Annotated in this window: 101 protein-coding genes, 3 tRNA genes, 1 pseudogene and 1 riboswitch (2 of these 106 running past the window's edge); of the genes and pseudogenes, 57 read left to right on the top strand and 48 right to left on the bottom strand. The window is 61.0% G+C overall.

Going from position 1 to position 114,968, the window contains the following annotated elements; translation table 11 throughout:
• The 5 genes from M1E04_RS18555 to M1E04_RS18535 all read left to right on the top strand — a co-directional run.
• On the top strand, positions 1-2,045 hold the 3' portion of the coding sequence (locus M1E04_RS18555) for a molybdopterin-dependent oxidoreductase (RefSeq protein ID WP_456291846.1). It extends 1,762 nt beyond the left edge of the window; 2,045 of the gene's 3,807 nt are visible here — the last part of the coding sequence; its start codon lies beyond the left edge, outside the window; it ends in the stop codon at positions 2,043-2,045.
• Between the two features lie 192 nt (positions 2,046-2,237).
• Positions 2,238-3,026, top strand: a complete 789-nt coding sequence (locus tag M1E04_RS18550; protein ID WP_065986831.1) for an FKBP-type peptidyl-prolyl cis-trans isomerase — start codon at positions 2,238-2,240, stop codon at positions 3,024-3,026.
• Positions 3,027-3,454: 428 nt separating this feature from the next.
• Entirely contained in the window at positions 3,455-3,904 is a 450-nt protein-coding gene (locus M1E04_RS18545) for a YkvA family protein (protein ID WP_065986833.1), read from the top strand.
• A 143-nt stretch (positions 3,905-4,047) separates the two neighbouring features.
• The gene (locus tag M1E04_RS18540; protein ID WP_296313167.1) at positions 4,048-4,404 is read left to right on the top strand and encodes a helix-turn-helix domain-containing protein; all 357 of its coding nucleotides are present in this window, start codon (positions 4,048-4,050) and stop codon (positions 4,402-4,404) included.
• Complete coding sequence (locus M1E04_RS18535) at positions 4,401-4,775, top strand: hypothetical protein (protein WP_065986840.1); 375 nt, start codon at positions 4,401-4,403, stop codon at positions 4,773-4,775. Before M1E04_RS18540 ends, M1E04_RS18535 begins: the two co-directional genes overlap by 4 nt.
• A 122-nt stretch (positions 4,776-4,897) precedes the next feature.
• Here the strand turns inward: M1E04_RS18535 and M1E04_RS18530 are convergent, their stop codons facing one another.
• Positions 4,898-6,688, bottom strand: coding sequence for a bifunctional diguanylate cyclase/phosphodiesterase (locus tag M1E04_RS18530; protein WP_456291845.1), 1,791 nt, complete (start codon positions 6,686-6,688; stop codon positions 4,898-4,900).
• A 120-nt stretch (positions 6,689-6,808) separates the two neighbouring features.
• Positions 6,809-8,890 carry a carboxy terminal-processing peptidase gene (locus M1E04_RS18525; RefSeq protein WP_208600730.1) on the bottom strand — a complete coding sequence of 694 codons (2,082 nt, stop codon included), beginning with the start codon at positions 8,888-8,890 and terminating at the stop codon, positions 6,809-6,811.
• A 144-nt stretch (positions 8,891-9,034) separates the two neighbouring features.
• Here M1E04_RS18525 and M1E04_RS18520 point away from each other — a divergent pair, with 144 nt between their 5' ends.
• The gene (locus M1E04_RS18520) at positions 9,035-9,997 is read left to right on the top strand and encodes an NAD(P)H-quinone oxidoreductase (RefSeq protein WP_369319728.1); all 963 of its coding nucleotides are present in this window, start codon (positions 9,035-9,037) and stop codon (positions 9,995-9,997) included.
• A 66-nt stretch (positions 9,998-10,063) separates the two neighbouring features.
• Here the strand turns inward: M1E04_RS18520 and M1E04_RS18515 are convergent, their stop codons facing one another.
• The 7 genes from M1E04_RS18515 to M1E04_RS18485 form a co-directional block, all read right to left on the bottom strand.
• A complete protein-coding gene (locus M1E04_RS18515) occupies positions 10,064-11,152 on the bottom strand; it encodes an Ig-like domain-containing protein (protein WP_456291844.1) in 1,089 nt (362 codons plus the stop codon).
• 249 nt (positions 11,153-11,401) lie between these two features.
• A complete protein-coding gene (locus M1E04_RS18510) occupies positions 11,402-12,055 on the bottom strand; it encodes an HAD family hydrolase (RefSeq protein ID WP_456291843.1) in 654 nt (217 codons plus the stop codon).
• A gap of 188 nt (positions 12,056-12,243) precedes the next feature.
• Complete coding sequence (locus M1E04_RS18505) at positions 12,244-13,233, bottom strand: ABC transporter ATP-binding protein (RefSeq protein WP_456291842.1); 990 nt, start codon at positions 13,231-13,233, stop codon at positions 12,244-12,246.
• Between the two features lies 1 nt (position 13,234).
• Positions 13,235-14,032, bottom strand: coding sequence for an ABC transporter permease (locus tag M1E04_RS18500; RefSeq protein WP_065986852.1), 798 nt, complete (start codon positions 14,030-14,032; stop codon positions 13,235-13,237).
• Positions 14,019-14,861: an ABC transporter permease gene (locus tag M1E04_RS18495; protein WP_065986853.1), complete on the bottom strand. Its 843-nt coding sequence runs from the start codon at positions 14,859-14,861 to the stop codon at positions 14,019-14,021. Before M1E04_RS18495 ends, M1E04_RS18500 begins: the two co-directional genes overlap by 14 nt.
• Positions 14,858-15,664 (bottom strand): alkaline phosphatase family protein, encoded by an 807-nt coding sequence (locus M1E04_RS18490; protein ID WP_410934534.1) that lies wholly within the window; start codon positions 15,662-15,664, stop codon positions 14,858-14,860. The genes M1E04_RS18495 and M1E04_RS18490 overlap by 4 nt, the downstream gene beginning before the upstream one ends.
• A 147-nt stretch (positions 15,665-15,811) precedes the next feature.
• Positions 15,812-16,879, bottom strand: a complete 1,068-nt coding sequence (locus tag M1E04_RS18485; RefSeq protein ID WP_456291841.1) for an ABC transporter substrate-binding protein — start codon at positions 16,877-16,879, stop codon at positions 15,812-15,814.
• 360 nt (positions 16,880-17,239) lie between these two features.
• On the opposite strand from M1E04_RS18485, the gene M1E04_RS18480 reads away from it, so the two are divergent.
• Together M1E04_RS18480 and M1E04_RS18475 are read left to right on the top strand one after the other, a co-directional pair.
• Complete coding sequence (locus M1E04_RS18480; RefSeq protein ID WP_065986856.1) at positions 17,240-17,959, top strand: UTRA domain-containing protein; 720 nt, start codon at positions 17,240-17,242, stop codon at positions 17,957-17,959.
• Positions 17,960-18,244: 285 nt separating this feature from the next.
• Positions 18,245-18,925, top strand: coding sequence for a hypothetical protein (locus M1E04_RS18475; protein ID WP_456291840.1), 681 nt, complete (start codon positions 18,245-18,247; stop codon positions 18,923-18,925).
• A gap of 122 nt (positions 18,926-19,047) precedes the next feature.
• Here the strand turns inward: M1E04_RS18475 and M1E04_RS18470 are convergent, their stop codons facing one another.
• The 6 genes from M1E04_RS18470 to minC form a co-directional block, all read right to left on the bottom strand.
• The gene (locus M1E04_RS18470) at positions 19,048-21,237 is read right to left on the bottom strand and encodes a mechanosensitive ion channel domain-containing protein (protein WP_456291839.1); all 2,190 of its coding nucleotides are present in this window, start codon (positions 21,235-21,237) and stop codon (positions 19,048-19,050) included.
• Positions 21,238-21,439: 202 nt separating this feature from the next.
• Positions 21,440-22,729 carry a M18 family aminopeptidase gene (locus M1E04_RS18465; RefSeq protein ID WP_108122029.1) on the bottom strand — a complete coding sequence of 430 codons (1,290 nt, stop codon included), beginning with the start codon at positions 22,727-22,729 and terminating at the stop codon, positions 21,440-21,442.
• 848 nt (positions 22,730-23,577) lie between these two features.
• Entirely contained in the window at positions 23,578-24,213 is a 636-nt protein-coding gene (locus M1E04_RS18460) for an RluA family pseudouridine synthase (protein WP_456291838.1), read from the bottom strand.
• A gap of 151 nt (positions 24,214-24,364) precedes the next feature.
• Positions 24,365-24,619: a cell division topological specificity factor MinE gene (gene minE, locus M1E04_RS18455; RefSeq protein ID WP_037013831.1), complete on the bottom strand. Its 255-nt coding sequence runs from the start codon at positions 24,617-24,619 to the stop codon at positions 24,365-24,367.
• A complete protein-coding gene (gene minD / locus M1E04_RS18450; RefSeq protein WP_037013830.1) occupies positions 24,619-25,431 on the bottom strand; it encodes a septum site-determining protein MinD in 813 nt (270 codons plus the stop codon). The genes minE and minD overlap by 1 nt, the downstream gene beginning before the upstream one ends.
• A 200-nt stretch (positions 25,432-25,631) precedes the next feature.
• Positions 25,632-26,378: a septum site-determining protein MinC gene (minC, locus tag M1E04_RS18445; protein WP_074890214.1), complete on the bottom strand. Its 747-nt coding sequence runs from the start codon at positions 26,376-26,378 to the stop codon at positions 25,632-25,634.
• Between the two features lie 142 nt (positions 26,379-26,520).
• Between minC and M1E04_RS18440 the strand changes: the two genes are divergently transcribed.
• The gene (locus M1E04_RS18440; RefSeq protein WP_065986866.1) at positions 26,521-27,453 is read left to right on the top strand and encodes a lipid A biosynthesis lauroyl acyltransferase; all 933 of its coding nucleotides are present in this window, start codon (positions 26,521-26,523) and stop codon (positions 27,451-27,453) included.
• Positions 27,454-27,472: 19 nt separating this feature from the next.
• Positions 27,473-28,705 (top strand): patatin-like phospholipase family protein, encoded by a 1,233-nt coding sequence (locus M1E04_RS18435; protein WP_456291837.1) that lies wholly within the window; start codon positions 27,473-27,475, stop codon positions 28,703-28,705.
• Between the two features lie 30 nt (positions 28,706-28,735).
• Here M1E04_RS18435 and M1E04_RS18430 read toward each other — a convergent pair whose 3' ends face one another.
• From M1E04_RS18430 to M1E04_RS18420, 3 genes are all read right to left on the bottom strand, one after another.
• Positions 28,736-29,590, bottom strand: a complete 855-nt coding sequence (locus M1E04_RS18430) for a pirin family protein (RefSeq protein WP_456291836.1) — start codon at positions 29,588-29,590, stop codon at positions 28,736-28,738.
• Positions 29,591-29,969: 379 nt separating this feature from the next.
• Positions 29,970-30,773 (bottom strand): MlaA family lipoprotein, encoded by an 804-nt coding sequence (locus M1E04_RS18425; protein ID WP_065986871.1) that lies wholly within the window; start codon positions 30,771-30,773, stop codon positions 29,970-29,972.
• Positions 30,766-32,064, bottom strand: coding sequence for a serine/threonine protein kinase (locus M1E04_RS18420; protein ID WP_456291835.1), 1,299 nt, complete (start codon positions 32,062-32,064; stop codon positions 30,766-30,768). Before M1E04_RS18420 ends, M1E04_RS18425 begins: the two co-directional genes overlap by 8 nt.
• A 221-nt stretch (positions 32,065-32,285) precedes the next feature.
• Here M1E04_RS18420 and M1E04_RS18415 point away from each other — a divergent pair, with 221 nt between their 5' ends.
• Positions 32,286-32,651: a hypothetical protein gene (locus M1E04_RS18415; RefSeq protein ID WP_065986985.1), complete on the top strand. Its 366-nt coding sequence runs from the start codon at positions 32,286-32,288 to the stop codon at positions 32,649-32,651.
• A gap of 592 nt (positions 32,652-33,243) precedes the next feature.
• Here the strand turns inward: M1E04_RS18415 and M1E04_RS18410 are convergent.
• Positions 33,244-34,845, bottom strand: coding sequence for a glycoside hydrolase family 17 protein (locus tag M1E04_RS18410; protein WP_456291834.1), 1,602 nt, complete (start codon positions 34,843-34,845; stop codon positions 33,244-33,246).
• Between the two features lie 361 nt (positions 34,846-35,206).
• On the opposite strand from M1E04_RS18410, the gene M1E04_RS18405 reads away from it, so the two are divergent.
• From M1E04_RS18405 to M1E04_RS18390, 4 genes are all read left to right on the top strand, one after another.
• Positions 35,207-36,064, top strand: coding sequence for a glycine betaine ABC transporter substrate-binding protein (locus M1E04_RS18405; RefSeq protein ID WP_065986879.1), 858 nt, complete (start codon positions 35,207-35,209; stop codon positions 36,062-36,064).
• Between the two features lie 233 nt (positions 36,065-36,297).
• Positions 36,298-36,609: a DUF485 domain-containing protein gene (locus M1E04_RS18400; protein ID WP_065986881.1), complete on the top strand. Its 312-nt coding sequence runs from the start codon at positions 36,298-36,300 to the stop codon at positions 36,607-36,609.
• A complete protein-coding gene (locus tag M1E04_RS18395) occupies positions 36,606-38,264 on the top strand; it encodes a cation acetate symporter (RefSeq protein ID WP_456291833.1) in 1,659 nt (552 codons plus the stop codon). Before M1E04_RS18400 ends, M1E04_RS18395 begins: the two co-directional genes overlap by 4 nt.
• A gap of 610 nt (positions 38,265-38,874) precedes the next feature.
• Positions 38,875-39,162: a hypothetical protein gene (locus tag M1E04_RS18390; protein WP_065986884.1), complete on the top strand. Its 288-nt coding sequence runs from the start codon at positions 38,875-38,877 to the stop codon at positions 39,160-39,162.
• Between the two features lie 398 nt (positions 39,163-39,560).
• Here M1E04_RS18390 and M1E04_RS18385 read toward each other — a convergent pair whose 3' ends face one another.
• Positions 39,561-39,719, bottom strand: a complete 159-nt coding sequence (locus M1E04_RS18385) for a DUF3309 family protein (RefSeq protein WP_092410703.1) — start codon at positions 39,717-39,719, stop codon at positions 39,561-39,563.
• 447 nt (positions 39,720-40,166) lie between these two features.
• On the opposite strand from M1E04_RS18385, the gene M1E04_RS18380 reads away from it, so the two are divergent.
• The 3 genes from M1E04_RS18380 to csrA (M1E04_RS18370) all read left to right on the top strand — a co-directional run bounded on the left by M1E04_RS18380 (position 40,167) and on the right by csrA (M1E04_RS18370) (position 41,783).
• Positions 40,167-40,979, top strand: a complete 813-nt coding sequence (locus M1E04_RS18380) for an SDR family oxidoreductase (RefSeq protein WP_369318808.1) — start codon at positions 40,167-40,169, stop codon at positions 40,977-40,979.
• A gap of 72 nt (positions 40,980-41,051) precedes the next feature.
• A complete protein-coding gene (locus M1E04_RS18375; RefSeq protein WP_065986886.1) occupies positions 41,052-41,384 on the top strand; it encodes a YnfA family protein in 333 nt (110 codons plus the stop codon).
• A 201-nt stretch (positions 41,385-41,585) separates the two neighbouring features.
• On the top strand, positions 41,586-41,783 hold the full coding sequence (gene csrA / locus M1E04_RS18370) for a carbon storage regulator CsrA (RefSeq protein WP_065986888.1): 198 nt from the start codon (positions 41,586-41,588) through the stop codon (positions 41,781-41,783).
• 1 nt (position 41,784) lies between these two features.
• Here csrA (M1E04_RS18370) and M1E04_RS18365 read toward each other — a convergent pair whose 3' ends face one another.
• The 9 genes from M1E04_RS18365 to mnmC form a co-directional block, all read right to left on the bottom strand.
• Positions 41,785-42,015 (bottom strand): YheU family protein, encoded by a 231-nt coding sequence (locus tag M1E04_RS18365; protein ID WP_192135470.1) that lies wholly within the window; start codon positions 42,013-42,015, stop codon positions 41,785-41,787.
• 64 nt (positions 42,016-42,079) lie between these two features.
• On the bottom strand, positions 42,080-43,264 hold the full coding sequence (locus M1E04_RS18360; protein WP_065986892.1) for an osmoprotectant NAGGN system M42 family peptidase: 1,185 nt from the start codon (positions 43,262-43,264) through the stop codon (positions 42,080-42,082).
• Positions 43,265-43,356: 92 nt separating this feature from the next.
• Entirely contained in the window at positions 43,357-45,105 is a 1,749-nt protein-coding gene (ngg, locus tag M1E04_RS18355) for an N-acetylglutaminylglutamine synthetase (protein WP_456291832.1), read from the bottom strand.
• A gap of 3 nt (positions 45,106-45,108) precedes the next feature.
• Entirely contained in the window at positions 45,109-46,881 is a 1,773-nt protein-coding gene (locus tag M1E04_RS18350) for an N-acetylglutaminylglutamine amidotransferase (protein WP_456291831.1), read from the bottom strand.
• 434 nt (positions 46,882-47,315) lie between these two features.
• Positions 47,316-47,543, bottom strand: coding sequence for a hypothetical protein (locus M1E04_RS18345; protein WP_065986897.1), 228 nt, complete (start codon positions 47,541-47,543; stop codon positions 47,316-47,318).
• 135 nt (positions 47,544-47,678) lie between these two features.
• Positions 47,679-48,797 (bottom strand): lipocalin-like domain-containing protein, encoded by a 1,119-nt coding sequence (locus tag M1E04_RS18340; RefSeq protein ID WP_192135466.1) that lies wholly within the window; start codon positions 48,795-48,797, stop codon positions 47,679-47,681.
• Positions 48,787-51,267: an FtsX-like permease family protein gene (locus M1E04_RS18335; protein ID WP_192135464.1), complete on the bottom strand. Its 2,481-nt coding sequence runs from the start codon at positions 51,265-51,267 to the stop codon at positions 48,787-48,789. The genes M1E04_RS18340 and M1E04_RS18335 overlap by 11 nt, the downstream gene beginning before the upstream one ends.
• Position 51,268: 1 nt before the next feature.
• Entirely contained in the window at positions 51,269-51,937 is a 669-nt protein-coding gene (locus M1E04_RS18330; protein ID WP_065986903.1) for an ABC transporter ATP-binding protein, read from the bottom strand.
• A 148-nt stretch (positions 51,938-52,085) separates the two neighbouring features.
• Entirely contained in the window at positions 52,086-54,101 is a 2,016-nt protein-coding gene (mnmC, locus tag M1E04_RS18325) for a bifunctional tRNA (5-methylaminomethyl-2-thiouridine)(34)-methyltransferase MnmD/FAD-dependent 5-carboxymethylaminomethyl-2-thiouridine(34) oxidoreductase MnmC (protein ID WP_456291830.1), read from the bottom strand.
• A gap of 136 nt (positions 54,102-54,237) precedes the next feature.
• Here mnmC and M1E04_RS18320 point away from each other — a divergent pair, with 136 nt between their 5' ends.
• Positions 54,238-58,536, top strand: coding sequence for a dermonecrotic toxin domain-containing protein (locus tag M1E04_RS18320; protein WP_456291829.1), 4,299 nt, complete (start codon positions 54,238-54,240; stop codon positions 58,534-58,536).
• A 156-nt stretch (positions 58,537-58,692) separates the two neighbouring features.
• A complete protein-coding gene (gene pap, locus M1E04_RS18315; protein WP_065986909.1) occupies positions 58,693-60,195 on the top strand; it encodes a polyphosphate:AMP phosphotransferase in 1,503 nt (500 codons plus the stop codon).
• A 75-nt stretch (positions 60,196-60,270) separates the two neighbouring features.
• On the opposite strand, the gene M1E04_RS18310 is transcribed toward pap, so the two are convergent.
• On the bottom strand, positions 60,271-60,858 hold the full coding sequence (locus tag M1E04_RS18310) for a UPF0149 family protein (RefSeq protein ID WP_192135458.1): 588 nt from the start codon (positions 60,856-60,858) through the stop codon (positions 60,271-60,273).
• Positions 60,859-61,068: 210 nt separating this feature from the next.
• On the opposite strand from M1E04_RS18310, the gene recQ reads away from it, so the two are divergent.
• The 5 genes from recQ to M1E04_RS18285 all read left to right on the top strand — a co-directional run bounded on the left by recQ (position 61,069) and on the right by M1E04_RS18285 (position 67,534).
• On the top strand, positions 61,069-63,195 hold the full coding sequence (recQ, locus tag M1E04_RS18305) for a DNA helicase RecQ (RefSeq protein ID WP_456291828.1): 2,127 nt from the start codon (positions 61,069-61,071) through the stop codon (positions 63,193-63,195).
• Between the two features lie 182 nt (positions 63,196-63,377).
• A complete protein-coding gene (locus tag M1E04_RS18300) occupies positions 63,378-63,812 on the top strand; it encodes a MarR family transcriptional regulator (protein ID WP_065986915.1) in 435 nt (144 codons plus the stop codon).
• A 143-nt stretch (positions 63,813-63,955) separates the two neighbouring features.
• A complete protein-coding gene (locus M1E04_RS18295; RefSeq protein WP_456291827.1) occupies positions 63,956-66,295 on the top strand; it encodes a FimV/HubP family polar landmark protein in 2,340 nt (779 codons plus the stop codon).
• 3 nt (positions 66,296-66,298) lie between these two features.
• Positions 66,299-66,595, top strand: a complete 297-nt coding sequence (locus M1E04_RS18290; RefSeq protein ID WP_065986919.1) for a SelT/SelW/SelH family protein — start codon at positions 66,299-66,301, stop codon at positions 66,593-66,595.
• A gap of 120 nt (positions 66,596-66,715) precedes the next feature.
• Positions 66,716-67,534: a UDP-2,3-diacylglucosamine diphosphatase gene (locus tag M1E04_RS18285; RefSeq protein WP_456291826.1), complete on the top strand. Its 819-nt coding sequence runs from the start codon at positions 66,716-66,718 to the stop codon at positions 67,532-67,534.
• A gap of 64 nt (positions 67,535-67,598) precedes the next feature.
• On the opposite strand, the gene M1E04_RS18280 is transcribed toward M1E04_RS18285, so the two are convergent.
• Positions 67,599-67,910, bottom strand: coding sequence for an Mpo1-like protein (locus tag M1E04_RS18280; protein ID WP_192135453.1), 312 nt, complete (start codon positions 67,908-67,910; stop codon positions 67,599-67,601).
• Positions 67,911-68,016: 106 nt separating this feature from the next.
• Positions 68,017-69,471: a TrkH family potassium uptake protein gene (locus tag M1E04_RS18275; protein WP_065986924.1), complete on the bottom strand. Its 1,455-nt coding sequence runs from the start codon at positions 69,469-69,471 to the stop codon at positions 68,017-68,019.
• Between the two features lie 174 nt (positions 69,472-69,645).
• On the opposite strand from M1E04_RS18275, the gene M1E04_RS18270 reads away from it, so the two are divergent.
• Positions 69,646-70,206 carry an NAD(P)H nitroreductase gene (locus tag M1E04_RS18270; protein ID WP_065986926.1) on the top strand — a complete coding sequence of 187 codons (561 nt, stop codon included), beginning with the start codon at positions 69,646-69,648 and terminating at the stop codon, positions 70,204-70,206.
• Between the two features lie 175 nt (positions 70,207-70,381).
• Here M1E04_RS18270 and M1E04_RS18265 read toward each other — a convergent pair whose 3' ends face one another.
• The 6 genes and pseudogenes from M1E04_RS18265 to M1E04_RS18240 form a co-directional block, all read right to left on the bottom strand.
• Positions 70,382-71,719: a sensor histidine kinase gene (locus tag M1E04_RS18265; RefSeq protein WP_192135451.1), complete on the bottom strand. Its 1,338-nt coding sequence runs from the start codon at positions 71,717-71,719 to the stop codon at positions 70,382-70,384.
• A 93-nt stretch (positions 71,720-71,812) separates the two neighbouring features.
• Positions 71,813-72,256, bottom strand: a complete 444-nt coding sequence (locus tag M1E04_RS18260; protein ID WP_369318804.1) for a Spy/CpxP family protein refolding chaperone — start codon at positions 72,254-72,256, stop codon at positions 71,813-71,815.
• 255 nt (positions 72,257-72,511) lie between these two features.
• Entirely contained in the window at positions 72,512-73,189 is a 678-nt protein-coding gene (locus M1E04_RS18255; protein WP_065986934.1) for a response regulator transcription factor, read from the bottom strand.
• 3 nt (positions 73,190-73,192) lie between these two features.
• A pseudogene (locus tag M1E04_RS18250) lies at positions 73,193-73,291 on the bottom strand (translation initiation factor 2); the annotation flags it as partial.
• Positions 73,292-73,460: 169 nt separating this feature from the next.
• Positions 73,461-73,760 carry a YciI family protein gene (locus M1E04_RS18245; protein ID WP_192135447.1) on the bottom strand — a complete coding sequence of 100 codons (300 nt, stop codon included), beginning with the start codon at positions 73,758-73,760 and terminating at the stop codon, positions 73,461-73,463.
• A 1-nt stretch (position 73,761) separates the two neighbouring features.
• Positions 73,762-74,370, bottom strand: coding sequence for a septation protein A (locus M1E04_RS18240; protein ID WP_192135445.1), 609 nt, complete (start codon positions 74,368-74,370; stop codon positions 73,762-73,764).
• A gap of 65 nt (positions 74,371-74,435) precedes the next feature.
• On the opposite strand from M1E04_RS18240, the gene M1E04_RS18235 reads away from it, so the two are divergent.
• The 6 genes from M1E04_RS18235 to rluB all read left to right on the top strand — a co-directional run bounded on the left by M1E04_RS18235 (position 74,436) and on the right by rluB (position 79,294).
• Positions 74,436-75,296 (top strand): PHP domain-containing protein, encoded by an 861-nt coding sequence (locus M1E04_RS18235; RefSeq protein ID WP_192135444.1) that lies wholly within the window; start codon positions 74,436-74,438, stop codon positions 75,294-75,296.
• A 13-nt stretch (positions 75,297-75,309) separates the two neighbouring features.
• Entirely contained in the window at positions 75,310-75,942 is a 633-nt protein-coding gene (locus M1E04_RS18230; protein ID WP_108121457.1) for an L-threonylcarbamoyladenylate synthase, read from the top strand.
• A gap of 140 nt (positions 75,943-76,082) precedes the next feature.
• The gene (locus M1E04_RS18225; RefSeq protein WP_163022142.1) at positions 76,083-76,781 is read left to right on the top strand and encodes a segregation and condensation protein A; all 699 of its coding nucleotides are present in this window, start codon (positions 76,083-76,085) and stop codon (positions 76,779-76,781) included.
• Positions 76,782-76,798: 17 nt separating this feature from the next.
• Positions 76,799-77,590, top strand: a complete 792-nt coding sequence (scpB, locus tag M1E04_RS18220; RefSeq protein ID WP_065986944.1) for an SMC-Scp complex subunit ScpB — start codon at positions 76,799-76,801, stop codon at positions 77,588-77,590.
• A gap of 54 nt (positions 77,591-77,644) precedes the next feature.
• On the top strand, positions 77,645-77,839 hold the full coding sequence (locus M1E04_RS18215) for a DUF1289 domain-containing protein (protein WP_065986946.1): 195 nt from the start codon (positions 77,645-77,647) through the stop codon (positions 77,837-77,839).
• A 207-nt stretch (positions 77,840-78,046) separates the two neighbouring features.
• Positions 78,047-79,294 carry a 23S rRNA pseudouridine(2605) synthase RluB gene (gene rluB / locus M1E04_RS18210; protein WP_065986948.1) on the top strand — a complete coding sequence of 416 codons (1,248 nt, stop codon included), beginning with the start codon at positions 78,047-78,049 and terminating at the stop codon, positions 79,292-79,294.
• 84 nt (positions 79,295-79,378) lie between these two features.
• Here the strand turns inward: rluB and M1E04_RS18205 are convergent, their stop codons facing one another.
• Entirely contained in the window at positions 79,379-80,347 is a 969-nt protein-coding gene (locus tag M1E04_RS18205; RefSeq protein ID WP_456291825.1) for a leucyl aminopeptidase, read from the bottom strand.
• A gap of 70 nt (positions 80,348-80,417) precedes the next feature.
• Positions 80,418-80,555: a hypothetical protein gene (locus tag M1E04_RS18200; RefSeq protein WP_163022139.1), complete on the bottom strand. Its 138-nt coding sequence runs from the start codon at positions 80,553-80,555 to the stop codon at positions 80,418-80,420.
• Positions 80,556-81,073: 518 nt separating this feature from the next.
• Between M1E04_RS18200 and M1E04_RS18195 the strand changes: the two genes are divergently transcribed.
• Both M1E04_RS18195 and arfB read left to right on the top strand, forming a co-directional pair.
• Entirely contained in the window at positions 81,074-82,498 is a 1,425-nt protein-coding gene (locus tag M1E04_RS18195) for an amino acid permease (RefSeq protein ID WP_065986952.1), read from the top strand.
• Between the two features lie 52 nt (positions 82,499-82,550).
• A complete protein-coding gene (gene arfB, locus M1E04_RS18190) occupies positions 82,551-82,964 on the top strand; it encodes an alternative ribosome rescue aminoacyl-tRNA hydrolase ArfB (RefSeq protein WP_410934562.1) in 414 nt (137 codons plus the stop codon).
• Between the two features lie 15 nt (positions 82,965-82,979).
• Here the strand turns inward: arfB and M1E04_RS18185 are convergent, their stop codons facing one another.
• The 5 genes from M1E04_RS18185 to phhA form a co-directional block, all read right to left on the bottom strand.
• Complete coding sequence (locus tag M1E04_RS18185) at positions 82,980-84,194, bottom strand: MFS transporter (protein WP_456291824.1); 1,215 nt, start codon at positions 84,192-84,194, stop codon at positions 82,980-82,982.
• 263 nt (positions 84,195-84,457) lie between these two features.
• Entirely contained in the window at positions 84,458-84,595 is a 138-nt protein-coding gene (locus M1E04_RS18180) for a hypothetical protein (RefSeq protein ID WP_166650518.1), read from the bottom strand.
• Positions 84,596-84,775: 180 nt separating this feature from the next.
• Positions 84,776-85,972: an amino acid aminotransferase gene (locus M1E04_RS18175; protein WP_456291823.1), complete on the bottom strand. Its 1,197-nt coding sequence runs from the start codon at positions 85,970-85,972 to the stop codon at positions 84,776-84,778.
• 1 nt (position 85,973) lies between these two features.
• Entirely contained in the window at positions 85,974-86,330 is a 357-nt protein-coding gene (locus M1E04_RS18170) for a 4a-hydroxytetrahydrobiopterin dehydratase (RefSeq protein WP_192135438.1), read from the bottom strand.
• A gap of 50 nt (positions 86,331-86,380) precedes the next feature.
• Positions 86,381-87,169, bottom strand: a complete 789-nt coding sequence (gene phhA, locus M1E04_RS18165; RefSeq protein WP_410928089.1) for a phenylalanine 4-monooxygenase — start codon at positions 87,167-87,169, stop codon at positions 86,381-86,383.
• Between the two features lie 272 nt (positions 87,170-87,441).
• Between phhA and M1E04_RS18160 the strand changes: the two genes are divergently transcribed.
• Positions 87,442-88,995 carry a sigma-54-dependent transcriptional regulator gene (locus tag M1E04_RS18160; RefSeq protein WP_065986966.1) on the top strand — a complete coding sequence of 518 codons (1,554 nt, stop codon included), beginning with the start codon at positions 87,442-87,444 and terminating at the stop codon, positions 88,993-88,995.
• Positions 88,996-89,159: 164 nt separating this feature from the next.
• On the opposite strand, the gene M1E04_RS18155 is transcribed toward M1E04_RS18160, so the two are convergent.
• A complete protein-coding gene (locus tag M1E04_RS18155) occupies positions 89,160-89,426 on the bottom strand; it encodes a DUF2790 domain-containing protein (RefSeq protein WP_065986968.1) in 267 nt (88 codons plus the stop codon).
• Between the two features lie 446 nt (positions 89,427-89,872).
• Between M1E04_RS18155 and acs the strand changes: the two genes are divergently transcribed.
• The 14 genes from acs to astE all read left to right on the top strand — a co-directional run bounded on the left by acs (position 89,873) and on the right by astE (position 106,625).
• The gene (gene acs / locus M1E04_RS18150) at positions 89,873-91,828 is read left to right on the top strand and encodes an acetate--CoA ligase (RefSeq protein WP_065986974.1); all 1,956 of its coding nucleotides are present in this window, start codon (positions 89,873-89,875) and stop codon (positions 91,826-91,828) included.
• A gap of 1,411 nt (positions 91,829-93,239) precedes the next feature.
• Positions 93,240-94,016 (top strand): ABC transporter substrate-binding protein, encoded by a 777-nt coding sequence (locus M1E04_RS18145; protein WP_065986206.1) that lies wholly within the window; start codon positions 93,240-93,242, stop codon positions 94,014-94,016.
• Positions 94,017-94,107: 91 nt separating this feature from the next.
• The gene (locus M1E04_RS18140) at positions 94,108-94,797 is read left to right on the top strand and encodes an ABC transporter permease (protein ID WP_065986205.1); all 690 of its coding nucleotides are present in this window, start codon (positions 94,108-94,110) and stop codon (positions 94,795-94,797) included.
• Positions 94,794-95,492, top strand: a complete 699-nt coding sequence (locus tag M1E04_RS18135; RefSeq protein ID WP_065986204.1) for an ABC transporter permease — start codon at positions 94,794-94,796, stop codon at positions 95,490-95,492. The genes M1E04_RS18140 and M1E04_RS18135 overlap by 4 nt, the downstream gene beginning before the upstream one ends.
• Before the next feature lies 1 nt (position 95,493).
• Positions 95,494-96,606 (top strand): succinylglutamate desuccinylase/aspartoacylase family protein, encoded by a 1,113-nt coding sequence (locus tag M1E04_RS18130; protein WP_456291822.1) that lies wholly within the window; start codon positions 95,494-95,496, stop codon positions 96,604-96,606.
• A gap of 21 nt (positions 96,607-96,627) precedes the next feature.
• Complete coding sequence (locus M1E04_RS18125; protein ID WP_065986202.1) at positions 96,628-97,392, top strand: ABC transporter ATP-binding protein; 765 nt, start codon at positions 96,628-96,630, stop codon at positions 97,390-97,392.
• A gap of 149 nt (positions 97,393-97,541) precedes the next feature.
• Positions 97,542-98,525, top strand: coding sequence for a transcriptional regulator ArgR (gene argR, locus M1E04_RS18120; RefSeq protein WP_192135432.1), 984 nt, complete (start codon positions 97,542-97,544; stop codon positions 98,523-98,525).
• A 224-nt stretch (positions 98,526-98,749) separates the two neighbouring features.
• The gene (locus M1E04_RS18115) at positions 98,750-99,970 is read left to right on the top strand and encodes an aspartate aminotransferase family protein (protein WP_065986200.1); all 1,221 of its coding nucleotides are present in this window, start codon (positions 98,750-98,752) and stop codon (positions 99,968-99,970) included.
• A gap of 193 nt (positions 99,971-100,163) precedes the next feature.
• Positions 100,164-101,195: an arginine/ornithine succinyltransferase subunit alpha gene (aruF, locus tag M1E04_RS18110; protein WP_065986199.1), complete on the top strand. Its 1,032-nt coding sequence runs from the start codon at positions 100,164-100,166 to the stop codon at positions 101,193-101,195.
• Positions 101,196-101,318: 123 nt separating this feature from the next.
• Entirely contained in the window at positions 101,319-102,344 is a 1,026-nt protein-coding gene (astA, locus tag M1E04_RS18105) for an arginine N-succinyltransferase (protein ID WP_456291821.1), read from the top strand.
• Entirely contained in the window at positions 102,341-103,810 is a 1,470-nt protein-coding gene (gene astD, locus M1E04_RS18100; protein ID WP_456291820.1) for a succinylglutamate-semialdehyde dehydrogenase, read from the top strand. Before astA ends, astD begins: the two co-directional genes overlap by 4 nt.
• A 70-nt stretch (positions 103,811-103,880) precedes the next feature.
• Positions 103,881-105,227, top strand: coding sequence for an N-succinylarginine dihydrolase (gene astB, locus M1E04_RS18095; protein WP_456291819.1), 1,347 nt, complete (start codon positions 103,881-103,883; stop codon positions 105,225-105,227).
• Positions 105,228-105,303: 76 nt separating this feature from the next.
• Complete coding sequence (locus M1E04_RS18090) at positions 105,304-105,597, top strand: topoisomerase II (protein WP_065986195.1); 294 nt, start codon at positions 105,304-105,306, stop codon at positions 105,595-105,597.
• Between the two features lie 20 nt (positions 105,598-105,617).
• Positions 105,618-106,625 (top strand): succinylglutamate desuccinylase, encoded by a 1,008-nt coding sequence (gene astE, locus M1E04_RS18085; protein WP_369318791.1) that lies wholly within the window; start codon positions 105,618-105,620, stop codon positions 106,623-106,625.
• Between the two features lie 185 nt (positions 106,626-106,810).
• On the opposite strand, the gene M1E04_RS18080 is transcribed toward astE, so the two are convergent.
• Complete coding sequence (locus M1E04_RS18080) at positions 106,811-107,305, bottom strand: 6,7-dimethyl-8-ribityllumazine synthase (protein ID WP_065986193.1); 495 nt, start codon at positions 107,303-107,305, stop codon at positions 106,811-106,813.
• Between the two features lie 126 nt (positions 107,306-107,431).
• Positions 107,432-107,591: riboswitch (FMN riboswitch) on the bottom strand.
• A 183-nt stretch (positions 107,592-107,774) separates the two neighbouring features.
• On the opposite strand from M1E04_RS18080, the gene ltaE reads away from it, so the two are divergent.
• From ltaE to M1E04_RS18045, 7 genes are all read left to right on the top strand, one after another.
• The gene (gene ltaE / locus M1E04_RS18075; RefSeq protein ID WP_456291818.1) at positions 107,775-108,779 is read left to right on the top strand and encodes a low-specificity L-threonine aldolase; all 1,005 of its coding nucleotides are present in this window, start codon (positions 107,775-107,777) and stop codon (positions 108,777-108,779) included.
• Between the two features lie 142 nt (positions 108,780-108,921).
• The gene (gene alaS, locus M1E04_RS18070) at positions 108,922-111,543 is read left to right on the top strand and encodes an alanine--tRNA ligase (protein ID WP_456291817.1); all 2,622 of its coding nucleotides are present in this window, start codon (positions 108,922-108,924) and stop codon (positions 111,541-111,543) included.
• Between the two features lie 90 nt (positions 111,544-111,633).
• On the top strand, positions 111,634-112,866 hold the full coding sequence (locus M1E04_RS18065; protein WP_065986190.1) for an aspartate kinase: 1,233 nt from the start codon (positions 111,634-111,636) through the stop codon (positions 112,864-112,866).
• Between the two features lie 181 nt (positions 112,867-113,047).
• On the top strand, positions 113,048-113,236 hold the full coding sequence (csrA, locus tag M1E04_RS18060) for a carbon storage regulator CsrA (protein WP_037013733.1): 189 nt from the start codon (positions 113,048-113,050) through the stop codon (positions 113,234-113,236).
• A gap of 62 nt (positions 113,237-113,298) precedes the next feature.
• Positions 113,299-113,389 (top strand) — tRNA-Ser (locus tag M1E04_RS18055).
• A gap of 107 nt (positions 113,390-113,496) precedes the next feature.
• Positions 113,497-113,573 (top strand) — tRNA-Arg (locus M1E04_RS18050).
• 139 nt (positions 113,574-113,712) lie between these two features.
• Positions 113,713-113,789 (top strand) — tRNA-Arg (locus M1E04_RS18045).
• Positions 113,790-113,830: 41 nt separating this feature from the next.
• Here M1E04_RS18045 and M1E04_RS18040 read toward each other — a convergent pair.
• Positions 113,831-114,316 (bottom strand): cell envelope protein SmpA, encoded by a 486-nt coding sequence (locus M1E04_RS18040; protein ID WP_456291816.1) that lies wholly within the window; start codon positions 114,314-114,316, stop codon positions 113,831-113,833.
• 320 nt (positions 114,317-114,636) lie between these two features.
• Between M1E04_RS18040 and mgtE the strand changes: the two genes are divergently transcribed.
• Positions 114,637-114,968: the start of a magnesium transporter gene (mgtE, locus tag M1E04_RS18035; RefSeq protein ID WP_065986188.1), read on the top strand. 1,111 nt of this gene lie beyond the right edge of the window; 332 of the gene's 1,443 nt are visible here — the first part of the coding sequence; it begins with the start codon at positions 114,637-114,639; its stop codon lies beyond the right edge, outside the window.

Genomic DNA, 114,968 nt, shown 5'->3' with positions numbered 1-114,968 from the left:
CCGCTGAACTGCCCAACGATGCATTTCCGATGGTGCTCAACACCGGCCGCCTGCAACACCAGTGGCACACCCTGACCAAGACCGGGAAAGTCCCGACACTGAACGCGCTAAATGCCCATCCGTTCGTCGAGCTGCACCCCGACGATGCCCTTGCGCTGGGCATCCGCGAAGGCGATGGCGTGGAAATCCGTTCCGTACGAGGCCTGGCGGTGTTGCCTGCGGTGATCAGCGACCGCGTGCTGCCGGGCAACTGCTTCGCGCCCTTTCACTGGAATGACGTGTATGGCGAAAAGCTGGCGATTAACGCCGTGACCAACGACGCCGTCGACCCGATCTCCCGCCAGCCCGAATTCAAGTGTTGTGCGGTCGCCTTGCGCAAGGTCGAGCTGATCGGGCATCGCTTCCTTGATTTGCCCCAAGCTGAGACCGAGACGCAGACAGCACCTGACCAGGCGCCGCTTTTGACGCTGCTCTGGGCATCACAAACCGGCAATGCCGAAGCGTTGGCCCGGCAGTTCGGCGACCGGTTGAAGACTGCCGGCGTGCCCGTTCACGTGGCGGCGATGGACAATTTCCCCGGCGAGTGTCTTGACCAACTGCAGAACGTCGCACTGATCAGCAGCACCTTCGGCGACGGCGAATCACCCGATAACGGGCAACGGTTCTGGCAGTCACTGGCTGCCCGGCAAGAACGTCTGGAATCTTTGCGCTATGCCGTGCTGGCGCTGGGCGATTCGAGTTACGACCGTTTTTGCCAGCACGGCAAGAACCTCGACCAGCGCCTGCAGCACCTGGGCGCTTCGTCACTGCTCCCCAGAATCGATTGCGACGGCGAATACCAGGCCCACGCAGACAGCTGGTTCACCGGGTTGCAGCAGGCGCTGTCGCTGAATCTTCCTACCCCTTCAATCACTGACAACGCCCCGGTTGTTGGGCGACAGCCTTCACGGACACAGCCCCATCACGCCAGGGTGTCGCTCAACCGGCGACTGAATGCGGAGGGCGCCGCCAAGGACACGCGGCAACTGGCATTGACCCTTGAAGGTTCAGGAATGACCTATGAAGCCGGCGACGCGTTGGGGGTGTGGCCGCGCAATTGCCCTGAACTGGTGAACGAGTGGCTCGAGCTTACGGGTCTGAACGCCGAGCAACCGGTGCGTGGCGTGAAGGCTGGCGACGTGCCGCTGTGTCAGGCGCTGGCCGAGCAGTTCGAGATTGCGCGACCTGGCGCAGACACTTTGGCGTTCATCGCCGAGCGTAACGGCAGCAACGATCTGAAAACCCTGCTGACCGAACCCTTCAAAAGCGAGCTTAAGGACTGGCTGTGGGGCCGGCAGTTGGCCGACGTATTGCGCGAGTTTCCCATCGCCTGCTCTGCGCAGGAATGGCTTGATCATCTCAAGCCCCTTCAGCCGCGGCTTTATTCCATCGCGTCGAGCGCCAAAGCGCATCCCGATGAAGTTCACCTGACGGTTTCCGCGGTGCGCTATGGATCGCGCAAAGGCGTGTCGTCGACCTTTCTGGCGGATCGTGCGGGCGAGTGCGAGGTGCCGATTTTCCTGCAGCCTACGCGGCATTTTCGCCCGCCGGTCGATGGCAATGTGCCGATGATCATGATCGGTCCGGGCACCGGTGTGGCGCCGTTCAGAGCGTTTTTACAAGAGCGGCGCGCCCGGGGCGATCGGGGCCGGAACTGGCTGTTCTTCGGCGAGCAGCATCAGGCCACCGACTTTTATTACCGCGACGAGCTTCAAGGCATGCAGCAGGACGGCCTGCTCACTCGGCTGAGCCTGGCGTTTTCCCGGGATCAGGCAGAGAAAATCTACGTTCAACAGCGCATACAGGAACAGGGCGCCGAACTTTGGCGCTGGCTGGAGGAGGGCGCGCACCTGTACATCTGCGGCGATGCTTCGCGGATGGCGCGGGATGTCGATCAGGCGCTGCGTCGTGTGATCAGCGAACAGGGCGGCGTCAGCCTGGAAAAGGCGGCCGAACAGCTTCGCTGTCTGACCGAGCATAAGCGCTATGTGCGCGACGTGTATTAGCGCCGTTCTCTCCCCCCGTGGCTGTCCCCTGAACCCCAACTGAACGAATTTCTCGATCAAACAAGAAAACCTTTGGATACCTGAACTTATCTGCCTTTTCTCCCTCTCATGCCGGTAGCCATTGATCGCGGCAGCCTGATAAGCTCGCGGCTTTACTCGTTTGCCCTATTGGCGCATGAACAAGGAAACAGAATGAAACAGCATCGGTTGGCAGCGGCGATTGCCCTGGTCGGTCTGGTACTCGCGGGCTGCGACAAGCAAGCCAGCACCGTTGAGCTGAAAACCCCGGCCCAGAAAGCCTCTTACGGCATCGGCCTGAACATGGGCAAAAGCCTGGCTCAGGAAGGCATGGACGATCTGGATTCCAAAGCGGTAGCGCTGGGTATCGAAGACGCCGTTGGCAAGAAAGAGCAGAAGCTCAAAGACGAAGAGTTGGTTGCAGCATTTGGCGACCTGCAAAAGCGCGCTGAAGAGCGCATGGCCAAGATGAGCGAAGAGTCGGCAGCCGCCGGCAAGAAGTTCCTCGAAGAGAACGGCAAGCGTAAGGAAGTCACCACGACTGCTTCCGGCCTGCAATACGAAATCATCAAGAAAGCCGACGGTCCAGTACCGAAGCCGACTGATGTCGTGACCGTTCACTACGAAGGCAAGCTGACTGACGGCAAAGTGTTCGACAGCTCTGTTGAACGTGGCAGCCCGATTGATCTGCCGGTCAGCGGCGTGATCCCGGGCTGGGTCGAAGGTCTGCAGCTGATGCACGTCGGCGAGAAAGTCAAACTCTACATCCCTAGCGAATTGGCCTACGGCGCACAGAGCCCTAGCCCAATGATCCCGGCGAACTCGGTTCTGGTCTTCGACCTCGAACTGCTGGGCATCAAGGACCCTGCTGCTGCAGGCGCCAATGATGCTGCCGCCGGCGCTGATGAAGAAGAAGAGGCTGCCCCGGCCGCCGAACCGGCCAAGCCAGCCGCCAAGAAGTAATCGTTCGTAAGTCCGGTTACCGCTTGAAAGAAATGCCCCGTCTCGACGGGGCATTTTCATTTCCGGGCCTATTTCATCGAACCGGCATGGACGGGCAGAGTCCCATGTCGGTCAGTCAACGGGCTTTAAGCCGGGATTTGTCGGAGGCTGCGGGGCGCTCATCGCGGTGCTCATTGGATTGTGGCTAGCGCCACCGCCCCAGTGAGTCAACGATTTTCGCGGGTTTTTATGTGTGTAAAAAACGCGCGATCTAAGGCCGGGCCCTATAGAACGGGCGTTCCGACCCCGAAAAGCGGGTCTGTTCACAAGGTTATCCACAATTTGTGTGGATAACCTTTGGGGGCGGAACCCGCACACGCGTCAGCAGGCGACTGCGGCTTACGCAGTCAGCCGGAATGTCGATTTTTATCGGTAATCGTGGAGTGGATATGAAAGCACCCTGGAATCTCATTCGTTATCTGCCCATGGCCAAGCGCTTGATGGCCGCAGGTCGCCTGCCCGCGTTGCTGTTCGCCGTTGCAGGTAAAACCGCCAGTGAGGGCGGTCGGCTGGGCAAGATCAAAGACGATTTGAAACTGCTTCAAGCGCTGTGCCTGGCCTACTGGCGCGGGGAATATCGCGCTATCAGCGGTAAGGCGATTCTCTCTATCGTGGCCGGTCTGATGTATTTCCTCAGCCCACTGGATGCGATTCCTGACTGGATCCCCGGCTTGGGTATGCTGGACGACATCGCCGTGCTGGCTTGGGTCATGAAGCACCTCGAAGCCGAGCTCAGCGCATTCCGTGCCTGGCGCGAATTGCAGAACCCGGAGAAGCTCGCGGTGGTCGAGCGTTTGCCGGCAACGCCTGTCCTGCTGGAGCACGAGAAAAAGATTTGAACGCGGGTTGGTGCAGCTCATCCATTCCGTCGCCAGTGCTGCAGTGATCCCCACACCCAAGTCGTAGCCAACCGCTGTTAAGATGCCGCCCATACTTAGAAAAAGACTGCGTAAAAGCGTGTTTAGTCCTACAGGGGAGCGTTATGGATCTTCAGATTATTTCGCGCGATGGAGAGCCGGAATATGCGGTGCTGCCATGGGCGCAGTATCAGGCCCTGTTGCGCGCCGCAGGTGTTGCGCCTGGCCCGGAGCCAGAGGCGGCTACCCACATCCAGGCCGAGTCTGAACAGTCCTCATCCGCCGCAGACCTGCCTTCTTTATCTCAGTTGGGTGCATTGCGCGAGGCCAAGGGCCTGGCAGTGGCGCAACTGGCGCGCACGGTCGGCATCAGTCCTTCTTACCTGGACCTGATTGAGAGCGGCGCCCGTGAGCCGGACGCGGCCATTCGCCGGAGTCTGGCGTGGGAGCTGGGCGTCGCGGGCTGGCGGGGTGAGGCATGAGCGTGCGCATCAGTCGCCAGCACTGGGACGGGCTGCTCGCCGAACTGGACCTGGCCCGTCGTCAGCGTCATCTGGTGACCTATCGCGCGTTGCTTGAGCGGTTGCAGTTACCCACCCCCGCCATGCAAACCCTGACTGCCGCCCTTGAACACCTCGCCGCCCTCGACGCCCGCGCCGAGCAGCCATTGCGCAGTTCGTTGGTGATCAGTCAGGGCGCCAGCCGTCTGCCTCGCACCGGGTTCTTTGAATGCGTCGAACGCCTCGGCCGTTTCTCCGGACCCTCTGACGGCATCGCTGCAGCGTCCTGGCACGCCTCGGAAGTGGCCCGCGTGTTTGAATTCGAGTATGCGCAGCCGGTAAAGCCGGAGTAGAGCATCTTCTGATCCGAGGTATGCCGAACTGTCGCCTTCGCGAGCAAGCTCGCTCCCACCTGGCTAGTGTTGTACTCGGGATTTCGAGATTGACCCCAACCCCATTTCTAAAAAACGGCGGCTCACCCCAAAACCGCCTGATTCAGGGTCGCCATTGCCTCCGCCTCCAGCGTATTGATCACATGCACACTTGCACCGGTCACCTCCTTGGCGTGGTGCTTGGCCTGAGACGCCAGTTCGGCAAGCTGGCTGGCGTCGAGGGTTGTGCACACCTCCGGGTGCAGGTGCACGACGCCGATGGACAGCGACAGCAGCGGGAATTCCTGGCGTTGGCCCTGGCGGTTGAGCGCGACGAAGCAGCCAGCCTCCAGATGCTCGGCGCGGTAGAAGCGTCGGCACTGGTTCTGGAAATCTTCCAATAACATGTTCAGGCGTTTGCGCCAGTCGTCCGAGCCCAGCACCATCAGGAAATCGTCGCCGCCGATGTGGCCGACAAAGTCGCGGCTCGGGTCAATCCGGTCGTTCAGGCAATGCGCCAGACACAGCAGAACCTCGTCGCCGCGCCCGTAGCCGTAGATGTCGTTGAAGGGCTTGAAGCTGTCGATGTCCACGTAGCAGATCATCGACTCGCGACCCTGCTGCAACAGTCGGGTCAGGCATTGCTGGATCGGGACGTTGCCCGGCAGCAGGGTCAGCGGGTTGGCGTAGCGCGCCTGCTGGATCTTCACTTCGGTAATCAGCTTCAGTACATCGATCACCCGGCCCAGCCCGAGGTAGAGGCCGTTCTGCATGATGATGAAATCTTCTTCGATGCGTTGCCGCGCGCGACTGGTGATCAGCCGGCTGACCTGCTGAAGCGACTGGCTCAGCTCGACGGCCAGAAAGTCGTCGCTCATCAGACGACTAATGGGCTTGCGCGCATACAGTTCGGTGGCGAAGGGCTGCAGCAGCACGTCCGACAGCGAGTGGCGATGGACGATGCCGATCGGCTGATGCTGCTCATCCAGCACCGCCAGGGAGTTGAGATTGGCCTGCTTGCGAAACGCCTCCAGCACCGTTGCGGTGGGCGTGGTCTGCACCACCGCCGGCAGCTCGTTGAGGAGGGCGCTGAGGTCGCTGGTTTCCTCCGTCACGGTCGCAGCGGCCGGGTCGATTTTCGGCAGCAGCGCGCGAGCGTCACGGGGCGGAAACTCCTGCGGACGGCACAGCAAATAGCCCTGAACCAGCTCGACCCCCATGTCGATCAAAACGGCCAGCTCTTCTTGCAACTCGATGCCCTCAGCGATCACCAGCGCCCGCGACGCCTTGGCCATCTGCAGCATGGAGCCCACGAACTCGCGCTTGACCGCGTCCTGATGGATGCCGTCGATGAAGTGCCGGTCGATCTTCACGTAATCCGGGCGCAGCTCGGACCACAGCCGCAGGCTCGAATACCCTGCGCCCAAGTCATCCAGGGCGATGGAGAAGCCCATATCGCGGTAGTGATACAGCGCGTTGTAGAGCAGGCCAAAGTCATCGGTCGGGGTCTGCTCGGTCAGTTCGATGACCACGCGGCTCGGTGGTATGCCGTAGCGCTGCAACAGCTGCAAGGTGCGCCCCGGCGGGTGCGAGGCTTCCAGCAGGGACTCCGGCGAGATGTTGAGAAACAGCTTGCCGTCCAGCTTCTGTTGGCTGAAACGACGGCAAGCCGACTCGCGGCAGGCCAGTTCCAGTTCGCTCAGGCGCCCGGCCTGGCGGGCCACGGCGAACAGGCTGATGGGGGAATGCAGCGCGCTGTTGGAAGGACCGCGAGTCAGGGCTTCGTAGCCGAGAATGCGCCGATCCGATAGCGACACAATCGGTTGGAACAGGCTGTGCAAGTCGCCTTGAGTCAGAATCGAACTCAAAGCGCCCAGCTGCTCAGTCACGGTCATGGCAATCTCGGGGCAAGAAAAAGGGGCTGGACGCCTGTGGCGTCGAGCCCCGCTATTTCACGACAGCTTCATGACTGTTTGATGACGAATTGCCATCATTTTGTCACGTTTCATGGCGCTTTACTTTTTCGCCACCGAACCGCTCAAGCCCAGATAATCGAGCAAGATGCGCCCGGTTTCAGCCAGGTAGGCGTCATCCTCGGGTTTGGTCTTGTCGTCGTCCGAAGGCAGCGCGTCTTCGTCTTCCTTCTTCAGCTCTTTGAGCGGCTCTTCGCCTTTGGCCTTGCGACGCACGTTCTCCATCGCCAGCTGCTTGCTCTCGATGTCGGCGTGTTGCTTGCGGCGCTCGGCTTCGTTGAGGCTGACGGTCTTTTCGCTCATCAGCTTCTTCGCCAGCGCCAGTTTCTCTTCGATGAAGACAAACTCGGCGTCCTTGGCCGAACGCACGTCATGACGCGATTGCAGCTGGGCGAGGAACGGTTTGAACGGATCCACCGCAGGCTTGATCGCCGGCTTGATGGTGTCGTAAGTCATCGCTTCAGGCAGTGCGCTTTCGCCGATTTCCTTGGTGTCGATGATCGACGGGTAGGCGATGTCCGGCAGTACGCCCTGGTGCTGGGTGCTCTGACCGGAAACACGGTAGAACTTGGCCAGCGTCAGTTTCAGCTCGCCATGGTTCAGCGGCTGAATGGTCTGCACGGTGCCTTTACCGAAGGTCTGGCCGCCAATGATCAGCGCGCGGTGATAATCCTGCATGGCGCCGGCGAAAATCTCCGAAGCCGAGGCCGAGAGGCGGTTGACCAACAACGCCATCGGGCCTTTGTAGAACGCACCGCTGTTTTCGTCTTCCAGCACATCGACCTTGCCGTCGGCGTTACGCACCAGAACGGTCGGGCCTTTGTCGATGAACAGACTGGTCAGCTCGGTGGCTTCCTGCAACGAACCGCCACCGTTGTTACGCAGGTCGATGACCACGCCGTCGACTTTCTCGGACTGCAATTCGGTCAGCAGTTTCTTGACGTCGCGGGTGGTGCTCTTGTACTCGGGATCGCCGGCGCGGTAGGCCTTGAAGTCCAGGTAGAAAGCGGGGATCTCGATGACGCCCAGCTTGTAATCCTTGCCGTCCTGGTTCAGGTGCAGGATCGACTTCTTCGCCGCTTGCTCTTCGAGCTTCACCGCTTCGCGGGTGATCGAGACGATTTTAGTGGTCTGGTCGCTCGGCGCATTGCTGGCCGGGACGATTTCCAGGCGTACGACCGAACCCTTCGGACCGCGGATCAGTTTGACCACTTCATCCAGGCGCCAGCCGATCACGTCGACCATCTCTTTGTCGCCCTGGGCAACGCCGATGATCTTGTCGGCGGTCGCCACTTGCTTGGTCTTGGCGGCAGGGCCGGCCGGCACCAGGCGCACGATCTTGACGTTGTCGTTGTCGCTCTGCAGGACAGCGCCGATCCCTTCCAGGGACAGGCTCATGTTGATGTCGAAGTTTTCCGCACTGTCAGGTGACAGGTAGTTGGTGTGCGGATCGTAGGACATCGCGAAGGTATTCAGGTAAGCCTGGAACACGTCCTCGCTGCGGGTCTGGCCCAGGCGCGCGAGTTGGTTCTTGTAGCGCTTGGTCAGGGTTTCCTGAATCTTCGCGGGGTCTTTGCCGGCGATCTTCAAGCGCAGAACCTCGTCCTTGACGCGCTTGCGCCAGAGGTCGTCGAGCTCGGCTTCGTTCTTGGCCCATGGCGCGTCCTTGCGATCAACCAGCAAGGTTTCCTGAGTATTCAGGTCGATCTTGTCGACGCCCTTGCTCAGCTGCGCAAGCGCGAAATCCAGACGCGACTTGATGCGGTCCAGATAACGCTTATAGATAGTAAAGCCTGGGGCCAGGTCGCCGCTCTTGAGGAAGTCGTCGAACTGGAAACGCCACTTGTCGAACTCGGCGATGTCACTGGCGAGGAAGTAGCTGCGCGCAGGATCGAGGAGTTTCAGGTAGCTCTGATAGATGATTTCCGAACGCTTGTCGTCCAGCGGCGGCTTGCTGTAATGGTGGCGCTTGAGCAGCTCCACGACATTCAGACTGGCGATGACTTCATCGCGATCAGGTTGAAGATTATCCCAGCTGTTGGCAGCAAACGAACTGGCCGACATTGGCAGGACAGTCAGGCCAATGAGTAATGCAAGGGTGGTGCTGGGTAAAAAATGCTTCATGCTGATTCGACGCGGGGACAATTGATAACGCATATTAGGCCGTCTTTGGAGGTCGCCGGTTCGGTCAGAACACGGTCGCATAATGCAAAAAGCCCAGTGGCCGTGAGGCACATGGGCTCAGTCAAGACTCACTATGGAGGCACCGTGAAAGCATTGCAAGGCGTGGAAGGTCGTGTGGAATGGGTTGATGAGCCATCGCCGACGCTGGATGTAGGACAAGTCCGCATCCAGGTGGCAGCCGCCGGACTTAATCGTGCCGATTTGCTGCAACGCTCGGGGCATTACCCGCCACCGCCGGGTGTGACGGAAATCCTCGGCATGGAATGTTCAGGGGTGATTGCCGAGGTTGGCCCGGGCTGCGCCTGGGAAGTCGGCGACCGCGTGTGTGCGCTGGTTGCGGGCGGGGCGATGGCCGAAGAAGTCGTGGTCGACGCGCGGCACGTGCTACCGGTGCCCGAGGGGATTTCGCTGCACGAAGCAGCGGCGATTCCTGAAGTGTACGCCACCGCCTGGCTGAATCTGTTCCAGCTGGCCGGCCTCCAGCCCGGCGAAAAAGTGTTGCTGCACGCCGGAGCAAGTGGAGTTGGTTCAGCTGCCATTCAGCTGTGCAAGGCCTTCGGCAACCCGGTCTGGGTCACCGTGGGCTCGGCGGAGCGGCTGGCGTATTGCGAAGCGCTTGGCGCCCAGGGCGGTGTGCTGCGCAATGAGAACCTCGACGCGCTGAACGACTTTGCGCCGTTCAACGTCATCCTTGACCCGGTGGGCGCCAACTACGCGGCGCTGAACCTCAAAGTGCTTGGCGTTGACGGTCGTCTGGTGCTGATCGGGCTGATGGGCGGAAGCAAGTCCGAGCTGGACTTCGCGAAGGTGCTGGGCAAGCGCATTCATATCCTCGGCTCGACCCTGCGCAGTCGCGACGATCAGTTCAAGGCCGACCTGCTCAGCGACCTGGGCCAACACGTCATGCCGCTGTTCACCGAAGGCCGCCTGAAGCCACAACTGGCGCGCAGTTTTCCGATCAGTGAAGCGGAAGCGGCCTACGCGGAGCTGGCGACCAATCAGGTGTCGGGCAAAGTCGTGCTGGTGATCAACGAAAGCCTGGTCTGACCGCTGACGATACGGGTCGTCTGTTGCGGTGCCGAAAGATCACCGCAGCAAACGGCCTGTGCGGCTTCAGGGGTTTCTTGGGTAGACAGAAAACGTATCGACAGCTGTGGCCGCCAGGAATACCTGCACCGCTCCATCGGACGTACTCTTGGCCCAGTACTCTTCAAAAAGTCCTGGGTCACGTTCGTTTGACCAGTACCAGCCATTGGGAATGCCTGCCGGCCAGTGGCCCCGATGTTGATCGCCAATCCTGCCCAGTTCCCCCGTATCGGACAGATGCCCGCCTGGCCTTTGATACTCCACGGCTCCTCGGTGGATAAAAGAGCCAATGTATTCCACCGTCCAGACATTACTGACCGTCACGGTGTAGTTTTTTGATTGCCCTGTGTTGTCTCTCACCGTGATCGTGGCGGCCCCGTTGCCGCGAGGGCTGACGAGTCCATCACTGGTCACATTAGCCACGCTGTCGTTGGACGAACTGTAGGTATAAGGCGGCTGGCCACCGGAGGCGGTGCGAGTAATCGTGGATCCGGCCGGAAAGGTCGGCAGCGCAGGGGCTCCCGGATTTCTCCAGATCATGTAGAGCGTGGCTTGCAGCGCAACCGGGGAGACATTGAAGTCCAGAGGAGCAGCGATCGTGAATGTCCGCACTGCCGACTCTTGCTCGTTGCCGTAAAGTGCCCTGGCCTTGATTGCATGGCTCCCAATAGTTTGGTTGGTGAGTGTCCTGGTCCAGACGCCGCTGGCATTAGTGCTCGCCGTACCTTTTGACGCAGCGCCATCGAAGATCTCAATGTCTTCATTGGCCGCTGCAGTGCCGGTGATGGTCACGCTGGTATCGAGGGTGGAATCACCTTGCGGAATTTCAACGCCTCTCGAGTCCTTGACACTGGTGATGGTCGGTGCAGCCAATGCAAGGATGGTGAAGCTGTACACCGCCGACTCTTCTCCATGGCCGTTTAGAAGCTGTGCTTTTAAGGCGTGGGCGCCGACCGTGAGGTCGGTGATTGGCAGGGTCCACACTCCACTGGCGTTTGCAGTGGTTTTGCCGATGGAAGTGCTGCCATCGAAGATTTCCACTTCGTAGTTGGCCGTTGCAGTTCCGGTTCGCTTCAGGCGGCTATCAGTGGCGGAGCTGGGCGGGGTGCTAGACATTTCGTTGACTCCTGTCAGTGAAGGCAGGCGTCATTAGGCGCCGCGTCATGAGAGTTGGCTACTGTCACAAATGACAGTTCTGATAGAAGAAATGATCAGTACCTAAGGGCTTATGTCGAATTAGGGGGTAGCTGCTGAAAGCAAACTCATTCGCGAAGGATATTTCAGTCGACGAGGCGTGTCGGCTGTCCTTCCGTGTCGCGAATGGATTTGATCCCACAACGTGAATGCCTTGGGCGGGCGAATGGATTACTTCCAGTGGTGAATCGGCCATCCCCCATTTTCTGCTGCTTCACGCAGCGCCGGGTCCGGGTTCACCGCATGGGGAAAGTCGACCTTCTGCAGCAGCGGCAGGTCATTGCGTGAGTCCGAATAGAAACTCGCCCCCTCAAGGTTCTCGCCTTCCTGATCCAGCCACGCCATCAGGCGGGTGATCTTGCCTTCGCGGTAGGTGAGCACGCCGGTGGTCTTGCCGGTGTAGACGCCGTGGGCGACGTCCAGATCAATGGCCAGCACTTCATCAACGCCGATGCGCTCGGCAATGGGCTTGACCAGATGCACCCCCGACGCCGAGATGATCAGGATGCGATCCCCGGCGGCGCGGTGTTCGGCGATGGCCTTGGTCGCGTCGCTGAAAATGATCGGCTCGATGTAATCCTCAACCCACGGCCCCACCAGAAAATCCACTTCCTCCGGCGTGCGCCCGACCATCGGGTCCAGGCTGAACGCCATGTAGTCTTCCATGGCCAGTTCGCCCTTTCCGTAGGCTTCCATCAGTTCGTGGTCCTTCTTCATGAACCACTCGGGATCGACCCAGCCCAAACGCCCCATCTGCTCGCTCCACAGGCTTGAACAGTCACCGTGGATCAGGGTTTCGTCCAGATCGAAAATTGCTAAAGCCATTAAAACTGTCCTCTTAAATCATTCACACGCAGATCAACTGTAGGAGCGTGGCTTGTCCCGCGATCTGCCGGGAACCGGCAGCAACCCAGGCCAATGCGGTGTGTCATTCTGACCTTCGTCGCAGGTTTCACGACGGGTTCCCCGCCGATCGCGGGACAAGCCACGCTCCTACAGGGTTGGCGTCTAATTCATGCGACTTCACACAACGCCGACGCTTCAATGTGCAGGGTGACGCGCTGGCCGTTCGGGTGCAAGTCGCTGGCCGAGCGGTTAAGCACGTCGACCACCAGCTCCACGCCCCAAGCTTCGACGCGATAGCGGATCACGTTGCCCAGCAGGCTGTGGCTGCGCACTTCGCCTTCCAGCGAACCGGTCAGGGTCAATTGAATCGCTTCCGGGCGAATCGCCACGCGACTGTTGATCGGGCGCTGCATCAGGCGGCTGGCGGCGTCGGCTTCCAGCAGGTTGTAGTTGCCGATGAAGCCGGCAGCGAACGCATCGACCGGCGAGGTGTACAGGGTTTCGGCGTCGCCGCTCTGCACGATTCGGCCCTGATTCATCAGGAAAATCCGGTCGGACATGGTCAGCGCTTCTTCCTGATCGTGGGTCACGAAAATCGTCGTCAGGCCCAGCTCCTGCTGAATCGCACGGATCTGCTCGCGCAGGTGTTTGCGGATGCGCGCATCGAGGGCCGACAGCGGCTCATCGAGCAGCAGCAGGCGAGGGCGGGTCACCAGCGATCGCGCCAATGCCACGCGCTGACACTGCCCGCCCGACAGCTGATGCGGGTAGCGCGTGGCGAACTCGTTCAGCTCCACCAGCTTCAGCACCTCGGCCACCCGCTGCTTCATTTCGTCGGAACCGACTTTCTGCATGCGCAGGCCAAACGCGACGTTCTGCTCCACGTTCATGTTGGGAAACAGCGCATAGCTCTGGAACACCATGCCGATGCCGCGCTTCTGCGGCGACACCGGCACCAGGTCCTTGCCGTCAAGGAAGATGCTGCCGCTGGTCACTGGCGTCAGCCCCGCGATGCAGCGCAGCAAGGTGGACTTGCCGCAACCGGACGGGCCGAGCAGGGTGACGAATTCGCCCTTGTGGATGTCGCAATTGATGTCGCTGAAGACCGCCGTGCTGCCGTAATTCTTCTGCAGGTTTTCGACACTGACGAAGCTCATATCAGTCTTTGTCCTTGTTCAGTCGGTTGGCCGCCCACGTCAGCAGCAGTACGAAAAAGAAGTAGGAAATCACCAGCGCGCTGTTGAAGTGACCGCTGCTGTTGCGCATGTTGTTCAGGTACACCTGCAGGGTCTCGTAGCGGGTGCCGACCAGCAGATTGGCGAACACGAACTCGCCGAACAGGAACGAGAACGACAGCAGCAGGGCAATCATCAGGCCCTTGCGCAGGTTCGGCAGCACCACCAGAAACGCGGCTTGAAAGGTGTTGGCGCCGAGCAACTGGGCGGCGTCCATCAGGTCCACCAGATTGATCGCTTGCAGGTTGTTGGTGATCGCCCGGTACATGAACGGCAGCGCCACGGTGAAATAACAGCCGATCAGAATCCACGGCGTGCCGACCATCGCCAGTGGTCCCGAACCGTAGAGTTGCAACAGGCCCACCGAGGACACCACCGGCGGCACCGCGAAGGGCAGCAGGATGAGGATGTTCATCAGCGCGTCGAGCTTGGGAAAGTGGTAATGCACAACGAACAGCAGCGGTAGAATCAGCACCACCGACAGCGCCAGCGCGCCGACGCACACCAGCAGCGACTGGCCAAACGCGCGCAGAAACCGCGGATCGCTCCACAGCGCGACGTACCATTTATAGGTCAGGCCGTCGGGCAAAATCGTCGCCGACCAACTGGTGGCGATCGAATACACAAAGGTGCCCAGCAGCGGCGCGAGCAGGATCAGAAATAGCAGGTACACCACGACGCGGTGGTAGAGCCCCGGCGGGCGGCGTTCAGCGCGAGACATGGTAGCTCCTCTTCAACAGCCACTGATGCACGACGGTCACCAGCGTCATCATCCCCACCAGAATCATCGCCAGGGCGCTGGCCATGTTCGGGTCCAGCGTGATGTCGCCCGCCACCATCGCCGCGATGCGGATCGGCAAGACGTTGAAGTTGCCAGTGGTCAGCGCATACACCGTGGCGTAGGCGCCCAGTGCATTGGCCAGCAGGATCACGAAGGTGCCGAGCAGCGCTGGGGTCAGCACCGGAATGCCGATGTGCCGCCAGAAATCCCAGCCGCTGGCGCCCAGCAGTGACGCCGACTCGCGCCAGTCTTCGCGCAGCGCGTCGAAAGCGGGGTAGAGCAGCAGCACGCCCAGGGGGATCTGGAAGTAGGTGTAAAGGATGATCAGGCCGGTTTTCGAGTACAGGTTGAAGTCATCGATGATCCCGGCCTGTTTCAGAATCAGCGTCAGCGCGCCGTTGAAACCGAGCAGGATGATGAAGGCAAACGCCAGCGGGACGCCGGAAAAGTTACTGGTCATGTTGGCGAAGGCGCTGACGAAATCCCTCAGCCGCGACGGCACTTTGCGCAGGGAATAACTGCCCAGGATTGCGATGATGATGCCGATCAGGCTCGACCAGAAGCTGATCTCCAGGCTGTACTGCATGGCCTGGCGGTAGAAACGCGAATTGAACGCCTTGATGAAGTTGTCGATGCCCCAGCCGGCGTCTGATTGCAGGCTGTTGATCGCCACCCAGGCCAGCGGCGCGATCTGAAACGCGATGAAAAAAACCGCAAACGGCACAAGGCACAACAGCCCCAGCCATTTGCCGCGACTTAGTGAATTCACTTGAGCACCTCTCTGCACAAGGGTTTGTCGTGGGGTACGCCGAGCAGCGCGCAGACGGTGCCGCAGATCTCGCTCTGTTTCGGTCGCGCCTCGGGGTCGAGGCTGAAGGCGTCACCGAGCACGAACAACGGGACTTCGCGCTCTTCCGGCAGCACGCCGTTGTGCGAGCGGTCGTTGTTCATGCCGTGGTCGGCGGTCACCAGTACTTGATAGCCCGCATCCAGCCAGCGCTGCAGATATTCGGCGAGGATGATGTCGGCCGAGCGTGCGCTGTTGCGGTACTGCGGGGTGTCGAGGCCGTGCTTGTGGCCGGCGTCATCGATGTTCATCGGGTGGACGAACAAGAAGTGCGGCGCGTGCGCTGTTCGAAGATGCTCGGCGTCGTCGAACAGGTGGGAATCGGGGTAGTGATCGGCGTAGTAGAAGTGCCCGTGCTGAATCGGCAATTCGGCATCGTCGGTGTGGCGGTCGCGTGCGGCAATGAACGGACTGCGGTTGTACAGCTCGCTGACCCAGTGGTACGCGGCAGCGGCAGTGGTCAGCCCGGCGTCGGTGGCGTAGTGAAACACGCTGCGCTGGCTGGAAAGCCGGGAAACCTGGTTGTGCACGATGCCACTGTCGATGGGCGCCACGCCGGTCAGGATGCATTCATACAGCGGGCGGGACAGCGACGGCAGTTCGCATTCGAGTTTGTACAACGCCGCGCGGCCTGCGTTTCGGTAGGCCAGCAAATGCCCCATCGCATGTTGCGCCACGCTGTAACTCAGGCCGTCCAGCAGGATGAGGATGACGTTGTGTTTCATGGCATCTCCGGAGGGTGGATCGCCAAACATCACTGTAGGAGTGAGCTTGCTCGCGATCGCGGTATGACTGCGACAGACAGGTCGAGTGACACACCGACATCGCGAGCAAGCTCACTCCTACAAGGGGGCTGCGTTAGCCGTTGAGGATTACTGCATCTCGACGATGACTTGCTCGTTCCACTGTTGTGGCAGGGCTTTCGAGGATTTTTCCCAGGCCGCAGCGTCTTTGATCGGCGTCACGTTCTTGTACTGCTCGTTAGGCAGCAGCTTGGCCTGGACCTCTGGCGGCAATGTCAGGTGCTCGGCGCGGATCGGGCGTGCGTTGCCTTTGGCCAGGTTGATCTGCCCGGCGTCGCTGAAGATGTATTCACGGGCCAGCTTGGCGGCGTTCGGGTGCTTGGCGTACTTGTTGATGATCGTGGTGTAGCCCGAGATCACCGAGCCGTCGGACGGGATCAGTACCACGTAGTCGTCAGGATTGGTCATCTTGGCCTTGTAGCTCAGGCCGTTGAAGTCCCAGACCACGCCCACTTCCACTTCGCCCTTTTCCATCGACTGGATCGTTGGGTTGTTGATGCCCAAGCGCTTTTGTTTGGCCAGTTCGGTGAACAGTTGCAGGCCCGGCGCGAGGTTGGTCTCATTGCCTTTCATGGAAATCGCAGCGGCCAGTACGCCGTTGGCAGCCTGGGCCGCAGTGCTGACATCACCGATGGTGACCTTGTACTTGCCGTTTTTCAGATCAGCCCATTTGGTCGGTACGTCGGAGCCGTGCAACAGTTTTTTGTTGACGATGAACGCGATGGTGCCGGTGTAGGCCAGCGCCCAGTGGCCTTCCTTATCCTTGGCCCAGTCAGGCACTTGCGCCCAGGTGCTCGGCTTGTAGGGCTGAGTGACGCCCTTGGCGACAGCGATCGGGCCGAAGGCGGCACCCACGTCGCCGATGTCGGCGCTGGCGTTGTCTTTTTCCGCATCGAACTTGGCCACTTCCTGAGCCGAACTCATGTCGGTGTCCATGTGCACCAGACCGTATTTGGCGGTCAGGTCGGTCCAGGTGCCTTTCCAGTTCGCCCAGTCATCGGGCATGCCCACGCTGTTGACCGCGCCTTCGGCCTTGGCCGCGGCTTCGAGGGTTTTGAGGTCGGTGTCGGCGGCCATGGCCGACGTGCTCAGCGCGATGGCCGAACCCAGGAGTGATGCCAGCAAAAGGTGTTTCATTCGAAGCTCCTTTGTGCACTTCTCGACGGACTCATAGAAGTGTTCGTTGCGGATGATTGGTCTAGGTCAGCAATACCTGAGCCAAGTTAGGCCAGTAACATGACGCTTTCGTGTCTGGACCGACTCTTGCTGGAGCAAGCCACAACCCGGGCAATCGCTGTGAAATGAGCGTAGACCATGCTCAAGCGCCTGATCTGAAAGGCCCTGATGATTTGCTGAGCGCTGGTGTAGCGCCCGTTCCTGGCTGGAATGTCACGCAACGGTCATCTACGCTACCTAGGCTCTGGAGCACCGAAACGGGCCAGTCAGCGAGCGACCTTGCCCTTAAATAGCGCTGGTCTAGTCCAGATAGGTAACGCAATGCGCGAAGAAATGCCCCGAGCGGTGACGACCATCTGCAATGCGCTGCAAGAGCAGATCGAGCACGGTCTGCTGCCGCCGGGCAGCAAGTTGCCGGCCGAGCGCAAGCTGAGCGAGGTCTTCGATACCACCCGCATTACCTTGCGCGAGGCATTGGTGCAGCTTGAGGCGCGGGGCTTGATCTACCGCGAGGAGCGGCGCGGCTGGTTCATTTCACCGCCGCGACTGGCCTATGACCTGATGCGCCGCAGCCACTTTCACGCGATGGTTCAGGCTCAGGGGCGGGTGCCCGCGACCCAGGTGATATCCGCGCGGCTGCAACCGGCCTCGGCGGTCATCTGCGGGTTGCTGCAGTTGCCGGCGCTGTCCAGTGTGATCCAGATCTGCCGCGCCCGTCGCATTGATGAACGGCTGGTGCTCTATGTCGAGCACTACCTCAACCCCGATTACTTCCCGCAGATCCTTGATCTGGACCTGAACCAGTCGCTGACCGAGCTCTACGCCAGCCATTACGACATTCGCTATGGCCAGGTGCGTTTCGAAATGGTGCCCACGGCGCTGCCCATGGAAGCGGCGGGAGCGCTGAAAGTCTCCATCGGCAGCCCGGGCCTGCGCATCGCCCGGGTCAATCACGACCAGCGCGGCCGGCTGATCGATTGCGATCTGGAGTATTGGCGCCACGACGCGATTCACGTGAGCGCAGTGGTGGCGGATATTTGAATTCCTTTGGTGAAGTTGTGTTGTGAGCTTCGTACTCCACATCAGGCGCTCTGCTTGGCCCTTAATTTATGGCTATAAGATCAATTTGAAATTAACGTTATTTCGAATTTGAATAACTTTATTCTTTATGTTTATGATTTTAAAGTGAATCCATGTCGCATGATCAGATCTCTGGCAGCGTTTGCTCCTTCGCGGGTTCTTGAGCTGCCGTTGCCAAATGCATGTATTGCGTCACACTGATAGCGTTATCCATCATTCAGCTAACGCCATGGAAAGGAATTCATTATGGAGCGGCAGGTCCAGTTAAAAGAAGCCAACGGGGCTGACAGCAACGCCGATGCCCAGGTGGAGTTGTTTGATAACGGTGTTTCGCTGGGATTTGTCCCGGTGAGCGGCCGCGTGTGGGAAAAGAATGTTTCAGGGCTGGAGGAGGGGGCTCACAGCTTTATTGCAAAGACAGCAGACGGTACGACTGTTTCCGACCCGTGGGCCTTACAGGTTGAGCGTGCGCTAGCGGGCGTTGAGAATTTCGACTCGCTTCCAGATACCATGATCTCAGTTGGTCAAAGCATCGAAACGCCGATGATGACGATTACGTTTTTAGAAGGTGTGGGTAATGTAGGCATCTTGCCTGCGGGCACCAATTATCCCGGAAAGATAGAAAAGCAGACGCTGAACTTCCATGCAAAATTTACTGGCGGAAATCCAAAGCCACCGGGTCAGACCGTCAGTGTGAAGTTGAGAGGGAGTTGCTCTAAAGTGAGTTTTTGGTGCCGCGCTACGAACGAGAGGGATCACCAGATATCTTTTTATAATCATGAGGGTTCGCCATTGGGGATAGTGGTATTACCCCCCGAGAGCCCCTATGTGACTGAAAGTACATTCTCTGCCGTGGGTATTAGAGAGATGGTATTTGAAACGGCTCGCGGAGATTGGTTTTTAGTCGATACGTTTACGTTTGAGTAGCTGCCCCGGCATGTGGGAGTTCTGAATCGTGTTTTGGGTCATCAGCGAGATAGCCCCGAGGCCGATTTCCGACAGAGGCTCCACCAAGCGTCACTCTCAGCGATGGTCGACAGGCTGACACATCAGCCTGCCGGGTCACCCTTCTTCCCACGCACCTCACTTACGCTGCCACCATTGGTGTTGACCTGCACGCTCAATCTAGGGGTCGCGAGATCCATCCCCGCTTCATCCAGATAACGCTTGAGCGACAGGTTGAACGCCCGCGACACTTCCCACTGCTTGATCGGCGCGGTCTTGAAGCGCGCGCGCAGAATGGCGTTGCCGGACTCGAAACTCTCCACCCCCTGAATCTCCAGCGGCGACCAGATGTTGCGTCGTTGCAGCGGGTCGGTGCGCATCTTCTGGCCGACGTCGCGGATCATCTTCAGGGCGTCATCGATGTTCATGCTCGACGGGATGGCGATGCGAAAGATCGCATAACCGAACTCCCGCGAGTAGTTCTGAATGCTCTTGATCTCACTGAACGGAATGGTGTGGACGATGCCGTCGATGTCGCGCAGGCGCACCGTGCGAATGGTCAGGCCTTCCACGGTCCCCAGGTGGCCGCCGACGTCCACGTAATCGTCGATGGCCAGGGAGTCTTCGATGATGATGAACAGCCCGGTGATCAAATCCGCCACCAGTGACTGCGCGCCGAAACCGATGGCCAGGCCGATCACACCGGCACCGGCCAGCAGCGGTGTCACGTTCATGCCCATGTTCGCCAGCGCGACGATCAACGCGATGATGAAGATGGTCACGAACAGCACGTTGCGGATCAGCGGCATCATGGTCTGCGCGCGGGTATTGGCCAGGCCCTTGCGCGAGCGGGTGAGGGCGTGATGAATCGCCGTGTCTGCGAGAATCCAGATCAGCCAGGCAAACATCAGCGTGGCCGCCAGGCCGATCAGCCGCAGACTGATGTCGCGGCCGTCGCCTTCGGCGAAGCCAATCAACGACAAACCCCAGACTCGCAGGCCCAATTCAATGAACACCAGCCAGATCAGCATGTGCGCAACGGTATAAAAGAAGTTCTTCAGGCGGTCCGAATACAGGGCGTGACGCTTGTGAGCGTGGCTTGGCTTGAGTGAATGACGCCGCACCAGGCCGTTGATGACCATGCACATCACCAGCAGCACGGTGCAGATCAGCGCCTGACGCAACGCAGTGCTGGTGTCGCCCGCAGAGAAAAACGTGGCGAACAGGGAGACGCCCACCAGTACCAGCGCCGGCAGGTACCAGAACGTACCGAGGACCTCGATGCTGTCGCTCAGGGCGCGGCGTTTCAGGCGGCGCTCCAGGGCCTGGTTACGGATCAAATGGGCGATCGGCCGACGGAAGCGGATGATGAACAGTCCGGTGGACAGCGCGGCCATGACATTGGCCAGGGTCGCGGCGGTGTGCGCCAGGTGCACGCCAAGGCTGGCGACCAGGCGCGGATCGCTCAACGCCTCGCCGAACGCGGCAAAGCTGCCGATCCACCACAGCGGCCGAAACGCCTGATGCCGCAGGATGTACAGCGCCCGATGCCGGTGCGGCCCGTCCAGCAGTGAAAACGCGATAACACACACCGCCGAGAACAGCGTGCCAACGACCAACGCGTAAGCGAGCACCATCGCCAGATCGCGGCCGAGCGACGGCGGCAGCGAGTAACTCAGGTAGATCGTGATGACCAGCGCCACCAGCCAGGGGCCCAGCTTGCGTAGCGCGAAGCGCAGCATGTCCGACAGGCGCGGGTGCTGCGGAAGCTCGGCGGAAAGGCCGAAGCGCAAGCGCACCTTGTGGCCCAGCCAGATCAACGCCGCCGCCAGCAGGCCCCAGATCGCCAGCACCACGGCAAAGCCCCAGATGATCGGCCACCACTGGTTGGCCGGCAGCATCAGCGCCATCAGCTCGTCTTCAGCCATACCCGCCTCATCCGCCCAGCGGCTGAGCGGGCTGTCGGTGCCGGTGAACTGTTTTTCCAGCTCGGCAAGCGAGCTGCCGATGAGGCCCAGTACGCCTTGCTCCACGGTTGGCTGCGCTTTTTTGGTGGCGTCCCTTAGCTTTTTCAGGTCTTGCAGCAACTTGCTGCGCTGCTGATCGTTTTCCAGCGACGTGATGACCTCGTCCAGGGACTGCCCCAGCGGTTCCTGGGCCTGAGGCTGCGTCTTGTCGCCGCCACTGAGCAGACTTGGCAGGCCAGCGGCGTGGGTCAACGCAAACGGGAACAGCGCCAGCAGGCAGAGCAAAAACAGGCGGGGCAGAACGGAAAGGCGGGTGGGAGCGATCACCTGGAAACAGACCTCGAATAGACAGGCGCTTGGGATGGCGTGGTTTGGGAGCCATGCCGGGTCAAGCAGAGGCGGATGAGTTTACGAGGGGATGGGGGGTGTGGCGAGGGGGAATTGTGAAGTCCCGGATAGCGCGAGGTGCAGGCCGTTTCCATGACCTGTGAAGGAAATGGATCGGCCCGCGCTCAAGGGTGGTTTGAGGTCAAGGCAACTCGGCACTCGCATAGAACGCCGACAACACCTTCACCAGATGCGCCAGGTCCTGGCTGCCGGCCAGTTCGCGGATCGAGTGCATGGCGAAGGTCGGCAGGCCGATGTCGACGGTGCGCACGCCCAGGTGGCCGGCAGTGATCGGGCCGATGGTCGAGCCGCAGGCCATGTCGCTGCGCACAACGAAGCTTTGTACCGGCACTTCTTCGGCCATGCACAGGTGACGGAAGAAACCGGCGGTTTCGCTGTTGGTGGCGTAGCGCTGGTTGCTGTTGACCTTGATCACCGGGCCGGCGTTGAGTTTCGGGCCATGGTTGGCGTCGTGCTTTTCGGCATAGTTGGGGTGCACGCCGTGGGCGTTGTCGGCGGAAATCAGCAGGGATTTCTGAATCGTACGCACGTAGTCGTCGCCTTCCGGCAGCAGACGTTGCAGCACTTGTTCCAGCATCGGGCCGTCGGCACCGCACGCGGACGTCGAGCCGACTTCTTCGTGGTCGGTGCAGATCAGCAGGCAGGTCTCGTCGCCATCGGCATTGAGCAACGCTTGCAGCCCGGCGAAGCAGGACAGCAGATTGTCGAGCCGGGCGCCGGCGATAAAGTCGCCGTTGAGGCCGATGACGGCGGCGCTTTGGGTGTCGTAGAAGCTGAGTTCGTAGTCGAGAACGACGTCGGCATTCAGGCCGTGCTCGCGGGCCAGTTGATCGGTCAGCAGGGCGCGGAAGTCGGGGCGTTCGTCACCGGCGACCTGGGCCAGGATCGGCGGCAGTTCGGTCTGCGGGTTGATCGCCCAGCCTTCGTTGGCGGTGCGATTGAGGTGGATCGCGAGGTTGGGGATGATCGCGATGGGCAGCTTGAAGTCGATCAGCTGGCTTTCGACTTTGCCGTCGCGGCGGAAGGTGACGCGGCCGGCGAGGGAGAGGTCGCGGTCAAACCATGGCGCAAGCAAGGCGCCGCCGTAGACTTCGACGCCCAGTTGCCAGAAGCCCTGACGTTGCAGTTCGGGTTGCGGCTTGACGCGCAGGCACGGGCTGTCGGTGTGGGCACCCACGAGGCGAATGCCGCCGGTGAGGGGTGACAGGCGGCCGAGTTTGAAGGCGACGATGGAGGAGTCGTTGCGGGTGACGTAGTAGCGGCCGCCCGCTTCGGTGTACCAGGGCTCGCGTTCGTCGAGCCGCTGGTAGCCGGCGCCTTCGAGGCGTTGGACCAGGCTGGCGGTGGCATGGAAGGGGGTGGGGGAGGCCTTCAGGAAATCGATAAGGCCCTGATTCAACTCTTCGCGCATAGGTTACTCCAGGCAGCAATGGTCGGGAGTTTACAGGCCAAAAGGTGTTTTGATCGAGATCAAGATCAAGATCCTTAAGATCAAAAGCGTCTGCCTGGGGGCAGACTGTTTCGCCTTCGGCGAGTTACTTGGAAAAGCACCCCAAGTAACCAAGGGTGCTTGCTCTCGGTTGGGCCCGACTTCGTCGGGTTCCTTCACTCCGGTCTCGCTCCGTGGGCCCGCGCCGAACGGACATCCATGTCCTGACGGCGCTCTCGCCGCATCCATGCGGCTCGGCCCACTCCGCGAAACCTGCGTTCAGCCTGCACCCAAGTCGCGATTTGTGGTGTCTGGGCTTTTTGCGTATGAAGATCAAAAGCAGATCAGAAGCGAAGCAGATCAAAGGCTTCCCGGCTGAAGCCGGTCCTACAGTTAGCGCCGGTCCCACGGGGTGTACGGGGTCTGCTTTTGGTGGGACCGGCTTTAGCCGGGAAGGGGCCGGTCTGGGCGCTGACAGTTCGACCGAACTCCCTCCCTGTGAGAGCGAGCTTGCTCGCGAATGCTGTTGCTGTTGCTGTTGCCGCTCTTGATCTTCCTACACAAAAAGTCCAGACACCGCAAAACGCGACTTTGGTGCAGGCCGAGCGCAGGCGGTGCGGAGTGGGTCGAGCCGCATGGATGCGGCGAGAGCGCCGTCAGGACATGGATGTCCGTTCGGCGCGGGCCCACGGAGCATCGTCGGAGTGAGGGAATCCCGACGGAGGAGGGACCCAGCCGAGAGCAGGCACTTTTGGTTACTTTTAGTGCTTTTTAAAAGTAACTCGCCGAAGGCGAAACAGCTCTGCCGTTAGGCAGAGCCACAACAACCATCAAAACGGCGCCGGGCACTCAAACCGAACCCGCTCGCCCGTCCCTGGATGGGTAAATACCAGCATGCTCGCATGCAGACACAACCGCGGATAGGCCGCCAGGGCCTCCGGATGGGCGTACAAACCATCGCCCAGCAACGGATGCCCGATTGACAACATATGCACCCGCAACTGATGCGAACGCCCCGTGATCGGCGTCAACTCAACCCGACAATGGGTGTTATACCGCTCCAGCACCTTCCAGAACGTCAGCGCATGCTTGCCGAACTCATGATCCACCACATGACGCGGCTTGGTCGGCGGATCGTACCGCAACGGCAAATCGATACTGCCACTGTCCAGGTCGGGCTGGCCCCAGGCCAGTGCCGTGTAGGCCTTCTCCGTCTCGCGGTCATGAAACTGCCGCGACAACTCACGGTGGGTGTCCGCGTCACGCGCCAGCAAAATGATCCCGGAGGTTTCCCAGTCCAGGCGATGGACGATGCGCGCCTCGGGGTAGCCGTTTTCCTGCAGGCGGGTAATCAGACAGTCCTTGTTATCGTCAGCGCGACCAGGGACCGAGAGCAGCAGGGTGGGTTTGTTCACCACCAGGACAGCGTCGTCCTGATGGAGGATATGAACGTTGGACAGCGGCATTGAACGCCTCATCACTCAAACGGGCGCCGTACGATCGAAACAGCCATCGCGGCGCAGAAAACAGGTCTTCAGGAACGCCAACGGCGGCGCGCTTGCCTGATTCCGCCAAGGGATTCAGGCAACCGGGCCGCCGTGGCGACTGCCTTCTCGATCAACGATCAGGCAGGGTGATATTCAGTTCCAGAATCGAGCAGCTGCCGTCGTTTTCAAGGGCGACATGCACGTCATCGTTGCCGATGTTGACGTACTTGCGGATCACCTCGACCAGCTCCTTCTGCAAGGCAGGCAGGTAATCCGGGGTGCTGCGTTGGCCGCGTTCATGCGCCACGATGATCTGTAGACGCTCTTTCGCTACCGACGCGGTGCTGGGCTTTTTGTTGGCACGAAAGAAGTCAAAAATGCTCATCAGTTACCCCCGAACAGGCGTTCGAAAAATCCTTTTTTCTGTACGTCCAGGAAGCGGTGCTCACGGTCCTTGCCCAACAGACGGTCAACGGCATCGCTGTACGCCTGGCCAGCGTCGCTCTGATCATCAAGGATGACCGGCACGCCCTGGTTGGACGCCTTGAGTACGGCCTGGGACTCCGGAATCACGCCCAGCAGGGTCACCGCGAGGATCTCCTTGACGTCTTCCACGCCCAGCATCTCGCCCTTGCTCACGCGCTCGGGGTTGTAACGGGTCAGGAGCAAGTGCTCCTTGATCGGGTCTTCGCCACGCTCGGCGCGACGGGACTTGCTGGCCAGCAGGCCCAGCATGCGGTCCGAGTCACGAACCGAAGACACTTCCGGGTTGGTCACAACGATGGCCTCGTCGGCGAAATACATCGCCAGGTGAGCGCCCGTTTCGATACCGGCGGGGGAGTCGCAGACGACGTACTCGAAGGTTTCCTTGAGTTCCATCAGGACTTTTTCCACGCCTTCCTTGGTCAGCGCGTCTTTGTCACGGGTCTGGCTGGCAGCGAGGACGTAAAGACCTTCGATCTTCTTGTCCTTGATCAGCGCTTGCTGCAGGTTGGCTTCGCCGTTGACTACGTTGACGAAGTCGTAAACGACGCGACGTTCGCAACCCATGATCAGGTCGAGGTTACGCAGGCCGACGTCGAAGTCGACGATAACTGTTTTGTGGCCGCGCAGTGCGAGACCGGTACCGATGGCGGCGCTGGTGGTGGTCTTGCCCACACCACCCTTGCCGGATGTAACCACGAGAATCTTGGCCAAGGTGTATCACCCCTAGAGGAAAAGGACGTTGAGTCCCTGAAGAGCCCCTCGTGACGGCGCAACTAAAGCGGGCGAGGGCGGTGATCGGAATCCGTAACGGAATCCCTGCTCGGGAAAACAAAAAAATAACCCGAACATTCCGGTGCCTTCGCGTCGTTTTCGCGACGAATCAGAGTGGCTTAAAAATGGCGCAGTATCCGTTAAAGACGGGTGATGTTCAACACGTCGCCGGACAGACTGATCTGCACACCGGCGCCCCACAGCGGATCCCGGCGCAGGTCTTCGGACACCTTGTACTGACCGGCGATGGAGATCAGTTCGGCGACCATTTGCTGGCAGAAAATCCGAGCCTTGGTATCGCCTTTGATCCCCGCCAGCGCGCGGCCGCGCATCGGGCCGTACACGTGAATGTTGCCGTCGGCGAGCAGTTCGGCGCCGGGGCTGACCGAGGAAATCACCACCAGGTCAGAGCCCTGGGCGTAGATCTGCTGACCACCGCGTACAGGCGCCGTGATGATCTTGGTCGGCTTGATCAGCGGCTCGGGCGGCTTTTCGATGATTTCCGGCTTCTTTTTGACTTCGCCTTCCGTCGGATCGAGCGGTCGCTCCCGCGCGCCCGAAGGCGGCAATACCGGCAGGTCGATGGAAATGGCGGCGGCGATGTCTTCGATGCGATTGGCACGAATGGCCAGAGTGCGCAGGCCGTGCTGGCGGCAGATGCGCATCATTGCCGGCAGATCGATCGCGCCTTCATCCGGCGGCAACTTGTCGAGGGCCAGCACCAGCGGTGTATTGCTGAAGAAGTTCGGCGCCTGGGCGACTTTTGCCGCCAGTTGACGATCCAGCGCTTCGAGGTTGTTGCGGGCCAGTTCCAGCACAGTGATGGCCAGCATGCTGCCCTTCAGCTGGAACACGGGGTCCTTGTCTTGCAATTCGATTTGGCTCATGTCGGCATACAGCGGCTTGTCGCTAAAAGTGCCGAGACTTATAACGATAACGCCCGCCAGCCGCAAGGGAGGCGCAACCGACGGGGGCACGATCTGCGCGAACCGATGTAGAATGCCCGCCTTTGTCTTGACGGAAGCTGTAATGGATCGCCCGCGTTTTCGAGCTCACTTTCTTCATCCCCGCTTCTGGCTGCTGTGGCTGGGGCTGGGCGTGCTCTGGCTGATCGTGCAGTTGCCGTTTCGCGTATTGCTGGTGATTGGCCGTGCGCTGGGCTGGGTCATGTATTACCAGGCGACCGATCGACGGGTGATTGCCGCGCGCAATCTTGAGCTGTGTTTTCCCCAGTATTCAAAGGCCGAGCGCAAACGCCTGCTCAAGGAGAACTTCGCCTCTACCGGCATCGCCTTTTTCGAGATGGCCATGAGCTGGTGGTGGAGCAAGCCCCGTCTTGCGCGGCTGGCCCACATCGAAGGCCTTCATCATTTAAAGCAGGCGCAGCTGGACGGCCATGGCGTCATCCTCATGGCGCTGCACTTCACAACGCTGGAAATCGGCGCGGCTTTGCTCGGCCAGCAGCACACCATCGACGGCATGTACCGCGAGCACAAGAATGCGCTGTTCGATTATGTGCAGCGACGCGGCCGCGAGCGGCATAACCAGGATTCCATCGCTGTCGAGCGCGAAGACGTGCGCGGCATGATCAAGCAACTGCGCAAGGGCCGCGCGATCTGGTATGCGCCAGATCAGGACTACGGCGCCAAGCAGAGCATCTTCGTGCCGCTGTTCGGTATTCAGGCGGCCACCGTGCCGGCCACCAGCAAATTCGCCAAGCTCGGCCACGCGCTGGTCGTGCCGTTCACTCAGGAGCGTCTGGCCGACGGCAGTGGTTACAAGCTGGTGATCCATCCGCCGCTGAGCGATTTTCCGGGGGAGAGCGACGAGGCGGACTGCATTCGCATCAATCATTGGGTCGAGCGCGCGGTCACCGAATGCCCCGAGCAGTACCTGTGGGCGCACCGGCGCTTCAAGAGTCGGCCGCCGGGTGAGCCGAAGCTGTACAAGAAGCGTGGCTGAAACCGAGAACTCAATCCCCATGACGACAAGCGCCATAGAACAACAAGCGGTGCGCGACGACTCAGCGATATCTCCCGGCGTCGAGCCCATCACCGGGCTGATCCTGTCCGGCGGTGGCGCCCGCGCGGCGTATCAGGTGGGCGTGCTCGCCGGCATTGCCGACCTGCTGCCGGTCGGCGCCAAAAACCCCTTTCCGGTCATTGTCGGCACCTCCGCCGGGGCGATCAACGCGGTGAAGCTGGCCAGCGGCGCGGCGCAGTTTCGTACCGCGGTCCACGAGCTGACCGACTTCTGGCAGGGCTTTCGCAGCCACCAAGTGTTGCGCAGTGACTGGCCCGGGGTCGTTCGGCAGGCCGCGCGGTTCTTCGGTCGCAGCCTGTTGGGGATCGGTCGCCAACAGGTGCCGGTGGCGCTGCTCAACAGTTCGCCGCTGAAGGATCTGCTGACCGCGCGGCTCAACCTCGACGGCATTCAGGAAGCCATTGAAGCGAAGCATCTGCGCGCGGTGGCAATCACCGCGTTTGGTTACGAGTCGGGGCAGGCGGTCACGTTTTATCAGGGCAAGGGCACGATCGAATCCTGGCTGCGGCACCGCCGCATCGGCCTGCCGACGCGCTTGACCATCGACCATCTGCTGGCCAGTTCAGCGATTCCCTTGCTGTTCGCGCCGGTGAAACTGGGGCAGGAATATTTTGGTGACGGCGCGGTGCGGCAGTCGGCGCCGATCAGTCCGGCGCTGCACCTGGGCGCCAACCGTGTGCTGGTAGTGGGCGTCAGCGGCAACCCCCGAGGTCCGGGCGCGAACCCGCCTGTGCCGCGCGCGGTCCGTGGCACGCAGCCGAGCCTCGCGCAGCTCGGCGGGCACATGCTCAACAGTACGTTCATCGACAGCCTGGAGAGTGACATTGAATTGCTGGAGCGGCTGAATCTGGTCAGCCGTATGCTGCCCGGGCCCGACGAGCCCAGGCCGCAGTCGTCGGAATCCACGCCCATTCAGTCCCTGGCGCCCGTGGAGGTGCTGGTGATTTCGCCCAGCCAGCCCATCGACGAAATCGCCGCCCGCCATCGCCGCGAACTGCCCCCGGCGCTGCGCACGTTTCTGCGCGGCCCGGGCGCGACCAAGACCAGCGGGGCGGGGGTGCTGAGTTATCTGCTGTTCGAGTCGGGTTATTGCAGCGAGCTCATCGAGCTGGGCCGCCGCGATGCGATGGCCCAGAAGCAAGAGTTGCGGCGGTTCCTGCGGCTGGACTGAGTGCGTTGCTGAATGCCGGAGGGACGGCGATCACGCCGTCAGTTTGTCATCCCGAAAATCCCGCAGGGCCTGTTCGATTTCTTCACGGCTGTTCATCACGAACGGGCCGTATTGCACGATCGGTTCATTCAGCGGCTTGCCAGCGATCAGCAGCAGGCGGGCGCCCGCCTGGGTATTCAGCTGAATTTCACCCCTTTCCGACAACCGCGCGAGACGGCTCGTGCCCAGTTTCTGCGGCTGTCCTGCAATCTCGACTTCACCTTCGTACACGTACAGCAGCACGCGATGGCCCTCGGCGACGCGCGGGTTGATGTGGCTGCCGGCGGGCATGTGGAAGTCGAAATACTGCGGCTCGGTGTCCGGACGCTGCACGGCGCCTGCCTGGGACATCTGACCGTCGTCGAATTGACCTGCGATGACCACAACGTCGACGCCGTTCTGCGTGGTGATGCGCGGAATGCGCTCAGGCTGAATGTCGTCGTAGCCGGCGTCGCCCATCTTCGCTTTGGCGGGCAGGTTGAGCCACAGCTGGAAGCCGCGCATGGCGCCTTTTTCCTGCTCGGGCATTTCGCTGTGAATGACCCCGCGCGCCGCGGTCATCCATTGCACGCCGCCGCCTTGCAGCAGGCCGACGTTGCCCATGTGATCTTCATGGCGCATGCGGCCTTCGAGCATGTAGGTCACGGTTTCAAACCCGCGATGGGGATGCGGCGGAAAGCCGGCAATGTATTCATCAGGGGTCTCGGAGCCGAACTCGTCGAGCATCAGGAACGGGTCGAAGGATTCAACGCCTGGCCCGCCGAACACTCGGGTCAGCTTGACGCCAGCGCCGTCCGACGTCGGTTGGCCGGCCTGGATCGACAGCACGTTACGAAATTGAGGCATGGGGCTCACTCCGGCAGAAGGGGAATGGCGCCTATGGTAGGCCTGTTGGGGCGATGGATGGGTGAGGTTTTTGCGGGGGAATGATCGGGTTTGGCGATGGGTCTGGGGCTTGTTCCGGATACTGTTGGGGAGCCCCTTCATCCGGGCGCCGTAAGGTCGAGCAGCAAACACTGTCCATGTGGGAGCGAGCTTGCTCGCGAAGAGGTGTGAGCAGCCGCTAGATCTCCAGCGGCCGGACCGTGCACTGGTAGGACTGGCTTTAGCCGGGAAGACGCCGGCATTAACACCCCGAATGTGATGGCGTGCCGACGGGCCTCTTCCCGGCTGAAACCGGTCTACAGGTTTTGCTGCCAGCAGTGCCGGCAGCGTTCAGGCCGCGTTACTCGGAAACCTGCAGCTTGCGGGCTTCGGTGTACACGTAACGCACTTTCTCGTACTCGAACGGCGAGTCCATCTGACCGTAGCGGAAGCTGGTGGTGTAACGACGGTCGATGGCGCGCAGCAGGTACAGCTCAGGGTGGTCTTCGCTGACCTGGGCGACGTTGAGGAAGTTGATCTGCGATTCAGCGGTGAAGTCGAAGACCAGACCGCCAGTGTCACGCAGGTTCGATGGGCCGAGGATCGGCAGCACCAGGTACGGACCGGCCGGAACGCCATAGAAACCCAGGGTCTGACCGAAGTCTTCGCTCTGTTTCTTCAGGCCCATCATGGTCGCCGGGTCCCACAGCCCGGCGATGCCCAGGGTGGTGTTGACGATCAGGCGGCCGGTGGTCTCCATCGAGCGCTTGCCCTTGAACTGCAGCAGGCTGTTCAGCAGGTTCGGCACATCGCCCAGGTTGCTGAAGAAGTTGCTGACGCCGGTGCGCACGAAGCTCGGCGTGACGTATTTGTAGCCGTTGACCACCGGCAGGAACACCCACTCATCGAAGCGATAGTTGAAGTGGTAAACCCGGCGGTTCCAGGATTCGAGCGGATCGTAGACATTCAGTGCGTTGAGCGACGAGCGCTCGAACTCCTGAGCGTCCAGACCCGGGTTGAATTTCAGCGACTTCAACGGCTCGGTGAACCCATCCGGGTTGTCGATCCGCTGGACCGGGGCTGCCTGGGAAACGATCGGCGCGTCGGCCGCGTGGACGGCGCCAGCGCAGAGGAGGGCGGCGATAAGCAATAGACGTTTAGCCACGGAAAAACTCCAGCATGGCGTCGCTGTTGACGCGATAGTTCATGTTGCCGCAGTGACCGCCGTAAGGGTAAACGGTCAAGCGATCGCCAAATGTCTTGCGCAGGAAACCGAGGTCGCCCGGGCCGAGGATCACGTCGTCGGCGTTGTGCATCACCGCAATCTTCTTGCTGCTGGCCAGGTAATCCTTCAGCGCGTACAGGCTGACCTGATCAACCAGTTGCAGCAGGCTGCCGCCGTCGGTGCGGGCACGCCACATCGGGATGACCTGCTCGGTGACGTAGCAATCGAAATCGCATTGCAGCGCGCGCTTGAAGAACGGCGTCAGGCTGGTGCCTTCGCTGATCGGGGTCTTGGGCGGGGTAATCAGGCCGCGACGGTTGATCAGGTCGGAGGTGAACGCGATGTCAGCGGCCGAGAAACGGAACGAGGTACCGATCAGCATGGCCATCTGTTCATTGGACAAATGCTGCTTGGACTGCTGGAAGTCGTACAGCAGGGCATCGTTCAGGTCGATGTAGCCTTTTTCGCGGAAGTAGCGGGTCAGCTTCTGCAGCACCAGTTCATAGAAGGTGGTGCTGTTGGTGATGCCTTTAACGTCGGTCTGAACCATTTTGTCGAGGTTGGTGATCGACGTGTAGAGGTTCACCGGCGGGTTGATCAGCAGCACTTTCTTGAAGTTGAAGCTGCGGCGGGTTTCGTCGAGTTTGCTGACGAAGGCCGCATCCAGCGCGCCGAGGCTGTAACCGGTCAGGTAATACTCGGTGACCTGCAGTTTGGACTGCTGGGCGCGAACGGCCTGCATGACGCGGTACAAGTCTTCGGCGTCCTCCTTGGTCACGCCAGGGGTGGCGAAACGCGAAGCGGCGCTCATGAAGTCATAACTGGTCGGCGACGAAAGCTGTACGACGTTGTAACCCGCGCCGTAATAAAGCTTCTTCAGGTATTCGTTCAGGGTGCTGTTATAAGGCGCGCCGGTGCCGGCGATCAGGAAGATCAGCGGCGCAGGGTGGTCTTGTTTGGCGAGGCGATAACGCAGTTTCTTCACGGCCCAGAAGTTGTCCGGCAGTGTGAACTCACGCTCCGGGCGCATTGTGAGGCTGTAATCGTCCTGATCGATGTCGGCGTCTTCAGGCACCTTGGCACGCAAATCCGGTGGGGTCGTGGCGATGGTCGCTTCGAACGGATTGGTCAAGGGGAAGCCATAGCTGGACGGATCGATATCGACCGCCATCACGGACGCACTCAAAAACAGGCCGCCTGATAAGGCGGCGAGGCGCAGAAAACGAAGCATGACTGAATCCCTTGGGAATGATGTGCTGTTGAAATACGCAGGCTATGACACGGGTGTAGTGCCAAAGTGCCGTGACGGCAAGCGACTCTCGCATGACCCTCCGCGACGATACAGGTTATGGCACTTCTGGCCTGTCTGCTCGTGCTTTTTATCGCCCGTATGGTTTTGCCCGGGCGGCTGCGGCTATGCTGCGCGCCGTTGGTTATTTTCTGGAGTGTGTCGTGTCCCGTCGTCTGCCGTTGGTGGTGCTGTTTTTTATCCTGTTGCTGTGGCTGGCCGTCAGTTATGGCTTGCGCTACGGCCTGATGGAAGACGTGCAATGGGTAGGAATTTGCGCTGACGAGGCGTCGAAATGGCAGTGCCAGTTGCGCTCGAACCTGGGCCTGTGGATTCACTTCGGTGTGTTCGGGTGGGGCGCGCTGATTGCATCGCTGGTCGCGTTCTTTGTGCCCCGTCAGGTTGGCCGGGCGCTCGCGGTCGTTGGCTTGTTGCTGGGGATACTGGCGCTGGTGCTGTACACGGCCAGTCTGGCGGTGTTCGCGGTGGTGATTGCCGGGTTGCGGCTGGTGCGGGCTCGGCAGGCGTGACTTAAAAAACCGAGCGCTGAACGCCAAAGCCCAGACAGCATAAAGGGGAGCCGAGGCTCCCCTTTAAATCGTTGCACGTGCTCTTTCTTATTGTTGTAGGGCGGTCTGTTGTTGTTATTGGCAACCGGTCCCTTTACAGCGTCTTCGGTGATCCCCATACGGGATACAAGAGCAAACGTATTTTTTTGAGCGCTGACCTGCTTTGATTCCTCTTCTGCGAGAGGTGATCCAACCCGTTCTGGCCGCTACCTGAGGGTAGTTTTATTGTTCTCGGTCGGGCTGCGAGGCCGGGGCCTCGGTAAAGCGTTTCTACTCCAAAAAAATCTGTTGGCTGCGTCTCTGTGCCGTTGTTCTTGTTATGTCAGAGCCGATTCATCTTATTTTTATTGGGTTTTCACATTTTGTTCTTGTTATGCAGGAGATATAGCAGGGTGCGTGCCAACTTTTGTAATCCCTTTTAAATCAAGGGGTTGTGAAATCTGATCAATCGCCACCCCTGCGGTGTAACGGTTTTTTGTTTCCGTGTTACCCGCCTTCGGGCTTTTCAGTCCCTCGGCGGTAACACAATGTATCCGTGGCGCCGCACACTCGGTTACACAGCCTCTTCGCTGCGGGTCCGCGTACCGCTCGGCGCGGTTAACCGAACATCGACGCGCACGCTGCGCCACAGTGCCAGCGCCATCAGCAGGCTCACCGCCGCCCACGCCCACGCTTGAGGATTGCTCAAGCCTTCGCGAAACAGCTGCGGCACGATGCCCGCGCCGACGATGAACATCAGCAGGCCGATCTCCCGGCGCGGTGCCGCCACCGGGCGAATCAGGTAGACCAAGGCGGGGAGCCACAGCGTCGCCGTCGCGAAGCTGCGGTAGCGCGGATCAAAGACCATCGCCAGCATCATCACCGCCGCTGCGAAGCCGCTGGCGTACAACCACCACGCGGCCCGAGCGTCCAGCCAGTCGAACACCCGCTCGCGCCAGCCCGCGCGGGCTGACAACGCCAGCGCTGCGTGGGCAAGGACCAGCAGATTGAGCGCTACCAGCGCCGCCGCCCACAGGTATTCGCCGGCGAAGCGGCTGGTCACCCGGGCCAGTTCGCCCCACGTGCCGATGCAGCAACCGGCGAACGCCGCCAGCAACGGAAGCATCAGCGCGCTGCGTGGTTGACTGACACGGCCGGCCCACGCCAGGGCCATCAGGGCGATCGCACCACTGACCGTCAGCCAGAATGGCCACAAGGGCAGGTTCGAGACCGGCCCGGCCAGCACGCCTTTGTCCTGGCGATCCGCGTCGAACAGCCCCCAGTAACCGCCCACGGCGCCTTCGGACTGGCGCTTCCAGGGCTGGTCGAAGGCCTCGATCAGGTTGTAGTGCCAACCGTGCTGCTCGGCCATCGTGACGAAACTGCGAATGAATCGCGCCTCGTTGACCCGGCTGGGCAACGCCGTTTCACGCTGGCGGCCTTCGCTGGGCCAGCCGGTCTCGCCGATGAGAATGTCCTTGGGCGCGAATTGCTTGCCGAACGTTTCGCGGATCTGCGCGACGTGGGCCAGGGCTTCGTCGATGCCGGTGGGGTCGTCTTCCCAGTACGGCAGCAGGTGGATCGTCAGGAAATCCACGGCAGGCGCGACTTCAGGGTACTGCCGCCAATACTCCCAGACGTCTGCGTAGGTAACCGGCTGCTTGACCTGAGCCTTGACCTGACGAATCAACGTGGCCAGTTGAGCGCCAGTGACTTCCTTGCGCAACAGGCTTTCGTTGCCGACGATCACTGCCGTCACGACATCCGGATGCGTATTGGCTGCCGTCACCAGTGCCTTGATTTCCTTGGCCGTGTCGACCGGATTGCCGTTGACCCAGGCGCCGAGCATCAGCTTGAGGCCGTACTTGCGAGCAATGTCGGGAAGCGCTTCCATGCCGGTCATGGAATAGGTGCGAATGCAGTCGAAACGGGTCGCCAGCAACGCGAGGTCTGCGTCCATGCGCGCGGGGCGCAGGGTGAACGGCTGGTCGAAGGGCGATTGATCCTTGTCAAACGGCGTGTAGGACGCGCACTGCAGTTTGTGGGTCGGCGTGGCGGCGTCCGGCAGAATCACCGGCTTGCCCAGCCAGTACCAATAGCCGCACAGGCCAAGCAGGGCAATCAAACAGGAGAGCAGATAAAGGAGGGCGACAGGGGAGCGGGAGGTTGCGGACATGACGGGGCCGAAGTGGGGCGAAGGTCGGCATAGTAGCAAGATGACGCGGTTACACACCTCATCCTCTCAGCGCTTTTGCACACCATGCAATTTTCGGACGGTTTCATAGCGTCTTTACGACCTGTCTGTCGTTGATGGCCCTGTGATGTCGTTTACCGGGTGGCTGGGTGTCGCTGGCAGGAAAGGCACAAGGTCTGTGGGGGTTGATGATCCACTGTCCACGCAGTGATTGCGTCTGCGCGGGCACGTGGTGGAAGCGTGAAACGCGTGGCTTGCCCCGAACCAGGGCGCGAGTGCGACGTTATAAGAACGTTAACGACGCCCGACCGCTGTCGGGTTCTGGACTACCGGGGAAGTGAAAATGACGATGCGAAAAATCCTGGGTGTCGGTGCCGCGCTGGCACTGGCCATCAGTTCCACGCTGGCCCATGCCGACGCCAAACCCGAGCTGAGCATCGGTTACGTCGATGGCTGGTCCGACAGTGTTGCCACCACCAACGTCGCCGCCGAGGTGATCAAGCAGAAACTGGGTTATCCGGTGAAGCTGCAGGCCGTTGCCGCCGGGATCATGTGGCAGGGCGTCGCGACCGGCAAACTGGACATGATCCTGTCCGCCTGGCTGCCCGTCACCCACGGCGAGTACTGGACCAAGAACAAGGACAAGGTCACCGACTACGGCCCCAACTTCAAGGACGCGAAAATCGGCCTGATCGTGCCTGAGTACGTGAAAGCCAACTCGGTGGCAGACCTCAAGACCGACGACTCCTTCAAGAAGAAAATCGTCGGCATCGACGCCGGTTCAGGCGTCATGATCAAGACCGACCAGGCGATCAAGGATTACGGCCTCGACGGTTACAAGCTGCAGGCCAGTTCGGGCGCCGGCATGATCGCCGAGCTGACCCGCGCGGAGAACAAGAAGGAGTCCATTGCGGTGACCGGATGGGTGCCGCACTGGATGTTCGCGAAGTGGAAGCTGAAGTTCCTCGAAGACCCGAAAGGTGTATACGGTGCGGCTGAAACCGTCGACAACATCGGCAGCCTGGACCTGGCGAAGAAGGCCCCCGACGTGGCGGACTTCCTGAAGAAGTTCCAGTGGGCCAACAAGGATGAAATTGGCGAAGTCATGCTCGCCATCCAGGACGGCGCCAAGCCTGAAGCGGCGGCCAAGGACTGGGTCGCGAAACACCCGGATCGCGTCAAGGAGTGGACCGGCAAGTAACCGGTCACAAAAGTTTAACGTTGCACCGAACCGCCTGGTGAGCCATCGCCAGGCGGTTTTTTATTGGCCATTCAGCTCGCCTGTCATGACTTCTTTCAAAGCGGTCGGCAGACGCGGTGCAATTCGGCGTATCTCAACTAATGTCGTTCTAATACTAAGGTCGTCTGGAGTGCAACGCAGAGCGGACTAAAGTGCAAACCGTGACATCCATCTGTGCTGCGAGGACAAAAACAATGAACGACAGCATTTACCTCTCGATTCAGAACAGCCCGCGCTTCAAGGAGCTGGTCTCGAAAAGGGAACGATTCGCCTGGATTCTCTCGGCAATCATGCTTGGGCTCTATGCCGCATTCATCCTTCTGATTGCGTATGGGCCTCAGATACTCGGCGCTAAACTCAGCGCCACATCAACCATTACCTGGGGTATGCCGATCGGCGTCGGGCTGATTCTGTCCGCGTTTATTCTGACCGCCATCTACGTTCGCCGCGCAAACGGTGAGTTCGATGACCTGAACAACGCGATCCTGAAGGAGGCACAGCAATGATCCGGCGCCTGCTTGCGGCCTTCGGCCTTGCGGCTTTCGCACCGACACTCTGGGCAGCCGAAGCGCTGACCGGTGCGGTGCAGAAGCAACCGTTGAACGTGTCGGCGATCATCATGTTTGTGGTCTTCGTCGGATTCACCTTGTACATCACGTACTGGGCGTCGAAAAAGAACAAGACAGCGTCGGACTATTACTCGGCAGGCGGCAAGATCACCGGTTTCCAGAACGGTCTGGCCATTGCCGGTGACTACATGTCGGCGGCGTCCTTTCTGGGGATTTCCGCGCTGGTGTACACCTCCGGCTACGACGGTCTGATCTACTCCATCGGCTTCTTGGTGGGCTGGCCGATCATCCTGTTCCTGATCGCCGAACGCCTGCGTAACCTGGGCAAGTACACCTTCGCTGACGTGGCGTCCTATCGCCTCAAGCAGAAGGAAATCCGCACCTTGTCCGCCTGCGGTTCGCTGGTGGTCGTGGCGTTCTACCTGATCGCGCAGATGGTCGGCGCCGGCAAGCTGATCCAGCTGTTGTTCGGTCTGGACTATGCGGTGGCGGTGGTGCTCGTCGGTATCCTCATGTGCCTGTACGTGCTGTTCGGCGGCATGCTGGCGACCACATGGGTACAGATCATCAAGGCGGTGATGCTGCTCTCCGGTGCGTCGTTCATGGCATTGATGGTGATGAAGCACGTCAACTTCGACTTCAACGTGCTGTTCTCGGAAGCTGTGAAGGTTCACCCGAAAGGTGAGGCGATCATGAGCCCGGGCGGTCTGGTGAAAGATCCGATTTCGGCGTTCTCCCTGGGTCTGGCGCTGATGTTCGGCACCGCGGGCCTGCCCCACATTCTGATGCGCTTCTTCACCGTGAGTGACGCGAAGGAAGCCCGTAAGTCGGTGCTCTACGCGACCGGTTTCATCGGCTACTTCTACATCCTGACCTTCATCATCGGTTTTGGCGCGATCCTGCTGGTCAGCACCAATCCGGCGTTCAAGGACGCGGCGGGCGCGCTGCTCGGCGGCAATAACATGGCAGCGGTTCACTTGGCCGATGCGGTCGGTGGCAGTCTGTTCCTGGGCTTTATTTCGGCGGTGGCGTTCGCGACCATTCTGGCGGTCGTGGCGGGTCTGACGCTGGCCGGTGCGTCGGCGGTGTCTCACGACTTGTATGCCAGTGTGATCAAGGCGGGCAAGGGTAACGAGAAAGATGAGATCCGTGTGTCGAAGTACACCACGGTGGCGTTGGCGGTCGTGGCGATTCTGCTGGGTATCGCGTTCGAGAGTCAGAACATTGCGTTCATGGTGGGCCTGGCGTTCTCGATTGCGGCGAGCTGTAACTTCCCGGTGTTGTTGCTTTCGATGTACTGGAAGAACCTGACCACGCGTGGCGCGATGATCGGCGGCTGGATGGGGCTGGTCAGTGCGGTGGTGTTGATGGTGCTCGGTCCGACCATCTGGGTGCAGATTCTGCATCACGAGAAGGCGATTTTCCCGTACGAGTATCCTGCGTTGTTTTCGATTGCGATTGCGTTTGTCGGGATCTGGTTTTTCTCGATTACGGATAAGTCGAAGGCGGCAGAAGGTGAGCGCGCGTTGTTCTTCCCGCAGTTTGTGCGTTCGCAGACGGGCCTGGGGGCCAGTGGTGCGGTGTCGCATTGATGTGAGGTAGTGCTGTTGTGAAAGCGCCCCGATTAATTCGGGGCGTTTTTGTTTTATAAGCGTTTGAGATCAAGAGCGTCTGCCTGGGGGCATACTGTTTCGCCTTCGGCGAGTTACTTGATAAAGCCCCAAGTAACCAAGGGCTTGTGCTCCTGGTTGGGCTCCTCCTTCGTCGGAGTACCCTCACTCCGGTCTCGCTCCGTGGGCCCGCGCCGAACGGACATCCATGTCCTGACGGCGCTCTCGCGGCATCCATGCCGCTCGGCCCACTCCGCGAGACCTGCGTTCAGCCTGCACCCAAGTCGCGTTTGGTGGTGACTGGGCTTTTTGTGTAGGAAGAGCAAGATCACAAGCGCGTCCGGTGTAGGACCGGCTTTAGCCGGGAAGAGGCCGGTTTGATCACCAAACGTTTTACTGAATGCCCGCGCTGCTTTAGTGGGACCGGCTTTAGCCGGGAAGGGGCCAGTTCAGGCGCGGGTAAATCTGAGGCAGATGTCATTTTTGCGATCAGTGCTTAAAAAAGATTGAACCGCTTTTACGCCGGTTCGCCTAATGATCAGCGTGTGGAGATTCCCACAGGCCTTGTGCTAATACCGGCACTCTTCGAGAGGTGGTTAACGTGGCTAAAGACGACAAGAAAACCAAAGGTGAAGCTTCGAAAGCCAGCAAGGATTTGAAGGACAAAAAGTCCTCTCCGGAAAAGAAATCAGCGGCGGCCTCGACTCTTTCTAAGTCTTCTGAAAAGAAAGACACCAAGAAAGACACCAAGAAAGCGGCTGAACCAAAGAAAGCCGCTGAGCCAAAGAAGGCGGCAAAGAAAGCTGACAGCAAGCCAGAAAAGGCCAAGAAATCAGACAAGGCAGAAAAGGCCGACAAGCCTGCAAAAAAGAAAAAGTGATGCCCGCTATCTGCTAGGGCGTTACGCCCTAGCTTCCTCAGAACGTCCTGTTCAATTGCTGTAAATCCTCCCTCCCGCTGATTTCCCCCACGCCCAGTGGCTGCCGCTGACGGGCGAACGCAAGTTTCTGAATTGTTAGTGTTCAAACCGACCCATTCCCGGCTAAAGCCGGTCCCACTAAAAAGCACACCGCGTACACCCTGTGGGACCGGCTTCAGCCGGGAAGCCGTTGCCGTTGTCGTTGCTTTTGATCTTCATGCGCAAAAAGCTCAGACATTGCCAATCGCGACTTGGGTGCAGGCCGAACGAACAATCTGCCCCTAGGCAGATCGGCCCCTAAAAAAAACACAAAAAAAACCGCGCCTGAGCGCGGTTCTTTTTTAATGTCAGCCTGGCAGTTAAATCCTGCCCAGCAACACCAATATCAGCAGGATCACCAGGATCGTACCGATGATGCCCGACGGACCGTAGCCCCAGCTTCTGGAGTGCGGGAATACCGGAAGTCCACCGATCAACAGCAGGATGAGGATGATGATCAGAATTGTGCCGATGCCCATGACGAGTTCCTTCTAGTGTTCTTGGAAGATGGCTATGCAACTCAAGACGTTGCCTCTCAGGCGAGTCATTGTGCTGCTTGATGAATCCGACTGTCGCTTTAATCAAAAGGTTCTGAGCGGCGGAAATAAAAATTAACACCTGCGGAAAAATCTATATAAATCATGGGTTTGAAATTTTAGCAAGACAATTTATCGCATCAGATTTTGATTAAAAATGCGCAAAAAGTGCCTGGCTTAGTGTGGAACGAACCTGCAACTAACTGGTCGCCAAGTTTGATATAACACGCTGCGCTTTAATCAACCCGCAGACCGAATACATCCAAAAGAGTGGCCATCCATTCAAAGAATCGGTTTGCCTCTCATATTCAGCGACCTGATGAAGGGTTTGTCGGACAATCCTCCTGTTTACACTCTGGCTACTTCTTCGTAACCGACAGGGCGTCTGCTATGCACAATCGCATCATGATCACCGGCGCAGGGTCCGGGCTGGGACGCGAGATCGCGCTGCGCTGGGCGCGCGAAGGGTGGCAGCTGGCGCTGTCGGATGTCAGTGACAGCGGCCTTCAGGAAACCCTGCGCCTGGTGCGCGAAGGAGGGGGGGACGGTTTCGTTCAGCGCTGTGACGTGCGGGACTACAGCCAGCTCACCGCGTTCGCCCAGGCCTGCGAACAGAAACTCGGCGGCATCGATGTGATCGTCAACAACGCCGGCGTCGCTTCAGGCGGATTCTTTGGCGAATTGTCGCTGGAGGATTGGGAGTGGCAGATCGCGATTAACCTGATGGGGGTGGTCAAGGGCTGCAAAGCGTTTTTGCCGCTGCTGGAACAGAGCAAGGGCAAGATCATCAACATCGCCTCCATGGCGGCGTTGATGCAGGGGCCGGCGATGAGCAATTACAACGTCGCCAAAGCGGGGGTGGTTGCGCTGTCGGAGAGCCTGCTGATCGAACTGCGCCAGCAGGAAATCAGCGTGCATGTGGTGTGTCCGTCGTTCTTCCAGACCAACTTGCTGGATTCCTTTCGCGGCCCCACGCCGGCGATGAAAGCCCAGGTCGGCAAGTTGCTGGAGAGTTCGCCCATCAGCGCGACGGACATCGCCGATTACATCTACCAGCAGGTGGCCAGTGGCGAGTTCATGATCCTGCCCCATGAGCAAGGGCGAATGGCCTGGCAGCTCAAGCAGAAAAATCCTCAGTTGCTGTACGACGAGATGGCCACTATGGCGGAGAAGATGCGCGCCAAGGCGAAGTCCGGAAGCTGAGCCAGACATTCTGAACGGGTCTTTTCTGATAGGGTGGCCGGCACTTTCCGGCTGCCCAAGACGAGGCTCATTGTGCTCAATTACCTGTGGTTTTTCCTCGCCGCGCTGTTCGAGATCGCCGGGTGTTATGCCTTCTGGATGTGGCTGCGCCAGGGCAAGAGCGCGCTGTGGGTGATTCCGGCGCTGGTCAGCCTGACGCTGTTCGCCGTGCTGTTGACCCGGGTCGAAGCCACGTATGCCGGGCGCGCCTACGCAGCCTACGGTGGCATCTACATCATTGCTTCCATTGCCTGGCTGGGCGTTATCGAACGTGTCCGACCGTTGACGTCCGACTGGATCGGCGTTGGCCTGTGCGTGATCGGCGCGACCATCATCCTGCTCGGCCCGCGCTGGTCAGCCGCCTGATGCGTTGTGCCTGAGGCACAACCTGACGTCTGCCGTACCTTTCTCCGACGCTTGGGCCGGAAATGTCCAAGTGCGTAGGACGCGTCTGTCGGCCATGTTCCTGAAGGTATGAAGGGCGTTACTGATTTTGCTCTGGCGCATTGAAGCGCGGGGACCTGAGCGTCAACCTGCTTCCTCGGTTACAGCCAAGGAGTAGGACGTATGCTGGTATTGACGCGGGAAATCGGAGAGACCTTCAACATTGGCGATGACATCACCGTGAAGGTGCTGGGCATCACCGGCAATCAGGTGCGCCTGGGAATCGATGCGCCGCAGAGCATCAGGATTCATCGGGCAGAAGTTATCCGACGGATCGCCTCGCGGCTGCAGCACCTCGCCAACCGGTTGCCGGGCAGGTGACCTATTCCTCGAAATATTCCTTTGGCACGTCATACTTGAGCATCAGCTGACATTGCTGGCTGTCCATGTCGAAAAAAATCACTGCCTGACCTTTGCTCAGCGCATGGCGCACCCGCAATACGCGGGTTTCGAGGGGGGTGTCGTCGCCGTTGTCAGTACCGTCGCGGGTCACGAAATCCTCGATCAGGCGCGTCAGGGTGTCGGCTTCGAGTTGGTCGTAAGGGATCAGCATAGGTTTCTCGGCCATCACAAAAAGTACACGGGGCGGCGATGCTATCGCGCCCCGTGCGGGCAGGCTACCGCTGCCCCACCAATGTATCCACCGACGGCACACGAGTGTCGCTTTCCATCTGCGCGTCGTGCTCCAGCTGATGGCTGAAATTCTCCAGCGATGCGTTGGACGGATGCGCGTCGCTGGCAAACACTGGCGGGCTCATGATGTAGGCGGTGAGCAGACGGCTCAGCGTGCTCAAGCTGTCGATGTGGGTGCGTTCGTAACCATGGGTCGCGTCGCAGCCGAACGCCAGCAGGGCGGTGCGCGTGTCGTAACCGGCAGTGATCGCCGAGTGCGCGTCGCTGTAGTAATAGCGGAACAGGTCGCGTCGTACGGACAGTTCGTTTTGCTCGCCCAGGCGCAGCAAATGGCGTGACAGGTGATAGTCGTAGGGGCCGCCGGAATCCTGCATCGCCACGCTGACCGCGTGTTCGCTGGAGTGCTGGCCGGGGGCAACGGGGGCGATGTCGATACCGACGAACTCGCTGACGTCCCACGGCAGGCTCCCCGCAGCGCCGCTGCCGGTTTCTTCGGTAATGGTGAACAGCGGGTGGCAATCGATCAGGGGCTCGACGCCGCTGTCGACGATGGCTTTGAGCGCCGCGAGCAGGGCGGCGACGCCGGCCTTGTCGTCCAGATGGCGCGCGCTGATATGCCCGCTGTCGGTGAACTCGGGCAACGGGTCAAATGCCACGAAGTCGCCGATGTTGATGCCCACCGATTCACAATCCGCGCGGGTCGCGCTGTAGGCGTCCAGGCGCACTTCGACGTGGTCCCAACTGATGGGCATCGTGTCGACGGCCGTGTTGAACGCGTGCCCGGACGCCATCAACGGCAGCACGCTGCCGCGAATCACGCCATTGTCGGTGAACACGCTGACGCGGCTGCCTTCGGCAAAGCGGCTGGACCAGCAACCGACCGGGGCCAGACCCAGCCGGCCGTTGTCTTTGACTTCGCGAACGCTGGCACCGATGGTGTCCAGGTGCGCGGAAACGGCGCGGTCGGGACTGTTCTGTTTACCTTTCAACGTGGCGCGGATGGTGCCGCGGCGGGTCAGCTCGAACGGGATGCCCAGTTCTTCCAGGCGCTCAGCGACGTAGCGCACGATGGTGTCGGTGAAACCGGTGGGGCTCGGGATCGCGAGCATTTCCAGCAGGACTTTCTGCAGGTAATTCAGATCCGGTTCATGGATGTTTGCAGTCGTCATAGGAACCTCAGTGTGGGGCGCTGAATGACCTGATAGCGGGCTCGCTGGCGGATTCGATCCGCCGGCAAGCTCACTGCTACAGGAATGGCGCCTTAGCCATGGGCAGGCTGGCTGTGGGGAAACAATAGATCGACGAAGCGCTCGGCCGTCGGTTGTGGCTCGTGATTGGCCAGACCGCAGCGCTCGTTCGCTTCGATGAATACGTACTCCGGCTGATCGGCGGCGGGGACCATCAGGTCCAGGCCGACCACCGGGATATCGAGGGCGCGCGCGGCGCGTACTGCGGCGTCCTTCAGTACCGGGTGAAGAATCGCGGTGACGTCTTCCAGACAGCCGCCGGTGTGCAGGTTCGCGGTACGTCGCACGGCCAGGCGCTGATCGGCCGGTAATACACTGTCGAAGCTAAACCCCGCGTCTTCAACGGTGCGGTGGGTTTCATCGTCCACCGGGATCTTGCTCTCGCCGTCGGTAGCGGCAGACCGTCGCCGGCTCTGGGCCTCGATCAATTGGCCGACGGTGTGACGGCCATCGCCGATGATCTCGGCGGGCCGACGGATCGCGGCGGCGACCACGTCGAATCCGATCACGACGATGCGCAGGTCCAGGCCTTCATGGAAGCTCTCGAGCAGCACACGACTGTCGAACTGGCGAGCACGCTCGACTGCTGCCTGGACGTCTTCGATGGTGCGCAGGTCCACGGCCACGCCCTGACCCTGCTCACCGTCGACCGGTTTGACCACGACGCGCTGATGTTCTTCAAGAAACGCCAGGTTATCGTCGCCATTGCCGGCCAGCTGCTGCACCGGCACTGCCAGACCTGCGGCCTTCAGCGTTTTCTGGGTCATGCGTTTGTCCTGACACAGCGTCATGCTGACCGCGGTGGTCAGGTCGCTCAGTGACTCCCGGCAACGCACGCGGCGACTGCCATGAATCAGCGTGAACAGCCCGGCTTCCGCGTCATCCACCTGCACCTCGATGCCGCGGCGATGGGCTTCTTCTACGATGATCCGGGCATAGGGGTTGAAGTCCGCCTGGGGGCCGGGGCCGAGAAACAGCTTCTCGTTGATGCCGTTTTTACGCTTGATGGCGAAGGTCGGCAGGTTGCGGAACCCCAGCTTGGCGTAAAGGCTCTTTGCCTGCTGATTATCATGCAGCACCGACAGATCCAGGTACGCCAGACCCCGGCTCTGGAAGTGCTCGACCAGATGACGCACGAGCACTTCGCCGACACCGGGCCGTGTGCATTGCGGATCAACCGCCAGACACCACAGGCTGCTGCCATTTTCGGGATCGTTGAAAGCCTTTTGGTGATTCAAGCCCATCACGCTGCCGATCACGGCATTGGTGGCCTCGTCTTCCGCGATCCAGTAAACCGGGCCGCCGTGATGACGCGGTGTCAGCAGGTTGGGGTCGATGGGCAACATGCCACGGGCGATGTACAGGTTGTTGATCGACGTCCAGTCTCCCTCGCTTTGTGCCCGGCGAATCCTGAAGCCACGAAACACGCGCTGGGCCGGGCGGTAATCGCTGAACCACAGGCGCAGGGTGTCCGACGGATCGAGAAACAGCTGTTGCGGCGATTGCGCCAGCACCTGTTGCGGGGCAGCGACGTATAAAGCGATGTCGCGCTCGCCCTGCTTTTCGTTGATCAAATCCTGCGCGAGAGAGGCCGGGTCAGGGTAGGTATGGCCAATCAGCAGCCGTCCCCAGCCGCAATGCAGAGCCAGCGGTTCTGTCTCAGGCGTGCTGCCGTCTTCGGCAAGGCGAGCCTGCAAGCGTTCGTACGACGGCGCCTGGCCGCGCAACAAGCGCTGGTTGTGAATCGAAGCGTTGGCTTTCATCGGTCAGAGTCCTTGTTCGCTGAGCCAGAGGTTCAGCGCTGCAAGCTGCCACAGCTTGGAGCCGCGCAGTGGCGTCAATTGACCCTGCGGATCTGTCAGCAGTTTGTCGAGCATGACCGGGTTGAACAGCCCGCGGTTCTGGCTTGGATCGAGCAGCAGATCGCGCACCCAGTTGAGCGTGTTGCCTTCCAGGTGCTTGAGGCCCGGTACCGGGAAATAACCTTTTTTGCGATCAATGACTTCTGACGGGATCACCAGGCGCGCGGCTTCTTTGAGCACTTGCTTGCCGCCGTCCGGCAATTTGAAGCGGCCGGGAACGCGGGCAGACAGCTCGACCAGTCGATAGTCCAGAAACGGGGTGCGCGCTTCGAGGCCCCAGGCCATGGTCATGTTGTCGACGCGCTTGACCGGGTCATCCACCAGCATGACAGTGCTGTCCAGTCGCAGGGCTTTGTCCACTGCGGCATCAGCGCCCGGCATCGCGAAGTGCTCGCGCACGAAATCACCGGCTGCGTCATTCGCTGTCAGCCACTTCGGCGTAACGGTTTCGGCGTATTCGGCGTAGCTGCGGTCGAAGAACGCATCGCGATAGGCCCCATAGGGGTCGCTGGCGCCGTCCACTTGCGGGTACCAGTGGTAACCGGCGAACAACTCGTCCGCGCCCTGACCGCTCTGAACCACCTTGCAATGCTTGGCGACTTCGCGGGACAGCAGATAAAACGCGATGCAGTCGTGGCTGACCATCGGCTCGCTCATCGCACGGAACGCGGCGGGCAGTTGCTCGATGATCTCGCTTTCCTTGATGCGCAACTGATGATGGTTGGTGCCGTAGTGTTTGGCGATGAGGTCCGAATACTGAAACTCATCGCCGCGTTCGCCGCCGGCATCCTGGAAGCCGATGGAGAAGGTCGACAGATCCTTAACGCCCACTTCGCGGAGCAAACCGACCAGCATGCTCGAGTCAACGCCACCGGACAGCAGCACGCCGACGTCCACCGCAGCGCGTTGACGGATGGCAACGGCTTCGCGCGTGCTGTCGAGCACACGGTCGCGCCAGTCTTCAAGGGTCAGATTCGCTTCGTCGGCGTGCGGGCCATAGGGCAGCGTCCACCAGACTTTCTGCTCAACCTTGCCTTCGGCACTGACGCGCATCCACGACGCCGGCGGCAGTTTTTCAACCCCCGCCAGCAGGGTGCGCGGTGCAGGCACTACGGCGTGGAAGTTCAGGTAATGGTTGAGTGCGATCGGGTCGAGCATCGGGCTGATGTCGCCGCCTTTCAGCAGCGCCGGCAGGGCAGAAGCAAAACGCAGGCGCTTGTCGGTGCGCGACAGATACAGCGGCTTCACACCAAGACGGTCGCGGGCAATGAACAGGCTTCTGTTGTCGCGCTCCCAGATGGCGAGCGCGAACATGCCGTTGAGCTTGGGCAGCATGTCGGCGCCCCAGGCGTGATAGCCCTTGAGCAGCACTTCGGTGTCGCCGCCGGAATGGAACTGATAGCCGAGGCCTTCGAGTTCGGCACGCAGTTCCGGGAAGTTGTAGATGGCGCCGTTGAAGGCCAGGGACAGGCCCAGGTGACTGTCGATCATCGGCTGCGCCGATCCGTCCGACAGGTCCATGATCTTCAAGCGACGATGGCCGAGGGCAACCGGCCCCTGGCTGTGAAATCCCCACGCATCCGGGCCGCGAGCCGCGAGATGATGGGTGATACGTTCTACTGCGGCGAGATCCGCAGGTTGATTGTCAAAGCGTAGTTCGCCAGCTAATCCGCACATCTGTCCTAAACCCTTTATGTTTTCGGCGTGTTTGGCGTTACTGGGATTGCGCGGCGATGAAGGCCGGGTTCACACCGGGCATCAGGCACGTGGTTGCGTACGTATGGCGCGTTTCGTACATCCTGCGCTGTCAAATCCCAAGCTTGCGCAATGCACTCAGCCAGTAACGTTTGGGCCCTGTCCCGGCGTGGATATACAGCCCTGACCTGAGCCCACTTCCATATGGCGCAGACACATCATCAGGGCGCGCTGCCGTCAGCGGCCTAGCTTTATCGAGTACCGGCAGGCGTGGATCGTTCAATAAAAACATTGCAGGCGAGGGAGGTGCGCCCGGGTTTTCAATCACTGACGACGTTTTTCGTGGGGTGTCGATTCGCTCATAGGTCCAAGAAGCATCCCCACGTCATGTCTTGGGAGCGCATACCTCGCCCGAGTCAACGCGAGCGGTTGGCGATCCGTAAAGCAGCGCTTTTGATGTACTTCACCGAGTTGGCAAGGTTACCGGCATGACTTTCGAGGAGCATGAGGTCCTCTTGTCGACACACAACTCTCTGAGCCTTCAGGTAGATGGCATGACCTTCGAGAAATTGCGACAGAGAGTCAAAGTAAGCCGCCGAATCTTCGAGATCCAGCTGCATATCTTTCAAGCTTAATGTAGGCATTGAGGCTCCAGACGCTATTGAAGCAGGCGTCCTGGCCTGACGGGGTTGGGCTATCGGGTTCACTGTCCGATTCTTTGTTTATCGGCAGCGACGAAGAAACTTTAGAGGCTTATCAGGGTCTGTCGCGGCGGCGTGTCAGTAGCCCGTCATCTCCAGATACCCCACGCCCTCGTGGCTGCCGCTTATGGTCACCGGTCCCTCCCAGTAGGGAATTTGCAAGTTCATCCACGCCTGTGGGTTGAGCGCTTCGACGGCGATGTCCACGGCCTTGGACGGGATTTTCACCGACCAGCGTGTGGGCATGTCGCGGCCTTCAACGTCAGTGGTGTCTTCGGGTGCCAGCGCTATGTCTGCCGCCGCCAGTTGTTCGGTGCTGCCGTCGGCGTTGATCCACGTCCCGGTCAGGTACGGCTCGCCGTCCTTCTGCCGCATGCGGTAGAGCATGACTTCGGCACCATCCCCCAGGTGCAGCGAGAACCAGTCCCAACCCGTTTGATTATCGGTGAGCGGCTGACTGCTCCACTCCCGATCCAGCCATGCAGGCCCGGACACCTGGTAGGTTTTGCCGTCGATCTCGATGCTGCCATTCGCCTGAAAGAACGGCTGGCTGTAGTAGTACGACGCTTGCCCCTGCTCGGACTTCTGGCTAAAGCCCTGTTTACCTTGCAGCACCAAAGGCTTGGTGGCTTTCAGGCGCAGGCGGTAGTTGAACTGTGGCCCGCTGGCCTGCAGCTGCATATCCGCCAGCGGGTCATCGCTGGCGGACTGGCTGGTGAAGGACCAGTCGTCGATCCAGGCCGCGAACGGCGCCAGTGTCACGCCGGCCTGCTGCACGCCGCCACGGGCATAGCGTTCCGCTGCGAAGTGCTCGTCCTGGGAGGTCACCGCCGCGTGTCCCATCCACAGGTTGCGGTTGCTCCATCCAGCCCCATCGCCCTGCAGACCTTTTGCGCGGGGCAGGGCGTTGCGAAACAGCGTCCATTGCACGCCGAACGACTGGCCGTCGGCATCCTTCAGATTGGCGGTGACGTACCACCACTCGATGCGGAAATCAGCGTGGGGGCCGTGATCGTCGGGAAACTCGAACCGCTTGCCCGGCGTTACCCGTGCGTAACTTGAGGCGTCGTCGGCAAGGCCGGCGAAGCCTTTTTCTTCTTCGGGTTTGTCGTCGCAGCCGCTCAGCAGCAGACCGAGCATCAGCAGGGCGACGATCTGCAGGCGAACGGTGATCAGGGGCAGGGCTTTAACCTTCATTGGCGAAAGTCCTCAGCAAATCAGCGGGGCGGGTGCGGTACAGGCGGTAGAGCGGCCAGGCCGACGCCAGCAGTGTGGCGAGCATTGCCAGCAGCGTCAGGCGCACCAGCTGCATAGGGAACACTTGCAGTGGCAGGCGCCAACCGAACGCTTGCACGTTGATCACGGCGTCCAGGCACCAGGCCAGCAACAGCCCCAGCGGAATTGCGAGCACCAGTGTCAGCACCGCCAGAAGCCAGGTCTGCGCCAGATTAAGCAGCATCAATTGCTGCCGCGTCACACCCAGCGCCCATAACGGCGCCAGTTGCGCGAGGCGGCTTTGGCTCTGGGTCAGCAGACTGATGAACAAGGCAACTCCGGCCACCATCAACGTCAGGCTGTTCAACGCAGCCGTGGCGGCGAATGTGCGTTCGAAGACTTGTTGCGACCAGGCCTTGAGCTGGATCTGATCGACGATGCGGTTGTCGTCGATGGTGAATTTGTTGTGCAGCACCCGCAGCAGTTGCGGGATGGCGCGGGGATCGATGCGCAGATTGAAGCGGTTGGGTGTCAGCTGCGGCCAATGCTTGAGAAGGTGCTCGGCGTTCACCAGCACGTGGCCCTTGGGATTGCCGTAATCGGCATAAATGCCAACGACGCGCAGCGGCCACGGCCCGTCGGGCGCGGGCAGTTTTACTTCATCGCCAACGCTGACGTCCAGGCGGCGGGCCAGTTGTTCGCTGAGCATCAGCGTGTCTTCCTGCGCCAGTTGCTTCCAGGCATCACCGCTTGCCGACTCCAGCAGCGGCCAGTGCTGGCGGTAGTGCGGATGATCGATCACCCCATACAGCTCGGCCGGCCAGCCCTTCAGTTGCAACGAAACCTGCCAGTTGGGCAGCACGGCCGACGTCAGCGGCTGCTGGCTCAGCCATTGCTGCAGCGGCGCGGCTTGCGCCGGGTTCTGCGGATTGATGTACAGCTCGGCGCTGAGGCGTTGTTCCAGCCAGTGGGTGAACGTCTGGCGGAAGCCCGACGTCATGCTGCCCGCGCCGATGTTTGCTGCCATTGCCAGCAGCAAGGCCATCAGCGCCAGGCTCAGGGCCGGCAATTGCTGCCGGCAGTCAGCGAGAAACCACTGACCCAGCACCGAACGGCTCCTGCCCAGCAGTGCGTCGAGCAGCAGATTAAGCAGCACCGGCAGCCCCAGCGCCGCGCTCAACAACAGGCTCGCCATCAGCACGAAGCCCAGTGCCAGGCTGTCGCCAAACAGCGCGGCCGATATGGCAATCAACGCCGATATTCCGGCCACCCAGCCCTGGCGTCGCAGCCATTTGGAATGGGTTTCATGCCACGCCTGGGCATTGGCCAGCGCCAGCAAAGGCAGGCGCGCAGCACGCAGCAGGCTGCTGGCCCCCGCGAGAAATGCGCCGAGCAGACTGACGCCCAGACCGCTCAGCCACCACCAGACGCTAAGGTTCAGGTGGCCGGCGACTTCAGCGCCGTACAGCCCGCGCAGACTCGCCGCCACGTCCGGCAACAGCGCGCTCGCCAGCCAGTAACCGCTGATGACACCTGCTATGCCGCCGAGCAGGGCCAGCACGCCGAGCTCGACCACCAGACTCACCATCAACCCGCGTGCGCTGACCCCGCAGGCGCGCAGGTTGCGCAGCAGCCCGCGACGCTGTTCCAGCGCGAGACCAATGGCGGCATGGACGATGAACAGTCCGACCACGAACGAAAGGAAACCCAGTGCGTCGAGGTTCAGGTGGAAGCTTTCGGTAAGCCTGCCCAGATCGTTGTCTTCGCCACTTTTGCGCAGCACCAGCTCGCCATTCAGCTCGGCCGGCAGGGCGGGGGCGTTATCCGCAAAGTCCTTTGGCAGCACCAGCCGCGAGATCTGATCCGGCTGGTTGAGCAGTTGCTGAGCGAAGCCTATGTCCATGAGCAGTACGCCCGGCGCCATGTCGGTTTTCGCGCGCAATGGCGGCAGTACCTTTCCGGAGTCGGTGACCGGCTGCTGGCCTTCATGGAGACCGAGGGCGGCAAGGGTCTGCGGTGAAATCCAGGTGGTGCCGGGAGGGGTGAAGAAGTCGACGATCTGCGCGGTGTCCAGGGATTGCCCTGCCAGCGCGGTGTTCACCGGCAGCGAGACCGGCTCGATGCCGAGCACGGTCAGACGTTGCTCCGGCGCCTCTTTGAGGGCGACGCGCCCGCGCAGTGCGGGAGAGACCGGCCATCCGGCCCGGCGCAGGGTTACGAACAGGTCCTGGGAAAAGTTGGCGCCGTTGGGCGAGACCAGAATCTTCTGCGGCTCGCCGCCGATCATCTGGCTGGCCTTGGCGTAGCTTTCACGGGCCTGACTGTTCAGCGCCTGCACCCCGGTCAGCAGGCTGGTTGCCAGCCACAGGCCGGTCAGCACGCTGAAAAACTGCACGGGGTGGCGCCGCCAGTGGCTCAGCAGCGCTTTCAAGGTCCAGTAGAAGACAGGCATTTCAGCGTTCGCCTTCGCTGACCAGACGACCCAGGTGCAGCACGGCCTGACGCTGCAATCGTGCCGCCACCCTCGGGCTGTGGGTGACCATCAACAGGCTGGTGGTGCTGTCGGCCAGAAGGTCCAGCAGCAGTTGCAGCACTTCATCGCTCGTGGCTTCGTCAAGGTTGCCGGTGGGTTCGTCAGCGAGCAGCAGGGCGGGGCGCGAAGCAAGGGCGCGTCCGATCGCAACGCGCTGTTGCTGGCCGCCCGAGAGTTGTTCGGGATAGCGCCTGAGCAGCGCGCCCAGGCCCAGCCGCTCAGTCAGTTCGGCCTGCCATTCAGGCTGGTAGCGCCCGGCCAGACGCGCCTGAAATGCCAGGTTGTCTTCTACCTTCAGACTGCCGATCAGGTTGAACTGCTGGAACACCAGACCGACTTCCGTGCGCCGCCAGTTGGCCAGTTGCGCCTCGTTCATCTGATCCAGACGCTGTCCGGCAATCTCGATGCTGCCCGTGTCCACATTGTCCAGCCCGGCCACCAGATGCAGAAGCGTGCTCTTGCCGCTGCCCGACTCACCCATCAACGCGAGGCTGCCACCCTGATCCAGTTGCAGGTCCGCGCCACGCAAAACGGCCAAAGGGCCCTGGGCCGTGGCATAGCTCTTGAACACACCCTGGACTTGCAGCATCGACACGCACCTGATTGAAGGGATGGGCTGGAGGATAACGGTTTGACCGGAGCCGATGTAGCCGGCGAAGCAGTGGATCTTCGGCAGGACAAAGAAGTTGCGTCGGATAGCGATGACGGGCGCGGGACACCCGATACCGCAGGCTTTGCTATTTCCCGCGAATCAGCCCTCGCAGCGCGAACCGATTGGGATGACAGGCTTCGGCCACGGTTCGCGGCAGGGGCAAGGGTTCGTTATCCAGCCAGGCGGCGATCAGTTCGCCGGACAGCGGCGCAGTGATAAGGCCGCGTGAACCGTGACCGCTGTTGACATACAAACCGTCCAGCCATGGGCATTCGGTATCCGGCGTCTGGCGCGCGTCCTTGCGCAGCACGGCGTACGTCTCAAGGAATGCCGCCCGGTCCGCCAGTGGCCCGACAATGGGCAGGTAATCCGGGCTGGTGCAGCGAAATGCGGCGCGACCTTGCAGGTCCTCGGCGGGCAAACCATTGGCGTTCAGCCGCTCGGTCAGGTCCTCGGAGATTTCCCGCAGCAGCTCGAGATTGCCGAGATGTTCGGCCGTACTCGGCGTCAGGTCATCGCTGTTGAAGGCGAAGCTTGCGCCCAGCGTGTGTTCGTCGCCGCGTGCAGGCGCCACGTAACCCTCGGCGCAGACGACAGTCTTCAAGGCCTGGCTGTCGGGCGTGGCAGCCAGTCGGGTGATTTGCCCCCGAATACGCTTGAGTGGAAGGTCAGCGCTGGCCGGGAAGCGTTTGATCTCGGCCGCGCCCGCCAACACGACGACTGGAGCAGAAGCCAGCAGACGCTCGCCATCCCACGCCTGCCACAGCGGCCCGTCCCGCCGCAGCTCGATCGCATCGTTGTGAGTCAGCAGCTTGATGTTGCTTGCGCTGGCCTGATCACGACACAACGCCGGTGGGTGCACCCAGCCGCCTTGTGGGTAAAACAAGCCGCCGCTCTTCAACACGATACCGGCCCGCAACTCGGCGTCAGCCCGGTCCAGTACATGCAGCAGATCGTCGGGGAACGCCTCAGCCAGTTGCGCCTGACGCGCCTGCTCTTTGTCGTCGAAGGCCAGTTGGAGCACGCCGCAATCGTCCCAGTCGATGCCCCGTTGCAGGCGCTCCAGCAAGCGTCGGGTGTGACCGAACCCGCTCAGGATCAGCTGCGACAACGCGGTGCCATGGGCCGACAGTTTCAGGTAAAGCACGCCTTGTGGATTGCCCGATGCTTCTTGCGCCAGATCACCATGGCGCTCCAGAAGACTGACGTGCCAACCGCGCGCCGCCAGGCTCGCCGCCGTGGCGCACCCGGCCAGCCCTGCGCCAATCACCAATGCTGTGCGAGGGGTGTCTGGTGAACGGGGCAGTAGACGTGGCAGGGAACTGGGCCGGGCAAACCAGGGCTTGGCGCGCGGAGGCGTTGGCACGTCTTCAGGCCATGCGATGAAGCGGCCTTTGAGTACCTCCCACTTATGCCCGATGCCCGGCACGCGCTTCATTTTGAAACCGGCTGCGTTCAGTGCCCGGCGCACCCAGCCGGTGCTGGTAAAAGTGCCGATGGTCGAGCCCGGTGCCGCCAGCCGTGCCAGCTCGGCGAATAGCTCGGGTGTCCACATTTCCGGGTTTTTCGCGGGCGCGAAACCGTCGAGAAACCAGGCGTCGATCTGTCCGTCGAGTTGCGGCAGCATGTCCAGCGCGTCACCGATCAGCAAGGTCAGCGTGACGCGCCCGCCATCGAACACCAACCGCTGAAAGCCCTGATGCACCGCCACGTACCGGCCCAGCAATTGATCCGCCAGCACCTTGAGCTCGGGCCACAAATTCAGCGCGCGCTCCAGATCAGCACGGCTCAGCGGGTATTTTTCGACGCTGACGAAATGCAGCCGTGCATCTGCGACTGCGCTGGCGTTGAACAGCTGCCAGGCGCACAGGAAATTCAGCCCGGTGCCAAAACCGGTCTCACCGATTACCAGCCGACCGCCCGCCGGCAAAGCGGCAAAGCGTTCGGGCAGCTCGTTCTGGGTCAGGAACACATGGCGGGTTTCATCCAGGCCCGACTGGGTCGAGAAATAGACGTCGGAGAACACCCGCGAATGCGGATTGCCGTGTTCGTCCCAGTCAATCTGGGCGTTGGCGATCTGGGTGTGGTCAGTGGTGATCATGTTCGGCTCGGGGCGGGCAAGGTGGCGATGTTACTCCAGCGTCCGGTGGGCGGTGCACTACATATGTATGCCACTTTGCGGGCGCGTTCCTGTTTATCTATGCGCCTTTGATCACACGCAGAAACAAGGACGTCACATGAACACCGCCAGTCTGGCTCTCACTGCTTCATTCATTAGGAACACGCTGCCGCAATGGTTTATCCAGGCGACGCCGGCGATGCGCGACGCGCTGCGCCGGGACATGACCCTCGCGCAAGCCGCCCGCGAACACCTCAATCAGGTTCTCCTGCGCATTCAGGACCTGCCGTCGTTTGCCCGGCCGTTGCTGACTCAGGCCCTCGACACCGAATTCGGGCCGGGTCTGGATGTCGACCGTGACCACTTCTTTCACGCCAGATTCCAGCGTGACTGGCTGACAGGTCGCGCTTCGCCTCAGGGTTCCAGCACGCGTCCGCTGCTGGCCGCTGCGCTGCAGAATTTTGAAGCGGTCGAAGCGACGGACGCTGATCGCGAAAGCACCTCCGCTATCATTGGCGGCGCGTCGGATGCGCCGGCGGGGACGGAAAACGTTCATCCCTTGGGTGTCAGCCCCGGTCGCTTCATCGGGCTGTGCCGCCGGCTTGATCTGGGCGGCCAGTATCAGCGGCACCTGCACCATGTACTGCACCCCGTCGCGAGGCCGGACGTGCCAGATAGCCTGGACAGCGATGACATCAAGGCGCGCATGATCGAGCACGCCCGTCTGGCCTTGCGGGTCGATTCCCACATCGCACGCCTCAAGGGCTCCATTGATGAGGCCCAGTACCAGATGCTGCTTCAAGTCAATGCCTACGGGCCTGCGGATCAGGTGTCTAGCCTGCAACTGCTGGGCTGCCGGTTGCGCGACGCGTTGTTGTTCAAAGCCGCCGGTCAGACGCGTTGCGTGGTTTACCTGCCAGGCGAGCCTGATGGTGCGATTCAGTCCCATGCATCCCTGGAAGATCTCACACAGGCACTGAGGACCAAACTGCGTTCCGAGGTGTATCAGCGCTACTTTGATCGCTTTATTCCCCAGCGCAGCAAGTCGGCTTTCTTCAAGCGTCTGCACGAACGACTGGCGCCCCATGTCCTGCACAGCGTCGCCCGTGGCGACGGTTTTCACCGACAGCTGATCAGCGTTTCCGAGGTGGATCAGACGGCTTTTCTCGATCTGGAAGCCATCGAGGTGGGCGGCGCATTGGGTGATGTTTTCTACCTGTATCAGATGCTGCGACTGAAGGACGACGCTCGCGTACTCGCGGTCCCTACCGATGACGAGGACCAGAAAACCCGGGAGCAACGTCTCGCTGAATGGCTGGACTACGGCATGGACGCGCTGAATGTTGCCGCGCTGTTCGTTCCCGGTCTGGGTGAAGTCATGATGGTGGTCGCGGGCGCGCAGTTGCTCGACGAGACCTTCGAAGGCATTGAAGCGTGGCGCCATGGCGACATGGATGAGGCGTTGGATCACTTGGGGAGTGTCGCGCAAAACCTGGCATTCATGGGCGCGCTGGGTGCCGCGGGCGCGGCGACGGGCGCAATGGCCGCAGAATCCGCTGGGTCGCAGCCTCCGTCGTTCATCAAACGCAGCCTTCCGGCCCGGGACGCTGCAGGTCGTCTGCGCCTGACTGACGTAGGCACGGCCCTGCGCCGTCTGCACCCCGAACTCGCAGACATCGACGAACCATCCGTCAGCCGGATAATGGCAGTGAGCGGCGTCGACGAAGAGTGTCTGGCCGCATTGCACATCAGTCAGCAACCCGCGCCCGCAGCGCTGATCGACACTGCCAAGCGGTTTCGGCTCAGTCAGCAGGCGGCCGACTCTGCCCAGGCCCTGGACGCGGCATACCTCGCCAGCGAGCAGTCGAACGACCCGCTGATTGCACTGCTGAGACGCGATTTCCCGTCGCTCACCCTGGCTTCCAGCCAGGCTCTGATCGCTGAGGCCGGTGCCGAGCAGCGGCTGGCCATGCTGGACACCCGGCGCATCCCGCTGGAAATGGCCGGAAAGGTACGCGGGCATTTGCGTCAGACCCGCATGAGCCGCGCGCTGGAAGGCTTTTTCCTGACCCCCAGCACCGCCAATGACGATCTTCAGCGCCTGACGTTGCGCAGCCTCGCGACGTTCCCGGGATGGCCCGCCGACGTGCGCATTGAGATACGAAGCGGCGACGCTACCGGCGCGTTACTTGACAGCATCGGCGCCGAGAATGCCACCCGGCAACGTGTGTTGATCAAGGGCGAAAAAGGCTTTCAGGTAGAGGCCGCTGAGGCATCGGGGGGAAAAGGCAGTCTGTTTTCCGCGCTGTTGCGCGCGCTGCCCGAGAGCAGTCGCCAGGCGATGGGGCTCAACGACCCGCAGACCGGCGTGCGCGCTTTCAAGCGCCGTGTCTTCAACTGGGTTCGGTCGCAACCGAAATGGGCGGCCGAGCAGTTGGGGCAATGGACGTTACCCACCGAGTTCAGGCCGCCGCAGCGTTTACTGGACGGGCGCATCGGTTATCCACTCAGCGGACGCGGGTTGCCTGTGGCCGAAGGTGCGATTCAACAGCAATTGCTCCAGGCAATGACGCACCTCTATCCGGAGAGTGTCGAGCTGGCGGATCAGCTGCGGGCCATGGCTCGGCGCGGGCGATCTTTGGAGCAATTGCTGGCCGCGACGCACGCCCGTGCGGCCGCCTATGACCACCTGCACATGAGCCTGATCGCCTGGGCGGAGGCCGAAGATATCAGCGTGCTGCTCAATGACGGTGAACGGCTGGCGCGGCGCCGGGTGGCCAACGTGCTGGGTCGGGCGTGGCGTTACAGCCATGGGGATGCTCCCCGGGGGTCGCGCTGGCTGACACTGGAGCACCTGGTCATTCCGGAATTGCCGCCGTTGCATAGTTTCTATGCCGACATCACGCAGATCGAGCTCAATAACGTTCAGTTTGATACTTCCGGGGCGAATGCGTTTCTGGCCAACTTTCCGAATGTCACTCACCTGAACGTGCGCGGCAGTTTGGCCGCGCTGCCGGACGGATTGTCTCAGCTGCACTCCCTGCAGCACCTGTCGCTGGAAAATTTGTCGTGGACGCTGGACCAGCCCGCCATGAACACGTTGATGGATATACCTGCGCTGGACTCGCTGAGCCTGGCTGGCAGCCGTCTGGGCGACTTCACCGACACCAGCCGCCTGCGCCTCTCGACCCTGTGGATCAACAACACGGGCCTCACTCAATGGCCGGAATGGACCCATACGCTGGGGCTGGGCGAGCTGGACATCAGTGACAACCACATCACCGAGGTCGCGGCCGAAGTCATCGAGAACCCGCAGGACCATGGCCGCCATACAGTGATCTACGCCTACAACAACCCGTTCACCCACCAGTCGCTCGAGGATTACTGGCGCAACGACACCGGCTACGGTCATCGCTACCAGCTCGACTACGATTTTCCCGAAGACATTCGCGAGATCCACGTCGAAGGCGCGCCGATGGACACAGAGTCCGAGGTATCGGATGACGAAGGCGAGTCTCATGGCCACCGCGCCGGTACAAGCGCCGGTGCTGCCAGACCCTCCGCGCAGGTGTGGTTGCGCCCGGGTGAGGATGTGCTGAATCAGCGGTTGCTCGCGGCGTGGACTCAGGTTGAACACGCCGCCGACGCGCCTCATCTGCTGGTGCTGTTGCAGCGGCTGAGAGAAACCCCGGATTTCCGCCAGTTCCACGCCGAGCTTGCCAGTGAGGTGCTCACCGTTCTGGAAACGGCCGCGCAGGATGCGGTGTTGCGCGGGCAGATCGAGGTCATGGCCAACGACCGTCTGTTTGGCGCCAACCAGACCTGTCAGGACGGGGCACGGCTGATCTTCAGTGATATTCAAGTGGCGGTATACAGCCATGGATCGCTGCGGGATGTCGCAGAAAGTCAGCGCACGGACGCGTTGTTGGGGGTGATTCGTCAGCTCTTTCGCCTCAACGAAGTGCAGGCGATCGCGGATGCGGAGATTGCCCGGCGCGAAAGTCTGGGGATGGCGCTGGATCATGCCGAGGTGCGACTGGCGTACCGGGTCGGACTGGCGGACGACCTCGGGCTGCCCGGTCAGCCTTACCGGATGGTCTGGGCGCGCCTGGCAGCGGTTGACCGTGGTGCGTTGCTGGAGGCTCGGGGTCGTGTGCTGGAAGCAGAGCGTGGCCCGGCTTTTCTGCAGTTTGCCGTCGACAATCAACAGTGGAACGCGCGACTGCGATCCGGCCACGAGTCAGCCCTCGCGTCGGCCACCGCGTCAGTGCGCGCGCGCATGGCAGCGCTGGAAGAACATCCGCCAGCTGATCCCGACGAGTACCACCGACAAGGTCTGGCACTCATCGCCGAGCGCGATGGGGCTGAAGCACTGATGCTCAGACAGTTGACGGATCTGTACCGCGCGGGCTGGTAATTGGCTGAACGAGGTGGCGCCGCGCGGTGCCGCCTCGTTTCTCCTGCAACCGAATGTTTCCCGCTGCAGTGATCCATCGCAGCGGTTGGCGGTCATAACCTGCATCGGCGCTGCCTGCCGCCTGCTAGTCTTGACCGATCCTGAAGGGAGCCTTGAATGTTCGAATCCGCTGAAATCGGCCACACCATCGACGACGAAACCTACGACGCTGAAGTCCCGGCCCTGCGCGAAGCGCTGCTGGAGGCTCAGTACGAACTGCATGAGCAAGGCAAGCGCCAGATCATCGTATTGATCAATGGCATCGAAGGCGCCGGCAAGGGCGAGACCGTCAAGTTGCTCAACGACTGGATGGACCCGCGCTATATCGAAGTGCGCACCTTCGATCAACAAACCGATGAAGAACTGGCCCATCCACCGGTCTGGCGCTACTGGCGCCAGTTGCCGCCGAAGGGCCGGATCGGCGTGTTTTTCGGGAACTGGTACAGCCAGATGATCCAGGGCCGGGTGCACAAGCAGTTCAAGGACCCGGTGCTGGATCAGGCCATCAACGGCGCCGAGCGACTGGAAAAGATGCTGGTCGACGAAGGCGCTGTAATTTTCAAATTCTGGTTTCATCTGTCCAAGCGGCAGATGAAGCTGCGCCTCAAAACCCTCAAGGATGACCCGCTGCACAGTTGGCGCATCAGCCCGCTGGACTGGCAGCAGTCGAAGACCTACGACCGCTTCGTGCGTTTTGGCGAGCGCGTGCTGCGCCGAACCAGTCGCGACTATGCGCCCTGGCACGTCATCGAAGGCGTCGACCCGAACTACCGCAGCCTGACCGTCGGCCGGTTGCTGCTCGAAGGTTTGCAAAACGCCCTGAAGACGCCTGAAGGGGCAACCCATCTTGTCGGACTCGGCCCTTTGCCCAACAACAGCAATGAGCTGAGCCTGCTCGACAATCTCGATATGACCCTGGCGCTGGAAAAAGACGATTACGACGAGCAACTGATCACCGAGCAGGCGCGGCTTTCGGGGCTCATGCGCGACAAACGCATGCGCCGTCACTCATTGGTGGCGGTGTTCGAGGGCAACGATGCAGCGGGCAAGGGCGGTGCCATCAAACGGGTCGCCGGCGCGCTCGATCCAAGGCAGTACCACATCGTGCCGATCGCCGCGCCCAGTCAGGATGAACTGGCCCAGCCTTATCTGTGGCGGTTCTGGCGGCAGATTCCGGCGCGGGGAAAATTCACCGTGTTCGATCGATCATGGTATGGACGGGTGCTGGTCGAGCGTGTCGAAGGCTTCTGCTCCGAGGCTGACTGGTTAAGGGCCTACAGCGAGATCAACGACTTCGAAGAGCAGCTCACCGACTTCGGGGTTGTAGTGGTGAAGTTCTGGCTGGCGATCGACGACAAAACCCAACTGGAGCGTTTTCAGGCGAGGGAGAAGGTGCCGTTCAAACGCCACAAAATCACCGAGGATGACTGGCGTAACCGCAGCAAGTGGCCGCTGTATCGCGAGGCAGTGAGTGACATGGTGGATCGCACCAGCACTGAAATCGCGCCGTGGACGCTGGTCGAGGCCAACGACAAACGCTGGGCGCGGGTCAAGGTACTGCGCACGATCAACGAAGCGATCGAGGCGGCATTCAAGAAGAGTGACAAGAAACACAAGTAGCGGGGAAGGGGGCGTACGAGCCGGCGTCGGCTCGTACGTTTCTCATGCGCTAACGCCGAGACTTGATGGTCGGGCTTAGTGATGGCGCGGCTTGAGGATAGCCGGCTTTTCATCCGGGGCTTGCAGCAGCAGGTACAGCGCGGTCAGCGCTTCCGGGATCTGCACGATCATGTCGTCCATCAGGTTGGCGTCAGCGGCGATGTCGGCGAACTCTGGCTGTTCATCGAACAGACCGGAACCGACCATAATCGGCAGCAGCATCTCGCTGACTTCCTCTTCGTCGTTCTCGAACCAGGCCGACTCGCGCAGGAACACGCCTTCCATAAAACCGATGCACCAGCCACGCAGCTCGGAGTCATCGGGGTCATCGCCCAGGTCCAGATCGCATGGCAATTCGAACTCCTCGTCCGATGCCAGCTGGCGAGCGATGTGCGCCTTGAGCTGGATCAGGGTGGATTCGATTTCCTCGTGTTGCGCCTCGTCGGCGTAGTGCGGAGGCTCGGCGAACAGTGCGTCGATCCACTCGCGATCAGGAACGGTTTCGGCGCAAATGGACAGCGCGGTGAGATAGCCGTGGGCGGCTACGTAGTCCAGCGCTTCGTCATGCAGCTCATCGGCATCGAGGAAGGCTTGCAGGCGGTGTAATTGCTCAGCGAAGGACATTGACAGACTACCTTGGGAATAAACGATGCTGAATTCTAGGCCCTGAGGGCGCCCGGCGCCAGCGGCGAGGCCACTGGAATCGGTATTCCGGTAAATTTCGACCGCCGGTGTCACCGCGGTCCAATCTGTCGGAGCGCTCCGGTATACTGCCGCGCTTTGCGATTTCCACAGCGATTCTCGACCGCTGTTGCGGCACCATCCGGGGTATTTATGCTCGACCAGGCTCAACGCGTACTTAAAGACATCTTCGGCTACGACAGCTTCCGTGGTCGCCAGGGTGCCATTATCGAGCGCGTGGCCAGTGGCGGTGATGCACTGGTGCTGATGCCCACCGGCGGCGGCAAGTCCCTGTGTTTCCAGGTGCCGGGCCTGTTGCGCGACGGCCTTGCGGTCGTGGTTTCGCCGCTCATCGCGCTGATGGACGATCAGGTGGCAACGCTGGAAGAACTCGGTGTTTCAGCCGCCGCGTTGAACTCCACGCTCAGCGCCGAGCAGCAGCGCGACCTCGCTAACCGCATTCGTCAGGGCGAAATCAAGATGCTGTATCTGGCACCGGAACGTCTGGTCCAGCCGCGCATGCTGTCGTTTTTGCAAAACCTCAAGATCGCCCTGTTCGCCATCGACGAAGCCCACTGTGTGTCGCAATGGGGTCATGATTTCCGTCCTGAATACCTGCAGCTGGGCCAACTGGCCGAGCTGTTTCCGGACGTGCCGCGTATCGCCCTGACCGCCACGGCCGACAAGCGCACCCGTGAAGAGATCGTCGAGCGTCTGCACCTGCAGAACGCCGAGCGCTTTTTGTCGAGCTTCGACCGCCCGAATATTTTTTACCGCATCGTGCCCAAGGAACAGCCACGCAAGCAGTTGCTGGCATTTCTGTCCGAGCGGCGCAGCGACGCCGGCATCGTGTATTGCCTGTCGCGCAAGAAGGTCGAAGAGACCGCGGCGTTCCTCAGCGACAACGGTTACCCGGCCCTGCCGTACCACGCCGGCTTGCCCATCGAGACCCGCTCCGGCAATCAACGGCGCTTCCTTAATGAGGAAGGCCTGATCATGGTCGCCACGATCGCGTTCGGCATGGGCATCGACAAGCCCAACGTGCGCTTCGTGGCGCACATGGATCTGCCCAAATCGCTGGAAGCCTATTACCAGGAGACTGGCCGGGCAGGGCGGGACGGTCTGCCGGCCGATGCGTGGATGGCGTACGGTCTGCAAGACGTTTTAATGCTCAAGCAGATGCTGCAGAACTCCGAAGGCGACGAGCGTCACAAGCGCGTCGAGCAGCACAAGCTCGACGCGATGCTGGCGCTGTGTGAAGAAACCCGCTGCCGGCGTCAGTCGCTGCTCGCCTACTTCGACGAAATCATGCCCAACCCTTGCGGGCATTGTGACAACTGCGTCGACGGTGTGCAGACCTGGGACGCCACCGAACCCGCGAGACAGGCGCTTTCAGCGATCTATCGAACCGGCCAGCGCTACGGCGTCGGCCATCTGGTCGATGTGTTGCTGGGCAAGGAAAACGACAAGGTTCAAAGCTTCGGTCATCAGAAGCTGGCGGTGTTCGGTGTCGGCAAGAGCCGCAGCGAAGGCGAATGGCGTTCATTGTTCCGACAGCTGGTGGCGCGTGGTCTGGCCGACATCGATCTGGAAGGCTACGGCGGTCTGCGCCTGAGTGACAGCTGCCGACCGCTGTTGCGTGGCGAAGTCACCTTGCAGCTGCGCCGTGACCTGAAGCCGCAGACCACCGCGAAAGCCTCCGGCAGCCCGGCGAGTCAGCTGGTGCGCGGCGAAGAGCGCGAACAGTGGGAAGCGCTGCGTGCTTTGCGGCGCAAGCTGGCCGAAGAACATGGCGTGCCGCCTTACGTCATCTTTCCGGATTCGACCCTGCTGGAAATGCTCCGCAGCCAGCCGGGGACCATGGCCGAAATGGGTCGGGTCAGCGGTGTGGGCGCTCGCAAGCTGGAGCGTTACGGCGAGGCGTTCCTCGAAGTGCTCGGCGGTGCAGCACCGGCGCCGCGTGTCGTCACCGATGTACGGCACGAACTCATCAGCCTCGCCCGCGCCGGTATGACGCCGATGCAAATCGCCGGGCAACTGCAGTGCTCGGAGAAGAACGTCTACACGATGCTCGCCGAAGCGATTGGCAAACAGCAGCTTTCCCTGGATCAGGCGCTGGATTTGCCCGAGGACCTGATGACCGAGATTCAGGATGCGTTTCTCGACGGCGAAGGCGAGCTGCCCCCTGTTGCCGCCATTGCCGAACTGTTTACCGGGCGCGTACCCGAGGGCGTGCTGTATTGTGTGCGGGCGGCGTTGCAGTCGGAGTTTGAGGTCTGACCCGTCGCAACCTCGGCAGGCAGCACACTCAAATAATCCCAAGCAACCCGAAGGCATACCCGCCGCATCCCGGCACCTCCTCGCCGCTGCGACGAATCACCACGCCCGGGCGCTTGCCTCATCACTGTCTCCATGGTTAGCTGCCTATTAATTAGGATTCGCCTTTAACCATCGAGTTACCTATGCCGTTAACCGAAGAACATCGCTTTGGCATGCAACTGGCCCATATGTCCCGGGGCTGGCGCGCGGAGCTGGATCGCCGGCTGGCTGATCTGGGATTGTCCCAGGCGCGCTGGCTGGTGTTACTGCATCTGGCTCGTTTCAAAACGCCACCCACCCAGCGTGAACTCGCCCAGAGCGTGGGCGTTGAAGGCCCGACCCTGGCCCGGCTGCTGGACAGCCTGGAGAATCAGGGACTGGTGCTTCGGCAGGCGGTGCTCGAAGATCGTCGGGCGAAAAAGATCGTCCTCTGTGACACCGCGCGTCCGCTGATCGAGAAAATCGAAACCATCGCCACCGCCTTGCGCCACGAGTTGTTTGCCGGCATCGACGAAGAAGAATTGCTCATGTGCATGCGCGTTCATTCGAAAATCCTCGCCAATCTCGAAAAATCCTGAAAACCGCGCGAACGCCTGCGACAAATACATTGATGCGGGCGAAACATCCTGTTCTATTTGCACCCATACTGATGCTGCCCGGATGACGTGTCCGGGCATACGGAATGTGCAGGGAAGCCTGCCTCGTCTTCAAAAGGGTTCGCATGCTGAAGAGTTTTCAGGCCGGTAGTCGTCGTGAAAGGGGTGCGCCTCTTCGCGTTCAGTCGGATCTTCGTTCGGGTTTGCTCGCCATCGGGCTCGCCTCGGCCACGTTGCTGCACAGCTCCGTGGCGGCTGCGCTGGGTCTGGGCGATATCAGCCTGCATTCTGCGTTGGGGCAACCCTTTAACGCCGATGTCGAATTGATTGAAGCGGGTGGGATGAGTCCCGAGGAAATCGTCGTCGGGCTCGCGCCGCCCGAAGCCTTTGCCAAGGCTGGCGTGGAGCGCGTGTTCTTTCTCAACGACCTGCGTTTCACTCCGGTGATCCGTGGCAACCGCAGCGTGATTCACATCGAATCCCACAAGGCGGTCACCGAGCCGTATCTGAATTTCCTCGTCAGGCTGGTACGGCCGAACGGCGACCAGCTGCATGAATACACCGTGCTGCTTGATCCGCCGACATCGCCGACCGGGCTCGCCGCGACGCGCAGCCGTACTCAATCGCCAGCGGCCAGCGCGAAGAATGATGATTCGCGTCTGCCGGTCGCGCCGCCCCAGGCTCGACAGGGCAAGCACTACACGGTCGTGTCCGGCGACACGCTGGCGGGTATTGCCCGGCAGGTACAGGCGCCGGGCAGCAAGACCTCTTCTGCCGAGTTGATAAAAGGCGTGGTGGCGCTCAATCCGCAAGCGTTTCCCAATGGTGAGCGCAGCCAGTTGAAGGTCGGTCAGAGCCTGCTGCTGCCGGACAACGCCGTTGAACCGAGGACCGCCAATGGGTTTGCTGCAGGCAGCGGCACCTCGGCCGCAGCCTCCACCCCGGCGCCTGCCTCGGCGAAGCAGAACGCCAGCGATCAGTTGTCGGCGGCGGCGCTGGAAAACCAGCAGTTGAACAACACGCTGGACGACCTCAAGCAGCAAGTCCAGACGTCCACCGTCGAAGAGGCCGACAAGGACAAGCAGATCATCGAACTGCAGACCCAACTCGCCGAACTCAAGGCCCAATCGGCCAAGCCTGTGGCGGCGCCAGTTGCTCCCGCCCCCTCGACGGTGGTGACGACTCCAGCTGACACGACGGCGGCAACGCCGGCTGCACCCGCTCCGGTAGCCACTCCCGTACAAGCGCCGGTGCCGGTTGCCGCCGAGGATGACTTCCCCTGGACGTCGGTTCTGGCAGCGCTGTTGGTGATATTGCTGCTCCTCGCGCTGGCCTGGTCGGTGCGCCGCAACCGGATCAAAAATCAGCTGGCCCTCGAGCCTGTGCCGGTGGAACCGGTGGTCAGGTCTGCGGCCACGGTCACCCCGGTTTTCGAAGTGCCGGCGGTCACCCCGGCGCGTCCGGCTTCGTCAGCACCTGCCGGACAACGTCTGGCCGGTGCCGCCACTGACGCCCTGGATGGCGCGAGCATTTACATCGCCTACGGTCGCTTCGCCGAAGCACTGGCCATCCTGCGGGATGCGTTGGGCAAACAGCCCGAGCGCACCGATGTTCGCCTGCGCATTCTCGAACTGCTCGGCGAGCAGGGCGACATCGATGCGTATGACGAAGAAGAACGCGTGCTCCTGAGTCAGGGCGTCGACGCGCAGAAGCTTCAGGATATTCGCAATCGTTACCCGAAACTGAAGCCCGAGCCCGTGGTGCCCGCAGCGCCGTCCGCGCCAGTCGCGTCGCCAGCCATGACCTCGGCCGCAGCCTCCGCCGCGGCCCTGGGTGCTGCCGCGGTGCTGGCCAGCCAAACAGCCTCGGCCAGTCAGGCATCAGAAGAACCGCCGGCGCTCAGCCTGACGGAACCCACCCAGTTGGACGAAAATGCGGCCGCATCACTGAACCCGGTCGACCCTGCCGACGATTTCCAGCTCAATCTCGACGACCTCTCCATGGACGCCGACTGGGATCTGGTTGATCCGTTCGACAGCACGCCCGCCCCGCGCAAGCCCGCGCCTGTACTCGAAGCCGAACCTGAACTCGACACTTCATTCTCGTCCGACCTCACGCAGCTGCCCGAGGTGTTCGAGATGCCCGATGAGCAGTTCCTCAGCGACTTCGCCGAAGAGGAAACGCCGCCGGAAATGGACGTTCAGTTCGAAGCCGGTCCGGCAGTCATTGTGCAGAGCAACAGCGATCTGCTGGACGACGCTTTTCTCGACAGTTTCATGATCGAGGAGGGCGGCTTCGATCTGCTGAGTCTGGACGAAGAGCCGCTGAGCAAGATCAATGAGGCGCAGGTGCTGATCGATGAAGGCAATGTCGACGAGGCCCGTCGGCTGTTGCAGGAAGTGATCGACGGCTCCGACGACGGCCCGCAGCAAACCGCCCGTGATTTGCTGGCAGGGTTGGGCTGACCGATGTCTGCCAAGCCTGAAATCACCATCACCTACTGCACACAGTGCCAATGGCTGTTGCGCGCCGCCTGGCTGGCTCAGGAATTATTGAGCACCTTCACCGATGATCTTGGCAAGGTGTCATTGATCCCCGGCACCGGCGGTGTATTCCGCATCACCTGCGACGACGTGCAGATCTGGGAGCGCAAGGCCGACGGCGGGTTTCCCGAGGCCAAGGTGCTCAAGCAGCGCGTGCGTGACCAGATCGATCCGGCCCGGGACCTGGGGCACAACGATCGTCACGCCGGCCTGGATACCTGAGCGCGCATCGGGTCTGGGAAAGTGTTAATCGATATGTCGTGTCATCAAAGCTAAACACCGCCGTCATGTTCATATCACCGACCACGTCCACGCTTGGGAAAACCAAAGTGGAGGTGGTCCATGAGCATTGCCGAGAGCGTGAAACCCAGTCGTAAACAACGTGTCCGGACCTTGTGGATCTCTGACGTGCATCTGGGAACCCGCGACTGCCAGGCCGAACACCTCTCCGGATTTCTCAAGCAATACCACGCCGACAAGGTGTACCTGGTGGGCGACATCATCGACGGCTGGAAGATGCGCGGCGGCATGTACTGGCCGCAAGCCCACACCAACGTCATCCGCCGTCTGCTGACCATGAGCAAGCGCGGCACCGAAGTCATTTACGTCACCGGCAACCACGACGAATTCCTGCGCCGCTATTCAAAACTCATTCTAGGCAACATCCAACTGGTCGATGAAGCTGTGCATCTGACCGCCGATGGTCGTCGTCTGCTGGTGATCCACGGTGACCAGTTCGACGTCATTACGCGCTACCACCGCTGGCTGGCGTTTCTTGGCGATTCGGCCTACGAATTCACCCTGACCCTCAACCGCTGGCTCAACCACTGGCGCGCCAAATACGGCTGCGGCTATTGGTCGCTGTCGGCGTATCTGAAGCACAAGGTCAAGACTGCGGTGAATTTCATCAGCGATTTCGAGGAAGCCATCGCCCATGAGTGCGTCAAGCGCGGTCTGGACGGGGTGGTGTGCGGGCACATTCACCACGCCGAAATCCGTCAGGTGGGCGGCGTGGAATACCTCAACTGCGGCGACTGGGTGGAGTCCTGCACGGCGTTGATCGAGCACTGGGATGGCACGATCGAGCTGTTCCGGTTGGCCGATGCCCACGTCAAAGCCAAGAGCCCGGAAACAGCGCAGCCCGTAGGCGAGACGGTCTGAGCAGGCAGCTTTTACTCAAACCGTGGTGCAGCAAGGCGTCATGCGCGACGCCGACGAGTGCCGGTCAAAACGGTACTTTGCCCCTGAGCATGTCTGCGTACATGACGAAATCGCCGAGCAGGCTGTAGAGCGGATGCTTGAACGTGGCCGGACGGTTCTTCTCGAAAAAGAAGTGGCCGATCCAGGCGAAGGTGTAGCCCGCCAAGGGCAGTACCCACAACAATGTCCAGTGAGCGCTGAGCACGGCGAATGCCAGAATCAGGATGACCAGACTCGTGCCGATGAAATGCAAGCGTCGGCACGTGCTGTCCCGATGTTCGTGCAGATAATACGGATAGAAGTCTTCGAATCGGTCGAAACGCTTCACTGTTTCCACAAGGCTATGCTCCGGGCAGGGTATTGGTTGAGCTTAGTCGAGCCCCCACTGCCCGCCGCGACATTTCTCGGGGCTGCGCAGCTGACGTTGCCCGGCCCGCAGTGTTCTAGTGCCGCCAGAACGCCGGTATGCACAGCACCAGCACCGTGATGATTTCCAGCCGACCGAGCAGCATGCCCAGCGACAGAATCCACTTGGCGGCATCCGGCAGCGTCGAGAAATTACCCGCCGGCCCGATGGTTTCACCGAGCCCCGGCCCCACCCCTGACACGGTGCTGGCGGCGCCCGTCAGCGCAGTCATCCAGTCCAGCCCCAGCAGCGACAGCATCAGCGCGATCAGGCAGATGGTGAAGGTGAAGAAAAACGAGAAGGTCAGAATCGAACGCACGATCTCGTCGTCCAGCCGGTGACCGTTGTACTTCTGCTTGATCACCGCGCGCGGGTGGATCAGCTGGTGCAGGTTGGCGCGCAGCAGGATGTAGGCGACCTGAAAGCGGAAGATCTTCACGCCGCCCGCCGTTGACCCTGAGCATCCCCCGATGAACCCCAGGTAGAAAAACAGCATCAGCGCGAAGTTGCCCCACAGGCTGTAGTCCCCCAAGGCGAAACCAGTGGTCGTCACCACCGAGGTCACGTTCAGCGCGACATGGCGCAACGCGTCGTACCACGGGAGATCGGTCGTCGCCCAGTACCAGGCGGTCATCACCAGCCACATCACCAGCAGCAGGACGAGAAAACCCTGCACCTGTTGATCCTTGAGCAGCGCCCCGCGATTGCCCCGCAGCGTCGCCACATAGAGGGTGAACGGCAGGGCGCCGAGGATCATCACCACGATGGCCACCCAATGCACGGCGGGCTGCGGCCATTTCGCCAGTGACTGATCCGAGGTGGAGAACCCTCCGGTCGATATCGCCGACATCGCGTGATTGATGGCGTCGAACAGGCTCATGCCCGCCCACCAGAACGCCAGCGTGCCCAGCACGGTGATGCCGAGGTAAACAAGCACGATGAATTTGGCGACCATGTGCGAACGCGGCATGACTTTTTCGGAACGGTCCGACGACTCGGTCTGAAACAGGCGCATACCGCCGATGCGCAACAGCGGGAGAATCGCCACGGCCATGCCGATGAAGCCGATGCCGCCGAGCCAGTGCAGCAGCGATCGCCAGATCAGGATGCCGGGGGACATGGTGTCCAGACCGCTGAGCACGGTGGAGCCCGTCGCGGTGATGCCGGACATGCTTTCGAAGAAGGAGTCGGTGTAGCTGATGTGTTGGGTGAGCAGAAACGGCAGCGCCGCGAAGATGCAGACGATGACCCAGCTGCTGACCGTCAGCAGGTACATGTCCCGGGGCCGCAGGTGTACGTGTTCAGGTCGGCCCTGGCCCACCAGCGCCAGCCCGGACACGAAGGTAATCAGGCTCGACCACAGAAACGACGGCATGTCGGCGGTGCGGTGGAAGATCATCAGGGTGATCATCGGCACGACCATGGCGATGGCCAGGGTAATCAGGAAGATGCCGATAATGAAACCGATGATGCGGAGAGTCGGCAACGCCATGCAGTCGCTCTGATCAGGTAGTGAGAGGGCGGCCATTCTACTCGCGAGCCCGTTGGTGTAAACCGAGGCATTTCCGAGAGTGTTGTAAGTAATTGCCCCGGTTAATCGTTATTGAAGTTCAAGACTGCACCGAGGGCACTACAATGGCCCGTCATTTTTCCTGGAGACGACTTAATGGAAGCGCTCGACGTATTGCTTAATCGCGTGTCCGTGCCCCGCTTGATCGAACCCGCCCCGGACGCCGAGCAACGCGAGATCCTCTTCGGCGCAGCCCTGCGCGCGCCTGACCATGGCGTCTTGCGGCCTTATCGATTTCTGACCGTCGAAGGCGACGCACGCAACCGCATGGGCGAACTGCTGGCCCAGGCATTGATCGACAAAGGCGGCGATGTTGAGGCCAAAGCGCTGGACAAGGCCCGTAACGGACCGTTGCGCGCGCCCTTGGTGGTCGTGGTCATCGCCAAGTTGACTGACCACTTCAAAGTGCCGAAAAAGGAACAAGTGATCACCGCAGGGTGCGCTGCCCACGGCATCCTCCTGGCCGCTTATGCGATGGGCATTGGCGCGGTCTGGCGCTCGGGGGATTTGTCCTACTCCCGCCACGTCGCCGAAGGGCTGGGGCTGACAGCCGAAGAAGAAGTCGTCGGCTTTCTGTACCTCGGCACGCCGCAAAATCCGCCGCGTGAACCCGCGAAGCCGGAGGTTGCTGGTTTTGTGAGCGCGTGGGAGGGGTAACAAACTGGTTTCATCCCGCTATAAGCGCCGGCCCCGATCTGTAGGACTGGCTTTAGCCGGGAAGGCATTAAGCGTTACACCGCAAAACTGAGGTGTACAGACAGGCCTCTTCCCGGCTGAAGCCGGTCCTACCAGTCACCGCACCCATTCAGCCGGAGCGGCTGCGAACAGGGAATCAACCGTGCAAAGCGGTTAACTCGCGCGGCACGACGATGCTGGCCACGAATCCGCCCTGCGGGTGATTGCCCAGCACCAGCGTTCCGCCGTGCTTCTCGGCGGCGCGTTTGGCAATGGCCAGGCCGAGCCCGTAGCCCGGCGCAGTCTGGTTGGGCGCGCGATAGAACGGCTCGCCCAACTGCGCCAGATGCTCCGGATTGGCGCCGGGGCCATGGTCCCGCACGGTGAGCCGCCATTCATCCCCCTCAAGGGTTGCGCTCAACTCGATCGGCTGACCCACCGGATTGAAGCGCAGCGCGTTGCGCAGCAGGTTATCCAGCGCCCGTTCCAGCACGCTTGGCCAGCCCTGCAACTGCACCCCTGGCTGCACCGACACCGAAACCGTCTGCTCGCCGCCGCCCATCTCCGTCTCGGCCTGCAGATGATGCAAAAGTCCCGACACATCCACCGCCGTGGCGCTGCCCATGTCGGCGTCCAGTCGTGCCAGCGCCAGAATTTCGCTGATCAACTCTTCCAGCCGGTCGCACTCACGGGTCAGGCGCGGCCACAGCTTGTCGCGCTCCACCGGTTCTGCGCGTTCGGCGAGGGCCAGGGCAATCCGCAGCCGCGCCAGGGGAGAGCGCAGTTCATGGGAAACGTCGCGAAGCAGCTGGCGCTGGCTGCTGATCTGACTTTGCAGGCGGGCACCCATGCGGTTGAAGTCGTTCGCCAGCACGCCAAATTCATCACGGCGGTTGGCCAGTTGCGCCAGGCTGTTTTGCTGGTAGGTGGTCTGGCCGAGGTCATGCACCGCGCCGCGCAGACGGCTTAGCGGGCGGGTGATCGACAGCGTCACCATCAGGCTGAACAACGTCAGCACCACCAGCGCGATGCCCAGCGCGCTCAGCGGCCAGACCAGACTGTCGCGGTGCCACGCGTCCAGCTCCGGATGTGGGATCCGGTAAATCAGCAGGTAGGTTTCACCGGTTTTTTCACTGGTGTATTCGGAGGTCAGTCGCCGCCACGGCAGTGGTCGTGTGTCGTCATTCTGCCGCTCTTCAAAAGCCGCCGCGCGGGGCGGGAAGGTGCCGGGAATCACCGCTTCGCCGCTGTCGTTGAGCACCTGAACGTCGATGTGGTATTTGCGCTTGAGGTCTTGCAGATAATCCTGGGCGGATTTCTCGCCTTTGTCCTCGTACAACTCGACCCACTTCTGCGGCAAGTTGTGCAGGCCGGGATGACGGCTGAGAATCCAGGCGTCCTGATTGAGGACATGGCCCATCAGGATCGACAGGCCCGCTACCAACGCGATCGCAAGCCAGAAGCTCGCCAGGATTCTCCAGAACAATGAACGCACGTGCTGCCCTCGACCCGGTGTGTCAAAAAGAAAACCCGACACGCCGGGGAGCGTGTCGGGTTGGGGGAAGTGTAATGCCGCGCCAGCAGGCAGTTACTGGGTTTTTTGCGCTTTCTGCGCTTTCCACGCTTCGAACTCGGCGCGATCCGCACGGCGCTGGGCTTCATCCTTCTGGATCTGGTCGAAGGTCTTCTGTTGCTCTGGCGTCAGCAGGGCGCGGATGCCGGACTGGGTTTTGGCCCGGGCAGCTTCCTGTTCATCCATCATCGCCTTCTGGTCGGCGGGCGACAGCTTGGCCAGGTACTTCTGGGTGATCTCGGAGCGGCCGCGCCACTGATCGCCCATCATCTGGTCGACTTGCTGACGTTGTTCCGGGGTCAGGTTGAGTCTTTCCATCGGGCCGTGGCGATGATGCATGCCAGGTCCTTCAAAGCCAGGACCGCCAGGGCCACCCATAGGGCCAGCTTCTGGAGTCATGGCCATTGCAACGGTAGGCAGGGCTGCGGCGAACATCAAAGCCATCAAAGTCTTGCGCATGGTGAATCTCCTTGTCTCGATTTCGGCTCTGTGCCGGTTGAGGCCAGTTTAGGGAGATCAAGGTCAAGCGAGGTCAGGCGTCGGTAAAGCTTGGGTAAAGGCGGTGCGTTCCGATGTTTACGTAAGGGGCAATTGCCGAGTGCGCGCCCAGCTGTAAGCGGCAAGCCACAAGCTTCAAGCCAAAAAGCAGTCCGGCGTCGCTGCCGATGCTGTTGCTTGTGCTGTCGCTGTTGCTTGCAGCTTGCAGCTGCCTCGTCAGAGGCTGTAATAATACCCGCGGCTGCGCAGGGCAACGATGCGCGGGCGGCCGTCGGCGTGGGGGCCGATCTTCTTGCGCAGGTTGCTGACGTGCATATCAAGGCTGCGGTCGTAGAGGGTCAGTTTGCGGCCCAGGGCCAGTTGCGCCAGCTCCTGCTTTTCCAGCGGTTCACCGGGCTGGCCGAGCAAGGCCTCAAGCAGACGCGCTTCGGAGACCGTCAGGGTGAATTCCTGCTCGTCAATCGTGACCACGCCCCGTGCGGGACTGAAGCACAGATCACCCAGTTCGATTTGCGACGATACCGCCGTCGGATGGCTACGGCGCAGCACCGCGCGCAGACGCGCTGTCAGTTCGCGAGGATCGCAGGGCTTGGCCAGATAATCATCGGCGCCCAGCTCCAGACCCAGAATGCGGTCCAGCGGTTCGCCGCGCGCCGAGAGCATCAGCACGGGAAGGTCGGGGTGATCGGTGCGCAATTGTTTGAGCACTTCCAGACCGCTGCCGTCGGGGAGCATCACGTCCAGCACCACCGCAGCGGGTGCGGATTCGGCAAGCGCTTTGCGCGCGCTCTGGCCATCGTGGCAGGCACGCACTGCGAACCCTTCCTGACTCAACCAACTGCTCAGGAGCTCACACAGCTCCTGGTCATCATCAATAAGTAACAGCTCGCTCATGACTCACTCATTTAGCCATTGCCGACGACGTCGACGCCGGCCGCTGGCAAAGATACCGCACTGGAGGGCCACCCTGGCTGCGTGACCCCTCGTGACAAACCATTATTGTTCGGTCAATACCCACAAGGCATGACCGCCCGTGCCTCTTTGAGCCGCAGTCAAAGCCTTTGGTTCTAGCAACTTATCGGCAGGGCAGTGCGTAGGGTGAACTTCAGAGGGCGGGTGAAGGCGGTCCGGCCCGGTGTACAGAGCCGGGCGCCTGACAGACGTTTCAGGGCAGGACTTGCTTGAACGGTTTGACGATCACGTCAGCGTAGACACCCGCTGCCACATAGGGATCCGCCTCAGCCCAGGCCTGGGCGTCCTTGAGGGACTCGAATTCGGCGACGATCAGGCTGCCGGTAAACCCTGCAGTGCCCGGGTCGACGCTGTCTACCGCAGGCATCGGGCCGGCGAGGACGATGCGCCCTTCGGCCTTCATGGCGTTCAGGCGCTCAAGGTGCGCAGGGCGCGCGGCCAGGCGTTTTTCCAGCGAGTTGGCGACGTCGGTTGCCACGATTGCATAAAGCATGTCAGTCCTCTCTTTTTTTGTTTGTTGGCTGGGTTGACGGATCGGTGTCATGGATGTGGCGAGCCAGGTAGATGCCCTGGCCGACCAGGAACAGCAGGGTCATGCCCAGGCTGCCGAACACCTTGAAGTCGACCCAGAATTCTTGATAGGTAAACGCCACATAGAGATTGGCCGCGCCGCAGAACAGGAAGAACACGATCCAGGCGATGTTCAGTTTGGTCCAGACCGCCTGCGGCAGGGTCAGCGCGTGGCCCATGATGCGTTGAATCAACAGACGATCGCCGATGAAGTGACTGCCGGCGAAGATCAGCGCGAAGACCCAGTTCACCACCGGGGCTTTCCACTTGAGGAAGGTTTCGCTGTGGAACGCCAGGGTCAGGCTACCGAACACGAGGCAGGCAATCAGCGTCAGCCACTGACTTTTTTCCAGTTTGCCCTGACGGACATAGAGGACGCCGTAAACCACGAGGGAACTGGCGATCAGCATCGCGGTGGCGCTGTAAATCCCGCCTACCATGAAGCTGTGGCCAAGGACATCGACGGCTTGCGGGCTGATTTTGTAAACGATGAAGAACAGGATGAGCGGGATGAAGTCGATGAATTGTTTCACAGTAAGAGCCAGAAGCTGGATGTGACGGCATAATAACAAACATCAATGACTGCGAAAGCGCCCCTATGAACGTCGATCTGCACTGCCACAGCACCGCTTCCGATGGCGCCCTTGCGCCCGCGGTACTCGTCGCGCGTGCCCACGAGCACGGCGTGAAAGTCCTCGCACTCACCGACCACGACACCCTCGAAGGCCTCGCCGAGGCCCGTGCTGCGGCGCTTGCGCTGGGTATGCAGCTGATCGACGGCATCGAATTGTCCTGCACCTGGGGCGGTGCCACCATCCATGTGCTGGGCTATGGGTTCGATGTGGACGCCCCGCAATTGCGTGAGGCGATCGAGCAATTGCACACCGGCCGCTGGTTGCGGGCCGAAGAAATAAGCCGCAAGTTGGCGATGAAAGGTATGCCCGGCGCGCTCGAAGGTGCGCGTGCGGTGCAGCAGGCGCTGGGCGACAGCGGTAATGCGCCGGCCCGGCCGCACTTTGCCGACTTTCTGGTCAACCAGGGGTTCGTCAAGGACCGCGCCGAAGCGTTCCGCAAATGGCTCGGTGCGGGCAAGCTGGGCGACGTCAAGCAACACTGGCCGACCCTTGAGCAAACGGTGGCGACCCTGCGCGCCGCCGGGGCGTGGGTCAGCCTCGCGCACCCTTCGCATTACGATTTCACCCGCAGCAAGCGTCGCAAGCTGGTCGCCGACTTCATTCAGGCCGGCGGCCACGCCATAGAAGTGGTCAACGGCCTGCAGCCTGCCGATCAGGTCGGCAGTCTGGCGATTCTGGCCCGTGAGTTCGGTCTGCTGGTCAGTGCCGGCAGTGATTTTCATGCCCCAGGCGCATGGTCTGAAATCGGCGTTTATCGCCCATTGCCCGAAGACCTGCCGCCCCTTTGGTGTCGGTTCAAACATGACCAGCCTACTGCCGTCTGAACAGGAAATTACCGTGAGTCAATTTTTCCAGGTCCACCCGGAAAACCCGCAAGCGCGCCTGATCAAGCAGGCCGTGGAAATCATCCGGGCGGGCGGTCTGGTGGTTTATCCCACCGATTCGTCCTACGCATTGGGTTGCCAGATGGGCGACAAGACGGCCGTCGAGCGCATCCGTCGCCTGCGTCAACTCGATGACAAACACAATTTCACGCTGATGTGCAGCGATCTGTCCCAGCTGGGGTTGTTCGCCAAGGTCGACACGGCGGCGTTTCGCGTGCTCAAGGCGCACACGCCGGGGCCGTACACCTTCATTCTCGGCGCCACACGTGACGTACCGCGTCTGGTCCTGCACCCCAAGCGGCGCACCATTGGCCTGCGCGTGCCGGGTCATCCCATCGCGCAGGCGCTGTTGCAGGAACTGGGTGAGCCGCTGATGAGCGTCAGCCTGATCATGCCGGGCGAGACCATTCCGATGAGTGACCCTTACGAGATGCGCGGGATTCTCGAGCATCAGGTGGACCTGATCATCGACGCAGGCGAGGGCGGCATCTCGGCCTCGACCGTGGTCAACCTGACCGATGGCGAGCCCCAAGTGGTGCGTGTGGGTTGCGGCGATCCGACGCCGTTCGGGGTCGAAGTCGAGTGACCGAGGCGCAAACGCTGGAGGCTCAGACCGACGCTCACATCGACCCGCAGGCCAACGCCCAGCAAGAGCTGCCGTTTGCCATGGTCTACGGTCAGGCCGTCACACAGATGCCGGTCGACCTGTACATCCCGCCGGATGCGCTGGAAGTGTTCCTCGAAGCTTTCGAGGGCCCGCTGGACCTGCTGCTTTACCTGATTCGCAAACAGAACATCAACATCCTCGACATCCCCGTGGCGGAAATCACCCGTCAATACATGGGTTACGTCGAACTGATGAAAACCGTGCGCCTGGAGCTGGCCGCCGAGTATCTGGTCATGGCGGCCATGCTTGCCGAGATCAAATCGCGGATGCTCCTGCCGCGCTCGGAAATGGCCGAGGAAGAAGAAGGCGATCCCCGCGCCGAACTGATCCGTCGCTTGCAGCAATACGAGCGGTTCAAGGCGGCGGCAGAAGGCATTGACCAGCTGTCCCGCGTGGGCCGCGATGTACTGGTGCCCCGGCTGGAGGCGCCCGAAGCGCGGGTGCGCAAGTTGTTGCCGGACGTCGCCCTCGAAGAGCTGTTGATGTCGATGGCCGACGTGCTGCGCCGTGGCGACATGTTCGAAAGTCACCAGGTCAGCCGCGAAGCACTGTCCACCCGCGAGCGCATGAGTGATGTGCTGGAGCGCTTGAAAGGCGCGGGTTTCGTGCCCTTCGCCGAGCTGTTCACGGCAGAAGAGGGGCGGCTGGGCGTGGTGGTGACGTTCATGGCGGTGCTGGAACTGGTCAAGGAGCAACTGGTGGAGCTGGTGCAAAACGAAGCCTTCGCCGTTATTCATGTGCGGGCGCGAGCCGAATAAAGAGCAAGAGCTGATCAATGAACCTGAATGAACCCCGCGATCTGGCGCCGTTGCTCGAAGCGTTTCTGCTCGCCTCCGGAAAACCGCAGTCCCTGGAGCGTCTCTACGAGCTCTTCGAAGAGGGCGAGCGGCCCGAACCGCCGGTGTTCAAAAAAGCGCTGACGTTGCTGGGCAAGTCCTGCGACAACCGCGCCTTTGAGCTGAAAGAAGTCGCCACCGGCTATCGCTTGCAGATCCGCGAGAAGTTTGCGCCCTGGGTCGGGCGTCTGTGGGAAGAACGCCCGCAGCGTTATTCGCGCGCCCTCCTGGAAACCATGGCGCTGATCGCCTATCGCCAGCCGATCACCCGGGGCGAGATCGAGGACGTGCGTGGCGTCGCGGTCAACACCAACATCGTCAAGACCCTGATGGAGCGCGAATGGATCAGGATCGTCGGCTACCGCGACGTGCCCGGCAAACCCGCGATGTTCGCCACCACCAAAGCCTTTCTTGATCACTTCAACCTGAAAAACCTCGACGAACTGCCGCCACTGGCCGACCTGCGCGAGATGGAAACCGAGCCGGTGCTTGAATTCGACGACGCACCTGTGCCCGCGCACTTGCAGGCGTTGGCCGATGCCAGCCTGCCACTCGATGCTGACGCAGAGCCTGAGGCGCCCCGGGATGAGACCAGTTTCCGCAGCTTGTTGGCCGAGCTGGATACCATGGAGCAGGGCCTGAAAATCGACTTCGACGATTTATTGCTCGATGAGGCCGATAAAGAGTCTGAATTGGAAGAACCGCCGCAGGACGATGAAGATCCGCGGTGACGAACGCTGTGGCAGGACGATGCGCAGCGCCCAATTCCTCATTCAGGCGAACCCATGAGCACCAAGAATCCCTGCATCAGCCTCTGCAAATTCGACGATGATATTTGCCTGGGCTGTGGTCGCAGCAAGCGCGAGATCAAATCCTGGAAGAAGATGGAGAAGGACGAAAAGCGTTCGGTGCTCGCCGAATCGGCGCTGCGGCTGATCAAGCTCAAGGGCGCCAGTCGGCGGAAAAAGAAGTCAGCCTGAATTTTTCATCTAGTCTCTGATGCGCAACGCGCGTCAGGCGCGTATGATTCGCGACCTTTTGGCGATCCACACGCGCCAGGGATTTCAGTTTTCCGCCCGTTCCGCTTCAGAGCTGTTCTGATCCGGAGCTGCTTTCGTCCAGAGAGCCGGGCCACAGGCCATGCCCACTCGCGCATGCCCTGATTCGACACACCGGGAGGTGCCCAGATGAGTGAACAAGACAAGCAAGACAAAGAGATCGGCCCAGCAGGCGAAAAACTGCAGAAGGTTCTGGCGCGCATTGGCGTCGGTTCCCGTCGCGACGTTGAAGCCTGGATCGGCGAAGGCCGCATCAAGGTCAACGGCGTTCAGGCCACTCTGGGTCAGCGCGTCGATCTGCATGACGCCATTACGGTCGACGGTCGCGTGATCCGCCGCGAAGAAGCCGCCGAGACCGTTCGCCGCGTCGTCATGTACAACAAGCCGGACGGTGAAATCTGCACCCGTGACGACCCTGAAGGCCGTCCGACCGTGTTCGATCGCCTGCCGCGCCCGAAAGAAGGCCGCTGGATCAACATCGGTCGTCTGGACATCAACACCACCGGGTTGCTGATGTTCACCACCGACGGTGAACTGGCCAACCGCCTGATGCACCCTTCGTTCGAAATGGACCGCGAGTACGCCGTGCGCGTCCGTGGCGAAGTCGACGACGACATGCTGGCGCGCCTGAAGGCTGGCGTGGTGCTGGAAGACGGTCCGGCGCGTTTCACTGACATTCAGCAGGCGCCGGGTGGCGAAGGCTTCAACCACTGGTACCACTGCGTGGTCATGGAAGGCCGCAACCGCGAAGTTCGTCGGTTGTGGGAATCCCAGGGTTTGGTGGTCAGCCGTCTGAAGCGCGTGCGTTTCGGTCCGGTGTTCCTCAACTCCGATCTGCCGATGGGTCGCTGGCGCGAAATGAGTCAGCAGGAAGTCGACATTCTCAGTGCCGAGGTCGGCCTGACGCCGGTCGCGATGCCGCAGATGACCGCCAAGACCAAAGACAAGCTGGAGCGTTTGCAGCGCCAGTCGTCCCGTCCGTTGGGCAAGGGCGAGCGCGTGCGTCAGGTTCGTCCGGCCAAAGATGCAGTGTCTTCGGACCGTCCGGCCCGTGAGCCACGTCTGGCGGATGGCGAGCGCCCGGCGCGCAAGCCTGCGGAAAACGGTCGTCCGGCGCGCACCCCGCGTCCGGCCATCGGTGGTCGTGGCGACACTGCCCGTGGCGGCAATCCACGTGGCGACAGCGCGCGTAGCGAAAACGGTCGCGGCACGCCGGTCGCGGAACGCCCGAGCGACATGAACAAGCGTCCCGCCAAGCCGAAGCCTTCGCGTCCCGGCATCGGTCTGGTGGACGACAAGACCCCGTCCGGCAAACGCCGCGGCCCGCCAAGCGGCACTGGTCAGCGCCCGGGCTTTGGTCGTCGCAAGCCCGAGTAATGGCCTTGTGAAGCAGTAATCGCGGTCTGAAGTACAAAAAACGCCAGTCGAGAGACTGGCGTTTTTTTTATGCGCGCTTGGGAGTCAGACGACGTAGGCAGTGCCGTCGAACACCACGCGCTTGTCCACGGCCAGTGAGCCGCTGTTGAATATCAGGTCCATGTGGTGGCTGCCTTTGGCACCGCCACCCAGTCCCAGATGCAGTCCGCAATGGCGCTCCTCGAAACCCGCATTGCGCGCGTACAGCTGGCTGACACCTTCGTTGGTGCCGATCCCCAGTTCTTCGATGCGCCGGTTCGAGGGATTGGCGTCCAGGTATTTATTGAAGTCGTGCTCCAGCCCCGGCACGTCGGTGGCAATGCGGGTGATGGTGGAGTTCTCGATCCACAATTCCAGTGGCGACTCGATGATCCCGTACTTGCGCGCGAAGGGTATGGTGCTGAGAAAGGTGCCGAGGAACCGCACATGACCGTTGATGGATTCGCTGTGGGTGGCGATCTCACCGGGAGCCAGGTCGTAGTTACCGACGCCGTTGATGTTGGTCCACTTCTTCAATTCGCGCAGCGGCGCCTCGAAGTACGAGCCGTGATCGTCGCTGAAGCTGAGGGTCTCGCCTTCGTTCATGGTATCGATCAACGCCGCATTCAACTGCGCGATGCGCTCGGGCTCAACGCTGAACGTGTCGTAGAAATAATCGCCGTAATCTTTGAACAGCAAAGACTTTTTCCACTGCGCCGACATCACCTCTTGCAGCTGACGAATGAACGGCGGTCCCTCGGCGCGGGGATTGGGCAGCGTTGAGGAATCGTAGAACAGGACGAAGAGATCGGAGTCGGTGATGGCCTCTGATAGCTCGCTGACCGGGGTCGTGTCCAGCGGCAATGTGCTGAACCGGAAGACATCCCGCGCCGTCGAGTTCTCGGCGATGCCCTCGATGAGACGGCGGTATTCCGCGGTGTGCGCCAGTAAGACTTGGGGGGTGTGAATGCCGGTGACGGCGGGATGGTGTTGCAGGTAGTAGAGGAAATGTTCGATTGCGCTGCTGTTATCCATAGTGCGCTCCGCATCCGGATGCTCGAAACAAGAGGGCGAACGCGTTAGCCACGTTCGCCCTTCAGCTGTTTTAGAACGGCCACATCGCGGTGCCAAACGGCACCACAGCGTCAGCCTGCATCATCTCCACAGCGGCATCATGAGTCGGTGCTTCAAACCAATCGTCCAATTGCAGTTCTTCTTCCAGAGCCAGTTCAACTGTTTGCATAGGTGAATCTCCTGAGAATGACGTACTTGCCGAATGCAGCGAGGACGGAAGGACAGAGCCCTGGGTCCTCGTCATGGAAGCACACTGACCTTCGTGGCCAGCAAGCACTGAAAAAACTAGTTCAATAGTCAGACTGTTGCAAAATAAAAATCGACCGGCAAATGCTGGCACTTCGCCGGACTTATTGAAACTTGCAGCGAAAACAACGTTAGGGAGCTTTTGATTTCGGTGAATTATTTTTGCGACAGAATTGTGTCGGAGGTCGGTATAGAACAGCTTCCCGGCTGAAGCCGGTCCTACAAAAGCACCGGTCGAATTAGGTGGGAGCGGCTTCAGCCGGGAATTCTTTCGCCGCCAAACGCCATGTGAGCGGTGTACAATGCGCGCCCGTTTTTTCTGTGATCCACCGGCGTATGGACGCCAACCCCTCGGGGTTACCCACTCCGTTTCCCTCCGCCGCGTCATGAGCGCGTCGGGTTCGATTCCGTCACAGACAAGCGCGCCAAGGTGGTTTGCCAATGAGTGAAAACATGTCCCATTCGGGTGACTTGAAGCGTGGTCTGAAGAACCGTCACATCCAGCTGATCGCCCTCGGTGGCGCGATCGGCACGGGGCTGTTCCTAGGCTCGGCAGGGGTGCTGAAGTCCGCAGGCCCGTCGATGATCCTTGGCTACGCCGTCTGCGGCTTCATTGCTTTCATGATTATGCGACAGCTCGGCGAGATGATCGTCGAAGAGCCGGTGGCTGGGTCGTTCAGCCATTTCGCCCACAATTACTGGGGCGGTTTTGCCGGCTTTCTGTCGGGCTGGAATTGCTGGGTCCTCTACATTCTGGTGGGCATGTCCGAACTGACCGCCGTCGGCAAATACATCCAGTACTGGTGGCCGGAAGTCCCGGCGTGGGCCTCGGCTGCCGTGTTCTTCGTGATGATCAACGTCATCAACCTGGCCAACGTAAAAGTCTTTGGCGAGGCTGAATTCTGGTTCGCGATCATTAAGGTGGTGGCGATTCTGGGGATGATCGCCCTGGGCAGCTATCTGCTGGTCAGCGGCGAGGGTGGCCCACAAGCGTCGGTCAGCAACCTGTGGGATCGGGGCGGCTTCTTCCCCCATGGCGTGAGCGGGCTGGTCATGGCGCTGGCGTTCATCATGTTCTCGTTCGGCGGGCTGGAAATGCTCGGCTTCACCGCAGCCGAGGCGGACCAGCCGCGGACCATCATTCCCAAGGCGATCAATCAGGTCATTTATCGGATTCTGATTTTCTACATCGGCTCGCTGGTGGTGCTGCTGTCGCTGACGCCGTGGGACGCCTTGCTGATTGATCTCAATGCGTCCGGCGATGCCTACAGTGGCAGCCCGTTCGTGCATGTGTTCTCGATGCTGGGCAGCACGACGGCGGCGCATATTCTCAACTTCGTCGTGCTGACGGCGGCCTTGTCGGTCTACAACAGCGGCACCTATTGCAACGCGCGCATGCTGTTCGGCATGGCCGAGCAGGGCGATGCGCCGCAGTCACTGGCGCGGGTCGATGGCCGGGGTGTTCCGGTGCGGGCGATTCTGGTGTCGGCGGCGGTGACGCTGATTGCCGTGCTGCTCAACTACCTGATGCCGCAAAACGCCCTTGAGCTGCTGATGTCCCTGGTGGTCGCCACTCTGGTCATCAACTGGGCGATGATCAGCTATTCGCACCTCAAGTTCCGCCAGCACCTGACCCGGGTCGGCCAGCAGCCGCTGTTCAAGGCGCTGTGGTACCCGTACGGCAACTACGTCTGTCTGGCGTTTGTGGTGCTGATTCTGGTGATCATGCTGATGATCCCCGGTATCCGGATTTCGGTGTACGCGATCCCGATCTGGCTGGCGGCGATGTGGGTGTTTTACGTGATCAAGAACAAGCGCCGGGCCAACAGTGAGTCAATGGCCCAGCGGACGTCGATCATCAAATAAGGCGAGAGCCGCCGGTGACGTCGCGGCGGCTTCGACCAGGAACTGGATTGCCATGCTGATCATCTCCAACAACATCCATCTGCCGGACGGCGACGTCGAGCTGACCGCCATCCGTGCCCAGGGTGCGGGTGGTCAGAACGTCAACAAGGTGTCCAGCGCCATGCATCTGCGTTTCGACATCAACGCCTCGTCGCTGCCGCCGTTCTACAAGGAACGCCTGCTGGCGCTGCGTGACAGCCGCATCACCAGCGACGGCGTGCTGGTGATCAAGGCGCAGCAATACCGGACGCAGGAGCAGAACCGTGCCGATGCGCTGGAACGCCTGAGCGAGCTGATCATCAGTGCGGGCAAGGTGGAGAAGAAGCGCCGGCCGACCAAGCCGACCCTGGGCTCGAAGACCCGCCGGCTGGAATCGAAAACCAAGCGCGGGTCGATCAAGGCAGGGCGGGGCAAGGTCGATTTTTGAGTGTCGCTTGCGGGATCAACTGGCGACCGGCTTGTCTCGCGTCCTTTTCGCGTGCTTGTAGAGATACACGCTCAGCCCGAGGCCGCTCAGTGACGCCAGCGCAGCAAACAGGAAGATTGACGCGAAGCCAAAACCAGCCGCCACGGCGCCCGCCACCGGCCCGGTGATCCCCAGCGACAGGTCAATGAACAGCGAATAAGCCCCCACCGCCGCACCGCGACTGGCCGGCGGCACCAGGTTCACCGCTTCGACGCCCAGCGCCGGGAACACCAGCGAGAAGCCGAAGCCGGTCAGCGCCGCACCGGCCAACGCCAGATTCGGGTTGGGCGCCAGCCACAGCAGCAGCAACCCCAACGTCTCCACCGACAGGCAGGCAATCGCCACGCGGAAGCCGCCGATGCGATTGATCAGGTTGCCGAACAGCAGGCGTGCACCGATGAAGCAGGCGCCGAACAGGCTCAGGCACAACACCGCATTTGGCCAGGTGTGGCTGGCGTAATACAGCGTGATAAACGTTGCGATGGTGCCGAAGCCGATTGACCCCAGCGCCAGCCCGGTGCCGTGGGGCAGCACGCGGCCCAGCACGTGCAGGAAGGGCAAGCGCTCGCCATGCACCAGCGGCGCCGGGGTTTTCTTCCAGGCCAGGGAAATCCCCAGCGCCGCCAACAGCATGATGCTGACGCCCATGCTCCACAGCCCCAACGCATTGACCAGCAACACCCCCACCGGCGCGCCGATGGCCAGGGCGCCGTAGCTGGCGATGCCGTTCCATGAAATCACTTTGGCCGTATTGGCAGCGCCGACGCAGCCGATGCCCCAGCCGATCGAGCCGGAGCCAACCAGGCTTTCAGCGCTGCCGAGCACCAGCCGCCCTACAAACAGGCTGATCAGGCTGATCATTGGCCAGGCATCGAGCCAGTCGGCGAGGAGCATGAACACGCCGCTCAACCCGCAGCCGAACAGGCCGATGATTACCGCTTTTTTCGGGCCTCGGGTGTCGATGAGGCGCCCGGCGTAGGGCCGGCTGAGGAGGGTCGCGAGGTATTGCACGCTGATCACCAGCCCGGCAGCGACCGCGCCGAAGCCAAGGTCGGTGTGCACATAACCTGGCAATACGGCCAGCGGGATACCGATGTTCAGGTAGCCGATGAAGGTGAAAAGGACGATGGAAACAACCTGCAGCGTGACAGCCATAGGACGTTGAGGGGCAGCGCTCGAAGCGTCTGGCATGGGCATAGATCCACGGTTACGACGGAAAAAGAATAGCGAGGGGGCAATCGGGTTGAAGCGTAGACGCTTGAATCCGCGCGAGGGCACATGATAGCGAGGCACGGCGGTTCATGGCAGTGGCGGATGGGTGGATCTGAGTTCGGGGTCAGGCAGGGGTGGAACCTGTCGCGAATGATTCAGCCCTTATGGAAATACACCTTGAAGACGCTCTTCCGTAGGGGCTGAAAATTTAGCGGCTGAAAAATCAGTGGCTAAACAGGCCTTTAGCGCGGGCTTTGGGCTTTGCTGCTGTCGTTGCGTTTACCGCTGGCTTTCATCTCGATCGGCTGACCGAGTTCCTGGCGGGCTGCTGCACTTTGCTGATTCTGGCTTGGGAAGGGGAAGTTCGGGATTTCATGCATATCGTCGCTCCTCACAAGTGTGTTGCGGCTGAATTGAACAGCGCGTCCGAGAACGCTCAGGGAGGATACAGCAGTACAAATGACAATCAGACTTTTAAATGCGGGCCGCTGGTCATGTAGTGAGGATGGGTTCCTGCAACATGCGCGCGGCCCTTTAAAAGCGTCGACTCGGTGAGCGCCTCAGTCCTTGCAAACCGCCGCAAACGCCGCTGCCAGTTCATCCAGTCGCGTGGCGTCAATCCCCGCAACGTTGGCTCGACCCGCCGCCACCATGTACACGCTATGCTCGTTTCGCAGACGCGCGACCTGGTCGTCGTTCATGCCAGTGTAGGAAAACATGCCGCGCTGCACGCCAATGTGGGCGAAACGTTCACCCAGACCCAGCGGCGTGAGTGCCTCGACCAGCCCGACCCGAAGTTGCGCAATGCGGCAGCGCATCTCCTCAACCTCTCCAGCCCACAGGGCCTTCAATTCAGGATCGCCCAAAATTTCGGCCACCACGGCGGCGCCATGATCCGGCGGGTTCGACCACAGATTACGGGCCGTCGCCGACAGCTGACTGCGCACGTCCATCAGCTTCTCTGTGGTGTCAGCACAGACGAGCAAGGCGCCGGTGCGCTCGCGGTACAGACCGAAGTTTTTCGAGCAGGAACTGGTGATCAGCAGCTCAGGCAGCTCGCCGGCAAACAGGCGAACCGCCCAGGCGTCCTCCTCGAGACCGTCGCCAAAACCCTGGTAGGCGAAGTCGATCAGCGGCAGCAGGTTGCGTTGCTTGACGATTTCCAGCACCGCGTGCCAGTCATCACGGGACAGGTCAAACCCGGTCGGGTTGTGACAGCACGCGTGCAGCAGGACAACGTCGCCCTCGGGAATGGTTTTCAACGTCTCCAGCATGGCCGGCACGTTGAGCTGATTGTCGCGGCCCACGTAGGGGTAGTGACTGACCTTCAGGCCCGCCGCCGCATAGATGGTTTCGTGAATCGGCCAGGTCGGATCGCTCAGCCAGATGCCCTTGCCCGGCAGGCAATGGGCAATGAAGTCTGCGCTCAACCGCAGCGCGCCGGTACCGCCGGGTGTTTGGGTGGCGCCGACGCGTTTGCTGGCGATCAGCGGCGAATCGGCGCCCATGACCAGCTCACAGATCAGCGTGCCGAAACGCGGTTCGCCATGGCCACCGATGTAACTCTTGGTGGGCTGCGAGTCGACCAGTCGCTGCTCGGCGATTTTCACCGCGCGAGGGATGGTGGTCAGGCCCTGCGCATCTTTATAGACGCCCACGCCCAGATCGAACTTGCTCGGATTCGGGTCTTTGGCGTAGGCCTGAATCAGGCCCAGGATGGGATCGTCCGGTACGCGCTGAATCTGTGAGAAATGCATTTTACTTACGGCCCTCGGCGCTTTTGGCCACCTCGTCTGTGCGGGAGGCCATGATGAAATCGTTGCGGTGCAGCCCTTTGATGGAGTGGCTCCACCAGGTCACGGTCACTTTGCCCCATTCGGTCAGCAGACCCGGGTGGTGACCTTCGGCCTCGGCAATTTCGCCGACAGCGTTGGTAAACGCCAGCGCAAATTTGAAATTCTTGAACAGGAAGACTTTTTCCAGTTGCATGACGCTGTCACGCACTTCGATGTTCCAGTCCGGGATCTGCTTGAGCAAATCCGGCAGCTCGGCGTCACTGACTTGCGGGGCGTCGGCGCGGCAGGCTTCGCACTGGGCTTGATTGAGAGCGGTCATTGGCAAATTCCTTGATCGGGTTCGGGCTGCTTGTTCAGGCAGCCTTTGTTTTAGGCGGCTTTCGTTTTTGAGGGAAATTTTGGTGCGTGCAGGCCCCGTTCAGCCGCCATGCGCGCCATGCCCATGATGTCTTCATGGGCGAGGTCAAACAGGCGCTTGAGGTCTGGCAGTACAAAATACACTGGCTGCAGAATGTCGATGCGATAGGGCGTGCGCATGGCTTCGATCGGGTCGAAGGGCTGGTGTTCAGGGGTCGATGACACGCTGTAAACGGTTTCCTTGGGCGAAGAGAGGATGCCGCCGCCGTAGATCTTGCGCCCTTGTGGCGTGTCGACCAGGCCGAATTCGATGGTCATCCAGTAGAGGCGGGCAAGATACACGCGCTGCTCTTTGCTGGCTGCCAGACCGAGCTTGCCGTAGGTGTGGGTAAATTCTGCAAACCACGGGTTGGTCAGCAACGGGCAGTGTCCGAAAACCTCGTGAAAGATGTCGGGCTCTTGCAGGTAGTCGAGTTCTTCTTCGCTGCGAATGAACGTGGCGACCGGAAATCGCTTGCTCGCCAGCAACTCGAAGAAGGTTTGAAAAGGGATCAGCGCCGGCACGCGCTCGACTTGCCAACCCGTGGCTGCCCCCAGCACGCGGTTGATTTCGCCGAGCTGCGGAATACGGTCGTGGGGCAGGGCGAGCTGCTCGATGCCATCCAGATACTCCTGACACGCGCGGCCTTCGACCACCTTGAGCTGGCGGGTGATGAGGGTGTTCCAGATTCTGTGTTCGGCGTCGGAGTAATCAATAAAACCGGTGGCGTCCGGTTCGCGTGCGACGTACTGCGTACTCATGGGGCTCTCCTGATGGTTTTTTCTTATATGGAGCAATGCGATATAGGGATGAACCTGATGGGCCTATTGATAGCTGATTTGGCGCTTCCGGACGCGGGGCTTTCGCTCGATTTGCCTGAAACGCTACGACAATTCGTAAAGAAAACGTGACGATCCCATGGATAGGCTCGTATGTAATTGCCGCGCGGTCGCCTCCGGCCCTTGCGCTGTAACGTATTCTTGACGATAAACTTGAACGAACCTGAAATCGATGCCACGTCCGCGAGCTCTCCATGCGTATCAAAGTCCATTGTCAGAATCGCGTTGGCATCCTGCGCGACATCCTTGAGCTGCTGGTGGCCTACGGCGTCAACGTCTCCGGTGGCGAAGTGGGAGGTGAGCATGGCGATGCCATCTATCTGCGTTGCCCGAACCTGATCAATCTGCAGTTCCAGGCGCTGGTGCCGAAATTCGAGACCATAGCCGGGGTATTCGGCGTCAAGCGTGTGGGATTAATGCCCAGCGAACGTCGGCATATGGAGCTCAATGCCTTGCTTGGCGCCCTTGAGTTTCCCGTGCTGTCCATCGACATGGGCGGCTCCATCGTTGCGGCGAATCGCGCTGCGGCGCAGTTGCTGGGCGTGCGGGTCGATGAGGTGCCGGGCATCCCGCTGTCCCGTTACGCCGAGGATTTCGACCTGCCGCAGTTGGTGCGCGCCAACCGCTCGCGCATCAATGGCCTGCGCGTGAAGGTAAAGGGCGACATTTTTCTCGCGGACATCGCGCCCCTGCAATCCGAGCACGAAGACAGCGAAGCCATGGCCGGCGCCGTGCTGACATTGCACCGCGCCGACCGGGTCGGCGAGCACATCTATAACGTGCGCAAGCAGGAGCTGCGCGGTTTCGACAGCATTTTTCAGAGTTCGAAGGTGATGGCGGCGGTGGTTCGGGAGGCCCGGCGCATGGCCCCGCTGGATGCGCCGTTGCTGATCGAAGGCGAGACCGGCACCGGCAAGGAGTTGCTGGCGCGGGCTTGTCATCTCGCCAGCCCGCGCGGTCAGTCGCCGATGATGGCGCTCAACTGCGCGGGGTTTTCCGAATCCATGGCCGAGACCGAGCTCTTCGGCTACGGCCCCGGTGCGTTTGAAGGTGCGCGCGCCGAAGGCAAGTTGGGGCTGCTCGAATTGACCTCGGGCGGCACGTTGTTTCTCGACGGCGTCGCGGAAATGAGCGCGCGGTTGCAGGCGAAACTGCTGCGCTATCTGCAGGAAGGTTGCTTTCGACGGGTAGGCAGCGACGAAGAGGTGTATCTCGATGTGCGCATCATCTGCGCGACGCAAGTGGACTTGTCCGAACTCTGCGCCCGGGGTGAATTCCGCCAGGACCTCTACCACCGGCTTAACGTGTTGTCCTTGCACATTCCGCCCCTGCGCGAGTGCATGGACGGTCTCGCGCCGCTGGTGGAGCATTTTCTCGATCAGGCCAGTCGGCAGATCGGCTGCACCTTGCCTCGGCTGGCGCCCGCGGCCATGGAACGCCTCAGCCAATACCACTGGCCCGGCAATGTCCGGCAGTTGGAGAACGTCCTGTTTCAGGCAGTTTCGTTGTGCGACGGCAAACGAGTGAACGCCGAACATATTCGCCTGCCGGATTACGGCGTGCGCCAACCCTTGGGCGACTTTTCTCTGGAAGGCGGATTGGAAGATATTGTCGGGCGATTCGAGAAAGCAGTACTTGAACAGTTATATGCAGCACACCCGAGCAGCCGGTTATTAGGCAAGCGACTGGGTATTTCCCATACAACGGTGGCCAATAAGTTGAAGCACTATGGAATAGGTCAACGTTGAACGATGTGCTGATTAACTACAGGGGAGTGATCGGAATGGCGGTCCACCTTGCCCGCGAGTGACTTAGACAGATAACAGCCAGATAAACGGATACACCGCATTACATGAGCAAGCACGCTTCTTTAAATAAGTCGCGCGCCCAACTCAACGAAACAGATGGCTGATCAGCCGTTGCTGCAACCGTTACCCATGACCTGATACTCAAGCACGTGGCGTTTGCCCTGCGAGTCTTCGTAAGTCATGTGCTGGGGGACGACCTGGCAGACGTCCGGCACGTCATCCACCGAAATGACCTTCGCGATATCCAGCTTGGTGGAGTAGGTGTACTCCTCGACACGCTGTTGCTGGGCGGCCACTTTCGCGCCGGATTCTTCTGCCATTGCCATGGCGCTGAAACCACAAAGAGCCATTACAACCAGTGCAGCTTTCATTACTCGTTTCCTCTAAGTTGCTTCATTCACACTGCGGCGCAGAAAGTGCGGTCGACAGGGTGCACAGAATCCTTGTGGGGCTCTGGGTGAAGCGAATGATGACCGGGTGGGTTAGTTGATCGATGTCCAGCGTGGGGGCTGTTGTTAATCAATCAGTTGCCGTGTTGGCGGAACGGATTCTATGCCCCTCTCCGGAATTCATATAGAAACCATTTTGATAAAGTCTATTGAGCAAATCGGCAACAATCGTCGTATGCAGGTTGTTCGCAGGCGCCCATGGATTCTTTGGTCGTAGCCGAGACATGAAGATTTGCCTGAAGCCGGGCACGTCACCTGCTTTCGGCGCTATGCTCGGGAGTGGTAAGACCATCGTCGAATGGCCTTTGCAGCCGTCGGCGGATACAACAGGGTCATAAAACAACAACATTTCCACCGAGGTAAGAAAGATGAGTGCGGCTTCCCTGTACCCCGTCCGCCCTGAAGTGGCAGCCAACACGCTGACTGACGAGGCGACCTACAAGGCGATGTACCAGCAGTCGGTGGTCAACCCCGATGGCTTCTGGCGCGAGCAAGCCCAGCGCCTTGACTGGATCAAGCCATTCACCACCGTCAAACAGACCTCTTTCGACGACCACCGCGTCGACATCAAGTGGTTCGCCGATGGCACCCTGAACGTTTCCTACAACTGCCTCGACCGCCATTTGGCCGAGCGCGGTGATTCAATTGCGATCATCTGGGAAGGCGACGATCCTTCCGAGAGCCGCAACATTACCTATCGCGAACTGCACGAAGAAGTCTGCAAGTTCGCCAACGCGCTGCGCGGGCAGGATGTCCACCGCGGCGACGTCGTCACTATCTATATGCCGATGATCCCGGAAGCCGTTGTGGCCATGCTGGCCTGCGCGCGTATCGGTGCGATTCACTCGGTAGTATTCGGTGGTTTCTCCCCGGAAGCACTGGCCGGTCGCATCATCGACTGCAAATCGAAGGTGGTGATCACCGCAGACGAAGGGCTGCGTGGCGGCAAAAAAACGCCCATGAAGGCCAACGTCGACCGTGCGCTGACCAACCCGGAAACGGCGAGCGTACAAAAGGTCATTGTGTGCAAGCGCACCGGCGGCGATATCGAGTGGAACCGTCATCGCGACATCTGGTACCACTCGCTGCTGGACGTGGCCTCAAGCACCTGCGCGCCGAAAGAAATGGGCGCCGAAGAGTCGCTGTTCATCCTTTACACCTCCGGCTCCACCGGCAAGCCGAAGGGCGTGTTGCACACCACAGCGGGCTATCTGCTGTACGCCGCGCTGACCCACGAGCGTGTGTTCGATTACCGTCCGGGCGAAGTGTACTGGTGCACCGCCGACGTCGGCTGGGTTACCGGCCACAGCTATATCGTCTACGGACCGCTGGCCAACGGCGCCACCACGCTGCTGTTCGAAGGCGTGCCGAACTACCCGGACATCACTCGCGTGTCGAAAATCGTCGACAAGCACAAGGTCAACATCCTCTACACCGCGCCGACCGCCATCCGCGCCATGATGGCCGAGGGCACCAAAGCCGTAGAAGGCGCCGACGGTTCGAGCCTTCGCCTGTTGGGTTCGGTTGGCGAGCCGATCAACCCGGAAGCCTGGAACTGGTACTACAACACCGTCGGCAACAAGAATTGCCCGATTGTGGACACCTGGTGGCAGACCGAAACCGGCGGCATTCTGATCAGCCCGTTGCCTGGCGCTATTGCCTTGAAGCCGGGTTCGGCGACCCGTCCGTTCTTCGGCGTGATTCCGGCCCTAGTGGATAACCTGGGCAACCTCATCGAAGGCGCGGCGGAAGGCAATCTGGTGATTCTCGACTCGTGGCCGGGTCAGTCGCGCAGCCTGTACGGCGATCACGACCGTTTCGTCGACACCTACTTCAAGACCTTCCGCGGCATGTATTTCACCGGTGATGGCGCCCGTCGTGACGAAGACGGTTACTACTGGATCACTGGCCGCGTCGATGACGTGCTGAACGTGTCCGGTCACCGCATGGGCACCGCCGAAATCGAGAGCGCGATGGTGGCTCACCCGAAAGTCGCTGAAGCGGCCGTGGTGGGCGTGCCTCACGATCTGAAGGGGCAGGGCATCTACGTTTACGTCACCCTCAATGGCGGTGAAGTGCCGGACGAGGCGCTGCGCATCGAGTTGCGCAACTGGGTGCGCAAGGAGATCGGTCCGATCGCTTCGCCGGATGTGATTCAGTGGGCGCCGGGCCTGCCGAAGACCCGTTCCGGCAAGATCATGCGCCGTATCCTGCGCAAGATCGCCACCGGGGAGTACGACGCGCTGGGCGATATCTCTACGCTTGCTGACCCGAGTGTGGTGGCGCATCTGGTGGAGACGCACAAGACCATGACTGCCGCCTAAGGGTCGTGCTCCGGGGAGCGATTTAACAATCGTTAAGATCAAGAGCGTCCGCCTAACGGCGGACGTTTCGCCTTCGGCGAGTTACTTGGAAAAGCACCCCAAGTAACCAAGGGTGCTTGCTCCTGGTTTGGTTCCTCCTTCGTCGGAATACCCTCACTCCGGTCTCGCTCCGTGGGCCCGCGCCGAACGGACATCCATGTCCTGACGGCGCTCTCGCCGCATCCATGCGGCTCGGCCCACTGCGCGAGACCTCCGTTCAGCCTGCACCCAAGTCGCGATTGGTGTCGTCTGGAACTCTTGTGTTCGAAGATCAAGATCAACAGCTTCCCGGCTGAAGCCGGTCCTACTGACACCGCGCGCAGTCAGTGGGACCGGCTTTAGCCGCGAAGGGGCCAGTGGGTTCACCATCAATTTCGCGGTCTACACACCGACGCCTTCCCGGCTAAAGCCGGTCCTACAGTCGGTGTCGCCCGCACTTCTGATCGTTCCCACGCTCCGCGTGGTAACGCAGCCCCGGACGCTCCGCGTCCTACAGACGAAGCGGATTCAGGCCTGGCGAGGTGACGCGGAGCGTCACAGGATGCATTCCCACGCGGAGCGGGGGAACGATCGACACCGCGCAGGTCGTAGGACCGGCTTCAGCCGGGAAGCTGTTGATTTGCTCCTTATTTGCTTTTGATCTTCATACGCAAGAGGCTCAAACACCGCCAATCGCGACTTGGGTGCAGGCTGAACGCAGACGACGCGGAGTGGGTCGAGCCGCATGGATGCGGCGAGAGCGCCGTCAGGACATGGATGTCCGTTCGGCGCGGGCCCACGGAGCGTCGTTGGAGTGAGGGAACCCGACGAAGGAGGGCCAAACCAGGAGCAGGCACTTTTGGTTACTTTTAGTGCTTTTTAAAAGTAACTCGCCGAAGGCGAAACAGTCTGCCCCTAGGCAGACGCTATTGATCTCAAACCTTCAGGCGCCGCCGAGAATCGGGAAATATCGATTTGTTACCGCACATCCGCCCCGGTAACCTCCCCCCCCGCTGTGGGGCGTTTACACCCGAAAACAAAGCATTTCATCGCCCCGAATCAACCCGCTCCCACGCTGGACTTGCCGGATCATAAGGCTTTGCCAATAATGGGCGCGTTATTTGCTTCGTTGATAGGTTTGCCAACTCTGGCACTTGCATAAAGCTTTTTGGATGTCAATTAGCCTGAATACGATTTCATGCGCTTCTGTAACTAGTTGTCGCATTGAAGAAATATCGACTTTCAGCCTGCCGCTAAAATGCCGACCACTCGCCGAAGGCTAGTCGGGTCCAGAGACCCGCCGGCACCTCGCGTCGCAATTTCTGATTCCTCCTGTTCATTGAGCGCCTCGCTCACTGCCATTTGTCGCGTTATACCGATGGAGTTCCAAGAAATGAAAAAGCTCATGCTGCTGGGTGCGCTGGCACTGACCGTATTGGCACAGCCCGTATTCGCCGATGAAAAGCCCATGAAGATCGGCATCGAAGCGGCATACCCTCCGTTTGCCTCCAAGGCACCGGACGGCAGCATCGTCGGCTTCGACTACGACATCGGCAACGCTCTGTGCGAAGAGATGAAGGTCAAGTGCGTATGGGTCGAGCAGGAATTCGACGGCCTGATCCCCGCGCTGAAAGTGCGCAAGATCGACGCCATCCTGTCCTCGATGTCCATCACCGAAGACCGCAAGAAGTCCGTCGACTTCACCAACAAGTACTACAACACCCCGGCTCGCCTGGTCATGAAGCAGGGCACCGTCGTCAGCGATGGCATGACCGAACTCAAGGGCAAGAACATCGGCGTGCAGCGTGGCTCGATCCACGAGCGTTTCGCCCGCGAAGTCCTGGCCCCGCTGGGTGCTGAAATCAAGCCGTACAGCTCGCAGAACGAAGTCTATCTGGACATCGGCGCCGGTCGTCTCGATGGCACCGTGGCCGACGCCACCCTCCTGCAGGACGGCTTCCTGAACACCGAATCCGGCAAAGGCTACGCGTTCGTCGGCCCGGCCTTCACCGACGTCAACTACTTCGGCGACGGCGTCGGCATTGCCGTGCGCAAAGGCGACAAGGCGGATCTGGACAAGCTCAACGCAGCCATCGCGGCCATTCGTGCCAACGGCAAATACAAAGCCATTCAAGACAAGTACTTCGACTTCGACATCTACGGCAAGTAACGTGGTTTGAAGCCGTCAATGGCGCAAGCAGCCGGTCACCGTACCGACTGATTGCGCCATTTTTCTATCCCGCGCTTGAGGGCCAAACAACATGTTGAAAGGTTACGGAGCCGTCATCCTCGACGGTGCATGGCTGACCTTGCAGCTCGCTCTGTGCTCCATGGCGCTGGCGATCGTGCTCGGCCTGATCGGCGTGGCATTGCGGCTGTCGCCGGTGCGATGGCTGGCATGGCTGGGCGATCTGTATTCCACCGTGATCCGCGGCATTCCCGATCTGGTGCTGATCCTGCTGATTTTCTACGGCGGTCAGGACCTGCTCAACCGCATCGCGCCGCTGCTCGGTCACGACGACTACATCGACCTGAACCCGCTGGTGGCCGGCATCGGCACGCTGGGTTTCATTTTTGGCGCGTACCTGTCGGAGACCTTCCGCGGCGCGTTCATGGCCATCCCGAAAGGGCAGGCCGAAGCGGGCATGGCCTACGGCATGAGCAGTGGCCGGGTGTTCTTCCGCATTCTGGTGCCGCAGATGATTCGCCTGGCGATCCCCGGGTTCACCAATAACTGGCTGGTGCTGACCAAGGCCACCGCGCTGATTTCCGTGGTCGGTCTGCAGGACATGATGTTCAAGGCCAAGCAGGCGGCCGATGCCACCCGCGAACCCTTCACTTTCTTCCTCGCAGTCGCGGCCATGTACCTGGTGATCACCAGTGTCTCGCTGCTGGTACTGCGCTACATCGAAAAACGTTACTCGGCCGGCGTAAGGGTGGCAGACCTATGATTTTCGACTACAACGTCGTCTGGGAAAGCCTGCCGCTGTACGTCGGCGGCCTGCTGATTACCCTCAAACTGCTCGCGCTGTCACTGTTCTTCGGCCTGCTCGCCGCACTGCCGCTGGGCCTGATGCGCGTGTCGAAAATCGCCTGGGTCAATCTGCTGGCGTGGAGCTACACCTACGTCATTCGCGGCACGCCGATGCTGGTGCAGTTGTTCCTTATCTACTACGGGCTGGCGCAGTTCGAGGCGGTGCGTGAGAGCATTCTGTGGCCGTGGCTGTCGAGCGCGACCTTTTGCGCGTGCCTGGCCTTCGCCATCAACACCAGCGCCTACACCGCTGAAATCATCGCCGGCAGCCTGAAGTCCACGCCGCCGGGCGAGATCGAGGCGGCACGGGCGATGGGCATGTCCAAAGCCAAGATGTACCGCCGCATTCTGCTGCCGTCGGCCCTGCGCCGGGCGCTGCCGCAGTACAGCAACGAAGTGATCATGATGCTGCAGACCACCAGTCTGGCGTCCATCGTCACGTTGATGGACATCACCGGTGCGGCACGCGCGGTCAACGCGCAGTTCTACCTGCCGTTCGAGGCCTACATCACCGCAGGTGTTTTCTACCTGTGCCTGACGTTCATTCTGGTGAAACTGTTCAAGCTGGCCGAGCGCCGCTGGCTCAGTTACCTCGCCCCGAGGAAGCACTGATATGCAGCGCATCGATCACGATTTGCCGTGGGGCAACCTCGGCACCCAGCGCACCTTGAGTGTGTTCCGTTTCGGCCAGGGCGAGCGCAAGGCCTACATTCAGGCCAGCCTGCACGCCGATGAGTTGCCGGGCATGCGCACCGCCTGGGAATTGAAGAAACGCCTGACACAGCTGGAAGAGCAGGGCTTGCTCAAAGGCGTCATCGAGCTGGTGCCGGTCGCCAACCCGATCGGTCTGGGCCAGTTGCTGCAGGGCAACCATCAGGGCCGTTTCGAGTACGGCAGCGGCAAGAACTTCAACCGCGATTTCACCGAACTCAGCGAGCCAGTTGCCTTGGCGCTGGCGGGCAAGCTCGGCGACGACCCCCACGCCAACATCAAGCTGATTCGTCAGGCCATGGCCGACGTGCTCGAGCAATTGCCGACCGCCGGCAGCGAACTGGCCGGCATGCAGCGCGTCTTGCTCAGTCATGCCTGCAGCGCCGACGTGGTGCTGGACCTGCATTGCGACACCGACGCCTCGCTGCACATGTACGCTTTGCCCCAGCACTGGCCCCAATGGCGTTCGCTGTCGGCGCATCTGGGGGTGACCGTTGCGCTGCTGGCTGAAGATTCCGGCGGCAGCTCGTTCGACGAAGCCTGTTCGCTGCCGTGGCTGCGTTTGTCCAAGCAGTTCCCGGACGCGCAGATTCCGCTGGCCTGCCTGGCCACCACCCTGGAGCTGGGCGGTCAGCTCAACACCGGCAAGGCCGAAGCCGAGGCCTACGCCGAAGGCATTCTGGCGTTTCTGGCCGAGCAGGGCCTGATCGGCGGCGAGTGGCCGCAACCGGTCCATGAGGCTTGTGAGGGCATGCCCTTCGAAGGCACCGAAATGATTTATGCGCCCCATCCCGGCGTGCTGACGTTTTTACGTCCGGCGGGAGCCTGGGTCGAACCCGGCGAACCGCTGTTCGAGGTCATTGACCCGTTGACCGATCGCGCCACCACCGTCTGTGCCGGTACGGCCGGGGTGCTGTTCGCCATCGAAAAACTGCGATACGCCCAGCCGGGCTTCTGGATGGCCAAAGTGGCCGGCCGCACGCCGTTGCGCAGCGGCCGCCTGCTCAGTGACTGATTACTTGTGAGAACCGACATCATGAACAAACTGGAAGTCCAGGACCTGCACAAGTGCTATGGCAGTCACGAAGTGCTCAAAGGCGTTTCGCTGACCGCCAGAGCCGGCGATGTCATCAGCATCATCGGCTCCAGCGGCTCGGGTAAAAGCACCTTTCTGCGCTGCATTAACTTGCTGGAGCAGCCAAAATCCGGCCGCATCCTGCTCAACAACGAAGAGCTCAAGCTCGTCTCCAACAAGGCCGGCGGCTTGAAGGCGGCGGACCCCAAACAGCTGCAGCGCATGCGTTCGCGCCTGTCGATGGTGTTTCAGCACTTCAACCTGTGGTCGCACATGACCGCGATGGAAAACATCATCGAGGCGCCCGTGCACGTCCTGGGCGTGCCGAAGAAAGAAGCGCTGGAAAAGGCAGAACATTACCTGAACAAGGTCGGTGTCTATCACCGCAAGGACGCTTACCCGGGGCACATGTCCGGCGGCGAACAGCAGCGCGTGGCGATTGCCCGGGCGCTGGCCGTGGAACCGGAAGTCATGCTGTTTGACGAACCAACGTCCGCCCTCGACCCCGAGCTGGTCGGCGACGTGCTGAAAGTCATGCAGGCGCTGGCTCAGGAAGGCCGAACCATGGTGGTGGTGACCCACGAAATGGGCTTCGCCCGTGAAGTGTCGAACCAGCTGATCTTCCTGCACAAGGGCCTGGTCGAAGAGTCCGGCAACCCCCGTGAAGTGCTGGTCAATCCGAAATCCGAGCGTCTGCAGCAGTTCCTGTCCGGCAGTTTGAAGTAGCCCGCCCGCCACGTGAGAGCGGTGCGTTTTGCATCAGAACGGTTCATGCTGCGCGTCATCCAGACCGCAGCCATTGACTGCAGGTTACAGAATCCCATCGCATGCCAGGCGTGCGACCCCTTTTAGCGACACGTTTCGGACTGCACGCCATGACTGCCCATCGAATCGGATTTCTCATCTGGCCCGGCACCAAAGCCTTGACCCTGGCGCTGGCGGAGGAAGCCCTGCGTGTTGCTCAGCGCGTTCACCCCGAAGTGGTTTACGAACTGTCGTTTCTGCAGGCCGAGCCGCCCGTTGACGCTGCCGGTTGGCAGCTGCCGGGCGAGCCGTGGGTCGGTCGTCTGGAAGGGTTTCAGAAGCTGTTTCTGCTAGCCGACGAGCCGCCGGCGCCGATGTCTTCGGCCCTCGGTGGCGCGCTCAAACAACTGGTTCGTGCCGGTTGCGTGATCGGTGGATTGTCGGCGGGCGTGTACCCGCTGGCGCAGTTGGGTCTGCTCGACGGTTACCGTGCCGCGGTGCACTGGCGCTGGCAGGATGATTTCGCCGAGCGCTTCCCAAAGGTCATTGCCACCAGTCATTTGTTCGACTGGGATCGTGATCGCCTGACCGCCTGCGGCGGGATGTCGGTGCTCGATCTTTTGCTGGCGGTGCTGGCCCGTGATCACGGCGCCGAGCTGGCCGGCGCGGTGTCGGAAGAACTGGTGGTGGAGCGCATCCGTGAAGGCGGCGAGCGGCAGCGGATTCCATTGCAAAACCGTCTCGGTTCCAGCCACCCGAAGCTGACCCAGGCGGTGCTGTTGATGGAAGCCAACATCGAAGAACCGCTCACCACCGACGAAATCGCCCAGCACGTGTGCGTGTCGCGCCGTCAGTTGGAGCGCATCTTCAAGCAGTACCTCAATCGCGTGCCGAGCCAGTACTACCTCGAACTGCGCCTGAACAAGGCCCGACAGATGCTGATGCAGACCAGCAAATCGATCATTCAGATCGGCCTGTCCTGCGGGTTCTCCTCAGGGCCGCATTTCTCCAGCGCCTACCGCAACTTCTTCGGCGCCACCCCCCGCGAAGACCGCAACCAGCGCCGCAGCAGCAGCCCGTTCGAATTGTCCTCGGTGCCCGCCGAGCGCGGCTGAATATTCAGCTTGGCCGGTTTCGAATCAGCACTGCTCCAGGCGCACGCCACCGGTTAAACTGCGCCTTTGTGACGCAATTTGTCGCATTGCCGAAAACCCCGTAAAAAGCCGGTTTGGCGCTATAAGAAGTTGTCGCTTGGCGGCAAGGCCCGGCCCGAATCAGTCCTTACAATCCTTCCATCGCTCGCCTGTCCCAGGCAGGCGTTCCTCTTCAGGAGACTCCGATGTCCGTTGAGCAAGTACCGGTGCAACGTGCCGATTTTGACCAGGTGATGGTTCCCAACTATGCCCCGGCAGCGTTTATCCCCGTGCGCGGTCAGGGCTCTCGCGTCTGGGATCAGTCGGGGCGTGAACTGATTGATTTCTCCGGCGGCATCGCGGTCAACGTGCTGGGCCACGCGCACCCTGCGCTGGTCGGCGCGCTGACCGAACAGGCCAACAAGCTGTGGCACGTTTCCAACGTCTTCACCAACGAACCGGCGCTGCGCTTCGCCAAGAAACTGGTCGACGCCACCTTCGCCGACCGCGTCTTCTTCTGTAACTCCGGCGCTGAAGCCAACGAAGCTGCGTTCAAGCTGGCCCGCCGCGTTTCCCACGATCTGTATGGCCCGGACAAGTACGAAATCGTCGCAGCCCTGAACAGCTTCCACGGTCGCACCCTGTTCACCGTGAGCGTCGGCGGTCAGCCGAAATACTCCGACGGCTTCGGCCCGAAAATCACTGGCATTACCCACGTCCCGTTCAATGACCTCGACGCGCTGAAAGCCGCCGTCTCGGACAAGACCTGCGCGGTGGTGCTGGAGCCGATCCAGGGCGAGGGCGGCGTACTGCCTGCCGAACTCGACTACCTGCAAGGCGCGCGCAAGTTGTGTGACGACCACAACGCGCTGCTGGTCTTCGACGAAGTCCAGAGCGGCATGGGCCGCAGCGGTCACCTGTTTGCCTACATGCATTACGGCGTGACGCCGGACATCCTGTCCAGCGCGAAAAGCATTGGCGGCGGCTTTCCGATGGCGGCCATGCTGACTACCGAAAAACTCGCCAAGCACCTGGCCGTTGGCGTCCACGGCACCACCTACGGCGGCAACCCGCTGGCGTGCGCGGTGGGCGAGGCGGTCATCGACGTGATCAACACCCCGCAAGTGCTGGCCGGGGTGAAGGCCAAGCATGAACGGTTCAAGGCCCGTCTGGAGAAGATCGGTCAGCAGTACGGCGTGTTCAGCCAGGTGCGCGGCATGGGTCTGTTGATCGGCTGCGTGTTGACCGAGGCCTGGAAGGGCAAGGCCAAGGACTTCTTCAACGCCGCCGAGCAAGAAGGCGTGATGGTGCTTCAGGCCGGTCCGGATGTGGTGCGTTTCGCGCCGAGTCTGGTGGTCGAAGACGCCGACATCGACGAAGGCTTGAACCGTTTTGAACGGGCGGTGGCCAAGCTGGCCGGGGCGTAACGCCCTTCGCTCATGGACGCATAACCTCTGTAGGAGTGAGCTTGCTCGCGATAACGGTGTGTCAGCGAAACACTTGGATCAGACACGACGCATTCGCGAGCAAGCTCGCTCCCACGAGGTTGAGCGCCGCTTCACCTTTTGTTTTTTCCTGTGCCGGTCGACCGGCCCGATTTTTTTCTCAAGGAGTGACACCATGCTGGTGATGCGCCCCGCGCAAATGGCGGATCTGAGCGAGGTTCAACGACTCGCGGCAGACAGCCCGATTGGTGTCACGTCCCTGCCGGATGACGCTGGACGTCTGGGTGACAAGATTGCCGCGTCCGAAGCCTCGTTCTCGGCGGAAGTCAGTTTCAACGGCGAAGAGACCTACTTCTTTGTCCTCGAAGACACAGAAGCGGGTCGTCTGGTGGGCTGTTCCGGAATCGTCGCTTCGGCGGGCTATTCCGAGCCGTTCTACAGCTTTCGCAACGAAACCTTCGTCCACGCCTCCCGCGAACTGAAGATCCACAACAAGATTCACGTGCTTTCGCAGTGCCACGACCTCACGGGCAACAGCCTGCTGACCAGCTTCTACGTGCTGCCTGAACTGGTTGGCACGCTGTGGTCCGAGCTCAACTCCCGCGGCCGTTTGCTGTTCGTCGCCAGCCATCCCGAGCGCTTCGCCGATTCAGTGGTCACCGAAATCGTCGGTTACAGCGACGACCACGGCGACTCGCCGTTCTGGGACGCCATCGGGCGCAACTTCTTCGACATCAACTACGCCGAAGCCGAGCGCCTGTGCGGGCTGAAAAGCCGCACCTTCCTCGCCGAGCTGATGCCCCATTACCCGATCTACGTGCCGCTGCTGCCCGATGAAGCGCAAGAAGCCATGGGCCAGGTCCATCCGCGTGCGCAGATCACCTTCGATATCCTGATGCGCGAAGGCTTCGAGACCGACCATTACATCGACATCTTCGACGGCGGGCCGACCCTGCACGCGCGGGTGTCCGGCATTCGCTCCATCGCCCAGAGCCGCGTCGTGCCGGTCAAGGTCGACACGGTCAGCACCGGTGATGCGGTCAAGGGTGGCCGACCTTATCTGGTTTCCAATGGCCAGCTGCAGGATTACCGCGCGGTGATGCTGGAACTGGACTGGGTGCCTGGCAAACCGGTGGCCCTGAGCCTGGCCGCGGCCGAAGCGCTGGGCGTCGGCGAAGGCGCCAGTGTGCGTATCGTCGCGGTCTGACAACCGGGTCATGTTGGGTTGAGATGAGTTGACGGCGACCGGTGCTGCAGTGGCAGGCCGACGCCGTAAAGCAGGTTAGCGAGTTCGCCGGGGGTTGCAGAACCAACGGCTTGAGGAGAAAGCATGATCGTTCGTCCCGTACGCAGCAGTGACCTTCCGGCGCTGATCGAGCTGGCGCGCAGCACCGGCGCAGGCCTGACCACCTTGCCGGCCAATGAAGAGCGTCTGGCGCACCGGGTCGGCTGGGCCGAGAAGACCTTCCGTGGCGATGCCGGGCGGGGCGATGCTGATTACCTGTTCGTGCTCGAGGATGACGACGAGAGAGTCGTGGGCATTTCCGCCGTCGCGGGCGCGGTGGGGCTGCGCGAGCCCTGGTACAACTACCGGGTCGGCCTGACGGTCAGCGCTTCCCAAGAGCTGAACATCTACCGCGAGATCCCGACACTGTTTCTGGCCAACGACCTCACCGGCAACTCCGAGCTGTGTTCGCTGTTCCTCCACGCCGACTACCGCAACGGCCTCAACGGCCGCTTGCTGTCCAAGGCGCGGATGCTGTTCATCGCCGAATTCCCGGAGCTGTTCGGCACCAAGACCATCGCTGAAATGCGCGGCATCTCCGACGAGCAGGGTCATTCGCCGTTCTGGGAAAGCCTGGGCCGACACTTCTTCAAAATGGAATTCAGTCAGGCCGACTACCTCACCGGTGTTGGTAACCGCGCTTTTATTGCCGAGCTGATGCCGAAGTTTCCGCTGTACAGCTGCTTCCTTTCGGAGGCCGCGCGCGAAGTCATCGGCCGCGTACACGTCAGCACCGAACCGGCGCTGGCCATGCTCAAGGCCGAAGGCTTCAGTTACCAGGGTTACGTCGACATTTTCGACGCCGGCCCGGCCATCGAGTGCGAAACCAGCAAGATCCGCGCGGTCCGCGACAGCCAGGCGCTGGTGCTGGCGGTCGGGACGCCGGGCGACGATGCGACGCCATTCCTTATTCACAACCGCAAGCGCGAAGACTGCCGCGTGACCGCTGCGCCTGCGCGTCTTGCCGCCGGCACATTGGTGGTCGACCCGCAGACGGCCAAGCGCTTGCGCCTCAGCGCCGGTGATCAAGTGCGCGCTGTGCAACTGTCGCCTGCCCGGGAGAGTATTTGATGAACACTTTGTACATTGCCGGTGCCTGGCAGGACGGGCAGGGCGACGCATTCGAGTCCCTGAACCCGGTGAGCCAGCAGGTGATCTGGTCCGGCAAAAGCGCAACGGCTGAACAGGTCGACGCGGCGGTCAAATCGGCCCGTCAGGCGTTTCCCGCCTGGGCGACGCGCAGTCTGGACGAGCGCATCGCCGTGCTCGAAGCCTTCGCTGCTGCGCTGAAGAGCCGCGCCGATGAAATCGCCCGTTGCATCGGTGAGGAAACCGGCAAGCCGCTGTGGGAATCGGCGACTGAAGTGACCAGCATGGCTAACAAAGTCGCGATCTCGATTCAGAGCTACCGCGAGCGGACGGGCGAGAAGAGCGGCCCCCTAGGCGACGCCACCGCTGTGCTGCGACACAAGCCCCACGGCGTGGTGGCGGTGTTCGGGCCTTACAACTTCCCGGGGCACTTGCCTAACGGGCACATCGTCCCGGCGTTGCTGGCGGGCAACACCGTGGTGTTCAAGCCCAGCGAGCTGACCCCCAAAGTCGCCGAGCTGACCGTGCAATGCTGGATCGAAGCCGGTCTGCCTGCGGGCGTGCTCAATCTGCTGCAAGGTGCCCGTGACACCGGCATCGCGCTGGCCGGGCATTCAGGCATCGACGGGTTGTTCTTCACCGGTTCGAGCCGCACTGGCAATTCGCTGCATCAACAGTTCGCCGGCCGTCCGGACAAGATTCTTGCCCTGGAGATGGGTGGGAACAACCCGCTGGTGGTCGATCAGGTCGCCGATGTCGATGCCGCGGTCTACACCGTGATTCAGTCGGCCTTTATTTCCGCCGGCCAGCGCTGCACCTGCGCCCGACGTCTGCTGGTGCCCCAAGGGGCGTGGGGCGATGCATTCCTGGCGCGGCTGGTTGAGGTGACATCGACCCTTCAGGTCGGCGCGTTCGATCAACAACCTGCGCCGTTTATGGGTTCGGTGATTTCCCTTGCCGCTGCCCGTGCGCTGCTTTATGCCCAGGAAGTGATGCTCGCCAATGGCGCAGTGGCCTTGCTTGAAATGACCCAGCCCGCTGCGCAATCGGCGCTGCTGACGCCGGGCATCATCGACGTCAGTGACGTGGCGGATCGTGCCGATGAGGAATTGTTCGGGCCGCTGTTGCAGGTCATTCGCTACGCTGATTTCGACGCAGCGATCGAAGAGGCCAACGCCACGCAGTACGGGCTGGCGGCGGGGCTGTTGTCGGACTCCCAGGCGCGCTATCAACAGTTCTGGCTGCAGAGCCGCGCGGGTATCGTGAACTGGAACAAGCAGCTGACCGGCGCGGCCAGTACCGCACCGTTCGGCGGTGTCGGCGCCTCCGGTAACCATCGCGCCAGCGCTTATTACGCGGCGGATTATTGCGCGTACCCGGTGGCCTCGCTGGAGACGGAAACCCTGGCACTGCCTGCCAGCCTGACGCCCGGGATTACCCTGAATTGAGCGCGCTCCTTGATAGCGCAGCGCACGTCGAAGAACGTGCACATAAAAACAGATCCACGGAGCCTCACCGATGAAATCCTGTGAAGTCAACTTTGACGGTCTAGTGGGCCCGACCCACAACTACGGTGGGCTGTCCTACGGCAACGTCGCGTCCCAGAACAACTGCCAGCAATCCTCCAATCCGCGCGAGGCCGCTTTGCAGGGGCTGGCCAAAATGAAAGCGCTGATGGAGATGGGTTTCACCCAGGGCGTGCTGGCCCCCCAGGAACGCCCCGACGTAGCAGGTCTGCGCAAACTGGGCTTCAGCGGCAGCGACGCACAGGTCATTGAACGCGCCGCCAAAGAGTCGATGCCGCTGCTGGCCGCCAGTTGCTCGGCGTCGAGCATGTGGGTGGCCAACGCCGCCACGGTCAGCCCGAGCGCCGACACCGCCGACGGCCGCGTGCATTTCACCGCCGCCAACCTCAACTGCAAGTACCACCGCAGCATCGAGCACCCGACCACCAGCCGCGTCCTCGGCGCGATGTTCGCCGATCAGCAGCATTTCGCCCACCACGCGGCGTTGCCTGCCGTCGCCCAGTTCGGCGACGAGGGCGCGGCCAACCACACGCGTTTCTGCCGCAGCTACGGGGAGCCCGGTGTCGAGTTTTTCGTCTTCGGCCGCGCTGCGTTCGACAGCCGTCTTCCTGCGCCGCAGAAATACCCGGCCCGCCAGACCCTCGAAGCCTCCCAGGCCGTTGCGCGTCTGCATGGCCTGAGCGCCGAGGGCGTGGTCTTCGCCCAGCAGAACCCGGCGGTGATTGATCAGGGCGTGTTCCACAACGACGTGATCTCGGTGGGCAATGGCGAGGTGCTGTTCTATCACGAGGACGCCTTCCTCAATACCGAGCCCATGCTCGCCGAACTGCACAACAAGCTCGGTCAACGCGGCGGTCGCTTCCAGGCCATCTGCGTGCCGCGCAGTGAAGTGGCCGTGGAAGACGCGGTGCGTTCGTACCTGTTCAACAGCCAGCTGTTGTCCCGCGCCGACGGTTCGATGCTGCTGATCGTGCCGGAAGAGTGCCGCAGCAACGAGCGCGTGTGGCATTACCTGCAGCGCCTGCTGGCGGACGACAGCCCGATCCGCGAGGTCAAGGTGTTCGACCTCAAGCAGAGCATGCAGAACGGCGGCGGCCCGGCGTGCCTGCGTCTGCGCGTGGCGCTGAATGAAACCGAACTGGCGGCGGTCAATCCAGGCGTTATCATGACCGCGCCGCTGTACGACACGCTGACGCAGTGGGTCGACAAGCACTATCGCGATCGTATGAGCGACAGCGATCTGGCCGATCCACAACTGCTGATTGAATGCCGTACGGCGCTGGACGAGCTGACGCAGCACCTGAAACTGGGCGCGGTCTATCCTTTCCAGATCAACTGATGCACCCCATCCGTTACGCCTGCGCCCGAGCGGCGTCAGGCGACGAAGTTTTAGCTTTTACAGAGAGAGTTTTGCCATGACCGACGCCCTGCGTTTGATCCTTGAAGACACCGACGGCACTCAGCTGGAAACGTCCTGCACCCGACTTGCCGTTATCTGGCAGGGCAAAGAGGTCTGGATTCAACAGGACGGCCGTGGCCAGTTGCTGATCGGCGTTGACGTCGAAGAAGGCGATGCCGAATACGCCAACCTGCTGCTGCGTCCATTGGCGACCAACCTGGTCAGCCTGCAACTGGAAATGGAACCGGCTGACATGAGCGGCGACGACGAAGAAGGCCACGTGCACGGCCCAGACTGCACCCACGACTAAGCCTGCGCAGGAAGCTCCCCATGCTCGCCCTCGGCAAACTGCTTGAACTGACCCTCGCGGGTCGCGAACCCGCGGAAAAAACTCAGCTGACCGTCGACGGCGTTCGCATGCGCTGGCTCGCTGAAGGGGCGCTGGAAGTCCGGCCTCCCGAAGCGCGGGACAATGGCACCGACCTGCTGCTGTCCGCCGGCATCCACGGTAATGAAACCGCGCCGATCGAACTGCTCGACACGCTGATTCACGCCATCGCCCGGGGCGAACTCAAGCCTCGCGCGCGTATTCTGTTCCTGTTTGGCAACCCCGAAGCGATGCGTCGCGGCGAGCGATACGTCGAGCAGGACGTCAACCGGCTGTTCAATGGCCGTCATGAGCACAGCGGCGGCAGCGAAGCCTTGCGCGCCTGCGAACTCGAGCGTCTGGCCGCAAGCTTTTTCAACATTCCGGACCGCTACCGCCTGCACTACGACCTGCACACGGCGATTCGCGGTTCGAAGATCGAGCAGTTCGCGCTGTACCCGTGGAAGGAAGGTCGCGCCCATTCCCGCCGCGAACTCGCCCGGCTGCGGACGGCCGGCATGGAAGCGGTGCTGCTGCAGAACAAGTCATCGATCGTGTTCAGCGCCTACACCTACGACAAGCTCGACGCCGAAGCCTTCACCCTGGAGCTGGGCAAGGCGCGCCCGTTCGGGCAGAACCAGCAGGTCAATCTCGACAAACTGAAAACCTGCCTCGAACACCTGATCGCCGGCACCGAAGCCGATGAGCCTGCGGATCTGAACGGCTTGCAGCTGTTCAGCGTGGCCCGGGAGATCATCAAGCACAGCGACGCCTTCCAGCTGCACTTGCCGGCGGACATCGAGAACTTCTCGGAGCTGGAAAAAGGCTACGTGCTGGCCGAAGACCTGGCTGATTCACGCTGGGTGATAGAAGAGGAGGGCGCCCGGATCATCTTCCCCAACCCGAACGTCAAAAACGGGCTGCGGGCGGGGATTCTGATCGTGCCGGCGACGGACGAGACATTGGTCTGATGCCGGTCATGCTGGCCTCTTCCCGACTGAAGCCGGTCCCACTCAGGTAGCGCCAGCATTCAATGAGATGCGTGGCGATCAAACCGGGCTCTTCCCGGCTAAAGCCAGTCCTACAATGGGAGCGCGGTAGGTCCGTAGGACCGGTTTCAGCCGGGAAGCAGTTGATCTGGATCTTCAGATGCAAATCACCCCGCCGCTTTCTGCACCTCACCCACCCGACGCACCGCACGCAATTTAGTCAGTGTGTCCGCGCAGGTCTTGGCCGCTTCCTGGCCCTTGTGCACGAAGTGATCGAAAAAGAACTTCTGGTGCTCTTCACCGGCGTGGAAGTGGTGCGGGGTCAGCACAACCGAAAACACCGGCACTTCGGTTTCCAGCTGAACCTGCATCAGCGCACTGATCACCGATTGCGCGACGAACTCATGGCGATAGATGCCGCCGTCGACCACCAGACCAGCCGCCACGACGCCGCCATAGCGACCTGACTTGGCCAGCAACTTGGCGTGAAGCGGGATTTCAAACGCGCCGCCGACCTCGAAGAAATCGATGTCGGTCTCGGCGTAACCGTGTTGCGCCATCTCGGCGACAAAGCCCTTGCGCGCCTGATCGACGATTTCCTTGTGCCAGCAGGCTTGAATGAAGGCGATGCGCTCGTGAGCGTGAATGGCGGTAGGTTGCATGTGTTCTGACTCCTGTTTAATAAAAAAAACAGGGCGTTTTGGATCGAATGGGATGCCAGGGTACGTGCGAAACCGTCCTCGACGCCAAGCGCCTGAACCCGTCTCGAAACGATCCTGCTGTGCCAGTCCCGTTCTCTCTTCATCCGGACTATGACCGTCGGCCCCGGGATCACACCGGGTCTGCTGACCTTGCATCGCGCATAAGCTCGCTGCAAGCGCTCGCGGGCTAGACGCATTGCGCGCCATTACCGCCGGTGGGGAATTGCACCCCGCCCTGAGAACGTTGCCAACGGTTTTTTCCGTCGGCGTGCAGTTTGTAACATAGATTCCCGCGATCCGCTTGGAGCCTTTTTGATGGTTTTCATCAGCTTTTCTTATAAGGCGTCTTGGCATTCCTGCCTCAAGCCTTGATTATCGATGCCCCGGGCCTCAGAACTGAGGCTCGACCCTTACCAGTGGGAGCTTCATCGTGGCGGTTATCGATCTGCGCAGTGACACCGTGACCCAACCCTCTGCCGGCATGCGCGACGCCATGGCCAGCGCGCCCCTTGGCGATGACGTGTATGGCGAAGACCCGACGGTCAATCGCCTGGAGTCGTGGCTGGCGGAACGTCTGGGTTATGCCGCCGCGCTGTTCGTGCCGACCGGCACCATGAGCAACCTGCTCGGCCTGATGGCCTACTGCGAGCGCGGCGACGAATACATCGTCGGACAGCAGGCGCACACCTACAAATACGAAGGCGGCGGGGCGGCGGTGCTCGGCTCGATTCAGCCTCAGCCCCTGGACAACCAGACGGACGGATCGCTGGACCTGGATCAGGTGGCCGCCGCCATCAAGGCCGACGACTTCCATTTCGCCCGCACCCGCTTGCTGGCCCTGGAAAACACCATGCAGGGCAAGGTCCTGCCAATGGAGTACCTCTCGGCGGCCCGGGCATTCACCCGCGAAAAAGGCCTGAGCCTGCACCTCGACGGCGCGCGCCTGTACAACGCCTCCGTCAAGCTGGGCGTGGACGTGGGGGAAATCACCCGGCATTTCGATTCGGTGTCGGTGTGCCTGTCCAAAGGGCTCGGCGCGCCGGTCGGCTCGGTGCTGTGCGGCTCAAGCGAGTTCATCGCCAAGGCGCGGCGCCTGCGCAAGATGGTCGGCGGCGGCATGCGTCAGGCCGGGATGCTGGCAGCGGCGGGTTTATACGCGCTGGAGCATCAGGTCGAGCGGCTGGCCGACGATCACGCCAATGCCACCTCTCTCGGCAAGGCCCTCGCGGACCTCGGTTTTGACGTCGAGCCGGTGCAGACCAACATGGTCTACGTGCAGATCGGCGATCGTGCCCCGGCGCTCAAGGCCCTGTGTGCTGAGCGCGGTATCGTGCTCAGTGCTGCGCCGCGGTTGCGCATGGTCACCCATCTGGATGTGACGTCTGCGCATCTGGACAAGGTGGTGGCGGCCTTTGCCGAATTTGGCGTTCGCTGATCGTGTGATCAGCCCGATTGCCGGTTTCTATCGAATAACACGCTGTACCGAGCGTACAACGCCTATATAATGCGGCCCTTTGCCGTCGCTGCGTCGAATGACGCTATGCATGTGCCAGGCCGCAGTTTCCGTGGAAGAACCTATGAAAAGCGCAGAAATCCGTGAAGCCTTCCTTCGCTTCTTCGAAGAGCAAGGCCACACCCGAGTCGCCTCCAGCTCCCTGATCCCGGGCAACGACCCGACCCTGCTGTTTACCAACGCAGGCATGAACCAGTTCAAGGATTGCTTCCTCGGCCAGGAAAAACGGGCCTACACCCGCGCCGTCAGCAGCCAGAAGTGCGTGCGTGCCGGTGGCAAGCACAACGACCTGGAAAACGTCGGCTACACCGCGCGCCACCACACCTTTTTCGAAATGCTGGGCAACTTCAGCTTCGGCGACTATTTCAAGCGCGACGCAATCACCTACGCCTGGACCTTCCTCACCGGCGTGCTGAACCTGCCCAAGGAAAAACTCTGGGTCACCGTTTACGCCTCAGACGACGAAGCCTACGACATCTGGACCCAAGAGATCGGCGTGCCGGCCGAGCGCATGGTTCGCATCGGTGACAATAAGGGCGCGCCATACGCCTCCGACAACTTCTGGACCATGGGCGACACCGGCCCGTGCGGGCCTTGCACCGAGATCTTCTACGACCACGGCGCCGACATCTGGGGTGGCCCGCCGGGTTCGCCGGAAGAAGACGGCGACCGCTACATCGAGATCTGGAACAACGTATTCATGCAGTTCAACCGCACGGCCGACGGCGTTCTGCACCCGCTGCCAGCGCCGTCGGTGGACACCGGCATGGGCCTCGAGCGCGTCAGCGCCGTGCTGCAACACGTCAATTCCAACTATGAAATCGACCTGTTCCAGAGCCTGTTGGCCGCCGCTGCCAAAGCCATCGGCTGCAGCAACGACAATCAGGCGTCCCTGAAAGTCGTCGCCGACCATATTCGTTCGTGCGGCTTCCTCATTGCCGACGGCGTGCTGCCGTCCAACGAAGGCCGTGGCTACGTGCTGCGCCGCATCATTCGTCGCGCCTGCCGTCACGGCAACAAGCTGGGTGCCAAGGGCAGCTTCTTCTATCAGATCGTGGCTGCACTGGTCGCCGAAATGGGCGAAGCCTTCCCCGAACTGAAAAACCAGCAGGCGCACATCGAGCGCGTGCTGAAGGCTGAAGAAGAGCAGTTCGCCAAGACCCTGGAGCAAGGCTTGAAGATCCTCGAGCAGGATCTCGCCGAGCTCAAGGGCACCATCGTCCCTGGCGACGTGGTGTTCAAGCTCTACGACACCTACGGTTTCCCGATGGACCTCACCGGCGACATCGCTCGCGAACGCAACCTGACCCTCGACGAGGCGGGTTTCGAGCGTGAGATGGATGCCCAGCGTGAACGCGCGCGCTCCGCCAGCTCCTTCGGCATGGACTACAACAGCCTGGTGAAGGTCGATGTGGCCACGCAGTTCACCGGCTATAAAGCCACTGCAGGCGAGGCCAAGGTCGTCGCGCTGTACAAAGACGGCCTCGCGGTCGAGCAATTGAGCGAAGGCGAGGACGGCGTGGTCATCCTCGACCAGACGCCTTTCTACGCAGAGTCCGGCGGCCAGATCGGTGACAGCGGTTACCTGACTGCCGGCGGCGAAGTGCGCTTCGACGTGAGCGACACCACCAAGACCGGCGGCGCGTTCCTGCATCACGGTGTTCAAGTGTCGGGCAGCCTGAAAGTAGGCACCACCGTCAGCACCGACGTCGCCGCCGAAGTTCGTCAGGCCACATCGCTGAACCACTCCGCCACGCACTTGCTCCACGCCGCGTTGCGTCAGTTGCTGGGCGAACACGTTCAGCAGAAAGGCTCACTGGTCGACAGTCAGCGCCTGCGTTTCGACTTCAGCCACTTCGAAGCCATCAAGCCCGAGCAGCTCAAGGCGCTTGAAGACATCGTCAACGCCGAAGTGCGCAAGAACACGGCCGTCGAGACTGAAGAGACCGACATTGAGACCGCCAAGCAGAAGGGCGCCATGGCGCTGTTCGGCGAGAAGTACGGCGACAGCGTCCGCGTGCTGAGCATGGGCGGCGGTTTCTCGGTGGAGCTGTGCGGCGGCATTCACGCCAACCGCACCGGCGACATCGCGCTGTTCAAGATCATCAGCGAAAGCGGTGTGGCCGCCGGCGTGCGCCGTATCGAAGCGGTGACCGGCGCTGTGGCGCTGGAATACCTGAACGCGGCTGAAGAACAACTGAAGGAAGCCGCGAACCTGGTCAAAGGCAATCGCGACAACGTTCTGGACAAGCTGTCGGCGGTGCTGGAACGCAACCGTCTGCTGGAAAAGCAGCTGGAACAACTGCAGGCCAAGGCGGCCAGTGCTGCGGGCGACGACCTGTCGGGCTCGGCAGTGGACGTCAACGGCGTCAAGGTCCTCGCTGCCCGTCTCGACGGTCAGGATGGCAAGGCGCTGCTGGCCCTGGTTGATCAACTGAAGAACAAGCTCGGCCGCGCAGTGATCCTGCTCGGCGGGGTGCATGAAGACAAGGTCGTGCTGGTGGCAGGCGTCACCAAAGACCTGACTGGCCAACTCAAAGCCGGTGATTTGATGAAGCAAGCGGCTGCCGCTGTAGGCGGTAAAGGCGGCGGTCGTCCTGACATGGCGCAGGGCGGTGGTGTTGATGCTGCCGGACTCGAAGCAGCGCTGGCACTGGCTGTTCCGTTCGCCGAACAAGGTATTTAAGTCGACCCACCCGGGGCCCGTCGTTCGGGCTCCGGCGCTTCGCGGTTTGAATGATAACGGGCGCCCTTCATGGGCTGAGGCGGCTTTGAGATGGCTTTAATCGTACAAAAGTTTGGCGGCACCTCGGTGGGCTCGGTCGAGCGCATCGAACAGGTGGCCGACAAGGTCAAGAAATTCCGCGATGCGGGCGATGATCTGGTGGTCGTGCTGTCGGCCATGAGCGGCGAAACCAATCGCCTGATCGAACTCGCCCGGCAGATCAGCGATCAGCCGGTGCCACGCGAGCTGGACGTCATCGTTTCCACCGGCGAGCAGGTCACCATCGCTCTGCTGGCCATGGCGCTGATCAAGCGTGGCGTGCCGGCTGTTTCGTACACCGGTAATCAGGTCCGCATCCTGACCGACAGCGCCCATAACAAGGCGCGTATCCTCCAGATCGACGATCAGAAAATTCGCGCTGACCTGAAGGCGGGTCGTGTGGTGGTGGTCGCCGGTTTCCAGGGCGTCGACGAAGACGGCAACATCACGACCCTGGGTCGTGGCGGTTCCGACACCACCGGCGTGGCGCTCGCTGCAGCGTTGAAAGCCGATGAGTGCCAGATCTACACCGACGTCGATGGCGTTTATACGACGGATCCGCGTGTTGTCTCGCAGGCCCAGCGTCTGGACAAGATCACCTTCGAAGAAATGCTGGAGATGGCGAGCTTGGGCTCCAAGGTCCTGCAGATCCGCGCGGTCGAATTCGCCGGCAAGTACAACGTCCCGCTGCGCGTACTGCACAGCTTCAAGGAGGGTCCAGGCACCCTCATTACCATTGATGAAGAGGAATCCATGGAACAGCCGATCATTTCGGGCATCGCCTTCAACCGCGACGAAGCCAAGCTGACCATCCGTGGCGTGCCAGACACCCCGGGCGTTGCGTTCAAGATTCTCGGCCCGATCAGCGGCGCGAACATCGAAGTCGACATGATCGTGCAGAACGTCTCGCACGATAACACCACCGATTTCACCTTCACCGTACACCGCAATGATTACCAGGCGGCGCTGCAGGTTCTGCAGAACACGGCCAACGAAATCGGCGCCCGTGAAGTCATTGGCGACACCAAAATCGCCAAGGTTTCCATCGTCGGTGTCGGCATGCGTTCCCACGCCGGTGTGGCCAGTCGCATGTTTGAAGCGCTGGCCAAGGAGAGCATCAACATCCAGATGATCTCGACGTCCGAAATCAAGGTCTCGGTAGTGATCGAAGAGAAGTACCTGGAGCTGGCCGTGCGCGCGCTGCACACTGCCTTCGAACTCGACGCACCACGTCAGGGCGAGTAAGCCTTGGGCAGGGGGCGCGGTTTCGGTCGCGCCTTCCGATACTGAATATGGGCAATAAACTGTTCTTTTTCCGGCGCTGGTCGATACTGAGACATAGACCTGCGGCCGCTTCCGGCTCGGGCCCCTGCCGTTTGTCTATGCAGACTGTTGTCCCTTGAATGCAAGCGGTAAGGAGATAGGTATGCTGATTCTGACTCGGCGGTGTGCGGAAAGTCTGATCATTGGTGATGGTGAAATCACCGTGACCGTGCTCGGCGTTAAAGGCAATCAAGTACGCCTTGGGGTCAACGCGCCCAAGGAAGTGGCTGTTCATCGCGAAGAGATTTACCTGCGTATAAAGAAAGAGAAGGACGAAGAACCAAGCCATTAATTTTTATTGAATTTTTGGTTTGCAAACGGGGAAAAGGGTGGTTATTATACGCCCCGTGTTGCGGAGAGCTGGCCGAGTGGCCGAAGGCGCTCCCCTGCTAAGGGAGTACACCTCAAAAGGGTGTCGGGGGTTCGAATCCCCCGTTCTCCGCCATTATTTGCGTAGTACGTTGTAATCTGGCTTGATCGGTAAGTTGTTGAATTTACTAGAAAAAGTGCTTGACCAAGAGATTTGACGGCCTATAATGCGCGGCAACAAATGCACTCGTAGCTCAGCTGGATAGAGTACTCGGCTACGAACCGAGCGGTCACAGGTTCGAATCCTGTCGAGTGCACCATTTAAGCGTTGTTTGTAGTGATACGAACAGCAGTCTTAAGTTAGAAAGAGCCTGGCTTCAACAGGTCTTCGGAAGAACCACTCACTTCCAGAAGTAAAATGCGATACCCAGAGGTGAACTGGTTTAAAAAGCGCCATATGCACTCGTAGCTCAGCTGGATAGAGTACTCGGCTACGAACCGAGCGGTCACAGGTTCGAATCCTGTCGAGTGCACCATAAAACGAAAAGCCCGCATGCAAATGCGGGCTTTTTGCTTTCTAGCGTTTGCCTTTTACGCAACCGTGTTCATCGAATGACACCTGTCGGCTGCGCCCCTTCTTCTCCTCATATACATACCGGACTTCAGCGTTGCGCCTGACGATCTTGTCCGGTCGCCCCAGCAAACTTTCCACGTCACGTTTGCTCATCCCCGTTGGCGTCTGCTGATTGATGATCGCCTTTCGGCGCTGCTCCGCACTCAGGACATTGCCGCAACCGTCATCTCGCTGGCCCACAACCACCATTTCGTTGCTTTTACGTTTTTGCAGGGTGTCCGTGATTGCAGGCGGAGGAGGGGGAGTGAAAGTCATGCCCGACGCTGGATTGATACCCTGTGGGGTCATGGCTTGACCGCTGGGGCAGCTCAGTGTGGTGAATGTCACGCTGCCGCTTTGATCCTCGCAGCGATTAACGATGGTGGCGCCTGCGCCGAGTGGCAAAAACAGCACCAGGGTGATGAGGAGCTCTCCAGTGTTGCGCGGCATCGCAATGTCTTCCCTGACCCAAGTGCGGAAAGGGTAACGGTGAAGGTTTCTCACGGCGAGCGAGTTTTGTTCACCGGATGTGACGAGGGGGTAGGAGTGACTTCGTCAGCGTTAACGTTGCATTGCAACCGATTGTTTCACGTTGAATTTTTAGCCTTCCGCCACGGCAAGCGGTGTATGATTGCGCCCGTCAGCCCCGCCGGGGCTTGTGGACTACCTCCATGGACTTACCCAGTAGCAACTCAACACTAAGTTTCACCAATCAAGAATCGACTGATTGATCTTCTGGCGGGTTCCACTGCTGGGAGTGGAGTTCGCCTATGACCCAAATCGAAGTAAAAAAGACGCAGGAAAGCCTTCAGGATCGTCTCGCCCAAGTCATCGACTTGCTGCAACGTCAGCGCATCGTCGAAGACCTGACACACCGTCAGGAAGGCCAGCACCAGGATCGTGTCGAGAACCTCGTTCACCGGCAGAACCTCGTCGAGCTGCAGCGTAAGCTCGACGACCTGCACTCTGCCGACGTTGCCTACATCCTCGAAGCACTTCCCCTCGAAGACCGTCTGACGGTCTGGCAGCTGGTGAAGGCCGAGCGTGACGGCGACATCCTTCTTGAAGTGTCGGACTCCGTTCGGGAAACCCTGATCGCCGA

It is taken from the genome of Pseudomonas sp. AK106 (genome assembly GCF_053903055.1).
Note: the sequence above shows the minus strand (reverse complement) of the source record. Positions and strands in the feature narration are given on the sequence as shown.

Bases quoted from the DNA above. Each gene is read 5' to 3' on its own strand.
- astE (WP_369318791.1), top strand. From the start codon at position 105,618: ATGCTCGCCCTCGGCAAACTGCTTGAACTGACCCTCGCGGGTCGCGAA.
- M1E04_RS18475 (WP_456291840.1), top strand. From the start codon at position 18,245: ATGGAGCGGCAGGTCCAGTTAAAAGAAGCCAACGGGGCTGACAGCAAC.
- M1E04_RS18145 (WP_065986206.1), top strand. From the start codon at position 93,240: ATGAAAAAGCTCATGCTGCTGGGTGCGCTGGCACTGACCGTATTGGCA.
- M1E04_RS18130 (WP_456291822.1), top strand. From the start codon at position 95,494: ATGCAGCGCATCGATCACGATTTGCCGTGGGGCAACCTCGGCACCCAG.
- minC (WP_074890214.1), bottom strand. From the start codon at position 26,378: ATGAGCCAAATCGAATTGCAAGACAAGGACCCCGTGTTCCAGCTGAAG.
- mnmC (WP_456291830.1), bottom strand. From the start codon at position 54,101: ATGATCACCACTGACCACACCCAGATCGCCAACGCCCAGATTGACTGG.
- M1E04_RS18385 (WP_092410703.1), bottom strand. From the start codon at position 39,719: ATGGGCATCGGCACAATTCTGATCATCATCCTCATCCTGCTGTTGATC.
- M1E04_RS18435 (WP_456291837.1), top strand. From the start codon at position 27,473: ATGACGACAAGCGCCATAGAACAACAAGCGGTGCGCGACGACTCAGCG.
- M1E04_RS18395 (WP_456291833.1), top strand. From the start codon at position 36,606: ATGATCCGGCGCCTGCTTGCGGCCTTCGGCCTTGCGGCTTTCGCACCG.
- M1E04_RS18480 (WP_065986856.1), top strand. From the start codon at position 17,240: ATGCGCGAAGAAATGCCCCGAGCGGTGACGACCATCTGCAATGCGCTG.
- M1E04_RS18260 (WP_369318804.1), bottom strand. From the start codon at position 72,256: ATGCGCAAGACTTTGATGGCTTTGATGTTCGCCGCAGCCCTGCCTACC.
- M1E04_RS18115 (WP_065986200.1), top strand. From the start codon at position 98,750: ATGTCCGTTGAGCAAGTACCGGTGCAACGTGCCGATTTTGACCAGGTG.
- M1E04_RS18235 (WP_192135444.1), top strand. From the start codon at position 74,436: ATGAACGTCGATCTGCACTGCCACAGCACCGCTTCCGATGGCGCCCTT.
- M1E04_RS18335 (WP_192135464.1), bottom strand. From the start codon at position 51,267: ATGCCTGTCTTCTACTGGACCTTGAAAGCGCTGCTGAGCCACTGGCGG.
- M1E04_RS18140 (WP_065986205.1), top strand. From the start codon at position 94,108: ATGTTGAAAGGTTACGGAGCCGTCATCCTCGACGGTGCATGGCTGACC.
- M1E04_RS18530 (WP_456291845.1), bottom strand. From the start codon at position 6,688: ATGACCGTGACTGAGCAGCTGGGCGCTTTGAGTTCGATTCTGACTCAA.
- M1E04_RS18080 (WP_065986193.1), bottom strand. From the start codon at position 107,305: ATGCAACCTACCGCCATTCACGCTCACGAGCGCATCGCCTTCATTCAA.
- ngg (WP_456291832.1), bottom strand. From the start codon at position 45,105: ATGAAAGCCAACGCTTCGATTCACAACCAGCGCTTGTTGCGCGGCCAG.
- M1E04_RS18160 (WP_065986966.1), top strand. From the start codon at position 87,442: ATGCGTATCAAAGTCCATTGTCAGAATCGCGTTGGCATCCTGCGCGAC.
- M1E04_RS18420 (WP_456291835.1), bottom strand. From the start codon at position 32,064: ATGCTTCGTTTTCTGCGCCTCGCCGCCTTATCAGGCGGCCTGTTTTTG.
- aruF (WP_065986199.1), top strand. From the start codon at position 100,164: ATGCTGGTGATGCGCCCCGCGCAAATGGCGGATCTGAGCGAGGTTCAA.
- M1E04_RS18485 (WP_456291841.1), bottom strand. From the start codon at position 16,879: ATGAAACACCTTTTGCTGGCATCACTCCTGGGTTCGGCCATCGCGCTG.
- M1E04_RS18340 (WP_192135466.1), bottom strand. From the start codon at position 48,797: ATGAAGGTTAAAGCCCTGCCCCTGATCACCGTTCGCCTGCAGATCGTC.
- M1E04_RS18430 (WP_456291836.1), bottom strand. From the start codon at position 29,590: ATGCCTCAATTTCGTAACGTGCTGTCGATCCAGGCCGGCCAACCGACG.
- M1E04_RS18515 (WP_456291844.1), bottom strand. From the start codon at position 11,152: ATGTCTAGCACCCCGCCCAGCTCCGCCACTGATAGCCGCCTGAAGCGA.
- M1E04_RS18245 (WP_192135447.1), bottom strand. From the start codon at position 73,760: ATGCTTTATGCAATCGTGGCAACCGACGTCGCCAACTCGCTGGAAAAA.
- scpB (WP_065986944.1), top strand. From the start codon at position 76,799: ATGAACCTGAATGAACCCCGCGATCTGGCGCCGTTGCTCGAAGCGTTT.
- M1E04_RS18125 (WP_065986202.1), top strand. From the start codon at position 96,628: ATGAACAAACTGGAAGTCCAGGACCTGCACAAGTGCTATGGCAGTCAC.
- M1E04_RS18525 (WP_208600730.1), bottom strand. From the start codon at position 8,890: ATGAAGCATTTTTTACCCAGCACCACCCTTGCATTACTCATTGGCCTG.
- alaS (WP_456291817.1), top strand. From the start codon at position 108,922: ATGAAAAGCGCAGAAATCCGTGAAGCCTTCCTTCGCTTCTTCGAAGAG.
- phhA (WP_410928089.1), bottom strand. From the start codon at position 87,169: ATGAGTACGCAGTACGTCGCACGCGAACCGGACGCCACCGGTTTTATT.
- astB (WP_456291819.1), top strand. From the start codon at position 103,881: ATGAAATCCTGTGAAGTCAACTTTGACGGTCTAGTGGGCCCGACCCAC.
- M1E04_RS18465 (WP_108122029.1), bottom strand. From the start codon at position 22,729: ATGCGCGAAGAGTTGAATCAGGGCCTTATCGATTTCCTGAAGGCCTCC.
- M1E04_RS18195 (WP_065986952.1), top strand. From the start codon at position 81,074: ATGAGTGAAAACATGTCCCATTCGGGTGACTTGAAGCGTGGTCTGAAG.
- arfB (WP_410934562.1), top strand. From the start codon at position 82,551: ATGCTGATCATCTCCAACAACATCCATCTGCCGGACGGCGACGTCGAG.
- M1E04_RS18320 (WP_456291829.1), top strand. From the start codon at position 54,238: ATGAACACCGCCAGTCTGGCTCTCACTGCTTCATTCATTAGGAACACG.
- argR (WP_192135432.1), top strand. From the start codon at position 97,542: ATGACTGCCCATCGAATCGGATTTCTCATCTGGCCCGGCACCAAAGCC.
- M1E04_RS18360 (WP_065986892.1), bottom strand. From the start codon at position 43,264: ATGACGACTGCAAACATCCATGAACCGGATCTGAATTACCTGCAGAAA.
- M1E04_RS18255 (WP_065986934.1), bottom strand. From the start codon at position 73,189: ATGAGCGAGCTGTTACTTATTGATGATGACCAGGAGCTGTGTGAGCTC.
- M1E04_RS18135 (WP_065986204.1), top strand. From the start codon at position 94,794: ATGATTTTCGACTACAACGTCGTCTGGGAAAGCCTGCCGCTGTACGTC.
- M1E04_RS18155 (WP_065986968.1), bottom strand. From the start codon at position 89,426: ATGAAAGCTGCACTGGTTGTAATGGCTCTTTGTGGTTTCAGCGCCATG.
- astA (WP_456291821.1), top strand. From the start codon at position 101,319: ATGATCGTTCGTCCCGTACGCAGCAGTGACCTTCCGGCGCTGATCGAG.
- M1E04_RS18410 (WP_456291834.1), bottom strand. From the start codon at position 34,845: ATGTCCGCAACCTCCCGCTCCCCTGTCGCCCTCCTTTATCTGCTCTCC.
- M1E04_RS18175 (WP_456291823.1), bottom strand. From the start codon at position 85,972: ATGCATTTCTCACAGATTCAGCGCGTACCGGACGATCCCATCCTGGGC.
- M1E04_RS18310 (WP_192135458.1), bottom strand. From the start codon at position 60,858: ATGTCCTTCGCTGAGCAATTACACCGCCTGCAAGCCTTCCTCGATGCC.
- csrA (WP_065986888.1), top strand. From the start codon at position 41,586: ATGCTGGTATTGACGCGGGAAATCGGAGAGACCTTCAACATTGGCGAT.
- M1E04_RS18185 (WP_456291824.1), bottom strand. From the start codon at position 84,194: ATGCCAGACGCTTCGAGCGCTGCCCCTCAACGTCCTATGGCTGTCACG.
- M1E04_RS18040 (WP_456291816.1), bottom strand. From the start codon at position 114,316: ATGCCGCGCAACACTGGAGAGCTCCTCATCACCCTGGTGCTGTTTTTG.
- M1E04_RS18270 (WP_065986926.1), top strand. From the start codon at position 69,646: ATGGAAGCGCTCGACGTATTGCTTAATCGCGTGTCCGTGCCCCGCTTG.
- M1E04_RS18490 (WP_410934534.1), bottom strand. From the start codon at position 15,664: ATGAAACACAACGTCATCCTCATCCTGCTGGACGGCCTGAGTTACAGC.
- M1E04_RS18170 (WP_192135438.1), bottom strand. From the start codon at position 86,330: ATGACCGCTCTCAATCAAGCCCAGTGCGAAGCCTGCCGCGCCGACGCC.
- M1E04_RS18365 (WP_192135470.1), bottom strand. From the start codon at position 42,015: ATGCTGATCCCTTACGACCAACTCGAAGCCGACACCCTGACGCGCCTG.
- M1E04_RS18545 (WP_065986833.1), top strand. From the start codon at position 3,455: ATGAAAGCACCCTGGAATCTCATTCGTTATCTGCCCATGGCCAAGCGC.
- csrA (WP_037013733.1), top strand. From the start codon at position 113,048: ATGCTGATTCTGACTCGGCGGTGTGCGGAAAGTCTGATCATTGGTGAT.
- recQ (WP_456291828.1), top strand. From the start codon at position 61,069: ATGCTCGACCAGGCTCAACGCGTACTTAAAGACATCTTCGGCTACGAC.
- M1E04_RS18215 (WP_065986946.1), top strand. From the start codon at position 77,645: ATGAGCACCAAGAATCCCTGCATCAGCCTCTGCAAATTCGACGATGAT.
- M1E04_RS18180 (WP_166650518.1), bottom strand. From the start codon at position 84,595: ATGCATGAAATCCCGAACTTCCCCTTCCCAAGCCAGAATCAGCAAAGT.
- M1E04_RS18300 (WP_065986915.1), top strand. From the start codon at position 63,378: ATGCCGTTAACCGAAGAACATCGCTTTGGCATGCAACTGGCCCATATG.
- M1E04_RS18535 (WP_065986840.1), top strand. From the start codon at position 4,401: ATGAGCGTGCGCATCAGTCGCCAGCACTGGGACGGGCTGCTCGCCGAA.
- M1E04_RS18275 (WP_065986924.1), bottom strand. From the start codon at position 69,471: ATGGCGTTGCCGACTCTCCGCATCATCGGTTTCATTATCGGCATCTTC.
- M1E04_RS18285 (WP_456291826.1), top strand. From the start codon at position 66,716: ATGAGCATTGCCGAGAGCGTGAAACCCAGTCGTAAACAACGTGTCCGG.
- M1E04_RS18540 (WP_296313167.1), top strand. From the start codon at position 4,048: ATGGATCTTCAGATTATTTCGCGCGATGGAGAGCCGGAATATGCGGTG.
- minE (WP_037013831.1), bottom strand. From the start codon at position 24,619: ATGAGCATTTTTGACTTCTTTCGTGCCAACAAAAAGCCCAGCACCGCG.
- M1E04_RS18400 (WP_065986881.1), top strand. From the start codon at position 36,298: ATGAACGACAGCATTTACCTCTCGATTCAGAACAGCCCGCGCTTCAAG.
- pap (WP_065986909.1), top strand. From the start codon at position 58,693: ATGTTCGAATCCGCTGAAATCGGCCACACCATCGACGACGAAACCTAC.
- M1E04_RS18500 (WP_065986852.1), bottom strand. From the start codon at position 14,032: ATGTCTCGCGCTGAACGCCGCCCGCCGGGGCTCTACCACCGCGTCGTG.
- M1E04_RS18505 (WP_456291842.1), bottom strand. From the start codon at position 13,233: ATGAGCTTCGTCAGTGTCGAAAACCTGCAGAAGAATTACGGCAGCACG.
- M1E04_RS18510 (WP_456291843.1), bottom strand. From the start codon at position 12,055: ATGGCTTTAGCAATTTTCGATCTGGACGAAACCCTGATCCACGGTGAC.
- M1E04_RS18350 (WP_456291831.1), bottom strand. From the start codon at position 46,881: ATGTGCGGATTAGCTGGCGAACTACGCTTTGACAATCAACCTGCGGAT.
- rluB (WP_065986948.1), top strand. From the start codon at position 78,047: ATGAGTGAACAAGACAAGCAAGACAAAGAGATCGGCCCAGCAGGCGAA.
- M1E04_RS18330 (WP_065986903.1), bottom strand. From the start codon at position 51,937: ATGCTGCAAGTCCAGGGTGTGTTCAAGAGCTATGCCACGGCCCAGGGC.
- acs (WP_065986974.1), top strand. From the start codon at position 89,873: ATGAGTGCGGCTTCCCTGTACCCCGTCCGCCCTGAAGTGGCAGCCAAC.
- M1E04_RS18200 (WP_163022139.1), bottom strand. From the start codon at position 80,555: ATGCAAACAGTTGAACTGGCTCTGGAAGAAGAACTGCAATTGGACGAT.
- M1E04_RS18290 (WP_065986919.1), top strand. From the start codon at position 66,299: ATGTCTGCCAAGCCTGAAATCACCATCACCTACTGCACACAGTGCCAA.
- M1E04_RS18405 (WP_065986879.1), top strand. From the start codon at position 35,207: ATGACGATGCGAAAAATCCTGGGTGTCGGTGCCGCGCTGGCACTGGCC.
- M1E04_RS18295 (WP_456291827.1), top strand. From the start codon at position 63,956: ATGCTGAAGAGTTTTCAGGCCGGTAGTCGTCGTGAAAGGGGTGCGCCT.
- M1E04_RS18460 (WP_456291838.1), bottom strand. From the start codon at position 24,213: ATGCCGCTGTCCAACGTTCATATCCTCCATCAGGACGACGCTGTCCTG.
- M1E04_RS18380 (WP_369318808.1), top strand. From the start codon at position 40,167: ATGCACAATCGCATCATGATCACCGGCGCAGGGTCCGGGCTGGGACGC.
- M1E04_RS18550 (WP_065986831.1), top strand. From the start codon at position 2,238: ATGAAACAGCATCGGTTGGCAGCGGCGATTGCCCTGGTCGGTCTGGTA.
- M1E04_RS18090 (WP_065986195.1), top strand. From the start codon at position 105,304: ATGACCGACGCCCTGCGTTTGATCCTTGAAGACACCGACGGCACTCAG.
- M1E04_RS18440 (WP_065986866.1), top strand. From the start codon at position 26,521: ATGGATCGCCCGCGTTTTCGAGCTCACTTTCTTCATCCCCGCTTCTGG.
- M1E04_RS18065 (WP_065986190.1), top strand. From the start codon at position 111,634: ATGGCTTTAATCGTACAAAAGTTTGGCGGCACCTCGGTGGGCTCGGTC.
- M1E04_RS18205 (WP_456291825.1), bottom strand. From the start codon at position 80,347: ATGGATAACAGCAGCGCAATCGAACATTTCCTCTACTACCTGCAACAC.
- M1E04_RS18345 (WP_065986897.1), bottom strand. From the start codon at position 47,543: ATGCCTACATTAAGCTTGAAAGATATGCAGCTGGATCTCGAAGATTCG.